112 protein-coding genes are annotated in these 112,829 nt (G+C 38.0%); 109 read left to right on the plus strand and 3 right to left on the minus strand.

Features of this window, described 5'->3' with window-relative positions; genetic code table 11:
* Positions 1-663 precede the first annotated feature (663 nt).
* The 16 genes from N782_RS03490 to spoVM all read left to right on the plus strand — a co-directional run bounded on the left by N782_RS03490 (position 664) and on the right by spoVM (position 16,517).
* Positions 664-1,953, plus strand: coding sequence for an NCS2 family permease (locus N782_RS03490; protein WP_036816470.1), 1,290 nt, complete (start codon positions 664-666; stop codon positions 1,951-1,953).
* A 186-nt stretch (positions 1,954-2,139) separates the two neighbouring features.
* The gene (locus N782_RS03495; protein WP_052111156.1) at positions 2,140-3,027 is read left to right on the plus strand and encodes a YicC/YloC family endoribonuclease; all 888 of its coding nucleotides are present in this window, start codon (positions 2,140-2,142) and stop codon (positions 3,025-3,027) included.
* An 87-nt stretch (positions 3,028-3,114) separates the two neighbouring features.
* Positions 3,115-3,378 carry an extracellular matrix/biofilm regulator RemA gene (gene remA / locus N782_RS03500; RefSeq protein WP_036816221.1) on the plus strand — a complete coding sequence of 88 codons (264 nt, stop codon included), beginning with the start codon at positions 3,115-3,117 and terminating at the stop codon, positions 3,376-3,378.
* A 10-nt stretch (positions 3,379-3,388) separates the two neighbouring features.
* A complete protein-coding gene (gene gmk, locus N782_RS03505; protein WP_036816224.1) occupies positions 3,389-4,009 on the plus strand; it encodes a guanylate kinase in 621 nt (206 codons plus the stop codon).
* Complete coding sequence (gene rpoZ / locus N782_RS03510) at positions 4,006-4,209, plus strand: DNA-directed RNA polymerase subunit omega (RefSeq protein ID WP_036816227.1); 204 nt, start codon at positions 4,006-4,008, stop codon at positions 4,207-4,209. Before gmk ends, rpoZ begins: the two co-directional genes overlap by 4 nt.
* A gap of 147 nt (positions 4,210-4,356) precedes the next feature.
* Positions 4,357-5,556, plus strand: coding sequence for a bifunctional phosphopantothenoylcysteine decarboxylase/phosphopantothenate--cysteine ligase CoaBC (gene coaBC, locus N782_RS03515; RefSeq protein WP_036816230.1), 1,200 nt, complete (start codon positions 4,357-4,359; stop codon positions 5,554-5,556).
* 2 nt (positions 5,557-5,558) lie between these two features.
* Positions 5,559-7,973, plus strand: coding sequence for a primosomal protein N' (gene priA / locus N782_RS03520; RefSeq protein ID WP_036816232.1), 2,415 nt, complete (start codon positions 5,559-5,561; stop codon positions 7,971-7,973).
* A 15-nt stretch (positions 7,974-7,988) separates the two neighbouring features.
* On the plus strand, positions 7,989-8,936 hold the full coding sequence (gene fmt / locus N782_RS03525; protein ID WP_036816234.1) for a methionyl-tRNA formyltransferase: 948 nt from the start codon (positions 7,989-7,991) through the stop codon (positions 8,934-8,936).
* Positions 8,929-10,281 (plus strand): 16S rRNA (cytosine(967)-C(5))-methyltransferase RsmB, encoded by a 1,353-nt coding sequence (rsmB, locus tag N782_RS03530; protein WP_036816236.1) that lies wholly within the window; start codon positions 8,929-8,931, stop codon positions 10,279-10,281. Before fmt ends, rsmB begins: the two co-directional genes overlap by 8 nt.
* A 13-nt stretch (positions 10,282-10,294) precedes the next feature.
* Positions 10,295-11,386 (plus strand): dual-specificity RNA methyltransferase RlmN, encoded by a 1,092-nt coding sequence (gene rlmN, locus N782_RS03535; protein ID WP_237582539.1) that lies wholly within the window; start codon positions 10,295-10,297, stop codon positions 11,384-11,386.
* 5 nt (positions 11,387-11,391) lie between these two features.
* Positions 11,392-12,147: a Stp1/IreP family PP2C-type Ser/Thr phosphatase gene (locus N782_RS03540; protein WP_036816239.1), complete on the plus strand. Its 756-nt coding sequence runs from the start codon at positions 11,392-11,394 to the stop codon at positions 12,145-12,147.
* Complete coding sequence (pknB, locus tag N782_RS03545) at positions 12,147-14,105, plus strand: Stk1 family PASTA domain-containing Ser/Thr kinase (RefSeq protein ID WP_036816241.1); 1,959 nt, start codon at positions 12,147-12,149, stop codon at positions 14,103-14,105. Before N782_RS03540 ends, pknB begins: the two co-directional genes overlap by 1 nt.
* Positions 14,106-14,987: a ribosome small subunit-dependent GTPase A gene (gene rsgA, locus N782_RS03550; RefSeq protein ID WP_036816243.1), complete on the plus strand. Its 882-nt coding sequence runs from the start codon at positions 14,106-14,108 to the stop codon at positions 14,985-14,987. It abuts the gene before it with no gap.
* A gap of 4 nt (positions 14,988-14,991) precedes the next feature.
* Entirely contained in the window at positions 14,992-15,642 is a 651-nt protein-coding gene (rpe, locus tag N782_RS03555) for a ribulose-phosphate 3-epimerase (RefSeq protein WP_036816245.1), read from the plus strand.
* An 82-nt stretch (positions 15,643-15,724) separates the two neighbouring features.
* The gene (locus N782_RS03560) at positions 15,725-16,381 is read left to right on the plus strand and encodes a thiamine diphosphokinase (RefSeq protein WP_036816247.1); all 657 of its coding nucleotides are present in this window, start codon (positions 15,725-15,727) and stop codon (positions 16,379-16,381) included.
* Between the two features lie 52 nt (positions 16,382-16,433).
* Entirely contained in the window at positions 16,434-16,517 is an 84-nt protein-coding gene (gene spoVM / locus N782_RS03565) for a stage V sporulation protein SpoVM (protein WP_036816250.1), read from the plus strand.
* 206 nt (positions 16,518-16,723) lie between these two features.
* Here spoVM and rpmB read toward each other — a convergent pair whose 3' ends face one another.
* Positions 16,724-16,912 (minus strand): 50S ribosomal protein L28, encoded by a 189-nt coding sequence (rpmB, locus tag N782_RS03570; RefSeq protein ID WP_036816254.1) that lies wholly within the window; start codon positions 16,910-16,912, stop codon positions 16,724-16,726.
* A gap of 267 nt (positions 16,913-17,179) precedes the next feature.
* Between rpmB and N782_RS03575 the strand changes: the two genes are divergently transcribed.
* Positions 17,180-17,542: an Asp23/Gls24 family envelope stress response protein gene (locus N782_RS03575; protein ID WP_036816256.1), complete on the plus strand. Its 363-nt coding sequence runs from the start codon at positions 17,180-17,182 to the stop codon at positions 17,540-17,542.
* Between the two features lie 36 nt (positions 17,543-17,578).
* Positions 17,579-19,249, plus strand: a complete 1,671-nt coding sequence (locus N782_RS03580) for a DAK2 domain-containing protein (protein ID WP_036816257.1) — start codon at positions 17,579-17,581, stop codon at positions 19,247-19,249.
* 926 nt (positions 19,250-20,175) lie between these two features.
* Here N782_RS03580 and N782_RS03585 read toward each other — a convergent pair.
* The gene (locus N782_RS03585) at positions 20,176-21,450 is read right to left on the minus strand and encodes an NCS2 family permease (protein WP_202595663.1); all 1,275 of its coding nucleotides are present in this window, start codon (positions 21,448-21,450) and stop codon (positions 20,176-20,178) included.
* A gap of 264 nt (positions 21,451-21,714) precedes the next feature.
* Here N782_RS03585 and sdaAB point away from each other — a divergent pair, with 264 nt between their 5' ends.
* The 9 genes from sdaAB (at position 21,715) to rnc (ending at position 29,811) form a co-directional block, all read left to right on the plus strand.
* The gene (gene sdaAB / locus N782_RS03590) at positions 21,715-22,377 is read left to right on the plus strand and encodes an L-serine ammonia-lyase, iron-sulfur-dependent subunit beta (RefSeq protein WP_036816261.1); all 663 of its coding nucleotides are present in this window, start codon (positions 21,715-21,717) and stop codon (positions 22,375-22,377) included.
* Between the two features lie 41 nt (positions 22,378-22,418).
* Positions 22,419-23,312 carry an L-serine ammonia-lyase, iron-sulfur-dependent, subunit alpha gene (sdaAA, locus tag N782_RS03595; RefSeq protein WP_036816263.1) on the plus strand — a complete coding sequence of 298 codons (894 nt, stop codon included), beginning with the start codon at positions 22,419-22,421 and terminating at the stop codon, positions 23,310-23,312.
* A gap of 5 nt (positions 23,313-23,317) precedes the next feature.
* On the plus strand, positions 23,318-25,354 hold the full coding sequence (gene recG, locus N782_RS03600; RefSeq protein WP_036816265.1) for an ATP-dependent DNA helicase RecG: 2,037 nt from the start codon (positions 23,318-23,320) through the stop codon (positions 25,352-25,354).
* An 81-nt stretch (positions 25,355-25,435) separates the two neighbouring features.
* On the plus strand, positions 25,436-26,011 hold the full coding sequence (gene fapR, locus N782_RS03605) for a transcription factor FapR (protein WP_036816267.1): 576 nt from the start codon (positions 25,436-25,438) through the stop codon (positions 26,009-26,011).
* A gap of 2 nt (positions 26,012-26,013) precedes the next feature.
* Entirely contained in the window at positions 26,014-27,024 is a 1,011-nt protein-coding gene (plsX, locus tag N782_RS03610) for a phosphate acyltransferase PlsX (RefSeq protein WP_036816269.1), read from the plus strand.
* Positions 27,021-27,962: an ACP S-malonyltransferase gene (gene fabD / locus N782_RS03615; RefSeq protein ID WP_036816271.1), complete on the plus strand. Its 942-nt coding sequence runs from the start codon at positions 27,021-27,023 to the stop codon at positions 27,960-27,962. Before plsX ends, fabD begins: the two co-directional genes overlap by 4 nt.
* 3 nt (positions 27,963-27,965) lie before the next feature.
* The gene (gene fabG / locus N782_RS03620) at positions 27,966-28,706 is read left to right on the plus strand and encodes a 3-oxoacyl-[acyl-carrier-protein] reductase (protein WP_036816274.1); all 741 of its coding nucleotides are present in this window, start codon (positions 27,966-27,968) and stop codon (positions 28,704-28,706) included.
* Between the two features lie 90 nt (positions 28,707-28,796).
* Complete coding sequence (gene acpP, locus N782_RS03625; RefSeq protein WP_036816276.1) at positions 28,797-29,030, plus strand: acyl carrier protein; 234 nt, start codon at positions 28,797-28,799, stop codon at positions 29,028-29,030.
* An 82-nt stretch (positions 29,031-29,112) separates the two neighbouring features.
* Complete coding sequence (gene rnc, locus N782_RS03630; RefSeq protein WP_052111157.1) at positions 29,113-29,811, plus strand: ribonuclease III; 699 nt, start codon at positions 29,113-29,115, stop codon at positions 29,809-29,811.
* A gap of 977 nt (positions 29,812-30,788) precedes the next feature.
* Here the strand turns inward: rnc and N782_RS03635 are convergent.
* Positions 30,789-31,019 (minus strand): DUF1128 domain-containing protein, encoded by a 231-nt coding sequence (locus tag N782_RS03635; RefSeq protein ID WP_036816293.1) that lies wholly within the window; start codon positions 31,017-31,019, stop codon positions 30,789-30,791.
* 134 nt (positions 31,020-31,153) lie between these two features.
* On the opposite strand from N782_RS03635, the gene smc reads away from it, so the two are divergent.
* From smc to N782_RS04045, 82 genes are all read left to right on the plus strand, one after another.
* On the plus strand, positions 31,154-34,729 hold the full coding sequence (gene smc / locus N782_RS03640; RefSeq protein WP_036816300.1) for a chromosome segregation protein SMC: 3,576 nt from the start codon (positions 31,154-31,156) through the stop codon (positions 34,727-34,729).
* A gap of 17 nt (positions 34,730-34,746) precedes the next feature.
* A complete protein-coding gene (gene ftsY, locus N782_RS03645) occupies positions 34,747-35,829 on the plus strand; it encodes a signal recognition particle-docking protein FtsY (RefSeq protein ID WP_202595664.1) in 1,083 nt (360 codons plus the stop codon).
* Between the two features lie 88 nt (positions 35,830-35,917).
* Positions 35,918-36,241: a putative DNA-binding protein gene (locus tag N782_RS03650; protein ID WP_036816302.1), complete on the plus strand. Its 324-nt coding sequence runs from the start codon at positions 35,918-35,920 to the stop codon at positions 36,239-36,241.
* A 13-nt stretch (positions 36,242-36,254) separates the two neighbouring features.
* Positions 36,255-37,607, plus strand: coding sequence for a signal recognition particle protein (ffh, locus tag N782_RS03655; RefSeq protein ID WP_036816304.1), 1,353 nt, complete (start codon positions 36,255-36,257; stop codon positions 37,605-37,607).
* Between the two features lie 136 nt (positions 37,608-37,743).
* Positions 37,744-38,016: a 30S ribosomal protein S16 gene (gene rpsP, locus N782_RS03660; protein ID WP_036816307.1), complete on the plus strand. Its 273-nt coding sequence runs from the start codon at positions 37,744-37,746 to the stop codon at positions 38,014-38,016.
* A gap of 14 nt (positions 38,017-38,030) precedes the next feature.
* Positions 38,031-38,258 carry a KH domain-containing protein gene (locus tag N782_RS03665; RefSeq protein WP_036816310.1) on the plus strand — a complete coding sequence of 76 codons (228 nt, stop codon included), beginning with the start codon at positions 38,031-38,033 and terminating at the stop codon, positions 38,256-38,258.
* 225 nt (positions 38,259-38,483) lie between these two features.
* Positions 38,484-38,873 carry a YlqD family protein gene (locus tag N782_RS03670; RefSeq protein ID WP_036816312.1) on the plus strand — a complete coding sequence of 130 codons (390 nt, stop codon included), beginning with the start codon at positions 38,484-38,486 and terminating at the stop codon, positions 38,871-38,873.
* 9 nt (positions 38,874-38,882) lie between these two features.
* Complete coding sequence (gene rimM / locus N782_RS03675) at positions 38,883-39,401, plus strand: ribosome maturation factor RimM (protein WP_036816314.1); 519 nt, start codon at positions 38,883-38,885, stop codon at positions 39,399-39,401.
* Positions 39,401-40,138, plus strand: a complete 738-nt coding sequence (trmD, locus tag N782_RS03680; protein WP_036816316.1) for a tRNA (guanosine(37)-N1)-methyltransferase TrmD — start codon at positions 39,401-39,403, stop codon at positions 40,136-40,138. Before rimM ends, trmD begins: the two co-directional genes overlap by 1 nt.
* 132 nt (positions 40,139-40,270) lie before the next feature.
* Entirely contained in the window at positions 40,271-40,615 is a 345-nt protein-coding gene (rplS, locus tag N782_RS03685; RefSeq protein ID WP_036816318.1) for a 50S ribosomal protein L19, read from the plus strand.
* Positions 40,616-40,710: 95 nt separating this feature from the next.
* The gene (gene lepB, locus N782_RS03690; RefSeq protein WP_036816324.1) at positions 40,711-41,268 is read left to right on the plus strand and encodes a signal peptidase I; all 558 of its coding nucleotides are present in this window, start codon (positions 40,711-40,713) and stop codon (positions 41,266-41,268) included.
* A 15-nt stretch (positions 41,269-41,283) separates the two neighbouring features.
* Complete coding sequence (ylqF, locus tag N782_RS03695; protein ID WP_036816326.1) at positions 41,284-42,153, plus strand: ribosome biogenesis GTPase YlqF; 870 nt, start codon at positions 41,284-41,286, stop codon at positions 42,151-42,153.
* 280 nt (positions 42,154-42,433) lie between these two features.
* Positions 42,434-43,216, plus strand: coding sequence for a ribonuclease HII (locus N782_RS03700; RefSeq protein WP_036816327.1), 783 nt, complete (start codon positions 42,434-42,436; stop codon positions 43,214-43,216).
* Between the two features lie 2 nt (positions 43,217-43,218).
* Complete coding sequence (locus N782_RS03705) at positions 43,219-45,132, plus strand: hypothetical protein (RefSeq protein ID WP_036816329.1); 1,914 nt, start codon at positions 43,219-43,221, stop codon at positions 45,130-45,132.
* Positions 45,129-45,401: an EscU/YscU/HrcU family type III secretion system export apparatus switch protein gene (locus N782_RS03710; RefSeq protein ID WP_036816331.1), complete on the plus strand. Its 273-nt coding sequence runs from the start codon at positions 45,129-45,131 to the stop codon at positions 45,399-45,401. Before N782_RS03705 ends, N782_RS03710 begins: the two co-directional genes overlap by 4 nt.
* Before the next feature lie 217 nt (positions 45,402-45,618).
* The gene (gene sucC, locus N782_RS03715; RefSeq protein ID WP_036816334.1) at positions 45,619-46,779 is read left to right on the plus strand and encodes an ADP-forming succinate--CoA ligase subunit beta; all 1,161 of its coding nucleotides are present in this window, start codon (positions 45,619-45,621) and stop codon (positions 46,777-46,779) included.
* A gap of 16 nt (positions 46,780-46,795) precedes the next feature.
* The gene (sucD, locus tag N782_RS03720) at positions 46,796-47,698 is read left to right on the plus strand and encodes a succinate--CoA ligase subunit alpha (protein WP_036816336.1); all 903 of its coding nucleotides are present in this window, start codon (positions 46,796-46,798) and stop codon (positions 47,696-47,698) included.
* A gap of 110 nt (positions 47,699-47,808) precedes the next feature.
* Complete coding sequence (dprA, locus tag N782_RS03725; protein WP_036816339.1) at positions 47,809-48,678, plus strand: DNA-processing protein DprA; 870 nt, start codon at positions 47,809-47,811, stop codon at positions 48,676-48,678.
* A 195-nt stretch (positions 48,679-48,873) separates the two neighbouring features.
* Positions 48,874-50,952 carry a type I DNA topoisomerase gene (topA, locus tag N782_RS03730; RefSeq protein WP_036816340.1) on the plus strand — a complete coding sequence of 693 codons (2,079 nt, stop codon included), beginning with the start codon at positions 48,874-48,876 and terminating at the stop codon, positions 50,950-50,952.
* Between the two features lie 1,284 nt (positions 50,953-52,236).
* Positions 52,237-53,136: a tyrosine recombinase XerC gene (gene xerC / locus N782_RS03735; protein WP_036816342.1), complete on the plus strand. Its 900-nt coding sequence runs from the start codon at positions 52,237-52,239 to the stop codon at positions 53,134-53,136.
* A 31-nt stretch (positions 53,137-53,167) separates the two neighbouring features.
* Positions 53,168-53,716, plus strand: a complete 549-nt coding sequence (hslV, locus tag N782_RS03740) for an ATP-dependent protease subunit HslV (protein WP_036816345.1) — start codon at positions 53,168-53,170, stop codon at positions 53,714-53,716.
* 14 nt (positions 53,717-53,730) lie between these two features.
* Positions 53,731-55,122: an HslU--HslV peptidase ATPase subunit gene (hslU, locus tag N782_RS03745; protein ID WP_036816347.1), complete on the plus strand. Its 1,392-nt coding sequence runs from the start codon at positions 53,731-53,733 to the stop codon at positions 55,120-55,122.
* Between the two features lie 24 nt (positions 55,123-55,146).
* Positions 55,147-55,926 carry a GTP-sensing pleiotropic transcriptional regulator CodY gene (gene codY / locus N782_RS03750; protein WP_036816349.1) on the plus strand — a complete coding sequence of 260 codons (780 nt, stop codon included), beginning with the start codon at positions 55,147-55,149 and terminating at the stop codon, positions 55,924-55,926.
* A 334-nt stretch (positions 55,927-56,260) separates the two neighbouring features.
* Positions 56,261-56,656: a flagellar basal body rod protein FlgB gene (gene flgB, locus N782_RS03755; RefSeq protein WP_036816352.1), complete on the plus strand. Its 396-nt coding sequence runs from the start codon at positions 56,261-56,263 to the stop codon at positions 56,654-56,656.
* 2 nt (positions 56,657-56,658) lie between these two features.
* Positions 56,659-57,114, plus strand: coding sequence for a flagellar basal body rod protein FlgC (gene flgC / locus N782_RS03760; protein WP_036816355.1), 456 nt, complete (start codon positions 56,659-56,661; stop codon positions 57,112-57,114).
* Positions 57,115-57,140: 26 nt separating this feature from the next.
* Positions 57,141-57,443: a flagellar hook-basal body complex protein FliE gene (gene fliE / locus N782_RS03765; RefSeq protein WP_036816473.1), complete on the plus strand. Its 303-nt coding sequence runs from the start codon at positions 57,141-57,143 to the stop codon at positions 57,441-57,443.
* Positions 57,444-57,492: 49 nt separating this feature from the next.
* Positions 57,493-59,085: a flagellar basal-body MS-ring/collar protein FliF gene (gene fliF / locus N782_RS03770; protein ID WP_036816362.1), complete on the plus strand. Its 1,593-nt coding sequence runs from the start codon at positions 57,493-57,495 to the stop codon at positions 59,083-59,085.
* Positions 59,086-59,097: 12 nt separating this feature from the next.
* Entirely contained in the window at positions 59,098-60,111 is a 1,014-nt protein-coding gene (gene fliG, locus N782_RS03775; RefSeq protein WP_036816365.1) for a flagellar motor switch protein FliG, read from the plus strand.
* Complete coding sequence (gene fliH, locus N782_RS03780; RefSeq protein WP_036816367.1) at positions 60,104-60,886, plus strand: flagellar assembly protein FliH; 783 nt, start codon at positions 60,104-60,106, stop codon at positions 60,884-60,886. The genes fliG and fliH overlap by 8 nt, the downstream gene beginning before the upstream one ends.
* Positions 60,870-62,183 carry a flagellar protein export ATPase FliI gene (gene fliI / locus N782_RS03785; protein WP_036816475.1) on the plus strand — a complete coding sequence of 438 codons (1,314 nt, stop codon included), beginning with the start codon at positions 60,870-60,872 and terminating at the stop codon, positions 62,181-62,183. The genes fliH and fliI overlap by 17 nt, the downstream gene beginning before the upstream one ends.
* 6 nt (positions 62,184-62,189) lie before the next feature.
* Positions 62,190-62,636: a flagellar export protein FliJ gene (gene fliJ, locus N782_RS03790; RefSeq protein ID WP_036816370.1), complete on the plus strand. Its 447-nt coding sequence runs from the start codon at positions 62,190-62,192 to the stop codon at positions 62,634-62,636.
* Between the two features lie 5 nt (positions 62,637-62,641).
* Positions 62,642-63,235 (plus strand): MotE family protein, encoded by a 594-nt coding sequence (locus N782_RS03795; protein WP_036816373.1) that lies wholly within the window; start codon positions 62,642-62,644, stop codon positions 63,233-63,235.
* Positions 63,236-63,274: 39 nt separating this feature from the next.
* A complete protein-coding gene (locus tag N782_RS03800; RefSeq protein WP_036816375.1) occupies positions 63,275-64,810 on the plus strand; it encodes a flagellar hook-length control protein FliK in 1,536 nt (511 codons plus the stop codon).
* Positions 64,811-64,819: 9 nt separating this feature from the next.
* A complete protein-coding gene (gene flgD / locus N782_RS03805) occupies positions 64,820-65,272 on the plus strand; it encodes a flagellar hook assembly protein FlgD (RefSeq protein WP_036816378.1) in 453 nt (150 codons plus the stop codon).
* Between the two features lie 15 nt (positions 65,273-65,287).
* Positions 65,288-65,701, plus strand: a complete 414-nt coding sequence (locus tag N782_RS03810) for a TIGR02530 family flagellar biosynthesis protein (RefSeq protein WP_052111159.1) — start codon at positions 65,288-65,290, stop codon at positions 65,699-65,701.
* Between the two features lie 45 nt (positions 65,702-65,746).
* Positions 65,747-66,544 carry a flagellar basal body rod protein FlgG gene (gene flgG, locus N782_RS03815; protein ID WP_036816478.1) on the plus strand — a complete coding sequence of 266 codons (798 nt, stop codon included), beginning with the start codon at positions 65,747-65,749 and terminating at the stop codon, positions 66,542-66,544.
* Positions 66,545-66,607: 63 nt separating this feature from the next.
* Entirely contained in the window at positions 66,608-66,826 is a 219-nt protein-coding gene (locus tag N782_RS03820; protein WP_036816380.1) for a flagellar FlbD family protein, read from the plus strand.
* Positions 66,823-67,245 (plus strand): flagellar basal body-associated protein FliL, encoded by a 423-nt coding sequence (gene fliL, locus N782_RS03825; protein WP_237582526.1) that lies wholly within the window; start codon positions 66,823-66,825, stop codon positions 67,243-67,245. Before N782_RS03820 ends, fliL begins: the two co-directional genes overlap by 4 nt.
* Before the next feature lie 36 nt (positions 67,246-67,281).
* Positions 67,282-68,280 (plus strand): flagellar motor switch protein FliM, encoded by a 999-nt coding sequence (fliM, locus tag N782_RS03830; RefSeq protein ID WP_036816382.1) that lies wholly within the window; start codon positions 67,282-67,284, stop codon positions 68,278-68,280.
* Positions 68,270-69,502 carry a flagellar motor switch phosphatase FliY gene (gene fliY / locus N782_RS03835; RefSeq protein ID WP_036816384.1) on the plus strand — a complete coding sequence of 411 codons (1,233 nt, stop codon included), beginning with the start codon at positions 68,270-68,272 and terminating at the stop codon, positions 69,500-69,502. Before fliM ends, fliY begins: the two co-directional genes overlap by 11 nt.
* Positions 69,503-69,529: 27 nt before the next feature.
* Complete coding sequence (locus N782_RS03840; RefSeq protein ID WP_036816387.1) at positions 69,530-69,892, plus strand: response regulator; 363 nt, start codon at positions 69,530-69,532, stop codon at positions 69,890-69,892.
* 13 nt (positions 69,893-69,905) lie between these two features.
* On the plus strand, positions 69,906-70,583 hold the full coding sequence (locus N782_RS03845; RefSeq protein WP_052111160.1) for a flagellar biosynthetic protein FliO: 678 nt from the start codon (positions 69,906-69,908) through the stop codon (positions 70,581-70,583).
* Positions 70,576-71,241 (plus strand): flagellar type III secretion system pore protein FliP, encoded by a 666-nt coding sequence (fliP, locus tag N782_RS03850; protein ID WP_036816390.1) that lies wholly within the window; start codon positions 70,576-70,578, stop codon positions 71,239-71,241. The genes N782_RS03845 and fliP overlap by 8 nt, the downstream gene beginning before the upstream one ends.
* A gap of 24 nt (positions 71,242-71,265) precedes the next feature.
* Positions 71,266-71,535: a flagellar biosynthesis protein FliQ gene (gene fliQ / locus N782_RS03855; RefSeq protein WP_036816391.1), complete on the plus strand. Its 270-nt coding sequence runs from the start codon at positions 71,266-71,268 to the stop codon at positions 71,533-71,535.
* Positions 71,536-71,538: 3 nt separating this feature from the next.
* The gene (gene fliR, locus N782_RS03860) at positions 71,539-72,321 is read left to right on the plus strand and encodes a flagellar biosynthetic protein FliR (protein WP_036816393.1); all 783 of its coding nucleotides are present in this window, start codon (positions 71,539-71,541) and stop codon (positions 72,319-72,321) included.
* Positions 72,321-73,403 (plus strand): flagellar biosynthesis protein FlhB, encoded by a 1,083-nt coding sequence (gene flhB / locus N782_RS03865; protein WP_036816395.1) that lies wholly within the window; start codon positions 72,321-72,323, stop codon positions 73,401-73,403. The genes fliR and flhB overlap by 1 nt, the downstream gene beginning before the upstream one ends.
* 20 nt (positions 73,404-73,423) lie before the next feature.
* A complete protein-coding gene (gene flhA / locus N782_RS03870) occupies positions 73,424-75,457 on the plus strand; it encodes a flagellar biosynthesis protein FlhA (RefSeq protein WP_036816397.1) in 2,034 nt (677 codons plus the stop codon).
* A complete protein-coding gene (flhF, locus tag N782_RS03875) occupies positions 75,454-76,596 on the plus strand; it encodes a flagellar biosynthesis GTPase FlhF (protein WP_036816398.1) in 1,143 nt (380 codons plus the stop codon). The genes flhA and flhF overlap by 4 nt, the downstream gene beginning before the upstream one ends.
* A complete protein-coding gene (locus tag N782_RS03880; RefSeq protein ID WP_036816401.1) occupies positions 76,589-77,452 on the plus strand; it encodes a MinD/ParA family protein in 864 nt (287 codons plus the stop codon). Before flhF ends, N782_RS03880 begins: the two co-directional genes overlap by 8 nt.
* 6 nt (positions 77,453-77,458) lie before the next feature.
* On the plus strand, positions 77,459-78,538 hold the full coding sequence (locus tag N782_RS03885) for a protein-glutamate methylesterase/protein-glutamine glutaminase (RefSeq protein WP_036816404.1): 1,080 nt from the start codon (positions 77,459-77,461) through the stop codon (positions 78,536-78,538).
* A gap of 5 nt (positions 78,539-78,543) precedes the next feature.
* Complete coding sequence (locus N782_RS03890) at positions 78,544-80,649, plus strand: chemotaxis protein CheA (RefSeq protein ID WP_036816406.1); 2,106 nt, start codon at positions 78,544-78,546, stop codon at positions 80,647-80,649.
* A 17-nt stretch (positions 80,650-80,666) separates the two neighbouring features.
* Entirely contained in the window at positions 80,667-81,137 is a 471-nt protein-coding gene (locus N782_RS03895) for a chemotaxis protein CheW (protein WP_036816408.1), read from the plus strand.
* Positions 81,138-81,143: 6 nt separating this feature from the next.
* Positions 81,144-81,782, plus strand: a complete 639-nt coding sequence (locus tag N782_RS03900; RefSeq protein WP_036816410.1) for a chemotaxis protein CheC — start codon at positions 81,144-81,146, stop codon at positions 81,780-81,782.
* On the plus strand, positions 81,775-82,272 hold the full coding sequence (locus tag N782_RS03905; RefSeq protein WP_036816412.1) for a chemotaxis protein CheD: 498 nt from the start codon (positions 81,775-81,777) through the stop codon (positions 82,270-82,272). Before N782_RS03900 ends, N782_RS03905 begins: the two co-directional genes overlap by 8 nt.
* Positions 82,272-82,643, plus strand: coding sequence for a hypothetical protein (locus N782_RS03910; RefSeq protein WP_036816414.1), 372 nt, complete (start codon positions 82,272-82,274; stop codon positions 82,641-82,643). Before N782_RS03905 ends, N782_RS03910 begins: the two co-directional genes overlap by 1 nt.
* Before the next feature lie 33 nt (positions 82,644-82,676).
* Positions 82,677-83,456, plus strand: coding sequence for a FliA/WhiG family RNA polymerase sigma factor (locus N782_RS03915; RefSeq protein WP_036816415.1), 780 nt, complete (start codon positions 82,677-82,679; stop codon positions 83,454-83,456).
* A gap of 21 nt (positions 83,457-83,477) precedes the next feature.
* A complete protein-coding gene (locus tag N782_RS03920; RefSeq protein ID WP_052111161.1) occupies positions 83,478-84,863 on the plus strand; it encodes a DUF342 domain-containing protein in 1,386 nt (461 codons plus the stop codon).
* A 209-nt stretch (positions 84,864-85,072) separates the two neighbouring features.
* Positions 85,073-85,606 (plus strand): DUF6115 domain-containing protein, encoded by a 534-nt coding sequence (locus N782_RS03925; RefSeq protein ID WP_036816416.1) that lies wholly within the window; start codon positions 85,073-85,075, stop codon positions 85,604-85,606.
* Between the two features lie 165 nt (positions 85,607-85,771).
* The gene (gene rpsB, locus N782_RS03930; protein WP_036816419.1) at positions 85,772-86,509 is read left to right on the plus strand and encodes a 30S ribosomal protein S2; all 738 of its coding nucleotides are present in this window, start codon (positions 85,772-85,774) and stop codon (positions 86,507-86,509) included.
* An 86-nt stretch (positions 86,510-86,595) separates the two neighbouring features.
* Positions 86,596-87,480, plus strand: coding sequence for a translation elongation factor Ts (gene tsf, locus N782_RS03935; RefSeq protein WP_036816422.1), 885 nt, complete (start codon positions 86,596-86,598; stop codon positions 87,478-87,480).
* A gap of 84 nt (positions 87,481-87,564) precedes the next feature.
* Positions 87,565-88,287 (plus strand): UMP kinase, encoded by a 723-nt coding sequence (pyrH, locus tag N782_RS03940; protein WP_036816425.1) that lies wholly within the window; start codon positions 87,565-87,567, stop codon positions 88,285-88,287.
* Between the two features lie 2 nt (positions 88,288-88,289).
* Positions 88,290-88,847 carry a ribosome recycling factor gene (gene frr / locus N782_RS03945; RefSeq protein ID WP_036816427.1) on the plus strand — a complete coding sequence of 186 codons (558 nt, stop codon included), beginning with the start codon at positions 88,290-88,292 and terminating at the stop codon, positions 88,845-88,847.
* Between the two features lie 158 nt (positions 88,848-89,005).
* Positions 89,006-89,770 carry an isoprenyl transferase gene (locus tag N782_RS03950; protein ID WP_036816429.1) on the plus strand — a complete coding sequence of 255 codons (765 nt, stop codon included), beginning with the start codon at positions 89,006-89,008 and terminating at the stop codon, positions 89,768-89,770.
* Between the two features lie 13 nt (positions 89,771-89,783).
* Positions 89,784-90,575 carry a phosphatidate cytidylyltransferase gene (locus N782_RS03955; RefSeq protein ID WP_036816432.1) on the plus strand — a complete coding sequence of 264 codons (792 nt, stop codon included), beginning with the start codon at positions 89,784-89,786 and terminating at the stop codon, positions 90,573-90,575.
* 27 nt (positions 90,576-90,602) lie between these two features.
* Positions 90,603-91,748 (plus strand): 1-deoxy-D-xylulose-5-phosphate reductoisomerase, encoded by a 1,146-nt coding sequence (gene dxr, locus N782_RS03960; protein ID WP_036816435.1) that lies wholly within the window; start codon positions 90,603-90,605, stop codon positions 91,746-91,748.
* 25 nt (positions 91,749-91,773) lie between these two features.
* Positions 91,774-93,030 (plus strand): RIP metalloprotease RseP, encoded by a 1,257-nt coding sequence (gene rseP, locus N782_RS03965; RefSeq protein ID WP_036816487.1) that lies wholly within the window; start codon positions 91,774-91,776, stop codon positions 93,028-93,030.
* A gap of 35 nt (positions 93,031-93,065) precedes the next feature.
* Positions 93,066-94,769, plus strand: a complete 1,704-nt coding sequence (locus N782_RS03970) for a proline--tRNA ligase (RefSeq protein ID WP_036816437.1) — start codon at positions 93,066-93,068, stop codon at positions 94,767-94,769.
* Between the two features lie 134 nt (positions 94,770-94,903).
* Positions 94,904-99,196, plus strand: a complete 4,293-nt coding sequence (locus N782_RS03975; RefSeq protein WP_036816438.1) for a PolC-type DNA polymerase III — start codon at positions 94,904-94,906, stop codon at positions 99,194-99,196.
* 212 nt (positions 99,197-99,408) lie between these two features.
* Positions 99,409-99,885 carry a ribosome maturation factor RimP gene (rimP, locus tag N782_RS03980; protein WP_036816440.1) on the plus strand — a complete coding sequence of 159 codons (477 nt, stop codon included), beginning with the start codon at positions 99,409-99,411 and terminating at the stop codon, positions 99,883-99,885.
* 15 nt (positions 99,886-99,900) lie between these two features.
* On the plus strand, positions 99,901-101,016 hold the full coding sequence (nusA, locus tag N782_RS03985) for a transcription termination factor NusA (protein WP_036816442.1): 1,116 nt from the start codon (positions 99,901-99,903) through the stop codon (positions 101,014-101,016).
* 12 nt (positions 101,017-101,028) lie between these two features.
* Positions 101,029-101,307 (plus strand): RNase P modulator RnpM, encoded by a 279-nt coding sequence (rnpM, locus tag N782_RS03990; protein WP_036816444.1) that lies wholly within the window; start codon positions 101,029-101,031, stop codon positions 101,305-101,307.
* Positions 101,300-101,611 (plus strand): L7Ae/L30e/S12e/Gadd45 family ribosomal protein, encoded by a 312-nt coding sequence (locus N782_RS03995; RefSeq protein WP_036816446.1) that lies wholly within the window; start codon positions 101,300-101,302, stop codon positions 101,609-101,611. The genes rnpM and N782_RS03995 overlap by 8 nt, the downstream gene beginning before the upstream one ends.
* Before the next feature lie 4 nt (positions 101,612-101,615).
* Entirely contained in the window at positions 101,616-103,808 is a 2,193-nt protein-coding gene (infB, locus tag N782_RS04000; RefSeq protein ID WP_036816449.1) for a translation initiation factor IF-2, read from the plus strand.
* Positions 103,805-104,083 carry a DUF503 domain-containing protein gene (locus tag N782_RS04005; RefSeq protein ID WP_036816452.1) on the plus strand — a complete coding sequence of 93 codons (279 nt, stop codon included), beginning with the start codon at positions 103,805-103,807 and terminating at the stop codon, positions 104,081-104,083. The genes infB and N782_RS04005 overlap by 4 nt, the downstream gene beginning before the upstream one ends.
* A 33-nt stretch (positions 104,084-104,116) precedes the next feature.
* Positions 104,117-104,473 carry a 30S ribosome-binding factor RbfA gene (gene rbfA, locus N782_RS04010; protein WP_036816454.1) on the plus strand — a complete coding sequence of 119 codons (357 nt, stop codon included), beginning with the start codon at positions 104,117-104,119 and terminating at the stop codon, positions 104,471-104,473.
* Positions 104,474-104,623: 150 nt separating this feature from the next.
* Positions 104,624-105,535, plus strand: a complete 912-nt coding sequence (gene truB / locus N782_RS04015) for a tRNA pseudouridine(55) synthase TruB (protein WP_036816455.1) — start codon at positions 104,624-104,626, stop codon at positions 105,533-105,535.
* Positions 105,536-105,561: 26 nt separating this feature from the next.
* The gene (gene ribF / locus N782_RS04020) at positions 105,562-106,503 is read left to right on the plus strand and encodes a bifunctional riboflavin kinase/FAD synthetase (protein WP_036816457.1); all 942 of its coding nucleotides are present in this window, start codon (positions 105,562-105,564) and stop codon (positions 106,501-106,503) included.
* Between the two features lie 131 nt (positions 106,504-106,634).
* Positions 106,635-106,904, plus strand: coding sequence for a 30S ribosomal protein S15 (gene rpsO, locus N782_RS04025; RefSeq protein WP_036816460.1), 270 nt, complete (start codon positions 106,635-106,637; stop codon positions 106,902-106,904).
* A gap of 135 nt (positions 106,905-107,039) precedes the next feature.
* Complete coding sequence (gene pnp / locus N782_RS04030) at positions 107,040-109,160, plus strand: polyribonucleotide nucleotidyltransferase (RefSeq protein WP_036816462.1); 2,121 nt, start codon at positions 107,040-107,042, stop codon at positions 109,158-109,160.
* A gap of 992 nt (positions 109,161-110,152) precedes the next feature.
* A complete protein-coding gene (locus tag N782_RS04035) occupies positions 110,153-111,118 on the plus strand; it encodes a polysaccharide deacetylase family protein (protein WP_036816464.1) in 966 nt (321 codons plus the stop codon).
* A 32-nt stretch (positions 111,119-111,150) separates the two neighbouring features.
* Positions 111,151-112,368 (plus strand): M16 family metallopeptidase, encoded by a 1,218-nt coding sequence (locus N782_RS04040; protein WP_036816467.1) that lies wholly within the window; start codon positions 111,151-111,153, stop codon positions 112,366-112,368.
* 76 nt (positions 112,369-112,444) lie between these two features.
* Positions 112,445-112,681, plus strand: coding sequence for a YlmC/YmxH family sporulation protein (locus N782_RS04045; protein WP_036816469.1), 237 nt, complete (start codon positions 112,445-112,447; stop codon positions 112,679-112,681).
* Positions 112,682-112,829 lie beyond the last annotated feature (148 nt).

A 112,829-nucleotide genomic window follows, 5' to 3' on the forward strand; every position in this document is an offset into this window, starting at 1 on the left:
TAACGGACATATGATACCTTATTTGTGAAAAAACACACTATATTAAGGTTATTTTGGCTTAATAGCGTACTGTATGTCCGTTACGAATACAAAATAGCCTTTAAATCGAAGAATAAGAGACTATATGTCCGCATAGCATCATCTTGTTGCAATAATTCATTCCTCGCTTCGTGAATACCATGATTACGAAACAGTCCCACTCTAATCGGGGCCATGTTTCCGTTCATCCCAACAACAGTAAAGGTGGCCGTGGAACGACGAGACTCCCGCCGGAGAAAGAGGTAGGCAAGACCCCGCAAAGCCCCGCTTTTGGGCTTGAGGAGGCTTGGAAGGGGAGGTTCGACTAAAGTCGTCACATCGTGTGACAACGTCGAACGCCCCTACGTCGTGTAGGGCCGCCGGCAGGACGCGAGTTGTTCCACGGCCACCTTCATTCTCACAAAAAGCAACGGAAGCATCTTCCTTCCCCAGAATATCTCAATCCCAAGTCTTCAAGATAACGGGGCTTATAAGGAAAAGGCTAATTAGCTTCATAGACGCTGATTAAAGAATAATTCTAAATGAATTTGGTTCAAACCATTGAAAACATACTAAAAAACGAATATTATGTACATTGGTTGAAATAATTATTCGTGAAAAAGTGGTGTTTAGATGGAACAACTTATGAAACAGTTTAATTTAGCAGGAAACAATACGACGATACGCACAGAATTGATTGCAGGCTTCACTACATTTTTATCTATGGTCTATATCGTGTTTGTAAATCCGACTATTCTACAAAGTGCAGGGATTCCGTTTGACCAAGTGTTCATGGCTACTATCATTGCAGCAGTTGTGGGGACGTTTATTATGGCACTTGCTGCTAATTATCCTATAGCTATTGCACCTGGTATGGGGTTGAACGCATATTTTGCTTCTGTAGTTGGTAGTCAAGGGTTGTCATATCAAATTGTTTTAGGGACTGTGTTTATCGCAGGTTTATTATTTATGTTGTTAAGCCTAACTAATTTTCGAGAGAAGTTAATTGAAGCTATTCCAAATTCATTAAAATATGGTATTACATCAGGTATTGGTTTATTTATTGCATTTATAGGACTTGAAATGGCAGGTATATTAGACAAAACAGCTGAAGAAGGTTTAATTGGGGATTTATCATCACCAACAGCGTTGTTATCCATAGCAGGGCTTACAATTACTTTGATTTTATTAGCTCGTAACGTCAAAGGTGCTTTATTTATTGGGATGATTATTACAGCAATAATCGCTTATTTTACAGGGCAAATGCCATTTGAAGGTGGCCTGCCAGTTGGCTTACCTCCAGTACCGGTGTTTATGGATATGAATATTTTAGGTGTATTCTCCAATAGTCTTTATATTGTTATTTTTGCATTCTTACTTGTCACAATCTTTGACACTACAGGTACTCTTGTAGGTGTTGCGGAACAGGGAGGCTTTATGAAAAATGGGTCTCTACCAAACGCGAAATCAGCTCTAATGGCGGATGCCGTGGCAACTACTACTGGTTCATTATTTGGAACAAGTCCTTCTACAGCTTATATTGAATCCACAACAGGTGTTGCTGCAGGAGGAAGAACAGGGCTTACATCGGTTGTAGTAGGTATATTGTTTATTGTGTCTATGTTCTTTTCACCAATTGTAAAAGCAATTGCTACAACACCTGCTATTACGGCACCAGTATTAATCATTGTAGGATGTTTTATGATTGAAGGTTTATCGCGTGTGGATTGGAAGACTTTCGATGAATCTTTTCCTGCCTATGCTACGTTGCTAGCGATGCCTTTAACATCAAGTATAGCAACTGGGATCGCAGTTGGATTTATATCTTATCCTTTATTGAAACTTGTGAGTGGTAAAGGAAAGCAAGTACATTGGTTGTTATACATCTTTGCAATTATCTTTGTTTTCTATTTATTGTTCACACCAATGGCTTAATTAGATAAGGTACTAATCATCATAAGAGCTTGGCTAATCCAAGCTCTTATTTACTTTTCTCGTCTTTTTCATTAGTGAACTCGTTAAATTTAAGCATTATAGCTAAAATAATGGTATTATTACTCATAGAGTATGAATGTAATATGGTAATTGTGGAAAAACAGTTAAAGAATGGGTGTGATCTTCGTGGTAAAGAGTATGACAGGCTATGGAAGTAGTGTGAACGTGTCTGAAGAGCAGGAAACGGAAATTACAGTCGAAATTCGCACAGTAAATCACCGCTTTCTTGATTTTTCTACTAAGATGCCTCGGTCACTCATGTATTTAGAAGATAGAATGAAGAAAGAAATTCAACAATCATTCCATCGCGGAAGAGTGGATGTTTATGTTACGATTGAAGGCAATGGTTTCACAAAACGTAATTTACAAATGGATTATGAATTAATGGATCAATTTATTCATGAAATGAAGCTTGCCAAATCACGTTACCAATTAGCTGGGGACATTGATGTAAATACGTTAATTACCTTTCAAGAGTTGTTTTCGGTACAAGAGAAAGATGAAGGTTATGACAAAATAGAACATGAAATCATGTCAGCTTTACAAGAAGCTAAAACAAAGGTATTAGATATGCGTGTTCAAGAAGGCATTGCTTTACAAGAAGATATGAAAACAAGGCTGGATCAGATACGTATTATTATATCTGAGTTAGAAGCTCGAAGACATATTGTAATTGATTCCTCGCGAGACCGAATAAAACAACGTATGACAGAGTACATCAATGAAGAGTTAAAAGAAGATGGCTCTCGAATTCTTCAAGAGGTGGCTTTACTAGCAGAAAAAGGGGATATTACAGAAGAGGTTACACGTTTAGGTAGCCATCTGGATCAATTTTTTGATAAGCTGACTAGTAATGAAGCAATAGGAAGACAATTGGACTTCATTGTTCAAGAAATGCATCGTGAAGTGAATACAATTGGATCTAAGTCAAATGATACACAGATAAGTGAATGGGTTGTACAATTAAAAAGTGAAATAGAAAAAATTAAAGAACAAGTGCAAAATGTTGAATAAGCATTGAGTTTTGCTTATAGTTTTTCATATAATTATAGTATTGAATGTATAAACATGTTTGTTTGCAATGAAGAAGGAGGAGCCACAGTGAGCTTACGACTAATCAACATTGGATTTGGAAATGTTGTATCCGCAAACCGAATTATTTCTATTGTTTCACCTGAATCAGCACCAGTGAAGAGAATTATCACAGTTGCTAGAGACAATAATAAACTAGTAGATGCTACATATGGCCGACGTACTAGAGCGGTCATTATTACAGATAGTGACCATGTCGTTTTATCAGCTGTTCAACCGGAAACCGTTGGTGGCCGTGTAATCAGTAACGAAGACATGTCAGATGAAGGGTAGGAGCTTGACCGTGATTGAAGAAAAAGGTATTCTATTTATTCTATCTGGACCCTCAGGTGTTGGGAAAGGTACAGTGAGAAAGTCTCTTTTCGATAAAGATACTGACTTAAAGTATTCCATTTCGATGACTACACGCCCACCGCGTGAAGGAGAGGTAGATGGAGTGGATTATTTCTTCAAAACGAAAGAAGAATTTGAAGATATGATCGAAAATAATAAAATGATTGAATACGCTCATTATGTGGGAAATTATTATGGTACCCCTAAAGATTATGTGCAGAAGCAACTAGATAATGGCAATGATGTATTTCTAGAAATTGAAGTTCAAGGGGCATTACAGGTTAAAGAAAATTTTCCTGAAGGTGTATTCGTATTCCTAATTCCACCAAGTTTAGAGGAATTGAAAGACCGTATCATTAGTCGTGGTACAGAAACAGAAGAAAAGGTAAGAAATCGTTTAGCAGCAGCTAAAGAAGAAATTGAAATGATGGACTATTATGACTATGTCGTAGTAAATGATCAAATTGACACAGCAGTCCAAACGGTACAATCGATTGTTCGCAGTGAACACTGCAAACGAGAACGTGTCGCAATACAATACAAAAAAGCACTGGAGCGTGATGAATCATGATGTTAGAGCCGTCCATTGATAAACTGTTGAACAACATTAATTCTAAGTACACACTTGTTACTCTATCAGCACGTCGTGCGCGTCAAATGCAAGATACTAAAAAGTATTTAATTGATGACTACGAGTCAGAAAAATATGTAGGTATTGCTTTAGAGGAAATAAATGAAGGAAAGCTTTATTACTCTAATGACAGTTACTAAGAGAAGAAATAACAACCTTGATTAGGTTGTTATTTTTATTTCTTACATAAATTTGATCTCTCTTTTAGTTTATATAGAAGCAATTAGAATGAACACACAGTTCTTAAGTAGTAAAATAGTGGTACATTAGATTCGGAGGGAAAAGCTGTGTTACAAGACAAAAAAGTTGTATTGGGTGTATCAGGTGGCATTGCTGCTTACAAAGCATGTGCTCTAACGAGTAAATTAGTCCAAGCTGGTGCGGATGTGACAGTTATCATGACAGAAAGTGCGCAACAATTTGTAACTCCACTTACTTTTCAGGCTCTTTCGAGGAATCCAGTTTATACAGATACATTTGATGAAAAGATCCCTGAGCAAATTGCACATATAGATGTAGCTGATTGGGCTGATTTAATTGTTCTGGCACCTGCCACAGCTAATTTGCTTGGCAAAATAGCTAATGGCATCGCTGATGATATGCTTACAACTACCTTGCTAGCTAGTGAAGCACCTGTTTATGTTGCTCCAGCTATGAATGTTCATATGTATGCGCACCCTGCAGTTCAAATGAATCTTAAACAACTAGACCAATATGGATACCGTTTCATTGAACCCGGTGAAGGATACCTTGCCTGTGGGTACGTTGGAAAGGGACGTTTAGAAGAACCTGAAACAATCGTTGGTGTACTTGAGGAACAAGAGAATCTTGAACAATCTCTGGCGGGCAAGCGAGTTCTTATTACAGCAGGTCCTACGAAGGAGAAGATTGATCCTGTTCGTTTTTTCACCAATCATTCGACTGGAAAAATGGGCTATGCTCTTGCTAAACAAGCCGTCTCACTTGGGGCATATGTTACTCTCATTTCAGGCCCTGTAAACTTAGATACCCCCAAGGGAGTGCAGCGAATTAATGTTGAATCAGCAGATGAAATGTATCACCAAGTGCTAGAACATTACGTGAATCAGGATATAGTAATAAAGACAGCAGCTGTTGCAGATTACCGCCCTAAAACAAGTTATAGTACTAAAATGAAAAAAGAACCCGGTGATTTAAAGATAGAGATGGAGAGAACGAAAGATATTTTACAAGCACTTGGTGAGAGAAAGACTTCTCAATTTCTGGTTGGTTTTGCAGCAGAAACGACGAACCCCCTCGAATATGCAAAAGATAAACTTGAAAAAAAGAACTTAGATGCCATTGTAGTAAATAATATTTCCGAAGAAGGTGCTGGATTCGGCGGAGATACTAATATTGTTACTTACATGAATGGTAAGGGAGATCAAATTAATTATCCCCTCCAATCGAAAGAAGAGGTAGCGAAGCACATCTTACAGCATGTAGCTAATGAGTTGAAGGATGAGTAAATGTGAAAATTGCCCGCGTAATTGTAGATGTACCATCAAGTCAAACCAATCGTCTTTTCGATTATAAGATTCCTGAACACTTAGAAGACGTAGTACAAATGGGAATGAGGGTTATCGTACCATTTGGACCACGTAAAATAATGGGGTTTGTTTTAGACATTACCTCTGAAACTAATGTAGACAAGTTGAAAAACATTCAAGATGTAATGGATTTGACACCTGTTTTAACACCTGAGCTAGTAGAGGTTGGTAAGTGGATAGCTGAAACTACCTTGTGCTTTTATGTATCTGCTTTTCAGGCCATGCTGCCTCAAGTGTTAAAAGCAAAATATGATAAAGAATTATGGCTCTTAGCTGAACCAGAAGAGCTAACCCCGACACTGGATCAATTGTTTGCAGGTCGCGGTGTGATACCATATGAAGAATTGAAGGAACATAATCTATCTTATTCTGCAATACAAAAAGCCATTCAAGAAGGATTGCTTGAAGTACACTATAACGTAAATAGTAAAGAAACCAAGAAAAAAGAAACGTTCATAACTCCTGGCGCTACAATGGAACAATTGGAAGAGATGTATGTAGATATTCCAAGTCAAGCCAAGAAACAAAAAGGGATCATAGCTTATTTTCTAGAGGAAGAGCTAGAAGAAGTGAGGCAGAAAGAGTTGTTAGAAACATTAGGGACCACTAGAGCGTCATTGAAACCCCTTCTTGATAAAGGGTTACTACAGGAAGTTCATAAAGAAGTGTATAGGGACCCTTATCAAGACCGGGAATATGAAGCAACCACACCTTTTGAATTGACTGAGGAACAATCTACTGCTATTAAACCTATTCACCATTCCATTTCGACAAAGCAGCATGAATCATTTTTATTACATGGTGTGACGGGTAGTGGCAAGACGGAAGTTTACCTTCAATCGATTCAACATGTATTGGATAATGGGAGAGAAGCTATTGTCTTAGTACCTGAAATCGCATTGACACCGCAAATGGTCGAGCGGTTTAAAGGAAGATTTGGTTCAAGAGTGGCTGTTCTGCATAGTGCCTTATCAGCTGGTGAGAAATATGATGAATGGCGAAAAGTACAACGAAAAGAAGTCCAAGTAGTGGTAGGGGCTAGATCTGCGATTTTCGCACCATTTGAAAATATAGGCATCATTATTATTGACGAAGAACACGAATCAAGCTATAAACAAGAAGATTATCCACGCTATCACGCAAGAGATGTTGCAATAAAAAGAGGGGAATATCATCAGTGTCCAATCGTACTTGGAAGTGCAACACCGACACTTGAATCCTTTGCGAGGGCTAAAAAACAGGTTTATACTCTATTATCGCTTCATAAGCGGATGAATGAAGCAACTATGCCAGAGGTAGAACGTGTCGATATGAGGGAAGAGCTTCATGCAGGGAACCGTTCGATGTTCTCACGTAGCTTGCATGACAAAATGCAAGAAAGGCTGCAAAGAGGGGAACAAACTGTTTTGTTTTTGAATAGGCGTGGTTATTCTACCTTCGTTATGTGCAGGGATTGTGGTCATGTAATGGAATGTCCTCACTGTGATATAGCACTTACTTATCACAGAAAAAATGAGCGTTTAAAGTGTCACTACTGCTCGTATGAGGAAGGAATGCCAGACAAGTGTCCTTCATGTGAAAGTGAATCAATTCGTTTTTTTGGAACTGGTACACAAAAAGTAGAAGAATCACTCCAGCAGATGCTACCTGAGGCTAGAATCATACGAATGGATGTTGATACGACCAGAAGAAAAGGAGCTCATGAAAGGCTGTTAACAAAATTCGGAAATAAAGAGGCTGATATTCTCCTTGGGACGCAAATGATAGCGAAAGGACTAGATTTTCCTAATGTCACGCTTGTCGGTGTGTTAGCAGCAGATTCCTTACTACATCTTCCAGACTTCCGATCCTCAGAAAAAACATTTCAGCTTCTAACGCAGGTGAGTGGTCGAGCGGGACGTCACAAGCTACCAGGGGAGGTTGTTGTTCAAAGCTATACTCCTGAACATTATAGTATTGATTTAGCAAGTCAATATGATTATGAATCTTTTTTTCAGAAGGAAATGAAGATGAGGAAGATGTTCCAGTATCCACCTTACTATTTTTTAACACTACTTACTGTATCGCATCCTAATCATTTGTACACAATGGATGTAACACAAAAGATGTCTCAGTTCTTACGAGAACAGTTATCTGAACGGTCAGTTATTCTTGGACCGACACCCTCTCCTTTAACTAGGATAAAAGATAGATATCGCTATCAAGTCATGATAAAATACAGAAATGAACCAACGCTAATTAAAGTCATGAATCGACTTTTTCAATTATATGAAGATGATGTACAGAATAAAGACTTACAAGTAACTATCGACTTTCAACCGTACCAAATGATGTGAAGAGGTGTTTTTTACATGGAACGTATCGTATTCATGGGTACCCCGGATTTCGCGGTACCCGTCTTACAACAATTGTTATCAGATCAATATAACGTAGTAGCAGTGGTTACTCAACCAGATCGTCCAAAAGGGCGTAAACGAACGCTTACACCACCACCTGTGAAAGTAGAAGCTGAAAAGCATAATATACCAGTTTTACAGCCAGAGAAAATTAGAAAAGAATATCAAGATGTACTTGCCTATGAACCTGACTTGATTGTTACTGCTGCATTTGGTCAGATACTACCTAAGGAACTATTAGAAGGACCTCAGTACGGTTGTATTAATGTACATGCTTCTCTCCTTCCGGAATTACGTGGTGGAGCCCCAATTCATTATGCAATCTTACAAGGTAAGAAAGAAACGGGTATATCTATTATGTATATGGTGGAAGCTTTAGATGCTGGAGACGTATTATCTCAGAGTCGTGTGAAAATTGAGGAAACAGATCATGTAGGTACACTTCATGATAAGCTTGCCAAATCTGGATCCCAACTTTTGAGTGAAACACTACCAAAATTATTCAATCATGAATTAACAGCGACCAAGCAAGACGAAAGCCAAGTAACCTTTGCATCTAATATTAAGCGTGAACAAGAGCGAATAGACTGGAACCAAGATGCTGAGACGATTTATAATCATATTAGAGGACTACATCCATGGCCTGTTGCATTTACAACGTATCAGAATAAGGTCATGAAAATATGGTGGGGAGAAAAAGTTAATAAGAGCTTTTCAGGGAAACCTGGAGAAATCATTCAACTAGAAGATGATGGTTTTGTTGTAGTCAGTGGCGACAACAAAGGAGTTAAGTTAACAGATATTCAACCTTCAGGAAAAAAACGGATGGCTGCCGGTGATTACCTGCGTGGGGCTGGTCAATCTCTACGAGTAGGCGAAATGGTAGGGGAAACAGATGAGTAATATTAATGTACGAGAAGCTGCACTGGATATAGTCACAAGAGTTGGTCAACAGGGCGGATATAGTAACCTGTTAATCAACCAGACAATTCATCAAAAAGGGTTAAGCCAGCGAGACACGTCACTATTGACAGAAATCGTGTATGGTACAATACAACGTAGAGACACTTTGGATTATTATATAAGTCCGTACCTTCGCAATAAAAAAAAGCTAAAGCCATGGGTGCTTTGGCTTCTTTATATGTCTTGCTATCAACTGTTGTATTTGGAGCGGGTTCCTGATCATGCTGTTCTTAATGAAGCAGTAGAAATTGCCAAGAAAAGAGGGCATAAAGGGATTGTATCTATGGTTAATGGGGTATTACGTAACCTACAACGAAATGGCCCTGCCTCTCTAGATAGTATCGAAGATTCCATCAAACGTCTTGCTATTGAAACGAGTCATCCAGAGTGGTTGGTTCAGAGATGGGTAGACATGTATGGATTGACGGTAACCACAAATATGTGCCATAAGAATCTGGAGCGTTCTACGATGACAGTTCGAGTCAATACGACGAAATATTCCAGAGAAGAAATTATTATCCAACTAGAAAAGGAAGATTTTGAAGTGAAACCCACTTCCCTATCACCGCAAGGGATTGAGATTCAGTCAGGGAATATCATCCAACATCCACTATTTCAAGAGGGTGGCTTGACGATTCAAGATGAAAGCTCCATGCTAGTTGGAGAAATGATAGATGTAGAAAAAGGGATGAAGGTCTTAGATGCATGTAGTGCTCCAGGTGGCAAGGCGACGCATATAGCTGAAAAGATGGACGATGCTGGTAGTGTATATGCTTATGATTTGCATCGTAAAAAGGTGCAGCTCGTTGATCAAAAAGCTGAACAATTAGGGCTTACCTGTATTCAGACAGGCCAATATGATGGAAGAAATTTATCTGACATCCATGAGGAAAGTACGTTTGATCGAATACTATTGGACGCTCCGTGCTCAGGACTTGGCGTTGTAAGAGGTAAGCCAGATATTAAGTATGCAAAAACAGAAGATGACATCAATACCCTTTCCAAAATACAACGAGAATTGTTAGAATCGGTTAGTCGTTTGTTAAACTTACATGGTAAGCTAGTATACAGCACTTGTACGGTGGATCGTAAAGAAAATGAAGAGATGATTGAGTCGTTTTTAGCAGATCATCCTGATTTTGAAGTCGATCCAGCTTTTTTTGACGAGTTACCTTATGAAACAAAACAATTGGTAGGACGGACGAAATGGGGGCTTCAATTGTTTCCCCAAGATTTTGATACAGATGGATTTTTTCTAACAAGATTACAAAAGAGGAGTGACTAACATGGCTGAAGTAATGAAGAAAAAGCGAAACAAAGAAACTAGGCCAAATTTAGGAAACTCGATTTATTCTCTAACCCACGAAGAATTACAAACTTGGTTAGAGAATCATGGTGAGCCAAAATTTCGTGCAACGCAAATATTTGAATGGTTATATCAAAAACGAGTTGAATATTTTGAAGAAATGACAAACCTATCCAAAGGACTTCGTGACAAGTTAAATGAATCCTTTACGATTACTACCCTTGAAACTGTAGTACAGCAAAAGTCTCAAGATGGGCGGACGATGAAGTTTCTATTTGAAATGAATGATGGGTACACAATTGAAACAGTACTAATGAAACATGATTATGGCTATTCTGTATGTGTAACAAGCCAGGTAGGATGTAGAATTGGCTGTACATTCTGTGCCTCATCCATTGGAGGTTTAAAGCGCCAACTAGAATCTGGTGAAATAGTGAGCCAGGTAATCAAAGTTCAAAAAGCACTAGATGAACAAGGTGAACGTGTTTCTTCTATTGTATTAATGGGTATTGGTGAACCATTTGATAACTATGATGAAATCATTGCTTTCCTAAGAACCATCAACCATAATAAAGGAATAAATATTGGTGCACGTCATATTACACTATCAACAAGTGGTATCGTACCTCGTATTTATGATTTTGCGGATGAAAAGACACAAGTTAATTTCGCTGTCTCACTTCACGCGGTTACGAATGAACGCCGATCTAAGCTTATGCCAATTAACAAGGCATACCCATTGGAAAAATTACTTCCTTCCGTAAAATATTATAATGAAACGACTGGCAGACGTGTTACGTTTGAATACGGCTTGCTAGGTGGTGAGAACGATTCGCCTGATGAAGCAAGAGCGCTAGCGAAGGTGATTCGTGATTATAATTTAAACATCCACGTTAATCTAATCCCAGTAAACTTTGTACCAGAACGAGATTACGTGAGAACGCCAAGAAGTCAGATTTTTGAGTTTGAACGTACGTTAAAAGAAGAGGGAATTAACGTTACTATTCGTCGTGAACAAGGGCATGATATTGATGCAGCTTGTGGTCAATTACGTGCGAAGGAGCGTAAAAAAGAGACGAGGTGAAACCCATGAATGGTTATTTTCTAACAGATAAGGGCCAAGTGAGAAGTCATAATGAGGATGCTGGTGGGCTTTATTTCAACAAAAATCATCAGATATTGGCTGTAGTAGCAGATGGAATGGGTGGTCATCGAGCTGGAGATGTAGCAAGTAACATTGCTACATCCTCTTTACATAATAAATGGTTAGACACGGATAAGATCACTAGTCCTGAAATGGCAGAACAATGGTTAGATGAACAAATTAGGTCTATTAACGAAGAGATTTACCAGCATGCAGTCCATAATGAAGAGTGTCATGGTATGGGGACAACGGTTGTTGCGGTTATATGTACAGAGGAATTTGCTACAGTCGCACATATAGGTGATAGTCGTTGTTATTTGGCAAATGAATTTGGCTTTAAGCAAGTAACAGAAGATCATTCACTAGTAAATGAGCTAGTACGAACAGGCCAAATTACTGAAGAAGATGCAGAACACCATCCAAGGAAAAACGTTTTATTGAAAGCGCTTGGTACAGAACCAAATACAGCTATGGATATTCATACTATTACATGGGAAGAAGATGACAAGTTACTTCTTTGTTCTGATGGCTTATCGAATAAAATGTCAGATGAGGAGTTATATGAATTTGTGAAAGAGCCAATGCCTTTAGAAGAAGCAGCGGCACGTTTAGTTGAGATCGCCAATGAGAGAGGTGGAGAAGATAACATCTCCTTGGTGATCGTTCACCATGATGAATCTACGAAAGAGGGTGCATCCTAATGCTTAAGGGACACCTTCTTAATGAACGCTATGAAATTCAAGATATGATTGGCGGCGGAGGAATGGCCAATGTTTATTTAGGTAAAGATACCATTCTAAATCGAAATGTTGCCATTAAAGTATTACGTCTAGAGTATGCTAACGATGAAGAGTTTATAGCTAGGTTTCGAAGAGAAGCACATTCTGCCACAAGTCTTTCCCATCCAAACATCGTAAACATCTATGATGTAGGGGAAGAAGAACATATCTATTATATGGTCATGGAATATGTTGATGGTATGACGCTAAAGCAATATATTCAAACATACGGACCTGCCGAGGTAGAAGAGGCAATTGAAATCACCAAACAAATTACAGCGGCTATGTCTCATGCCCATGAAAATGATATCGTTCATAGAGATATAAAACCTCAAAACATTTTAATTGATGAACATAAACATGTGAAAGTAACTGACTTTGGAATAGCGATAGCCTTAAGTGCTACTTCCCTTACCCAAACAAACTCAGTTCTAGGTTCTGTACACTATTTATCACCTGAACAAGCCCGTGGAGGGATGGCGACTAAGAAGTCAGATATATACTCCATAGGGATTGTTTTATTTGAGTTACTTACAGGCAGGTTGCCATTTTCCGGTCAATCAGCAGTTTCCATTGCACTCAAGCACTTGCAAAGTGAAACCCCTTCTTTAATGAGATGGAACCCATCCGTTCCACAAAGTGTTGAAAACATTGTTTTGAAAGCTACAGCTAAGGATCCCTTCCACAGGTATGACGATATTTATGATATGGTGGATGATTTAGAAACAGCACTTCACCCTGATCGTCAGAACGAAGAAAAATTTGAAACACCAATCGAAGATGATGAAGAAGTAACAAAAGCTATTCCCATTATTACTAACGACATGTATAAGAATGATGAACCTGTAGAAGATACAATCGTCCACGACACCGATCATACTTCGACCATTACGACCCCTCCTAAGAAAAAAGGAAAATGGAAGGGATGGGTATTTGGCCTGCTAATTTTAATTATTGGGGTTGGAAGCTTAGCTGTATTCTTGCTACCAAAACTTCTAATACCAAATGATGTTGAAGTAGTTGATGTTAAAGGGATGAAGTACGAAGAAGCCTACAGTACTCTAAGTGAACTGAATTTAGATGTTTCTCAAGAAACGATGTATTCAGAAGATGTTCCAGAAGGAAATGTCGTTCGCTCAGAGCCAAATGCAGGTAGTACCATAAAAGAAGGGTCACAAGTTAAGATTTATACTAGCTTAGGAAAAGAGCGAGTATCTTTTGAAGACTACCTTGGTCAAAACTTTTCTCAAGTGGAAAAAATGCTAAAAGAAAAAGGATATAAAATAATTGCCTATAAACAGCACTCTGAGAAATCAGAGGGTGAAATTATAGGTCAAGTTCAGCCAAATCCAGGTGATAAAGTTATTCCAGAAGAAACAAGTGTTATTTTTGAAGTAAGCGATGGGCCAGAACAAGTCCAAGTTAGTAAACTTGTAGGTGATTATCTTCAAGAAGTGTACGATTATATTGACCAGGATAAGAGGATATCTCTCAAAGAACCTCAGTATGAATACTCTGATTCTGTTCCTGAAGGAGTTGTAATTCGACAAAAGCCAGAGGCTTATGCGAGAGTTACTCCTGGTACTGAAGTAACTGTGTGGGTCTCAAGAGGTAAAAAAGAACAAGCACCAGTAAATAAAGATGTATCGTTTGCTGTTGAGCTTGATGAGGAACAGACAGGTCAAGAACATGAAGTGAAAATCTATGTTGATGATGTTAATCGAAATGGTTCAGAAGTTTATGAAAAATATACCATTACCGAAACAGCTCAGTATGAACTAACATTGACTATCGCAGAAGGACAAGAAGCAACTTATCGGGTTATGCTAGATGACGAGGTCTATTTGGAAGAAAGCGTACCATACGAAGAGGGTGAATAAATGCCTACAGGTAAAATTGTAAAATCATTAAGAGAATTATATTATGTCCAATCTGGAGGTAGTGTGTTTCCCTGTAAAGGTCGAGGAAATTTTCGCAAAAAGAAAATAACCCCTTTGGTTGGAGATGATGTAGAATTTAACATAGATGAAAATGAGGAAGGGTACATTTTAGAGATTCATAAACGTAAGAATGAATTTGTACGCCCTCCGATTGCAAATATTGATCAGGCAATCATAGTTGCTTCCGTAGTGGAACCTGACTTCAAGCCGCTATTACTGGATCGATTTCTTGTATTGATTGAATCGAAGTCATTACAACCTGTTATCGTTTTCACAAAAACTGATTTATTAGACGATGATAAGAAACAAGAAATAGAAAAGTATAAGCAGGCTTATGAGGAATTGGGATATCAAGTGGTTATGGGTTCTTCAAAAATCGACCATAGTTTAGAGGAAGTCTCAACCTTTTTAGAGGGCAAAACTTCTGTAATTGCAGGACAGTCAGGCGTCGGGAAATCTTCAATGTTAAATGCATTAGAGCCTAACTTGCAGCTTGAAACCAATCAAATCTCTAAAAGCCTAGGTAGAGGAAAGCATACAACACGGCATGTCGAGTTAATTGAAATGTATGGGGGATTAGTAGCTGATACACCAGGGTTTAGTGCGTTAGAATTCCAAGGCCTAGAACTCGATGAACTACCTGATTGTTTTCCTGAGATGCGAGAATTTGGTGAAGAATGTAAATTTAGAGGTTGTTTGCATAATAAAGAACCAAAATGTGCCGTGAAACAAGCTGTAGAAGATGGAGATATACCTCGATTCAGATATGAGGATTATTTGCATTTTTTACATGAAATTCAGAATAGAAAGCCGAGGTATTAAGGTTATGACAAAAATTGCTCCTTCCATATTATCTGCTGATTTTTCTAAGTTAGGGGAAGAGATTGAAGATGTCGAACAAGGTGGGGCCGATTATATTCATGTTGATGTCATGGACGGTCATTTTGTTCCAAACATCACTATTGGTCCGTTAATTGTTGATGCTATTCGCCCTAAGACACAATTGCCGTTAGACGTTCATTTAATGATTGAGAATCCTGACCACTATATCAATCAATTTGCTAGTGCAGGAGCAGATATCATTACTGTTCATCAGGAAGCATGTACTCATCTTCATCGCACTATCCAACTGATTAAAAGTGAAGGGTGTAAGGCTGGTGTAGTAATCAATCCAGCTACACCTGCTGAAATGATAAAGCCAATTCTGAAAGATGTGGATTTAGTATTGCTGATGACGGTTAATCCGGGTTTTGGTGGACAATCCTTTATTGAAGAAGTTGTGCCTAAAATTGAGCAAATTGCCAACTGGCGAAATGATTTAGGTCTTTCATTCGAAATTGAAGTTGATGGTGGTGTCAAACATGGTACAGCAAAAACGTGCATTCAAGCTGGTGCCGACGTATTAGTGGCTGGAAGTGCTGTATTTAAAAAAGATGATCGCGCAAAAGCAATACAAGAAATCCGTCAAGACGCTTAAATCATCTGTGAAGTTAAACTGCCTCCGTGAAGGCAGTTTTTTCTATATTGCGAAATTCCTAATAAGAAAGCTGGTGAAGAGAATGACAAAGATAGCCATTGTTGGAGGAGGGCCAGAAGAGCATATTCCTTCTTTACATGAATATAATGAAGATGAAGTGATTTGGATAGGTGCAGACCACGGCGCTATTTCCCTTATTCGTCAAGGTATTCGTCCAACCTTTGCTGTTGGTGATTTCGATTCAATCACTGACGACGAGATGGACCAAATTGTTAATCAATCCGAAAAAGTGGAAGAGCATCCAGTGGAAAAAGATGAAACAGACTTGGAAATTGCACTAAAAAAAGCCCTTCATTATGAACCACAAGAACTATATTTATTTGGTGTAACCGGCGGTCGCTTAGATCATGAACTAAGTAATCTTCAGCTACTATATCCATTAGATGAGCAACAAATTCGAGGAATTATCATTGATAAGAGTAACTGGGTTGAATTAAAGAGACCAGGAACCTATGAGGTTCTGCACAATCAAAAATATCCATATTTATCATTTATTCCATTTACTCCTGTCATTAAGGGTCTTACATTATCATCTTTTTACTATCCTTTAGAGGATGCGACAGTCAAGTGGGGATCGACTTTATGCATATCGAATAAGCTTATTTCAGAAAAAGGTACTTTTTCATTTCATGAAGGCATATTATTACTTGTAAAGAGCCGAGATGTAAAAGGGGAATAAATCCAGGCTTTAAATAGCCAATTATGGATCTATGTTAGAGGAGGGGGAACATATGAAGTTTTATACCATTAAACTCCCACGATTTATTGGTGGTTTTGTTCGAGTCATTATCGGAACATTTAAAAAAGATTCCTAGTGAAAGAACTCTGTGCTCTTTATGACTAATAAGGTTGCTGTCCTCTTCGTATTTATTTACTTCTACCTATACAAAAAAAGCACCCTGAATGGGTGCTTTTTTTGTCCTTAACAAAGGAATGTTATTAAGGAGATTGATCAGAGAAAAAAGCTCCTATCTTATCCTTTAAAGGAAAGAGTGGATTTTCCACTATTCAATCGTATGCGTTACACGCGTTTAAGTTTACCTGACTTAAGTTCACGAGCAGATACGTTTACTTTTTGAGGTTTTCCATCAATCATAACGCGGACTTTTTGTACGTTAGATTTGAATTGACGCTTAGTAGCGTTCATCGCGTGTGAACGATTATTACCAGTTCTAGTTCTACGGCCTGATACGGCACATTTACGGCTCATTATTTTCCCTCCTACTTGCAATGAAGCTATAAAAAGCTTCATGTATATGTTCAAATACTTATATAATTTATCATACGCAGAATTGTTTTTCAACAGATACTCATAAATATATCAAGAAAACTAACTTGACAGATAATCAGATTTCGTCCATTGTAATAAGAGGATTTTGCACCATTTACCATGTCCAGTTATTGGATAACTTTTAAATTTGATCTGGTTATAGTAAAATGACCTTAAGTTTAAGAGTAACGAAGGAGGATATATGATATGTCCATCGATTTAAACACTAACTATGGTCATGTGACGATTACTAATGATGTTATTGCAACGGTTGCTGGAGGAGCAGCTGTGGAATGCTATGGTATTGTAGGTATGGCTTCAAAAAATCAATTAAAAGACGGTATTGCAGAAATACTACGTAAGGAAAATTTCTCAAGAGGTGTTATTGTACGCCAAGAGGAAGAACAAGTACATATTGATATGTACATCATTGTTAGTTATGGAACAAAAATTTCTGAGGTTGCTCACAACGTCCAATCTCAAGTGAAATATACACTAAACAAGACGGTTGGATTATCAGTAGACTCTGTGAATATTTATATTCAGGGTGTGCGTGTAGCAAACGAATAAGTAGACGATCTATTGGAGACGAAGGAGGAAGTTGGAGTGACGACACGAACGTTAGATGGAGCAACTTTCGCAAAAATGGTACTCTCAGGAGCTCACCATTTAACGAATAATGCAAAAATGATCGACGCTCTTAATGTATTCCCAGTACCAGATGGAGACACGGGAACAAATATGAATTTATCTATGACCTCAGGTGCCGACGAGGTACGCAATGTACAAGATGATCACGCTGGTGTCGTAGCAAAAAGCCTTGCAAAAGGATTATTAATGGGAGCGAGAGGGAACTCCGGAGTGATTCTCTCTCAGCTTTTTCGAGGATTTTCTAAAGCAATTGAGGACAAATCAACCATTACGACTAAAGATTTTGCAGATGCAATGAATTCAGGTGTTAAGACAGCCTATAAAGCAGTTATGAAACCAGTAGAGGGAACTATATTGACAGTAGCTAAAGATTCAGCAGAAGCTGCTCAGAAGGCTGCAGAACAACATGAAGATATGATTGATTTCATGGAAGAGGTTATTACGGAGGCAAAAGCCTCCTTAAAGCGAACTCCAGAACTACTGCCTGTACTCAAGGAAGTCGGGGTTGTTGATAGTGGTGGACAAGGTTTAGTAACGATTTATGAAGGATTCTTAGCTAATTTAAAGGGAGAAAAATTACCGGAATTAGGCGAGTCTGCTTCACGAATGGAAGAGATGGTAAACGCAGAACACCATAAACTTGCTCAAGATTTCATGAATACGGAAGATATCGAATTTGGATATTGTACAGAGTTCATGGTTCGTTTTGAAGATGAGAAGCTTAAAGATAACCCTTTTGATGAAGATACCTTTCGAAATGAGTTAGGTGAGATGGGGGATTCCTTACTTGTTGTTTCTGATGAGGATCTTGTAAAAGTTCACGTTCACGTAGAGCATCCTGGGGAAGCGCTTACGCTTGGTCAACGCTTCGGTAGTCTGATTAATATGAAGATAGAAAATATGCGTGAACAACACACCTCTATTGTAGGAGAAAAACAACAGTCCAAAGAAATGAATCAAGAAAAAGCTGAGTTCGGAATTGTAACTGTTGCAATGGGCTCAGGAATAAAAGAGATGTTTGAAAGTCTCGGTGCAACCGTAGTCATCGAAGGTGGACAAACCATGAATCCTAGTACACAGGACTTAACAGAGGCCATCAAAGCAGCGCATGCCAAGAAAGTTATTATCTTGCCTAATAACAAAAATATATTGATGGCTGCGGATCAAGCAGCAGACTTAGCAAATGATGAAGTTGTGGTCGTACCTACTAAGACCGTACCACAAGGGATGAGTGCTCTGTTAGCATTTAACCCTGAGGCAGAATTAAGTCACAATCAGTCCAGCATGAAAGACGCAGCGAAAGCTGTGAAAACAGGTCAACTCACATATGCTGTTCGAGACACACAAATTGACGGCATGACAATTGAGGAAGGTAACTTTATGGGAATCCTTGAAGGGAAAATATCCTCAACCCATGCTGATAAATTAGAATGCGCACAGCAACTTCTAAAAGATATGATTAATGAAGAAGAAGATGAAATTCTAACTATTCTTCAGGGAGAAGATGCTACTCAAGAAGAAGTAGAAGCATTGGAAACTTTCTTAGAAGAAACTTTTGAGGATTTAGAGGTAGAGATTCATTACGGTAATCAACCAATCTACTCCTTCATTTTTTCAGTTGAATAATCGAACCATCAACAGACTTTCTTTTTGATAGGAGGTCTGTTTTTATTTTGTTTGATTATTGATTATAAGAGGCTTAATGTTGAAGACTTGAATTGGAGATAATTGAAGTGCTCCGATGTGTTAGAAGAATGGGGTTGGGTAGGAAACAACTCGATTTCCCACTGCCCTACACGACGTAGGGAAGTTCAACGTTGTCACAGGATGTGACGGTCTTAGTTGAACTTCTCCTTCTCTTTCTCCCGCGGAAGTCTCGCTGTTTTCCACCCAACCCTGCCGATATGTTGTTATCGTAATCGGGAATTGTAGTACTGCTTTTTTGACGGACATATAATCTCTTATTTACTGTAAAAACCCTCTTTAGGAGAGGATAACGGACATACAGTTCCTTATTTGGGGAAAAACGTACTACATTAAGGTGATTTAGGCTAAATAGCGTACTGTATGTCCGTTGTGAATGCAAAATAGCCTTCAAATCGAAGAATAAGATACTATATGTCCGTGAGCATCGCATCATTCTGTGTCCTAAAACATCCCTCGATTCGTGGATACCCTCAATCAGATCCCATTCTAACCTGGCCGTGTTTCCGTTCCTCCCAACATCACGGGATGTAGCCGTGGAACAAGGAGACTGCTACCGGAGAAAGAGGTAGGCAAGATCCCGGAATGATAAAAGGAGGTTCGACTAAAACCGTCATATCGTGTGACAACGTCGAATGACTGGGGGCCGCCGGCAGGCCGTGAGTTATTCCACGGCCACCTTTATGCCATTTAAAGCAACGAAAACATCTCTAATCCCATAATATTTCGAACCCAAGTCTTCAAGATATTGGGGCTTATGTGGAATAAATAAAAAAGCTTGGATTTTAAATCCAAGCTTTTTCAGTAATTTAAATGATAGCTATCAATCTGTTTTGCATCTTGTATATTTAATGTCCAATTGCTTTAAACACAAACTCCGCTAAAAATAGACATGCTATAATTACAATCGGAATAGAAACTTCATTCCGTTTACCAATAGCGAATTTGACAATTGGGTACGCAATAAAGCCAAATGCCATACCGTCGGCAATGCTGTACGTGAAAGGAATCATTGCCATGATAAAAAAGGCTGGGATAGCTTCTGATATATCATCTAGTGAAATGTGTCGGATGTTTTGAACCATAAGCGCACCGACTATTATCAAGATTGGACTTACAGCCACTGATGGTATCCAAGAAATTAATGGGATAAAACCAATGGTTAGTAGAAATAACAAACCAGTTGTAATAGAAGCTTTACCAGTCTTCCCATCGGAAGCAATAACCGCAGCACTCTCGGCTGAAGAAACGGTTGGTGATGTTCCGAAGAAAGCGCATGTTAATGCTGAGAATGATGTCGTTTGGAATGAGCGTTTGAATTTTTCAGGTTGTTTTAACATGGACAGTTGACCATTTAATAATCCCATATTTTCAAATACAAGAACAATCGTTAACGGAAACACGCTCATCCAAAATGCGATCTCATCTATGGCAGATAAGGAAGGTGTAAAGACCCACTGAATATCAGAGGTTATTAGTCCAGTTGATTTTCCTTCTAATATGCCAAAGAAATAAGCTAAAGCTGTTCCGCTGATCATGGTGAATAGAAAGTGCCCTGGGACATTCTTAACAAAAAGAAATACTCCGATTGCAAGAGTCAATAGACTTACAAGCACAGTTGGGGACGTAAAACTACCAAGCTCAACAAGAGCGTGCTCACCTCGGACAACAATTCCGCCTTTTTCAAGTCCAATTAAAGTTAAGAAAAAACCTAATCCTACAGTGATAGCGTGTTTCAGAGCATCAGGGATAGCTTTTTGCAGCCAAGTAGCCATTCTAGTATTTGCAACCACAATGAAAAGCAGAGAAGATACTAGTACCACTCCAAGGCCTTCTTGAAAGGATAAACCTGATCCCTGGACAATAGAATACGCAAATAGTGCATTTACTCCCATACCAGGGATTAAAATCATAGGTGCATTTGCCCAAAAACCTAGAAGTAAACAACCTATAACACTGGCAAGGATTGTCGCAATCATACCATTTTGAACTGATATGCCAGCATCGCTTAGAATGGAACTATTTACTGCAACTATATACACTGTTGTTAGATAGCCTACAATACCAGCTGTAATATCTTTGCGAACTGGAGAATCAGGCTTCTTATTATGCTGTTGTGACATGTGCATTCCTCAAAAAAATATAGCCCTCTCCCACCCGATTATGTCGTTCATAATCCACAAATTCTAATTATAGAGACTTTAAACCTTTTTGGCAATAATAATAAGGATACTATCCCAGTTTGTTTTTTGTTATAATAAATACGCAAGATTTAGCCTTCTTTGAATGCGTTTCCAAAAATGCAATATTGCATTAGTATCCTTTGAAAATAAGGAAACAAGACTTAACTTTTTATAGACAATACATATACATTGGATGGTGGGAGAATGAAATATAAATCCGTTTTCGATATTATTGGACCTATTATGATTGGTCCATCTAGTTCTCATACAGCTGGAGCAGCTCGTATTGGGAGGGTAGCTAGAGATTTGTTTGGGCGTGAACCGAAATGGGTCAAAATCCATTTGTATGGTTCCTTTGCTAAAACATATAAGGGACATGGTACTGATGTGGCAATCGTTGGGGGTATATTAGATTTCGAGACTTATGATCAGCGGATTAGTCAGTCATTAACTATCGCAAAGGAAAAAGGTATTAAAGTGCAATTCTATGAAGAAGATGCTCATACTGATCACCCTAATACTGCAAGAATTCGTATAGGAGATGATGATGGGGATCTTGAACTCGTAGGTATTTCTATCGGTGGGGGTAAGGCTGAGATAATTGAGATGAACGGATTTGAACTTCGTTTATCAGGAAATAATCCGGCAATCTTAGTTATGCATAACGACCGATTTGGGGCTATTGCATCTGTTACACAGCTTCTTGCAAAGCATGAAATCAACATAGGACATATGGAAGTCTCCCGAAAAGAAGTGGGGAAAGAGGCATTGATGGTTATTGAAGTAGATCAAACCATATCAGAAGCACAATTAAAAGAATTAGAGCAATTTGAACATATTCTCCAAGTTGCAAGAGTGGTTGAATAAACAAGTTATTATTTGAGATAACATTCCAAGGGGGAGAAGGCATGAAAATATTATTTAGAAATGTTGCTGAATTAGTCGAGCTTTGTGAAAGTGAAAATATATCCATCTCAGAAGTAATGATTCGTCAAGAGATGCAAGTAAGAGATAAATCTAGAGAAGACGTCTATGGCCAGATGGAAGCGAATTTAGATGTTATGGAAAAAGCTGTTGATGATGGGCTGAAAGGAGTTAAGTCTGTTTCAGGCTTAACTGGGGGAGATGCTGTACTTATTCAAGAGTATATGAAAACTCACACGCCTTTATCCGGGAATATTGTCATGGATGCTGTAAGTAAGGCTGTGGCCACAAATGAGGTGAATGCAGCAATGGGGACAATTTGTGCTACGCCTACGGCGGGTAGCGCAGGCTGTGTGCCTGGTACACTCTTTTCAGTAAAAAACCAATTAAACCCTTCGAGAGAGCAAATGGTACGCTACTTATTTACATCAGGAGCATTTGGCTTTGTTGTTGCAAATAATGCATCAATTTCGGGAGCCGCAGGAGGCTGTCAAGCTGAAGTTGGCTCTGCTGCAGGTATGGCAGCAGCTGCAATTGTTGAAATGGCAGGTGGTACCCCAGCCCAATCAGCCGAAGCAATGGCAATTACATTGAAAAACATGTTAGGGTTAGTATGTGACCCTGTTGCAGGACTTGTAGAAGTTCCTTGTGTGAAGAGAAATGCAATGGGTGCATCCAATGCTGTGGTGGCAGCTGATATGGCATTAGCAGGAGTTACAAGTAGAATCCCTTGTGATGAAGTCATTGATGCGATGTATAGAATCGGACAAACCATGCCGGTTGCCCTTAAAGAAACAGCTCAGGGAGGTTTAGCTGCTACGCCAACAGGTCGTGAGCTAGAAGCAAAAGTGTATGGAATTAATTTAAAGAAAGAGTGAGATACGTGCTAGATCAATCGGTTTTACAGTTGTCCGGTGTGGGGGAAAGAATGAGAGAAACACTGGAAGAGATGGGGATTTATACAATTGAGGATTTCTTATTTTATTTCCCGTTTCGATATGATTATCATGAGGTGAAACCGCTAACAGAGCTTGTTCATAATGAGAAAGCAACGATTGAAGGGGAGGTTATTGGTGAACCTTCCCTAACCTTTTATGGGAAGAAAAAATCACGCTTAATGCTGAACTTACAAGTTGAACATTTTGCAGTAAAGGCTGTTATGTTTAACAGGGCTTTTGCAAAAAAACAATTACAGGCTGGAGATACTGTAACGGTTACCGGAAAATGGGATCAGCATCGACTGCAAATTACAGTAAGTCAATTTAAGAAAGGTAAAGCGAAAAATCAAACTCCTATTCAGCCTGTCTATTCTTTAAAAGGGAACTTAAAACTTCCGACTTTACGTAAATGGATGGGAAAGGCTATTGATGAATATGGTTCTTATTTACCCGAAATCTTACCATCTTCTTATTTAGATACATATAAACTTCCTCATCGAGTAGAAGCTCTTTACGCAATGCATTTTCCGGAGAGCAGAACTCGCTTGAAACATGCGAAGAGGCGATTTGTGTATGAAGAGTTTTTATTATTTCAATTAAAGATGCAAATACTTCGTAAGATGAAGCGTGAAGCAACAACAGGGAATAGTCAAAACTATGATGAAGAAGCTGTTAATCATTTCACAGATCAACTTCCTTTTGAATTAACAAGCGCTCAGTCAAAGGCATTACAAGAAATCTTAAAAGATATGCAATCTCATTATCGTATGAATCGATTGTTACAGGGAGATGTAGGCTCTGGTAAAACAGCTGTTGCAGCCATAGCTCTATACGCTACGATTACGTCAGGGAAGCAAGGGTCTCTGATGGTGCCAACAGAAATATTAGCAGAGCAGCATCATCAATCTCTTTCGGAGTTATTTGAAGGTAAAGCTAATGTAGTATTGCTAACAGGATCTGTGAAAGGAAAAAAACGAAAAGAAATCTTGACTCAAATAGAAGAAAATGAAGCTGATATTATTATAGGTACGCACGCGTTGATCCAAGATGAAGTGAGATTTCATGATTTAGCTCTTTCTATTATAGATGAGCAACATCGTTTTGGTGTGAATCAACGTCGAGCTTTGCGGGACAAAGGGTTAAATCCAGATGTCTTATTTATGACAGCTACACCAATACCTAGAACATTAGCGATTACAGCCTTTGGCGATATGGATGTATCCATAATTGACCAAATGCCTGCTGGTCGAAAAGAGGTTGAAACGTATTGGATTAAAGAACAAATGCTAGATCGAGTGCTTACCTTCATAAAAAAAGAAGTAGATAATGGACACCAGGCATATGTTATTAGTCCATTAATAGAAGAGTCAGATACACTGGATATTCAAAATGCAGTTGATATTTATAATCAACTTACTCAGTATTATGATGGGGATTTGAAAGTAGGTTTAATGCACGGGAGATTATCAGCTGAAGAGAAGGAAGAAATCATGAAACAATTTGCTGATAATGAAGTGCAAGTCTTGGTGTCTACTACTGTTGTTGAAGTAGGGGTGAACGTTCCAAACGCAACAGTTATGTTGATCTATGATGCAGAACGCTTTGGATTGTCACAGCTTCATCAGCTAAGAGGCCGAGTTGGTAGAGGTTCAGAACAAAGTTATTGCATTTTACTAGCAGATCCTAAGGGAGATGTAGGAAAAGAAAGAATGCGAATCATGTCAGAGACCTCTAACGGGTTTGAATTATCAGAACAGGATTTACAACTTCGTGGACCAGGTGACTTTTTTGGTCGAAAACAAAGTGGAGTACCAGAGTTCAAGGTTGCTGATATGGTTCATGATTATCGTGCACTTGAAACAGCTAGGCAGGATGCCAAGGAGATTATTGATCATAATCTATTATCGACGAATGAGGAGTACAATGAACTTCTAAAACGTTTAGAAAAAGACCCGATTCTACAGGGACAAATCCTTGATTAGTCAAGAATCCTTCCTTGCATAACAGTCCCAGGTATTATATATTACTATTAGTACCTAGTCATAAATGGACGGTGTAGATAGATGAAGCGAAATAAAAAAGAGCGTCAACAACGCTTACAAGAAACAATAGAAGAAACGCCATTTATCACCGATGAACAACTAGCTGAAAAGTTTGGCGTTAGTATTCAAACAATTCGTCTAGATCGCATGGAACTCTCCATACCTGAGTTACGAGAAAGAATTAAATCTGTAGCTACGCACCAATGGAATGAAACCGTTCGAGCGTTGCCCATTGAAGAGGTAATTGGAGAAGTGGTCGATTTAGAGTTAGATACAAAAGCCATATCCATCTTAGATATAAAAGACGAGCATGTTTTTTCCAGAACACGTATCGCACGGGGGCATCATCTTTTTGCTCAAGCTAATTCGTTAGCTGTAGCTGTAATTAATGATGAATTAGCTTTAACGGCCAAATCTGAAATTCGCTTTAAACGTCAAGTAAGAGAAGGTGAACGAGTTGTAGCTAAAGCGAATGTAAAGGGAAATGATGATAAAGGAAGAACCATTGTAGAAGTACAAAGTTCAGTGGAAAACGAACCTGTTTTTTCTGGAGTCTTTGTCATGTTTCGTTCAAATGATGATAAAGGAGAGGCATAATCGTGAGAATAGCAATTGATGCCATGGGAGGCGATCATGCACCTAATGAGATTGTACTTGGTGCTGTAGAAGCGGTAAAGCATATCTCCAATTTAGAAGTAACCTTGATTGGAGACCAAGAACAAATATCTCCTCTACTTTCTGATGATCAAAAAAACATCGAAATCATACATACTACGGAAGTAATTTCAAGTGAGGATGAACCGGTTAGAGCTGTTAGACGTAAGAAAAATGCTTCTATGGTTTTAATGGCTCAAGAGGTAAAAGAGGGACGTGCTGATGCTTGCATATCTGCAGGAAATACAGGTGCATTAATGAGTGCTGGTTTATTTATTGTTGGTCGCATTGAAGGTATTGAACGTCCGGCATTAAGTCCAACTCTACCTACTGTAGATGGGCAGGGATTTTTGCTTTTAGATGTAGGTGCAAATGTGGATGCAAAACCGCACCATTTAGCGCAATATGCTCTAATGGGCTCTATTTATACAGAGCACGTTAGAGGAGTTAAAAAACCTCGAGTAGGGTTGCTGAATGTTGGGACCGAAGAAGGTAAAGGAAATGAGTTGACGAAGAAAGCTTATACAGAAATGCAAGAGTTACCGATTCATTTTGTTGGAAATGTAGAATCTAGAGACCTGCTTAATGGGGTAGCTGATGTGGTTGTGGCTGATGGTTTTACTGGAAACATTGCATTAAAGACCATTGAAGGTACCGCTATGTCGATGTTCTCCATGATAAAAGAAACATTGTCTTCAAGCTGGAAAAGTAAATTGGCAGCAGGTATGGTGAAAAATGAATTAAGAGGGCTAAAAGATCAGCTCGATTATTCCGAATATGGAGGTGCAGCGTTATTTGGCCTAGCTTCACCTGTCATTAAGGCTCATGGCTCATCTAATCGTAGAGCAATCTATAACGCCATCAACCAAACCTGTTATATGATTAACCACAATGTGAATTTTACAATTGAAGAAACGATACAAGGTATGAAACATACTCAGGAGGGTGAAGAATGAAAAAAGTAGCTTTTATATTTCCCGGACAAGGTTCTCAGGAAATAGGAATGGGAAAAGCTTTTTTTGATCAATCAAAAGATGTTCAATCTCAATTTCAAAAAGCGGATGAGTTACTAGGAGTTCCTCTGACTGAATACATGTTTGAAGGACCTGCTGATACGTTAACCAAGACAGAGAATGCTCAGCCAGCATTGCTGTTAACAAGTACAACGATTGCTGGAATTCTAAAAGAAAACGGCGTTCAGCCAAATATGGTTGCAGGACATAGTTTAGGGGAGTACAGTGCTCTTGTAGCTGCCAATGCTATCTCCATGGAAGAAGCACTTCAACTTGTTCAAACTAGGGGCCGGTTAATGGAAGAGGCTGTTCCAACTGGTCAAGGGTCTATGGCTGCTGTATTGGGCTTAGACGCAGAAACAATTGAAGAAGTCACAACAGAAATTCGTGACCAAGGCGATGTAGTGGAAGTTGCTAACTATAACTGTCCAGGACAAATTGTGATTTCTGGTACTAAAGCTGGGGTAGAGAAAGCTTGTGAACAGTTAAAGGAAAAAGGAGCAAAGCGGGCATTACCATTGAACGTAAGTGGTCCTTTTCATTCACGGTTGATGAAACCAGCAAGCGAACAGTTTCAACAAACTTTAGAGCAAACTGACATTCATAATGCAGATGTACCTGTATATGCAAATGTAACGGCACAGCCGGTTAAAGAAGAAAAGAAGATATATGACTTACTAATTGAACAATTATATTCTCCTGTGCGCTTTGAGGAAACATTACGAAATATGATGGAAGAGGACCTTGATGCCATTGTAGAAGTAGGAAATGGTAAAGTTCTTAGCGGTCTTGTTCGTAAAGTTAATAGACGTATGAAAACATTTGCGATTCAAGATCCAGAAAGTTTACAATCATTTATCGAATGGTATAAGGAGGACTAAACAATGTTAGATGGAAAAGTAGCGCTAGTAACTGGAGCATCACGTGGAATTGGTCGTGCTATAGCACTAGAACTTGCTAGGCAAGGGGCCAAGGTTGCAGTTAATTATGCAGGAAGCGAACAAAAGGCTCAAGATGTAGTGGATGAGATTCAACAAGCAGGATCAGAAGCCATTAAAATTCAAGCTAACGTTTCTTCAGAGGAAGAAGTTAAGTCTATGATCAAGCAAGTAGTAGAACAGTTTGGAAGCATTGATATTCTAGTGAATAACGCTGGTATTACAAGAGATAATCTTCTGATGCGCATGAAGGAAGAAGAATTCGATCAAGTAATTGATACAAATCTTAAAGGTGTATTCCTTACTACGAAAGCAGCAGCTCGTCCGATGATGAAGCAAAAAGGTGGTAAGATTGTAAATATTGCCTCTGTAGTTGGTGTGAGTGGAAATGCAGGTCAAGCAAACTATGTCGCTGCAAAATCAGGGGTTATTGGATTAACCAAAACCTCAGCGAAAGAATTTGCGTCGAGAAACATTATAGTAAATGCAGTGGCACCTGGCTTTATTGAAACAGATATGACAGATGAATTAAGAGATGATCAGCGTGAATCTATGCAAAATATGATTCCTCTAGCCCGTTTAGGAACTGGAGAAGATATTGCTAAAGTTGTTCGCTTCTTAGCGTCGGATGATGCGAATTACATTACAGGACAAACTATCCACGTTGATGGTGGTATGGTTATGTAAACAGAGGATTTTTTTAAAGGAAAAAATCCAATCACCATCTAGTTTTTTTAACCTGAATCTTCTATAATTACTGAAGGGAGGTGAACAAGTATGGCAGACGTATTAGAACGTGTGAAAGGCATCGTTAAAGAACGCCTAGACGTTGACGAATCTAAGATTACCATGGAAGCTTCCTTTAAGGATGATCTAGAAGCTGATTCTCTAGATGTTGTTGAGCTTGTTATGGAACTTGAAGATGAGTTCGACATGGAAATCTCTGATGAAGATGCTGAAAAAATCGAGACAGTAGGAGATGCTGTTAACTACATAAACAGCAATCAATAACTATAGAGTTTGAAAGTCTCGCCCTTTTGCGAGGCTTTCTCTGTATTCTATCGTTTTCCATGAAATATAGAGAATAGGTGGCATGAAAACAGTGGATTTTCAAAACTTTCAAAAAAAGATAGGGATTACATTTCATAATCGATCTTTATTAGAACAAGCTTTCACCCATTCATCTTATGTGAATGAGCATCGCACCAAAGAATACGACGATAACGAGAGACTAGAATTTTTAGGTGACGCTGTTTTAGAATTGGCTATTTCTCAATACCTATTTCGAAAGTATCCAGAAATGGCAGAAGGAGAATTGACGAAGTTCCGCGCTTCAATCGTTTGTGAAGCCTCGCTTGTTCGTTTCGCAAATGATCTTCATTTTAGTGAGTTAATTTTCTTAGGTAAAGGGGAAGAAATGACAGGCGGTAGAGCGCGTCCAGCATTATTAGCTGATGTGTTTGAAGCTTTCATAGGAGCACTTTACCTTGACCAAGACTTCAATACAGTTATATCCTTTCTAGAACAATTCGTATATCCAAAAATTAAAAAAGGTGCTTTTTCGCATGCGATGGATTACAAGAGTCAGTTACAAGAAGTAGTCCAGCGAGAGCGTAACGGAAATATTGAATATGAAATTGTAGAAGAAAAAGGCCCAGCCCACAACCGCGAGTTTGTTGCACATGTGTTTATACAAGGTGATCGTACAGGGATAGGTCTTGGGCGCACTAAGAAAGAAGCAGAACAAAATGCAGCTAAAGAGGCATTACAAGCATTTGATGTTGAAGTTTAAGGGAAACCGTTATTGGTCTAAATAGGCTGATAACGGCTTTTTTGTGTTCGGTTATTGCTCCATTATGTTGAAGACTTGAAGTTGAGATAATTTGGGGATGATAAATGTTTCCGTTGCTTTAAATGGAATAAAGGTGGCCGTGGAACAACTCGCGTCCTGCCGGCGAGCTGGCAAGCCTCCTCAAGCCCAAAAGCGGGGCTTTGCGGGGTCTTGCCTACCTCTTTCTCCGGCGGGAGTCTCGTCGTTCCACGGCCACCTTTACTATTGTTGGGATGAACGGAAACATGGCCCGATTAGAGTGGGACTGTTTCGGAATTATGGTATTCACTAAGCGAGGAATGAATTATGACACAAGGTGATGCTATGCGGACATATAGTCTCTTATTCTTCGATTTAAAGGCTATTTTGCATTCGTAACGGACATACAGTAAGCTATTAAGCCAAAATCACCTTAATATAGTGTGTTTTTTCACAGATAAGGTATCATATGTCCGTTAGCCTCTCCAAAATAGGGTTTTACAGTAAATAAGAGCATATATGTCCGTAAGAAGATGTCCAACGCATTTTCGAGAGCCCGATCGTAATATTTCAGCAGGGATGGGTGGGAAACGGGGAGACTCCCGCGGGAGAAAGAGGTCGGCGAGATCCCCTGAGGGTGCATTTCCCCGAAGGTAGCTTGAGAAGGGGAGGTTCGACTAAAACCGTCACATCGTTTGACAACGTCGAACGACCCTACGTCATGTAGGGCCGCCCGCAGGACGCGAGCCGTTTCCCACCTATCCCTAACCCTTTTTATGTATCGGACCCACTCCCTCCCCAATAATATCTCGAATCCAAGTCTTCAAGATTATGCCTCAAATGTTGAACAACATCATTAGGGTTAAAAAAGAGCTACCTTAGTGTTAAAGGTAGCTCTTATCTGTTGTTGATCAGTTAATTTTTTAAGTTGCTTGTCTGTATTTTTTATAGGCAATTCACTATTCAACTGGTTTACGGAATTTACCTAGCTCGCTAACAACAGCTTGTATTTCGGAAACACTTAGTTGACCTTTCATTTGAACCATATCATACATCTCTTTAATCTGATCATAATATTGAAGATCATAATCTTCAGGTGCCATTAACCCTCTGTTTACTACTTGTAGGTTATCGGCTAAATAATTAATCATGTATTCAAGGTTTTCGCGGTTTGGTGTTGATAAGTCCATTTTTTCAGCTCCTCATTTACACTTTTCGAATGGTTTCTTCTAAGACCTCAATGTTTATGATAAAATAAATAAGTTGAAATTGAAAATACCATCTTAGAAAAATCAAAAAAGTAGAGTACATAGGAGGAAATAACATGTTCCTCAAACGTTTAGATACAGTAGGATTTAAATCGTTTGCAGATAGAGTCACAGTTGATTTTGTACCAGGAGTAACGGCAGTTGTTGGTCCCAATGGGAGCGGCAAAAGTAATATAACAGATGCTGTACGTTGGGTATTAGGAGAACAATCTGCAAAATCCCTAAGAGGAGCAAAGATGGAAGATATCATTTTTGCGGGAAGTGATACTCGAAATGGATTAAATTTCGCAGAGGTTACCCTAACATTAGATAATGAAGATCACGCATTACCAATAGATTATCAAGAAGTATCCGTAACCAGGCGAGTTTATCGTTCTGGGGAAAGTGAATTTTTCATTAATAAACAAACTTGTCGATTGAAAGATATTGTTGAGTTATTTATGGATTCAGGCCTTGGAAGAGAAGCCTTTTCTATTATTTCACAAGGTAAAGTAGAAGAAATTTTGAGCTCCAAAGCTGAAGAAAGAAGATCTATTTTCGAAGAAGCTGCTGGGGTTTTAAAATATAAACAACGCAAACAAAAAGCTGAATATAAATTAGCAGAAACACAAGAAAACCTAAATCGTGTGGAAGATATCATTTATGAAATTGATAACCAGCTAGAACCATTAAAAGAACAAGCTGCTATTGCTAAAGACTATCTTGAAAAAAAAGAAGAGTTAGAGCAACATGAGGTATCATTACTTGTAGCAGAAATAGAATCGTTACATGAACAATGGGAAACGATGCTTCAGGATATCGAGAACCAAAAAGAGCAAGAAGGCAAGGTTAGTACAACTATTCAAAATGAAGAAGCCAAGATTGAGGAAGAAAGAGGTCACATCCAAGCACTGGATGAATCTATTGAAGAGCTTCAAGAATCATTACTAATTCTAACTCAAGAATTAGAGAACCTAGAAGGGAAAAAAGAACTCTTATCTGAACGGCATAAGCACTATAGGGAAAACAAAACCAAGATGGAAGAAGACTTGGCCTCATTGAGACAGCAACAGCAACAAGAAGAGACAACTTATCAAGAGGAACAATCTAAACTAAAAGACTACCAAGAACAGCGCGATCAAACAAAAAAACAACTTGATGAAGTAAAAGAGAAACTAGTTAGTGTGAGTGAGAATCATGAAGAACTAATTGAAGAACTGAAAAGTGATTACATTGAATATTTGAATCAACAGGCTGCCAAGCGCAACGAGCAACAGTCTATTCAACAACAACTACAACAAACGGATGTGAAAAATACTCGTTTGGAGGATAAGTTTAAGGGGCTTTTAGAAGAGCGTACCCAGATACAAAACCAAAAGGAATCTGCTCAGGCAAGTCTTGATGAGAGTGCCGCTCAACGAAAACAAGCTGAGCAAGAACTCTCTACATTACAAGAACAATTAGATAAATCTAATGAGGATTATCAAGAGCAGCAATCTAAGCTTTATAAGGGATATCAACATATCGAAAAGCTACGTTCCAAAAAAGAAATGTTAGAGGAAATGAAGGAAGACTATGCAGGATTCTTTCAAGGTGTTAAAGAAGTGTTAAAAGCTCGTCAAAATAATGAATTGGAAGGTATTGAAGGAGCTGTGGCGGAATTAATTGATATTCCGGATGATTACCTAACTGCTATTGAAACAACGTTAGGTGCCCAAGCTCAACATGTGGTAGTAGATAATGAACAAAACGCAAGACAGTCGATTAATTGGCTTAAAAAGCACAATAAAGGGCGAGCAACATTTTTACCATTGCCTACAATACAATCGAAATTTATACCTGGCGAACGATTAACCGCAATTAAACAACACGAAGGTTTTATTGGAATAGCCTCCGAATTAATTCGATATGACAGGAAATATGAAACGGTCATTAAGCATCTCATGGGTCACGTAATCATTGCGAAGACACTAAAAGATGCTAATGAAATTGCGAGTGCAACTGGTAGGAAGTTTCGTATCGTGACGCTCGAAGGTGATGTTGTAAATCCTGGCGGTTCTATGACAGGTGGGGCTCAAAAGAAGAGTAATCAATCGCTTTTCACGAGAGAAAAGGAACTTGAAGAAATAAAGGATAGGCTTTCTCATTATGAGCAGAGAGCTCGTCAATTTGAACAAGAAGTTCAGAATTTGAAAGATAATATTACGAAAAAACAACAAGAGGTACGAACCCTTCAGGAGAAGCTAGATTCATATCGTACGGAAGAGCAGCAAATAAAATCTAATGTAAGAGAGCTAGAGCTCAAAGAACAAAATTTAAATGATCATCTCAAACTATACGATCAAGACAAAGCTCAATTTGAAACAGATTATAACCAGCTTCATGCCCGTAATGAAGAGTTATATAGTGAGCTAGAAGAAATAGATCAACAGTTGCAAAATGTTCAGAAACGAATAGATGAATTAACAGATCAACAAAGTTCTCAAAAAGCTAATGAAGAACAATTACAACAGCAATTAAATCAGTTGAATGTGCAATTTGCTGAGCAACAAACAAAGGTACAAAATCAACATGAAAAAACAACCACCTTACAAAATCAATTATCTGAGCGAAATGAAACAATACAAAAGCAACAAAAACATCTCGATGATTTACAACAATTAACTGATAATGGAGAAACCCAAGAAGACTTAGAAGAAAAAATTCAAGAAAAACGCAGCTATAAAGAGTCAAATTCTGAATTGATACAGAGTCGGCGTGAAGATCGAAATAAACGTTCACAGGCCATCGAAGATATGGAACATGAATTAAAAGAAATGAGACGGAATCATCAATCACTCGTTAACGACATTCAAGATAAGGAAGTTAAGTCAAACCGTTTAGATGTAGAGCTTGAAAATCGCCTAGAGCGCCTTAGTAATGAATACATGTTAACCTTTGAGAAGGCAAAAGCAACTTACCCTAAAACAGAGAACATGGAAGAAACACAGACGAAGGTAAAGCTGATTAAGCGCGGTATCGAAGAACTGGGTACTGTTAATCTAGGAGCGATTGAGGAATATGATCGTATTCAAGAACGTCATACTTTCTTAACAGACCAGCAAAACGATTTACTTGAGGCTAAATCAACGCTTTATAATGTTATTGCTGAAATGGATGAAGAAATGGAGCGACGTTTTGAGGAGACCTTCTCCCAAATCAAAGAACAATTCACTGTCGTCTTTAAGGAACTATTTGGCGGTGGACGAGCTGATTTACGCATGACTGACCCAGAAAATATACTTGAAACAGGAATTGAAATTGTTGCCCAACCCCCAGGTAAGAAACTTCAGCATTTAGGATTGTTATCGGGAGGTGAACGAGCTCTTACGGCAATAGCGTTATTATTTGCGATTCTTAAGGTACGTCCTGTTCCTTTCTGTGTTCTAGATGAAGTGGAAGCGGCATTAGATGAAGCAAATGTGAATCGATTTGCAAGATATCTAAAAGCATTTAGTGAAAAAACGCAATTCATTGTCATCACCCACCGTAAGGGAACGATGGAAGAAGCAGATGTGTTATATGGTGTCACAATGCCAGAGTCCGGTGTATCTAAGCTTGTGTCTGTGCGATTAGAGGAGACAAAAGAATTAGTTGAAGGTACAACAACATAATGAAAGGATGAGTGAAGATGAGTTTCTTTAAAAAGTTGAAAGAAAAGATTACAAAAAAAGAGGAAGAAGAACAAGATAATCTAGCTTCACCAGAAACTCAAGATGAAGGAGAAGCTGGAGAAGAAGTTGAAGCAGAAGAAAAGGAGAGCATCTCTGAAAAGTTCAAAGAAGGGCTTTCCAAAACTAGAAACTCTTTTGCGAGCAAGGTGAACGATCTAGTAGCTAAGTATCGTACAGTGGATGAGGAATTCTTTGAAGAATTAGAAGAGATTCTTATATCTGCTGACGTAGGTGTTAATACTGTGATGGACTTGATAGACGAACTGAAAATGGAAGTGAAACGTCAAAATATTAAAGATAGTTCCAAAATGAAAGAAGTCATTTCCCAAAAACTCGTAGAGATTTATTATGGTGATGATGATGAGGAGATTGAGGAGCTGCAATTAAATGAAGATGGGCTATCTGTTATTTTGTTTGTGGGTGTAAATGGTGTAGGAAAAACAACCACAATTGGTAAGATGGCACAACGATTGAAAGACCAAGGAAAAAATGTTGTTCTTGCTGCTGGAGATACATTTCGTGCTGGAGCAATTGAACAATTAGAAATCTGGGGTCAGCGTGTAAATGTTCCAGTTATAAAACACAGTGAGGGTAGTGACCCTGCTGCAGTAATCTATGATGGAATTCAATCAGCTAAATCAAAAGGTGCTGACGTACTTTTATGTGACACAGCTGGTCGTCTTCAGAACAAAGTGAATCTGATGAATGAGCTCTCTAAGGTGAAACGAGTTATTGAACGTGAGATTCCAGGAGCGCCTCATGAGTCGTTACTCGTGCTAGATGCTACAACAGGTCAGAATGCATTAAGTCAAGCTAAAACTTTCTCTGAGAGTACAAACGTTTCAGGAATCGTACTGACAAAACTTGATGGTACAGCTAAAGGTGGTATTGTCATGGCGATTCGAAATGAATTAGATATTCCTGTAAAATACGTAGGACTAGGGGAAAAAGTTACCGACCTACAGGCCTTTGACGCTCATGCCTTTGTGTACGGGCTATTTGCAGATATGCTTGAAGAACAGGAAGATCAATCCACATAATATTCAAGGTCTAGCCTTGACAGACCCCTATAAGATTTTGTACTATTTGTATATGTAAAGGCTTTTCACTTAACAAGGAGTGCTTGCTTTGCTTGAAAAAACAACACGCATGAACTATTTATTTGATTTTTATCAAGAATTGCTTACCGATAAACAGCGTAGTTACATGGAGTATTATTACCTTGAAGATTATTCTTTAGGGGAGATTTCAGACACATTCGATGTGAGTCGTCAAGCCGTTTATGATAATATAAGACGTACAGAAACCATGCTAGAAGAATATGAAACAAAGTTGCACTTGTATGAACGATTTCAAAAGCGGCAACAGTTACTCGATCAATTGAAAGATTCCATTCAACAAGGTAATGATGATGCATTAGACATCATTCATACACTTGAGAATTTAGATTAGGAGGACGGCTTATATGGCATTTGAAGGGTTAGCCGACCGACTGCAAAATACGTTTCAAAAGATAAAAGGCAAAGGTAAGGTTACCGAAGCTGATGTGAAAGAAATGACCCGTGAAGTACGTCTAGCATTACTAGAGGCAGACGTAAACTTTAAGGTTGTTAAAGACTTTATCAAGCGCATTAAAGAGCGTGCAGTAGGTCAAGAGGTCATGCAAAGTCTTACCCCTGGTCAGCAAGTAATCAAAGTGGTTAAGGAAGAGTTGACGGACCTAATGGGTGGGGAGCAAAGCAAGATTGCTGTTGCGAACCGACCACCAACGGTTATTATGATGGTTGGTTTACAAGGTGCCGGAAAAACGACTACTACAGGGAAGTTAGCAAACCATCTTCGCAAGCAGCATAATCGTAATCCTTTACTTGTGGCAGCGGACGTTTATCGTCCTGCAGCTATTAATCAGTTAGAAACATTGGGTAATCAGCTTGATATGCCTGTGTTTTCAAAAGGTACAGAAGCAAACCCTGTGGATATTGCAAATGAGGCTATTCAGCAAGCAAAAGACAACCACAATGATTATGTTATCATTGACACTGCTGGTCGTTTACACGTGGATGAGCATTTAATGGATGAACTACAGCAAATCCGTCAAAATGTTCAACCAAATGAAACATTCCTAGTAGTTGACGCAATGACAGGTCAAGATGCTGTTAATGTTGCTGAAACATTTAATGAACAATTAGATGTCACGGGCGTTGTACTAACCAAGCTGGATGGTGACACACGTGGTGGTGCAGCATTATCCATTAAGGCTGTAACGGATAAACCGATTAAATTTGCAGGTATGGGTGAAAAGCTTGATCAATTGGAGCCTTTCTATCCAGACCGTATGGCTCAACGTATTTTAGGTATGGGAGATATGCTCAGCCTAATTGAAAAGGCTCAAAATGAAGTAGATGAAGATCAAGCTAAACAGCTTGAACAAAAAATGAAGGACGCGTCCTTTACATTGGATGACTTCCTAGAACAGATGGGACAAGTCCGGAATATGGGACCTCTTGATGAACTCATAGGTATGATTCCTGGAGCCGATAAAATGAAAGGGCTCAAAAATGCACAGGTTGATGAAAAGCAACTCAACCATATTGAGGCCATTATTCAGTCGATGACCAAGAAAGAGCGAGAAGATCCAAGTATCATGAACGCAAGCCGAAAAAAACGTATTGCCAAAGGTTCGGGGCGCACAGTTGCTGAAGTGAATAGACTTCTTAAGCAATTTAGTGATATGAAGAAAATGATGAAACAAATGACCAACCAAAAAGGCAAAAAAGGCAAAGGTGGCGGAGGATTTAAGCTACCGTTCATGCAATAGCAAAAGTAGGCACCTAAGTCTTACACATTTTTTATAATGTAATGTAAAAACACTTTACACACTTTTGATTGTCTGCTACAATCTTTACTTGTGTAATGATATTATTTATGAATCAAAAATATGGAGGTTTTATAATATGGCAACAAAAATTCGTCTAAAGCGCATGGGTTCAAAGCGTAACCCTTATTATCGTCTAGTCGTAGCAGATTCCCGTTCACCACGTGATGGTCGTTTCATCGAAGAGATTGGAACGTACAACCCAACAGCTACTCCTTCAGAAGTAACTGTAAATGAAGAAAAAGCACTTGACTGGATGACAAAAGGTGCTAAGCCATCTGATACAGTACGCAACTTATTCTCAAAACAAGGCATCATGGAGAAATTTCACGCACAAAAAACTCAAAAGTAAAGTAGTGTGATATCATGAAAGCCCTAATTGAAACGATGGTTCGACCTCTAGTCGATTACCCTGATGAAGTTACTGTTCATGAGCAAGAAGAAGAGAATAAAATCACCTATCATCTATCTGTGCACAAAGAAGATGTAGGAAAAGTGATCGGCAGACATGGTCGTATAGCAAAGGCAATTCGAACTGTTGTCTATGCTGCGGCATCAAATTCAACGAAAAGAGTTTACTTGGATATCATGTAAAAAGGGGAGGGGAGACCTTTCCCTTTTTTTATAAGTAAAGAATAAATTGGTATTCTTTCTTTAATGGCTTACTTAAGTTCCTCTACATTGAGTTCTTAAGTATATATTCATTTACTGCTGTTAGGCTATCTAGAAGTAAGAAGAGGGATAATATAATACCTTGATTTCTTGCTACTTGTAATGGGTGTGAAAATCTAGTTCAAGAGGGATACGGAGGACAGAATCATGAGAATAATGAAAAAGGTTCCCGTTAAGCAAATACTTACTGAAAAGAGTAAACAAAAATTAGCCCATGATTTCGAGAAACAGAAGAACCAATTAGATCAAGAATGCCAGCAATTGTCTTTTGAAAAAAGAAAAATAGAAATGAAACAAAACGTATCTCGTGAAGAAGTGTCGAAGCGATTCCAACGTGAGATTGACCGTCGCAGAGAAAGAATACGTTGGGTTGAGTATAAGTTAGAACAGTTACAGGTGCTGCCTCTTGGTAGTGAAATAACAGAAGATGAAGTGGAGACACTTGTTGAAGTTAACGTAGGTGATGATTGGGAGATACTTATGAACGAAGGCGCCATCATAGTGGAAGATGGCAAAGTGATCAGAATTGATGAATAGGTGATGAGAATGGAAGAACAATTATTTACAGTAGGAAAAGTTGTAAACACACATGGAGTACGAGGAGAAGTTCGCGTCATCAAAATAACAGATTTCGAAGATCGATTTCAGCCAGGTAAAATTGTGTATTGGAAAGACGAAAATGATCAAAACATTACTAAATTAACAATTGATGGGCACCGAATGCATAAGAACTTTCACCTTCTTCATTTTCAGGGGTATGATGGACTAAACGACGTTGAACCGTTTAAAGGTGGCTCTCTGTCCATTACTCAAGAGCAGCAAACCCCTTTGGATGAAGGAGAATTCTATTACCATGAAATTATTGGTTGTCATGTCGTTACAACAGATGGTGAAGAAGTAGGAACCGTGAAGGAAATTTTATCTCCAGGCGCAAATGATGTATGGGTTGTTAAACGGAAACAACAAAAGGATGCAATGATTCCTTATATTGAACAAATTGTTCAAGAAGTGGACATGGAACGACAGCAGATTATCATTAATCCTATGGAAGGGCTGCTAGACTGATGCATATCGATATTCTTACACTATTCCCCGAAATGTTTGAAGGAGTATTAAATTCTTCGATTATGAAGCGGGCACAGGATATGAATGCCTTCTCCTATAACACTGTGAATTTTAGAGACTACACTGAAAGCAAACACAATAAAGTGGATGATACTCCTTATGGTGGAGGGGCAGGTATGGTACTGTCACCTCAACCTATATTTGATGCAGTAGATGCAGTAAAAGAGAAGTCTTCTCAAACTAAACCTCCTAGGGTGATTTTGTTATGTCCTCAAGGAGAGCCTCATTCACAACAAAAAGCTGAGGAATTGGCGCAAGAGGAACATCTCATCTTTTTATGTGGTCATTACGAAGGTTATGATGAACGTATTCGTACTCATCTTGTAACAGATGAAATTTCCATTGGTGACTATGTGTTAACAGGCGGAGAACTTGGAGCTATGGTCGTCATGGATAGTGTTGTAAGATTGTTGCCTAGTGTTCTTGGTAATGAATCATCAGCACCAGAAGATTCGTTTTCTAATGGTTTGTTGGAGCACCCTCATTATACTCGTCCTAGAGATTTCCGTGGGATGCATGTCCCAGAGGTATTGTTCTCTGGAAATCATGCTAAAATTGACGAATGGCGTCACCAACAATCACTTAAAAGGACTTATGAGCGGCGGAAAGATTTATTACAAGACTATTCATTGAGTAAAAAGGAAAAAGAATGGATAGAATCATGGAAAAATGAATGATCAAATATTGCAGTCAAAGTTTAATTATGGTATATTAAACCTTGTGCTTAAGTGATTGTACTTAAGAATAAAACGATGTTCCGCTGCTAGGTTATCCAGGCATGAGCATTAGTGAAGAGGAGTGAAAAAAGGATGCAAAACTTAATCCAAGAAGTAACACAAGACCAACTACGTACAGACCTTCCTAAATTCAAAGCAGGTGACACTGTAAAAGTTCACGTTAAAGTTGTTGAAGGCAATCGTGAACGTATCCAGGTTTTCGAAGGTGTTGTAATCAAACGTCGTGGCGGAGGAATCTCCGAAACATTTACAGTACGTAAGATTTCTTACGGTGTAGGCATTGAGCGTACATTCCCTGTACATTCTCCACGCGTTGATAAAATCGAAGTAAGTCGTCGTGGTAAAGTACGTCGTGCTAAACTTTACTATCTACGTAACCTACGTGGTAAAGCAGCACGTATCAAAGAACTTCGCTAAGATGACACCGAAAAAGGAGCTTGCATTGACAGGCTCCTTTTTGTTATCAATAGAACGAAAAAAATTCATTAAGAGTTTCTGTGGAGGGGTGAAGGGTGACTGGAAAACGAAGTGAATGGTTTGACTGGGTGAAAGCTCTAGGTATTGCCGCCGCAATTGCTATTATTATACGTGTGTTTTTGTTTTCTCCAGTTATCGTAGATGGGCCCTCTATGTTACCAACATTACATGATGGGGATTACTTAATAGTTAATAAAATAAGTTATACGATAGGAGATCCAGAGCGTTTTGACGTTGTTGTATTTCATGCAACAGAAACCCGAAATTATATCAAACGAGTAATTGGTTTGCCAGGTGAACATATTGAATACAAAAACGAAACGTTATTGGTAAATGGGAAACCTGTGAGCGAACCATTTATAAAAAATAGACTTCAACAGCTTAATGATAATCAAACATATACCTTCAATTTTTCACTTGAGGATTTACCAGGTGGATATCAAAAAATTCCTGAAGGGTATGTATTGGTATTAGGAGATAATCGAAATAACTCCACAGATAGTAGAAGATTAGGACTCATCCCAATAGAGCGGATTGTAGGGGAGGCTCAATTTAAAATTTGGCCACCGAGTCGGATTGGAACTGTGAACTGAAAAGGGTGATTGATTATGACTATTCAATGGTTTCCAGGCCATATGGCCAAAGCTAAAAGGGAAGTAGAAGAGAAGTTAAAGCTAGTAGACTTTATTATTGAATTAGTAGACGCTAGAGCTCCTTATTCATCTCAAAATCCAATGCTTCATCAAGTGTTAAATCAAAAAACGAAAATGGTCTTATTAATGAAGAAAGACCTAGCTGATGCACAAGTAACAGAACAATGGGTGGAATGGTATAAAGAGCAAGGAATCATTGCTCTACCTGTAGATGTTCAACAGCAAAAGGATATCCAAACAGTTGTGCAACAGGCAAAAGAACTTGGAAATGAAAAATTAGAAAAGCTCCGAAAAAAAGGAGTTCGCCCACGTCCAGCTCGTGCAATGATTATAGGTATTCCGAATGTAGGGAAATCTACATTGATTAATAGACTTGCAAAGAAAAAGATTGCAAAAATCGGGGACAAGCCAGGCGTTACACAAGCACAGCAATGGATAAAGGTGAAAAAAGACTTTGAGTTATTAGATACACCTGGGATATTGTGGCCTAAATTTGAAGATGAAATTGTCGGTTATCGTTTAGCGTCTATTGGAACAATTAAAGATAATATTTTACCTATTCCAGATGTAGCGGCATTTATAATTCGATTTCTACAAACGCATTATCCTTCTCTATTATTAGAGCGCTATGATCTCCCTCCTTCTATTGAAGAAATGGGGGAAGTGTTCGAGCACATTGGTGAGAAGCGTGGTTGTTTAGAAAGCGGTGGTAAGGTTAATTTTGATAAAGTAGCTGACGTTATCATCCGTGATTTACGATCTAACAAATTAGGTGCAATTACGCTCGAGACGCCTGCAGTAGTTGAACAAGAAGAAACAGAGTGACACATGGCTGACTCATACTGGGTCAGCCTTTCTTGCATGGATAGATATATAAGGAATGTTTGGTGCTGAGTGTTTGATCCGGTGGTGATTTACTCGCTTCCTGCGGACAATCGGTAAAGCCTCCTCGTTCGGCTTCGTCTCTCTTATGGAAGAACATAAAACTGTTTTAATATTATATCAACAATAAACTTTAATAAAGCGTTATTATTAATAGGCAATCCATTTATTTATACTTTACTATAGATAATAAAATCCGATATAAAGAAAAGTGGAGGATTATATGAAACCTGACTTAACAATCGCCCAGATTAAAGAACTTATCTATAATGGGAAGTTTACAGAAGATCAATACATAGCTTTTAAAAATGATAGCCGTAAAGGTGTTCAAAAATTAGTAGAGCAGTATGAAAAAAAGCAAGAACATAAACTAAAATTACAGCGTCAATATGAGGAAATGCAAGCGTTCGAGAATCACTACCTCCAAGAGGGGAAGCAGTTTATTGCAGGAGTTGATGAAGCAGGTCGTGGTCCTTTAGCTGGACCTGTAGTAGCAGCAGCAGTTATTTTGCCATCAGATTTTTACTTAGAAGGGCTAAACGATTCAAAGCAATTGACTGGAAGTAATAGAGCTCTCTTTTTTGACACGATAAAAAAGGAAGCAATTTCATATGGGATAGGTGTGATTCCCAGTGAAAAAATTGATGAAATAAATATACATGAGGCTACGAAGTTAGCAATGCATAAAGCACTCAACCAATTAGATCCTAATCCTGATCATGTATTGATAGATGCAGTAGAATTACCGGATATCAGGATAAGTTACGATGCATTAATTAAGGGAGATGCACGTAGTATTTCAATTGCAGCAGCAAGTGTGCTAGCTAAGGTAACAAGAGATCGCTATATGGAAACCCTCCATAATGCGTTTCCTGCCTATCAATTTGAAAGTAATATGGGATATGGAACGAAAAAACACATGCAAGCCATTCGAGAGCATGGAATAACTCAGTACCATAGACGTTCATTTTCCCCTGTCCGCAAAGCCATCTATGGAGGTGAATAATATTGTCCTCTACCATTACATCTCAACTGATAGAGACACTGAAATCTTCTAAAACACAGTCTATACAACAATCTCTTAAACCAGGCCAAATGATAACAGGAAAAGTACTAAAGCTTTACCCAAGCCAACGTGCACTCGTTCAGCTTGGTAATCAACAAGTAACTGCTCAGTTAGAAGCCGCCTTGAATCTTAATGGGAGGTATTTATTTCAAGTAAAGTCCAATGACCAGGTGGTCCAGTTACAAGTGATGAATGAAGCAGGGATGCAACACTCCGAAAAGCATACCACCCAGGTATTGCAGCAGTTAGGAATATCTTTTACGAAGAGTCGTGCCAATCTAGTACAGACGTTACTAAACCAAAACATTCCATTACAAAAAGGTGACCTTCTGAAGGCGATGAACTTAATGGAGAAATTCGGTGACCAAAAAGGTTTTAACCAAGTGATGGTAGATATGTTAAAACGAAAAATGCCTATTAAAGCTTCGATTTTTCAAGCATTACAGGCGAGAGTAGAAGGACAACAGTCATTATCTTCAACCCTACATTCTGTTGAAACAGATTTAGAAAACCAACCAACGACAAATCGTCAACAGCAATTATTACAACAAATAAAAACTGCCATGAACCGATCGACAACTAATTTTCCTCAACAGGTGCTTCATACGTTGAATGCTCATATAAACTCAGATCGATCGGAAAGCATACATGTATTACAAAAGGCTGGAATTATGGCGGAAGCTAATTCATTGCAAAATTTGAAGTCCCAAATGAACCATGTCACCCAAAATGCCTCAACAGATAAGGCCATACCGCAGGCATTATTATCCCAGATTACGAACAACAATAACTCATCTAGTGATATGGCAACGAGACTGTTAAATCTATTACAGCAACAGTTACCTCTTCAGGGGGGGAAGCAGCAACAGTTGCAACAATGGATATCAACTTTGACAAACATAGTTAAACCAGAGCAAGCTGGGAACACTCATAATAATATGGACCAAAAACAAGTAAATACGTTGCATCAAAAAGCGCAACAATTATTTTTTTCTAATCAAAATCAGGCTTTAACACAAGCTCTAAAAAATACTTTAAGTAGTGATGCATATAACGTATTGCAAGAATTTGCATCAAGTAAAAATCCAAAACAACTCCTACAACAACAATCAGCTTCTGTTTCAAATATGATGAGTCAATTTCAGCAGATTTCTGGAAAACAGTTAACTCAACAGCAAATGCAAGTATTAGTTGATTGGTTAAATCATGCAAAGCAAGATCAACCTCAACTATTCCAAGGGAGTAAAGAACAGTTTTACGTCCAGTTAAAGTCTTCGTTACAATCGTCAGGGATGAATCTTGAGAGTCAGCTTCTTCATAATCAAGACCATGTTAATCAATCATTAAAATCTACAGTATTACAAGCCATGCAAGATGGATCTAGTTCTCAGTTGACAGAGAAATTACAAACAGTCCTCCACCATCTGAATGGTATGGCATTAAATGTCCAGGAGAATGATCAATTGCTTCAAATGAATCTTCAGCTTCCAGGTGATTGGTTTGGTTTAGAACAAGATCTATTTATGGATATGGAAGGGAAGAAGAATGATAATGATGAGATAGATCCGGATTATTGCCATATACTATTTTATTTAGAATTGGGTTCTTTAAAAGAAACAGTTATTGATATGCGCGTTCAAAAAAGAATCGTTCAGCTTACTATCTTTTCAGATAACGAAAAAGCATCTTCTTTTATTAAACCTTTAAAGCCGTCTTTAGAACATGGTTTGGAACAAGTTGGGTATCAGGTCTCTACAGTCAGACATCGGTCTATCCATGAAAGTCAGCAGGAATCAAAAGTATCTAATTCAACATCTTCAACTTATCCTCAAGGAGGCTTTGATTTAAAAATATGAGTGAACAACAGAAACGAAAAGAAGCAGTTGCCTTAAATTATAATGCTGAAGAACTAGAAGCTCCTAAAGTTGTAGCAAAGGGGAAAGGAGAAATTGCTTCTAGAATCGAAGAAAGTGCTAAAGAACACGAGGTACCTATTCAAGAAGACCCTGCTTTAGTCAATTTGCTTGGAGAGCTAGATATAAATGAAACAATCCCAGAAGACCTTTATCAGGCTGTAGCGGAAGTATTCGCATTTGTATATCAAGTTGATAAACGGTCTGGATAGATTGTTAACTTAGGATTTTTACAAAGAGACCTATTTATTAAGAATTCTATTGATACATTAGTTTACATAATATAATTACAGTCACTTTATCTCGTTTTCTTGTGAGAAGAAAGAGAAAATCGTGAAAGTTTTGCATATTGTAAATGAATTTGTGGACAATTCACACATATTTTTTATACAATGGTCATGCAGTGACAATTTGATGGGAGGATGGAACATGAACATTCACGAGTATCAAGGTAAAGAAATATTGCGTAGTTACGGCGTTGCCGTTCCTAATGGTAAAGTGGCTTATACCGTAGATGAAGCTGTAGATGCTGCTAATGCACTAGGTTCAAATGTATCGGTAGTAAAAGCACAAATCCATGCTGGAGGACGCGGTAATGCTGGTGGCGTAAAAGTAGCAAAAAACCAAGATGAAGTGCGTACATATGCCAATGAAATTCTAGGGAAGCAGCTGGTAACTCATCAGACAGGCCCTGAAGGTAAAGAAGTTAAGCGCTTACTGATTGAAGAAGGCTGTGACATTCAAAAGGAATATTATGTAGGTATTGTACTTGATCGTGCAACCTCTCGCGTAACGATGATGGCTTCTGAAGAAGGCGGTACAGAGATAGAAGAAGTTGCTGCAAATACGCCTGAAAAAATCTTCAAAGAGGTTATTGATCCTGTTGCAGGTTTAATGCCTTATCAAGCACGTCGATTAGCCTTTAATATTAACATCCCTGATGAACTACTAGGTAAAGCAGTTAAGTTCATGATGGGACTCTATCAAGTATTTGTTGAGAAAGATTGCTCCATTGCTGAAATCAACCCACTTGTAACTACAGGTGATGGTGAGGTCCTAGCATTAGATGCAAAGTTAAACTTTGATGATAACGCTTTATTCCGTCAAAAAGATATTTTAGAATATCGTGACTTAGATGAAGAAGATCCAAAAGAAATAGAAGCTTCTAAATATGACTTAAGTTATATTGCTCTAGATGGGAACATCGGTTGTATGGTTAATGGTGCTGGACTTGCTATGGCAACCATGGATACTATTAAGCATTATGGCGGAGAGCCCGCAAACTTCCTTGATGTAGGTGGGGGTGCCACTACAGAAAAGGTTACAGAAGCGTTCAAGATCATTTTGTCCGATTCTAGTGTTAAAGGAATTCTCGTTAATATCTTCGGTGGTATTATGAAATGTGATGTTATTGCTGAAGGTGTTGTAGCAGCTACGAAAGAAGTAGGTTTAGAGATTCCTCTTGTTGTACGCTTAGAAGGTACAAACGTAAAAGAAGGTAAACAAATTCTTAATGAGTCAGAACTAAATATTACAGCCTCTGAATCAATGGCTGAAGCGGCTCAGAAAATTGTTGAACTAGTAAAATAAGAAAGGACGGACAAAAATGAGTGTATATATTAATAAAGATACTAAAGTCATTGTGCAAGGAATCACAGGTTCTACTGCACTTTTCCACACAAAACAAATGCTTGAGTACGGAACTCAAATTGTTGGTGGTGTAACACCAAAAAAGGGTGGCACAGAAGTAGAAGGTGTACCTGTTTTTAATACTGTTGACGAGGCCGTTGAACAAACAGGCGCAACTGCATCTGTTGTATACGTTCCTGCGGCATTCGCTGCTGACGCAATTATGGAAGCTGTAGATGCAGAATTGGATATGGTAATCTGTATTACAGAACATATTCCAGTAATCGACATGGTAAAAGTTAAACGCTATATGGAAGGCAAGAAAACTCGCCTTGTAGGACCAAACTGCCCAGGTGTTATTACGCCAGAAGAATGTAAAATCGGTATTATGCCTGGCTATATTCACAAAAAAGGCCATATTGGTGTGGTATCCCGTAGTGGAACACTAACATATGAAGCAGTACATCAACTTTCTGAAGCTGGTATTGGTCAATCTACTGCTGTAGGTATAGGCGGAGACCCTGTAAATGGTACAGACTTTATCGATGTTTTACAGGCATTCCAAGATGACCCTGATACTTATGGTGTAATTATGATTGGGGAAATTGGTGGTACCGCAGAAGAGGAAGCTGCTCGTTTTGTGAAAGAAAATATGGATAAGCCTGTTGTTGGCTTTATCGGAGGCCGCACAGCACCCCCAGGAAAACGTATGGGACACGCTGGTGCGATTATCTCTGGTGGAAAAGGAACTGCAGAGGAAAAGATTTCTGTAATGAATGAATGTGGTATCGAAGTAGCAGAAACGCCAGCAGTGATGGGTGAAACACTCATCAATGTATTGAAAAATAATGGTATTTACGAAAAGTGTAAAACACATTAACATGATGATAAAAAGCTCCTGGTTACCCCCAGGAGCTTTCTTATGATGCGATTAAGTTTAGTGTGTTAATAATAGTACAAACTTGTTTGTTAGAAGAAAGGATAGATGTGATGAAAAATTATGAATTCCGCTTATGTCATATTCATTTGGCTTTGAATGGTAATCGCCGTTTACTGAGAAGATTTATGAAAGAAGACCCTGATTTAATCCTTCCTTATTCGAAATCTATTGATCAACTCGCCTCCTTTTTACAAATCCCTCTAAAAAAATCTACTCGTGTGTTTCAGTTTATACACTCCAGTAATATGAAAAGTCTTACAACAACCTATTTCCAACAAGGTATTGTGCTAACAAATAACCACCCCATGTTTCCTTCTTACCTTAATCAAATTCCTGATCCGCCAATGGTTTTATTTTTTAATGGTGATTTATCTTTGTTAAGTCAATCTCCTTCTCTCAGTGTAGTAGGAACAAGAACTCCTTCCTCTAAAGCATATCCAAAAATGAAGAGTGTCCTAACACCATTAATAGAGCGGGGGTGCGTAATTGTTAGTGGTATGGCAAGAGGAATTGATACCTTTGCTCATAAATTAACAATCGATTCAGGAGGTCGAACGATCGCTGTGCTTGCATTTGGTTTTAACCATTGCTATCCTTTAGAAAATCAGAGACTTATGGAAGAACTCAGAAGGGATCACCTCCTAGTTAGTGAATATCCTCCTCATATCAAACCTCAAAAATGGCATTTCCCTGAGCGTAACCGCCTTATTAGTGGTTTGAGCAAAGGAACATTAGTGATTGAAGCAAAAGAAAGAAGCGGATCACTTATTACTGTTGATCAAGCTTTGGAACAAGGAAAAGAAGTGTATGCGGTACCAGGGGAAATTACATCACCCATGTCAGTAGGATGTCATCGATTAATCCAACAGGGTGCTAAATTAGTCCAAAGCTCCTACGACATTGAGGAAGATTGGTTGTAATATGGGAGGTACCTTTGTAGAAAAACGTCAAATTCCTGTATAAATCATCCATAAAATGAAAGATTTATCAATTTGTGCGTTTGACAAACTGAGATGAAATATTTAATAATAGGGAAGATTTTAAAATAATAAACGTTTTCAAAATAACAATAGAACTAACAACTGAAAATGAACCCCATTTGGGAGGAAACATATATGGCAGATTATCTGGTTATTGTAGAATCACCAGCAAAAGCAAAAACAATAGAACGTTATTTAGGAAAAAAATATTCCGTAAAAGCATCAATGGGACACGTAATTGATTTACCTAAAAGTCAAATGGGTGTGAACGTGGAAGAAGACTATCAACCTAAGTACATTACAATAAGAGGTAAAGGACCTGTCCTGAAAGAATTGAAAACAGCCGCTAAGAAAGCGAAGAAAGTTTATCTAGCAGCCGACCCTGACAGAGAAGGGGAAGCAATTGCTTGGCATTTGGCACACAGCCTAAATATGGATGAAACATCTCAATGTAGAGTTGTGTTTAACGAAATTACGAAAGATGCTATAAAAGAATCATTTAAGAATCCTCGTACTATCGACATGGATTTAGTAGATGCCCAACAAGCAAGAAGGGTATTAGACAGGTTGGTTGGTTACAATATCAGTCCATTATTATGGAAGAAAGTTAAAAAAGGACTCAGCGCTGGACGAGTACAATCCGTCGCTGTAAAGCTTATCATTGATCGTGAGAATGAAATAAACGAATTTAAACCAGAAGAGTATTGGACAATAGAAGGTAACTTCCAAAAAGACAAAGAATCATTTGACGGTTCATTTTATGGTTTAAACGGCAAAAAAGAAAAACTATCATCAAAAGAGGACGTTGATAGTGTTCTTGCAAAAATGCAAGGTAAAGACTTTACCGTTGATAAAATTAATAAAAGGGAAAGAAGAAGAAATCCGGCCGCCCCTTTTACAACTTCCTCCTTGCAACAGGAAGCAGCACGTAAGTTAAATTTCAAAGCAAAGAAAACGATGATGCTTGCTCAACAACTCTATGAAGGTATAGAGTTAGGAAAAAAAGAAGGTACGGTTGGTCTGATAACCTATATGCGTACTGATTCTACAAGGATATCTCAAAGCGCTCAGAAAGAGTCTGCGGGTTATATAGAAGAGAAGTATGGCAAAACATATCTAGGGCAAGGAAGCCAAAAAACAAAGAATGCACAAAATGCACAAGATGCTCACGAAGCAATAAGGCCAACATCAACAATACGTGATCCAAGAACAATAAAAGAATTCTTATCAAGAGATCAATTTCGTTTATATAAGTTAATTTGGGAGCGTTTTGTTGCAAGTCAAATGGCACCTGCCGTGATGGACACAATAACTGCTCATTTATTAAATGAAGATGTTGAATTTAGAGCTACTGGATCTAAAGTGAAATTCAAAGGTTTTATGAAGGTCTACGTTGAAGGAAGCGATGATAATAAAAAGGAAGAAGATAAGTACTTACCTGAGCTAGAAGAGGGTATGACTGTTAAGGCTTCCAAAATCGAACCAAACCAACACTTCACTCAGCCACCACCAAGATATACAGAAGCTCGTCTAGTTAGAACGTTGGAGGAAATGGGCATCGGACGTCCATCTACTTATGCTCCCACATTAGATACTATTCAAAGACGTGGATATGTAAGCTTGGATAATAAACGATTTGTACCAACTGAGTTAGGTGAAATCGTAGTTGAATTATTAAGAGAGTATTTTCCTGAAATTATTAATGTGGACTTCACAGTTGAGATGGAAGGAAACTTGGACGCAGTTGAAGAAGGGAAAAAACAGTGGATACAAGTTATCGATGATTTTTATCAAGACTTCGAAAAGCGACTAGAAAAGGCTGAAAAAGAAATGGAAGAAGTCGAGATTAAAGATGAACCCGCTGGTGTCACATGCGAAGAGTGCGGACATGAAATGGTGTACAAAATGGGACGTTACGGAAAATTCTTGGCATGCTCAAACTTCCCTGACTGTCGAAACACCAAGCCTATTCTAAAAGAGATTGGTGTAAAATGCCCTAAATGTAAAGAAGGTAACGTAGTTGAACGAAAAAGTAAAAAACGTCGTACCTTTTACGGATGTGATCGTTTTCCGGAGTGTGACTTTATTTCTTGGGATAAACCTATTAGTCGCCCTTGTCCTAAATGTGAATCCTTATTGGTGGAGAAGAAAGCTAAAAAAGGTACACAAGTCCAATGTACATCTTGTAACTACAAGGAAGAAACACAACAATAAAAAAGAACCAACCTGGCTTCCCTTACCATTGGAAGCCAGGTTTTTTATTTTGGACTTAGTATAATTTGTACGTATTTTTGTTAATTAGTAAATAAAAAGTAACTGTTATTCATGATAAGAGGGCATAATATGGAAGACATAGTTTTCGAGATGCTTATTGGGAAGGAGTAAGTCCGATACATAAAAAGGGTTAGGGATGGGTGGGAAACGGCTCGCGTCCTGCGGGGGGCCCTACACGACGTAGGGTCGTTCGACGTTGTCACACGATGTGACGGTTTTAGTCGAACCTCCCCTTCTCAAGCTACCTTCGGGGAAATGCACCCTCAGGGGATATCGCCGACCTCTTTCTCCCGAGTCTCCCCGTTTCCCACCCATCCCTGCTGAAATGTTACGATAGGACTCTCGGAAATACGTTGGACATCTTCTAACGGACATATATGCTCTTATTTACTGTAAAAAACTTATTTTGGAGAGGCTAACGGACATATGATACCTTATTTGTGAAAAAACACACTATATTAAGGTGATTTTGGCTTAATAGCGTACTGTATGTCCGTTACGAATGCAAAATAGCCTTTAAATCGAAGGATAAGAGACTATATGTCCGCATAGCATCACCTTGTGTCATAATTCATTCCTCGCTTCGTGAATACCATGATTCCGAAGCAGTCCCACTCTAATCTGGCCATGTTTCCGTTCATCCCAACAACAGTAAAGGTGGCCGTGGAACGACGAGACTCCCGCCGGAGAAAGATGTAGGCAAGACCCCGCAAAGCCCCGCTTTTGGGCTTGAGGAGGCTTGGCAGCTCGCCGGCAGGACGCGAGTTGTTCCACGGCCACCTTTATTCCATTTAAAGCAACGGAAACATCTATCATCCCCAAATTATCTCAACTTCAAGTCTTCAACATAATGGGGCTATTCTGGAATATGGAAGAAGCTATTTCAAACGTCTAAATTGTAATAAAGTAACTATTAATACATGATAAATTCCAAGGTATTAAAGTATATATATTTTTATAATTCTAATAAGTTTTTGTAAAGATTACGAATGAATATAAAACTTTATTTGACACCTATTTCTCACTAAAGCTATAATCTACGAGTGGTAAGGAAAAGTGCTTGACAGAAATTTGAATAATATCCATTCAATGGTCTAGACTGATAAAAGTTAGTAAATTGAATTAAATTGATAACAATTCAGAATTTTGTTACAATTTAGTAAAGTTTATTGCATAAGGTATAGAACTGTGTTACTATTTAAACGCCTTATGTGGGGTGATGGAATGGAAATTCAAGAGGAAAGAAAGGCATTCATTGAATACTTACAAATTGAAAAAAATGCTTCCGCTAATACCATTCAATTTTACGAATACGATTTGGATTCATTTCTGCAATTTCTAAATAAAGAGGCTATCACTTCTTTATTAGATGTGGATTATGCTGTGATTCGTATTTTTTTAACTGATTTATACGATAAACAAATGTCTAGAAGATCAGTGTCACGGAAGCTATCGAGTTTACGAATGTTTTATCGATTTCTAGAAAGAGAAGGTAAAATAGAGTTTAACCCCTTTTTAAATATTTCCTTACCGAAAATGAACAAACCAATTCCTGAGTTTTTATATGAAGAAGAACTGGAAAAGCTTTTTCACGTAAGTGATTTAAAAACTCCTCTCGGGAAACGGAACCAAGCGATATTAGAATTACTATATGCAACTGGCATGCGTGTGAGTGAATGTGTAAAACTGAGCATAGAAGACATTGACTTTTCTTTAGGTACACTTCTAGTAAAAGGGAAGGGTAGAAAAGAGCGGTACGTACCATTTGGTAGCTTTGCTCAGAGCGCATTATCAGATTATATTTCTAATGGTAGGAGCCAACTATTAACAAAATCAAATCAAACTACCCAATACGTTTTTTTAAATGCAAAAGGCACTCCTCTTACGGATAGAGGGTTGAGGAAAGTTTTGGATCAAATGGTTCAAAAAGCAGCTTTAACTATTCATGTACATCCTCATAAGTTGAGGCATACCTTTGCAACTCACATGTTAAATGAAGGGGCAGATTTACGGTCTGTACAAGAATTATTAGGTCATGAACATTTGTCCTCTACACAAATTTACACTCATGTAACAAAAGACCATTTGCGTAAAATATATAATAATAGTCATCCAAGAGCTTAAGGTGATAAACGAATGGGAAGAGGTGGATAGGTTGGAACAACAATTTCATGCTACAACTATTTTTGCCGTCAGACATAATGGCCAAAGTGCTATGAGTGGTGATGGTCAAGTTACATTTGGTAATGCGGTGGTAATGAAACATAAAGCAAAAAAAGTTCGTACATTATACAAAGGGCAAGTTTTGGCTGGTTTTGCTGGTTCTGTTGCAGATGCCTTTACACTATTTGAAAAATTTGAAGCAAAGCTAGAAGCATTTGATGGCAATTTGCAAAGAGCTGCAGTGGAACTGGCTAAAGAGTGGCGAAGTGATAAAGTGCTTCGAAAATTAGAGGCTATGCTTATTGTGATGAATAAAGATACGATGCTGTTAGTTTCTGGAACTGGTGAAGTTATTGAGCCGGATGACGATATACTGGCAATAGGTTCTGGTGGGCATTACGCTTTAAGTGCTGGAAGAGCATTGAAGAGATATGCTGATCACAAAACAGCAGGTGAAATTGCACAGGCAGCATTAGAAGTTGCAGGTGAGATTTGTGTTTATACAAACAATGAGATTGTATTAGAAGTGTTAGGTGAGTAAAGGAGGACGTAAATATGTCTGATAATCTTACTCCACGTCAAATCGTGGAAAAACTTGATCAATATATAATTGGCCAAAATAATGCCAAGAAATCAGTATCGATTGCTTTACGTAACCGTTATCGACGTATGCAACTTGATGATAAACTTAAGGAAGAAATTGTCCCTAAAAACATATTAATGATTGGCCCTACAGGAGTAGGGAAAACAGAAATTGCTCGCCGTTTAGCTAAGCTAGTAGGAGCACCTTTTATAAAAGTAGAAGCAACAAAGTTTACGGAAGTAGGCTATGTTGGCCGAGATGTAGAATCAATGATTCGTGATTTAATGGAAACTTCAGTACGAATGGTGAAAGAAGAGAAAATGGAAGGTGTGAAAGATCGTGCTGAAGAGATGGCTAACCAACGAATAGTAGAGTTATTGGTTCCGGAAAAGAAAAAACAAAACAATTTTAAAAACCCATTAGAAATGTTCTTCAATCAGCAACAAGATCAAAATCAACAAGAAACAACCCAAGAAGAGCAAGATATTGAGCAAAAACGAAAACGTAGAGCACAGCAACTTGCTATGGGGGAACTTGAGGATCATATGGTTACAGTTGAACTAGATGAACAACAACCTTCTATGTTTGATATGTTACAAGGCTCGGGTATGGAACAGATGGGGATGAACATGCAAGATGCATTTAGTCAATTCATGCCCAAGAAGACAAAGAAGCGTCGTTTGACTGTTGCTGAAGCTCGTAAAGTACTTACTCAATCCGAGGCACAAAAACTGATTGATATGGATGAGGTTTCTCAAGAAGCTGTGACGAAAGTAGAGCAATCTGGCATGATTTTCATTGATGAGATTGATAAGGTAGCTGGTCAAAGTGAACAATCGGCTAATGTATCTCGTGAAGGGGTTCAACGTGATATACTTCCGATTGTAGAAGGTTCTACAGTCACAACTAAGTATGGACCAGTAAAAACAGACCATATTCTCTTCTTTGCTGCTGGGGCATTTCATATGTCAAAGCCATCAGACCTTATACCTGAGCTTCAGGGTCGTTTTCCTATTCGCGTAGAATTAGAGAAACTAACGGTACAAGACTTTGTCAATATCTTAACGGAACCTTCTAATGCTTTGTTAAAGCAATATAAAGCACTTCTAGAAACTGAAGGTATAAATGTTGAATTTTCTGACGAAGCTGTAACTAGACTTGCAGAAGTAGCGTTTGAAGTAAATCAGGATACAGATAACATAGGAGCTCGTCGTTTACACACCATTTTAGAAAAGCTATTAGAAGACTTATCTTTTGAAGCACCTGATGTCAATATGGAAACAATTGAAATCACTAAAACCTATGTAGACGACAAATTAGCTTCGATTGCGAAAAATAAAGATTTAAGTCAATTTATTCTATAGCTAAGTCAGAACAGGAGGATCACTATGAAATTATTAGAGCGAGCACGTAATATTAATGCGATGCTACAAACAACAACAGGCAAATCAGTGAATTTTAATGATATGTCAGAAACACTAAGGGATACGATTGGTGCAAATACATTTATCTTAAGTCGTAGAGGTAAGTTATTAGGTTTTGCAATTAAGCAGGAAATTGAAAATGAACGTATGAAGAATATGCTAGAGCAACGCCAATTCCCTGAAGAATACACTCAAAATTTATTTAACATTAAAGAAACAACGTCCAATATTGATATTAATAGCGAATTCACTGCGTTTCCAGTGGAGAACCGTGATTTGTTTAAGAACGGATTAACCACGATTGTCCCTATAATCGGTGGTGGAGAACGTTTAGGAACGTTAATCTTAAGTCGTATAACAGAAAGCTTTAACGAGGATGACTTATTACTTGCAGAATACGGAGCCACAGTGGTGGGTATGGAAATTCTTCATGAAAAAGCAGAAGAAATCGAGTTAGAGGCACGTAGTAAAGCTGTAGTACAAATGGCTATTAGTTCCTTATCTTATAGTGAATTAGAAGCAATTGAGCATATTTTTGAAGAACTTGAAGGCAATGAAGGTTTGCTAGTTGCAAGTAAGATAGCGGACCGTGTAGGTATTACACGTTCAGTAATTGTGAATGCATTGCGTAAATTAGAAAGTGCTGGTGTTATCGAATCACGTTCTCTTGGAATGAAAGGAACGTATATTAAGGTATTAAACGACAAATTTCTACACGAATTACAAAACATGCGTTTGAACTAGATATGAGGAAAAATATCCCTTCTCCATTCGAGAAGGGATATTTTTTTTGGGGGTCTTAAAAAAATCTTTACACATAGTACATTTCTTTTAGATGCCATATGTGTCATAATAATACCTAGTTGGAAAAATGTAACCGGAATGCGAAAATTGTCGTAAAATCTCACTTGACGTCAAGGTTTGTATGTAGGTAAATAGTCTAGTATTTACAAGAAATTTGTAGAAATATAGGTTAAATAGGGAATTAATCTCATAGACATTCAGTCTTGTATTTCTTACAATTACCGTAGAAACTAGGTCTCACTACTTAATAATTTGGTTAAAAAGGAGGGGGAAAATGAAACTCTTTGGGAGCACATTTCAAGCGTTAGAAAACTCCATGAACTACGCATCAAAAAAGAATCAAACAATTACCAATAACATAGCAAATGTCGATACCCCTAATTTTAAGTCAAAAAATGTGGTTTTTAAGGATGTTTTAGCAAGTGAAGTAAACAGCTCCATACAAACGAAACGCACCAATGAAAAACACATACCTTTTAGCAGCTCTGAGGGTAAATCCTATAAAGTAGTAACAAATTCAAATACGTCTTATAACCACAATGGTAATAACGTTGATATGGATAAAGAAATGTCAGACTTAGCGAAAAATCAAATCTATTATCAAGCTTTAGTAGATCGGCTGAATGGTAAGTTCAGAAGCCTTCAAAGCGTTCTGAAAGGTGGTCAATAATAATGGGGATATTTAATGGACTAAATGCAAGTGCCAGTGCACTTACAGCGCAACGCTTAAGAATGGATGTTGTATCTTCCAATCTGGCAAATGCCGAAACAACTAGAGCCTCCCAGACCGAGGATGGTCAATGGCAACCTTATCGAAGAAAGACAGTAACATTCCAACCGAATGGTCAATCATTTCAGTCTCATTTACAAAGTGCGATGGGTTCCTCATCTAATACAGCACAGGGTGTTGAAGTTACTGATATTAAAGAAGACCCAGAACCTTTCAAGATGATGTACAATCCTAATCATCCAGATGCAAATGACGAGGGATATGTAGCTATGCCAAATGTTGATCCACTAAAAGAAATGGTTGATCTAATGAGTGCTACTCGATCATATGAAGCAAATGTAACGGCAATGAATGCTAATAAAAGCATGCTTATGAAAGCATTGGAAATTGGTAGATAATAAGAGGGGGATTAGACATGAACAATATGGGAGCCTCGATTTCTTCCCTACAACAACTACAACCACAAACAGAAGCAACCAAAACAAAAGCATCTCCAGCTGAAGTGCAATCAGCATTTGCTGATAGCCTGAAAAATGCAATCAACAATGTTAATAAAGCATCAGTAACATCGAACCAAATGACAGAAAAACTCGCAAAAGGTGACGTTGATAACCTCCATGAAGTAATGGTTACAGCTCAGAAATCTAGTGTAACTTTACAAACAGCTGTTCAGGTACAGGGGAAGGTCATCGATGCATATAAAGAAATATCAAGAATGCAAGTATGATCATGTCTTAAAGGCATGATTAAGAACGTTTTTGACGACGGGGGCTATTATGAGAGAAAAGCTACAACTTTATAGAGAAAAGGTAACTACATTTTGGCAAAGCCGTACTCTCGCTCAAAAAAGTGTCATGATTGGTGCAATTATTGGTTTGTTTGTTTTAATAATTGGAGTGAGTGCGTTTGCTTCCAATACCAAAATGGTACCTCTATATAGTAATCTATCACTGCAAGAGGTAGGTCAAATTAAAGAAGAACTCGACACGAGGAACATTAAGTATGAAATATCTAGTGGAGGACAAAGTGTACTAGTTCCACAAGAACAAGTGGATTCTTTATTAGTTGATTTAGCAGCACAAGGACTACCAAATAGCGGAAACATTGACTACTCCTTTTTTAGTGCTAATACATCGTGGGGAATGACAGACAATGAATTTGATGTCATTAAATTAGATGCGATGCAAACAGAATTATCAACGTTAATTTCAAGTATTGATGGTATCCGAGATGCAAAAGTAATGATTAATAAACCTAAAGAATCTGTTTTTGTAGGAGAACAGCAGCAACAAGCCTCTGCATCAGTAGTTATCCAAAGAGAAGGTGGCTACCAAATAGATCAGAGTAAAGTTAAATCCTTATATAACTTAGTTTCAAAATCAGTGCCGAACCTTTCTACAGATAATATCGTCATTACAGATCAATCCTTTACATATTACGACTTAGAAAATGAAGGAAATATGGCATCAGGTAATACGTACGAATATCAACAAGGGATAAAGAAAGATATAGAACGAGATATTCAACAACGTGTACAAAAAATGCTAGGGATGATGATAGGTAGAGATAAAGTCGTGGTATCTGTAACTGCCGATGTAGATTTTACAAAAGAAAACCGCACCGAAAACCTCGTACAGCCAAGCTCAGCTGACGGTGAAGAAGGATTACCAGTCAGTGTTGAGAGAATCACAGAAACCTATACAGGAAATCCACCAGTAGGGGGTACACCTGGAACAGGGGAAGAAGATGTACCGAACTATGATACAGCTGACGGTGAAGGTGACGGCGATTATGAAATGATGAAAGAAACGATTAACAATGAATATAACCGTATTCAACGTAATATTGTGGAAAGTCCTTACAAGCTTCGAGATTTAGGCATTCAAGTAGCCGTTGATAATAGTAAAGCACAAACGGAAAACGCAGAAACTGCAGAAACATTGAGTACACAAGAACAAAATACTGTAACTGAGAGTGTTACGTCTATCTTGAGTTCTATAGTGCAAACATCTGTTTCTGAAGAATATGGAGAGATAGAACCATCTAACAAGATTTCTGTTGTCTTTGAAGAATTTAATGGACAACCTCAATTTGAAGGTCCATCTACACCAGTTATTCCTACATGGCTATATGCTGTTGGGGGAGTTCTCCTAGTTATCATTGCTACGTTAATTTGGATGTTAGTGAAGGGGAACAAGAAGAAAGCTGTGAAGGAAGAATATGTGGAAGAAACACCAGTATCAATACCTGATATTGAGGAGGAACAAGAAACCGAAGCATCTTTACGTCGAAAGCAACTAGAACGTATGGCTAAGGATAAACCGGAAGATTTTGCAAAACTTCTTAGATCGTGGATTGCAGAAGACTAGGAGGAAGCGTTTATGGCGAAGCAGAAGAATGAGATTACAGGCAAGCAGAAGGCTGCTGTGTTACTCATATCTCTTGGGCCTGATGTATCAGCACAAGTATACAAACACCTAACAGAAGAAGAAATAGAAAAACTTACTTTAGAAATATCATCCGTTAAAAAAGTAGAACCAGAACAAAAAGAGCAAATTTTAGATCAATTTCATCAGATAGCATTAGCGCAAGATTACATTTCACAAGGTGGAATTGGCTATGCGAAAACAGTGCTTGAAAAAGCTTTAGGAGAATCTGAGGCTTCCAATCTAATCAATAGACTGACGTCCTCGTTACAAGTAAGACCATTTGATTTTGCTCGAAAAGCTGATCCAGCACAAATCCTAAACTTTATTCAAAATGAACATCCACAGACTATTGCATTAGTCCTTTCTTATTTAGACTCTGAGCAATCAGCTCAAATTCTATCAGAGCTACCACAAGAAATGCAGGCTGACATTGCGAAAAGAATTGCTATTATGGATTCCACATCGCCAGAAGTCATTAGTGAAGTTGAACAAATTTTGGAACGAAAACTATCTACAACAGTCACTCAAGACTACACACAAACTGGTGGTATTGAAGCGGTTGTGGAGGTACTGAATGGAGTAGACCGAAGCACTGAAAGAACAATATTAGATTCTTTAGAAATCCAAGACCCAGAACTGGCAGAAGAAATTAAAAAGCGCATGTTTGTATTTGAAGATATTGTTACTTTAGATAATCGCGCAATTCAGCGTGTTATCAGAGAAGTTGAAAATGAAGATCTTATGTTATCCCTAAAAGTAGCTAGTGAAGAAGTCAAAGAAGTAGTATTCAATAATATGTCTAATCGAATGGCGGAAACATTTAAAGAAGAGATGGAGTATATGGGTCCTGTGAGACTCAAAGATGTGGAAGAAAGCCAGTCTAGGATAGTTGCTGTCATACGAAGATTAGAAGATGTTGGTGAAATTGTAATTGCTCGAGGCGGGGGTGACGATATTATTGTCTAACTCGAAAAAGGTAATTGGATTAAAGCCAATCAACACTCAACCTCCAAGCCAAACTATTACAACTAATGATGAGGTTGAAGTAACACAAGAACATGCTGATCAGGTTAAGCAACAAGCAGAAGAAACATTTCTTCAAGCAGAAGAAACGTTAAAACAAGCTGAAGAGAGAGCACAACAACTGATTGCAGAAGCGCAGACGGATATCGAGCAACAAAAAAGTAACTGGGAACAAGAAAAGCAAGAGTTGATTAAGCAAGTAAAAGAAGATGCTTATAAAGATGGATTTGCAGAAGGTAAAGTGGAAGCAGAATCGGAATATGAATCTCTTATTCAACATGCGCAGTCTATAACAGCTCGTGCAGAGCAAGATTATAAGCATCGAGTGGAAGAAAGTGAAGAAACAATACTTCAATTAGGAATTGCTTCTGCCTCTAAGATTTTAAACAAGAAATTACATGAGGAACCTTATCAATTTGTAGAAATTGTACGTTCTCTTATAGAAGAAGTGAAAGAACAAGGCCAATTATCCATTTATGTACATCCTGATCAATATGAACAAGTCCTGTCACAAAAAACAGAATTACAAATGGTTGTAGACAATCAGGCGGACTTGTCTATTTATCCGAAGCATAATTTAACTTCTTATCAATGCTATGCTGAATCACCATTTGGCAGAGTAGATGCTAGTATCGACAGTCAATTACAAGAACTGCGGACGAAATTGCTTGAATTATTAGAGGAGGCCAAAGCCAGTGAGAATGAATCAACTTACTGAAGAAATTCCTCATCTTGATACCTTTAAAAGGTACGGGAAAATTCATAGAGTTGTAGGGCTTATGATTGAATCCAAAGGTCCAGAAGCAAGTGTTGGAGAAGTATGTATTATTCATTCTAGTCCCAAAAAAGGGCAACAAATTTTAGCTGAAGTCGTTGGGTTTCACAACGAGAATGTTCTCCTTATGCCGTATTCCGAAATAACAGACATAGCTCCTGGATGTCTAGTCGAATCTACTGGTGACCCATTACAAATCAAAATAGGAAGAGGGATAATTGGACAAGTAATTGATTCATTAGGACGTCCTTTGTATGAAGACATGCAATTACCGAAAGGACTTGAAATGTATCCTACTGATCAATCGCCCCCTAACCCATTGTCTAGACCTAGGATTCATGAGCCAATTCAAGTAGGTGTACGATTAATTGATACTCTTTTAACTGTTGGGAAAGGTCAACGAATAGGTATTTTTGCTGGTAGTGGTGTTGGGAAGAGTACGTTAATGGGGATGATTGCACGTAACAGTGGTGCAGATATTAATGTGATTGCGTTAATTGGTGAACGTGGTCGAGAAGTAAAGGAATTTATCGAGAAAGACTTAGGTCCTGAGGGGTTAAAGAAATCGATTGTGGTAGTTGCTACTTCAGACCAACCTGCTCTAATGCGCATAAAGGGAGCCTATACTGCCACGGCGATTAGTGAATACTTTCGAGATCTTGGCTTTAATGTAAATTTAATGATGGATTCTGTTACAAGGGTAGCCATGGCACAAAGAGAAGTGGGACTGGCTACTGGTGAGCCACCAACAACCAAAGGGTACACGCCAAGTGTATTTGCAATTTTACCTAAGTTATTAGAACGTACAGGCACTAATCATTTAGGAACTATTACAGCATTTTATACAGTTCTTGTGGATGGTGACGATTTGAATGAACCAATATCAGATACAGTTAGAGGGATATTAGATGGACATTTTGTTTTAGATCGAAAACTTGCAGAGCAAGGGCAGTTTCCAGCAGTAAATATTCTGAAATCAATCAGTCGTGTTATGAAGCAAATTACATCCACACAACATCAAGAAGCAGCAAATGAACTAAGGTCTATGCTAGCGACTTATGAGGAAAATCAGGAGCTCATTCAAATTGGTGCATACAAGAAAGGCACATCCAGAGATGTAGACCAAGCAATACAGTATCACCCAAGTATTATTTCATTCTTGAAACAGGGAACAGAGGAAGAAGTTAAACATGACGAGGCAGTAAGTCAATTACTGAAGCTAGTAGGTCGAGGGGAGTGATGAATAGTGGCGGACATTGCAACGTTTCATAAGTTACTCCAAATTAAAGAAACAGATAAAAACGTAGCTCACAAAGTGTACCAGGAATCAGTAGAAGAGTTTGAACAAGTTGCAACCAAAATGTATGAGCTTTTAAAGAAGAAGGAACAAGCTGAGGAATATTACCATCATCAATTACAGCATAATACTCAAGTTACTGATCTACATATGACGTTTAATTATATAGAACAACTAGATAAACAGATTTCTCAAATGCAGTCTTCCGTTCAAAAAGCTCGAAATCAAATGGAGACCAAACAAGAAGAATTAACGAGTGCTCATGTAGAAATGAAGAAATATGAAAAAATCATTGATAGAAAAGAGCATAATCTTCATTCTTTACTAATGGAAAATGAAAAGAAACACATGGATGAGTTATCTATGCAACAGTTTATAAGTCAAGGGAATAGGTGAGTTTAATGGCACAACAGGAATACAACCAAGTAGAAACAAAAAAAACAAATAAATTCCAGTGGTTCGTGTTCGTTATCCTTATTCCATTATTGTTTGCGATTACCTTCGCTTTGATAGTTATGACTATAGGTGGTGTGAATGTGTTTCAAAAGGTTCAAGAGTATGGTGGAAAGATTCCAGTAATCTCATCGATGGTGTCTTCTGAACAAACTCAAGAAAAGCAAGAACCACAATCTGCTGAGCTGCAAGCAACTGTTCAAGATCAAAAAGCCCAAATTCAACAGTTACAAGGGACTATTACACAGAAAGACCAAACTATTGAAGAGCTTAACCAACAAATTGAAGAGCTAACGAACCAATTAAATGAAAAATCAAAGTCAGATAAACAACGAGCCGAAATAATGAAAAATATGTCCTCTTCATTTAAAGAGATGGATGCCGAAAAAGCAGCCCCAATTATTGCACAACTAGATCAGTCCACTGCTGTTTCTATACTACAGGAAATACCAGATGAAGAGCGGGGAAACATTTTCGCTAACATGAGCCCTGAACAGGCTGCTTCATTCACAAATGCATTAGTTAATAGTGGTGCACCTTAATCAGAGTATTCCATTATCCTTTGAAAGGGGGTGAAAAATATGAGTAATAACGTAATGATGTTGTCTCAAGTAATCAGTCAATCAAAAAGCCCGCTAAAACAAGTTATTAATCAATCCGTCAAGAGTGATTCTAGTAAGAGTTTTAGCACGGCAATTCAAGCAGTATTGAAGAATAGTGATTCAAAGTCAGAATTACAAAAGGGGCTTTCAGAGCTAGTTTCATCTACTCCATTTTCAGAAAAGGTAAAGTCGTTATTAAATAATGTAAAACAATTCTTATCTACCATACCCAAAGAAGATCAAATGTTAAACGTAAGTATGCTTTCAAATTTAAAAAATAGTGAAATATGGTCAACACTTTCTAACCAACAACAAGAAGAAATTGTGGGTATGTTTGAAAATAACCAATCTATTCTTTCTATCATTAATGCAATGGACTCGAGTGAATCTAGCAATGCTACTATCCAATTGATAACAGTTCAATCCTGGTTCCAAGCTAATCCTACTTATGGGGAAACGCAAAAAGGTTCTGTTATTGAAGCTCAAATTAACCAAATACAACAACAATCAATGAAGGGTAATACCCAGATTGCAAATAGTTTACTAAATCATTTAGATACGCTGCAATCTAATGTTACGTCTCCTATTAAATCGGGATCGAACAAAGCTATGGACAAACTAGTTCAGGAATTAACCACAACCCTTCAAAAGCTTGATCAGGAAGCGCAACTAACTAAAAGTCAAATGACTACACTAGAGAAGAAACTCTTTGAAATAGCAAAACAATGGATACAATTAGACAAATCTCAAACACAAGCTTCCAATCTAATGGTGCAGCAACTAAAGCAAGAAGGTGTTTCAAGTAAGGCACTGGAGTCATGGCAGCAAGCATTATCTAATCTTAGGAAACGTAGTTCCTTAGCAAATCAGAATCAATATGGTCAAAACGCTACGGTAACACGAAACGAGTTTGCAAATTGGATTAGAAGCGCATGGCAACGAATGAATACAGAAGGCTCAAAAGTAACACAACAAGAACAACAAAATGTAAAAGCATCTCCACCACAATTTAGCTCTTCTGATATGGTTCCAATGTCTAAACAAGAACAAATGGTTATTAAGTTAAATGGATCTCAGTCTAATGAGAATATGCAGAAACAACTAGTAGAAGAGTTTCAAAAGGTCATGAATCGCAGTAAGTTTTCCATTCATAAAGGGAGTTCTCAACTATCTATTAAGTTAAATCCATCTCAATTGGGAGATATGATGGTGAAGATGACTCAACAAAATGGCGAGATGATGGTGAAAATTATGGTGACTTCACAGGCAGCAAAAGAAATGCTAGAAGGAAATCTTCAACAGCTTCGTCACATGTTCTCACCTAGCCAAGTACAAATTGAGAAGCATGACCAATTAACTTCTACCCAAGAAAGCCATTTACTAGATAAGGAACAAGCTGATAAAGAAGAGGAACAATCTGAAAACTTCCAGTCTGCTTTTGAGACTGAGGAGGAGCATGAAGAAGACTCAGAGAATATGAGTTTCCATGACTTATTAATGAATGAGAAAGTGTAGGTGAATGCAATGCCTAGTATTGATCCCTCATTATATTTACAAACACAAACCCAAAACCAAACCAAGTCCCAAGAATCGAAGAGTGCTACACTTGGAAAAGATGATTTTCTTAAGATTTTGATGACTCAGCTTCAAAACCAAGATCCTACTAGTCCAATGAAAGATAAAGAGTTTATTTCTCAAATGACAAGCTTTTCAACATTAGAACAAATGACGAACATGTCTGATGCTATTCAAAAACTTACAGAAGCTCAATCCGAAGCACCTGTTGTTAAGTATAGCAATATGATAGGCAAACAAGTTTCCTATGAATTCTCAAATGAAAATGGGACAACAGGAAGTGAAACCAGTGAGGTAGCAGCCGTCTCTAAAAAAGGAGAGAAGATTGAGCTTGAATTAGCGAATGGTGATCGAATTAGTACGAATGCTATCACTAGAGTTAGCCTTGAGGCGAGTGAATAAGAAAGAAGGGGTATCATGGATCCAAGAATCCATCAGTTACAGCACCAACCCTTACAGCTTCCAAAAACAAAGAATACGAATGTTTCCTCAAGTAATTCTGCGTCTTTTCAACAAGTTCTTCAAAAAGAAGTTGAAAGTTTAACAATTAGCAAGCATGCGCGGACAAGGTTACAAGAACGAAACATTCACATACAAGATCATGTATGGGAAACAATTTCATCAAAAGTAAAGGAAGCGAAAGCAAAAGGAGTAACAGAGTCATTAGTAGTAACTAAAGATGCAGCATTAGTAGTGAGCGCCAAAAATGATACTGTCATTACAGCAATGGATCGCAATGAAGCCGCATCGCAAATATTTACGAATATAAATGGAACAATTTTAATGGAAGATCAGGCTGGACCTACGGGAGGCCTACAAGCTGCGGACTGATTGAAGCAGCTCTATTATTACAATTTGAAAGGATTGAATAACCTTATGTTACGTTCAATGTATGCAGGTATTTCCGGAATGAAGGGTATGCAACAAAAATTAGATGTGATTGGTAACAACATTGCCAATGTGAATACATCTGGCTATAAAAAAGGACGAGTAACGTTTCAAGATATGATGAGTCAAACCGTAAGTGCTGCTCAGGAGCCAGCTGGAAACTTAGGGGGTAAAAACCCTTCACAAGTAGGGCTTGGTTCTCAGCTAGGTTCGATTGACAATATCCACACTCAAGGTAATCGTCAAACCACCAATCGTCCTTTAGACCTTGCAATAGAAGGTGATGGTATGTTCGCTGTTACAGAAGGAACAGAAACATTTTACACAAGGTCAGGTAATTTTTATTTAGATCAATCAGGAGCTATAGTAAATAATAATGGTCAATATTTAGCTGACACCGATGGAAATAATATTACGATTCCATCAGATGCTAAAAGTTTTAGTGTCCAATCAAATGGTACGGTCTCTTATATAAATGATGCAGGTAACCCAGATGAAGCTGGAACAGTAGGACTTGCTCAATTTGCAAACCCAGCCGGTTTAGAAAAAGTAGGCTCTAATATGTTCAGGATGACAAATAACGCCAATAACGGCGCGCCTGATCTTGAAGCTCCAGGTACTGGCGGTAGAGGTACAATGGTCTCTGGCGCACTCGAAATGTCTAACGTTGACCTAGGTGGAGAGTTCACGGAAATGATTACAGCTCAACGTGGTTTCCAAGCTAACACTCGTATTATTACGACTTCTGACGAAATCCTCCAAGAGCTCGTCAATCTAAAACGTTAATATAGAGGAGGGTGTGGGGATGGAGAACATCACTTTTATGTTGTTCTCTTTCTCCTTTTACATATGATTGCATTAACCAAGTTAAACGGTGACCGGTTTACATTGAATGCTATATACATAGAGCAAGTTCAACGTTTGCCTGCTACCACAATTACATTAAATAACGGGAAGAAAGTTATTGTAAAAGAAACAGATGCAGAAGTCATTTCGCAAGTGAAACAATTTTATCGACAAATTGGATTAGTAGGGGTTCAAAATGATAATGAGGAGGGATCCTCTTGAGTTCAAGGTTATTTAAGTCTATGGTCACTGTCTTGGTCGTGATAACGATAGTTGGTATTGTAGCTCTTATATTGGTTTTAAATACTTCGGGTAAAGAAGATGCGAATGCAAATCCTACAATCGATCAAATCGTTGAGAATTCCTTTGAGACAGAAGAGCTAACGACTGATTTGAAAAATGACCGTTTTGTTCGAATACAATTTCGAATTGTAACTACTGGCAAGGATGCCAAAGAGGAATTACAGAAACGTGATTTCCAATTAAAAAATATTTTAATTAAAGAACTTTCTAAGATGGAAGAGAATGAATTCAAATCAGGAGTGGCTAACCTGGAAAGCATGCTGAAGTTACGTTTGAACGAATTATTAGCAGAAGGAAAAGTTACGGACGTCTACACAATCAAGAAAGTATTGCAGTAATGAATATATGATACGCCTGAATGGAGGTGACGTTTTTTGGCTGAAGAGGTTCTTTCCCAGAATGAAATCGATGCTTTACTATCTGCTTTATCTACTGGGGAAATGGACGCAGATGATTTAAAAAAAGAAGAAAAAGAGCAAAAAGTGAAGGTGTACGATTTTAAGCGTGCCCTCCGCTTTTCAAAAGACCAAATTAGAAGTCTATCGCGGATACATGAAAACTTTGCTAGATTGTTAACAACGTTTTTTTCTGCACAGCTTCGAACATATGTACAAATTTCGGTAGCCTCTGTGGATCAAATTCCATATGAAGAATTTATTCGATCGATACCTAAGATGACTATCCTAAACATTTTTTCTGTAGCACCTTTAGATGGTCGAATCCTCTTAGAAGCAAATCCAAATATTGCATATGCAATGCTTGATCGTGTCCTAGGAGGAAGAGGAGTTAGTGTTAATAAAGTTGAGAACTTAACAGAGATTGAAACAAAAATCATGTCACAATTATTTGAAAAGACGATTGATAACTTACAAGAAGCCTGGAGTTCCGTAGTAGATATTGACCCTGAGCTTGATGAGTTTGAGGTAAACCCTCAATTTTTACAAATGGTTTCTCCGAATGAAACGGTAGTTGTCATTTCATTAAACACGGAGATAGGAGATTCTAGCGGTATGATTAATATATGTATACCTCATGTTGTATTAGAGCCTATTATTCCAAAACTATCCGTTCATTATTGGATGCAAACAGAAACGAAAGAACGTGAGCCAGGTGAGTATGAAGCATTAACGAAGAATATTCAAAAAGCTGAAGTTGAGATGAAGACTATTCTTGGTGAATCCTCGATGACCATAGAACAATTCTTACAACTAGCTCCAGATGATGTCATCCAGTTAAACCAAAACATAGATGACCCATTATCATTAAAAGTAGATAATGAAACGAAATTCCTTGTGCAGCCTGGAGAATCGAAGAAGAAAGTGGCTGTCCAAGTTCTAGAAGAATACAAAGGGGGGGACGATGATGATGAGTGATGATATGCTTTCTCAGGATGAAATCGATGCGTTGTTGAAAGGTACAGCAGATGAAGATACAAGTGAACAGAATCAAGCAGGCCAGCAACCCCCTGTGGAAGATTACTTGTCAACATTAGAGCAAGATGCATTAGGTGAAATTGGGAATATCTCGTTTGGTAGTTCTGCAACAGCTTTATCAAGTTTGTTAAATCATAAAGTGGATATAACTACCCCAACCATTTCAATGGTTGAACAAGATAAGTTATCAGATGAGTTTCCACAACCGAATGTAGCAATTCAAGTTACATATACAGAAGGCTTCTCTGGTATGAATTTATTGGTTATTAAGCAAACAGATGCAGCAATTATCGCTGATTTAATGTTAGGTGGAGATGGCACAGCTCCATCTGAAGAAATGAACGATATTCACTTAAGTGCAGTACAAGAAGCTATGAATCAAATGATGGGTTCTGCGGCAACTAGTATGTCGACAGTGTTTAATAAACGAGTAGATATCTCGCCACCAACCATTGATTTATTAGATGTGCAACAGGGTGAAGGTACAGAAACAATTCCTGAAAAGGATGTACTCGTAAAGGTTTCCTTCCAGCTTAAAGTTGGAAACTTAATCGATTCAAACATTATGCAACTTTTACCTGTTGAATTTGCAAAACAACTCGTTGATCAATTACTTAACCCACCAGAAGAGCAGGGTGGAAACCAACTAGATCAACCAGAAATGGCAAAAGAATCTGAATCGCAAATTTCCCAAACGTCCAGTAATCCAAATCCAGTGCAAAATAATGCAGGGAATCAATCTCAAACCGATTCGACATACCAATCTTCACCACAAGGGCAATCAGCTCCACAATCTACACAAGGACCGCAATACTTGGGTGGTATGCAAGGTGGTGCGGAGTCAACCATACAATCAGCCGCTTTTAGTAGCTTTGATCAAGTAGATTTACCACAGAATGAACAACGCAATTTAGATATGCTATTGGATATTCCGTTACGAGTTACCGTTGAGCTGGGACGAACCAAACGAACGATTAAAGAAATTTTAGAGCTTTCCTCAGGTTCAGTCGTAGAGCTTGACAAATTAGCTGGAGAACCAGTTGATATTCTAGTAAACGATAAACCAATTGCTAAAGGTGAAGTTGTAGTTATTGATGAAAACTTCGGTGTACGAGTAACAGACATATTAAGTCAAAAAGATCGCTTAAAGCGAATCCAATAAATCAATACCAATATAGGGGGAATTATCATGGCAAGTAAAATTCTAATAGTAGATGATGCAGCATTCATGCGTATGATGATCAAAGACATTCTAACGAAAAATGGATTTGAAGTTGTAGGAGAAGCTCAAGATGGAAATCAAGCAATTGAGAAGTATAAAGAACTAAATCCTGACTTGATCACGATGGATATCACAATGCCAGAAATGGATGGGATCACAGCGTTAAAAGAAATTAAAGGCATGGATCCTAATGTAAAAATTATTATGTGTTCAGCAATGGGGCAACAAGCAATGGTTATTGATGCTATCCAAGCTGGAGCTAAGGACTTTATAGTTAAGCCATTCCAGGCCGATCGTGTATTAGAAGCAATCAAAAAAGCATTAGGATAAGAGTAGGGGAATTATGAAGCTTCAAACAATCCTCAGGGTTTTAATAGTTTGTATCACACTAACAATAGTTCCTTTAGAACACATACATGCAGGTTCTAAAAGTGTTGATTGCGCCTATAACCCTGAAAAATGTCAAGACAACAATAACCCAAACGAACAAGGGGAAGAGGAACCATCAACTCCTTCCCCTGAGCAGAGTTCTAGTGACAGTCCATCTTTAGGTTGGCAAATCGTTAAGCTTGTATTTGCTGTTTTATTTATTGTAGCGCTTATCTATGGGTTGTTGAAATTTGTAAATAAACGAAACAAAATATTTCAAAATGTCAAAACGCTTGAGAATATTGGTGGCGTTTCTTTAGGTCAAAATAAATCGCTTCAAGTGGTGCGCATCGGAGAGCAATATTACGCAGTTGGAGTAGGAGATAATGTGGAACTCTTAACAGAAATCACCGATGAAAAAACGATTCAAGCTTTCCATCAACAGAATGATCAAGTGAGTTATTCACCAAGTTCCATACTTGCTAATGTTATTCCGAAAACGAAACAACAGTCAGAAAAAGAGGGTAAACAGTCCTCTAGTTCATCTGTACAATTTCAACAGTTATTCCAATCTGAGCTGAATTCGTTAAAGCAAAAAAGGAAGAAAGTGATGGATCAGCACCAAAAGCAGAAAGAGGATTCAGATGAATGAATTTATAGATGTATTCTCCAACTCAGATCCGACCAATGTTGCTACATCTGTTAAACTTCTACTTCTGTTAACGATACTGTCTCTAGCACCTAGTATATTAATCTTGATGACATCTTTTACTAGAATTCTAATTGTATTATCTTTTGTAAGAACGTCACTTGCTACACAACAAATGCCCCCTAATCAAGTATTAATAGGTTTAGCGTTGTTTCTTACGTTCTTTATCATGGGGCCTATATTTCAGGAAGTTAACGAAGAGGCTCTAACACCTCTTTTTAATGAAGAAATTACATTGGATGAGGCATACGAACGTGCAAGTGAACCTATGAAAGAATTCATGGCCACTCATACTAGGGAAAAGGATTTGGCTCTCTTTATGAATTATACAGAGATGGAGAGACCTGATACGATCCAAGAGATTCCCATTACAACATTGGTTCCAGCTTTTGCTATAAGTGAATTGAAAACAGCATTTCAAATGGGTTTTATGATATTTATACCATTTCTGGTGATTGATATGGCAGTGGCAAGTGTCCTCATGTCAATGGGTATGATGATGTTACCACCGGTCATGATTTCCTTACCTTTTAAAATTTTGCTTTTCGTTTTAGTAGATGGTTGGTACCTCATTTCTCATTCATTGCTTGAAGGATTTTAGAATTCTAGGAAGGAGGCCCCTTATATGAATAGTCAGTTTGTAATTGCATTAGCAGAGCGAGGAATTTATACAGTGCTTATTGTAACAGGTCCATTACTAATTTTAGCTTTGTCTGTTGGGCTACTTGTATCCATCTTCCAGGCAACGACACAAATACAAGAACAGACGCTTGCCTTTATCCCTAAAATTGTAGCTGTTATGGGCGGCTTAGTATTCTTTGGGCCGTGGATGTTATCGAAAATGGTAGAGTTTGCTGCAGGTATCTTTAATAATCTGAATCAATTTGTAGGGTAAGAGATGCTAGAGTTTATCGACATAAATAAATTACCAGCTTTTCTATTAATCTTTGTTAGAGTTACTGCTTTTTTTGTAACCATACCCATTTTTTCTTATAAAAATGTCCCAACACAGCATAAAGTAGGATTCAGCTTCTTCTTGGCATGGATTATGTATTACACAATTGATATACCAGAAATAACAATTGATGGGACCTTTTACATCTTATTGCTTAAAGAGACACTGGTTGGATTAGCAATTGGTTTTATTGCATATCTCGTATTAGCAGCCATCCAAATTGCCGGAGGTTTTATTGACTTTCAAATGGGTTTTGCAATTGCAAACGTAATTGACCCTAGAACAGGAGTTCAAAGCCCACTAATTGGCCAATATCTTTATACAGTAACATTACTATTTTTGTTGGCAGTTAATGCACATCACATGTTAATTGATGGAGTCTTCTACAGCTACGAACTTATACCTATAGAAAGTCTAGATGTAGGCTTTTCAAATCAATCTATGGCTTCTTTTGTAATTGATACATTTAATCAGATGTTCGTCATAGCTTTTCAAATGGCAATTCCTATAGTAGGTTGTTTATTTCTAGTTGACGTCGCATTAGGAATAGTGGCAAGGACGGTACCACAATTAAACGTGTTTGTAGTTGGTCTTCCACTAAAGATCTTTGTAAGTTTTGTTGTTATTTTAATTTCATTTGGGATGTTTACGATTTTGGTAAGAGACATATTTGAAATGATGCTTATGTCAATGAGAGGACTAATGAGGATAATGGGAGGTGCCTGATGAATCATCTTCGTTTAGATTTACAATTCTTTTCACAAGAAAAAACAGAAGAAGCTACTCCTAAGAAGCGGGAAGACAGCAGAAAAAAAGGTCAAGTAGCTAAGAGTCAAGATGTGAATACAGCACTTCTATTATTTGCAGTTTTTTTAATCCTTTTTGTAATTGGTAGCTTCTTAAGAGCTCGTTTTACTACTTTGTTTGAACAAAGCTTCAGTGAGTATATTACCTGGGAGGTAACACAAAACACTGTTCATGAAATTATGTTTGAATCAACTATGGAAATGGCAACCACCTTAGCACCTATTATGGGCATAGCGATTTTAGCTGGAGTTGCTTCAAACTTTTTGCAAATTGGAGTGTTGTTTACTGGTGAGCCTTTAAAAATTGATTTGAAGAAATTAAACCCCATACAGGGTGCAAAGAAAATATTCGCTGCTCGAGCATTAGTTGAATTGGTGAAGTCGTTGTTGAAAATTGGCTTTGTGGGCTCAGTGACCTTTTCAATTCTATGGTTTCGTCGGGAAGATATGATGGAGATGTCTCAAAAAGGGTTAGAAGCTGCAGTAGCATTTTTTGGACAAACAACTATCATAATGGGACTGGCAGCTTCGTTATTATTGCTCGTACTTTCTGTTATAGACTATACATATCAACGCTATGATCATGAAAAAAACATTCGAATGTCAAAACAGGATGTAAAGGATGAGCATAAGAACATAGAAGGGGATCCACAGATTAAATCTAAAATCAAAGAACGTCAACGACAAATGTCCCAGCAACGCATGATGAGTGAAGTGCCCGAGGCTGATGTAGTTATTACAAATCCTACACACTATGCAATTGCTATTAAGTATGATGAATCAAAAGCACAGGCACCGTACGTTGTTGCTAAAGGAGTCGATTATGTAGCCTTGAAAATTCGGGAGATTGCTAAGCAACATGATGTCGTAACTGTCGAAAATCGACCTTTAGCAAGAGCCATGTACGACACTGCAGAAATTGATGAAGCCATTGGAGAAGAGTTCTATCAAGCGGTAGCAGAAATATTAGCTTACGTCTACCGAATCCAAAAAAAAGCTTAAGGTAATAGGGAGAGAATTCTATGTCAGCAAGAGATTTATCGGTACTAGTGGGAGTTATTTTAATTATCGTCATGCTAGTTATTCCCCTGCCACCTGTACTATTAAGTGTCTTTATACTCATAAATATATCACTCGCACTAATGGTGATATTAGTGGCCATGAATACAACAGAAGCATTAGAGTTTTCCATTTTTCCTTCCTTATTGTTACTTCTAACTTTATTTAGGTTAGGGTTAAATGTCTCTACTACTCGATCTATTCTCGCAAATGCAGAAGCGGGTGGGGTAGTATCTACATTCGGAACATTTGTTACAGGAAATAGTGCATTGGTTGGGTTTGTAATCTTCTCCATCTTGGTCATTATACAATTCTTGGTTATCACAAAGGGTGCTGAACGTGTATCTGAAGTAGCGGCGCGTTTTACATTAGATGCCATGCCAGGAAAGCAAATGAGTATTGATGCAGATTTAAATGCTGGATTAATCTCTGAACAACAAGCAAAACAACGAAGAGAAAAAATTGAAAATGAAGCAGATTTCTATGGGGCTATGGACGGTGCCAGTAAATTCGTTAAAGGTGACGCCATTGCAGGTATCATTATTGTACTTATTAATATATTATTTGGACTCATTATTGGGATGACTCAAAAAGGAATGGGCTTTAGTGAAGCAATTGATACATACATGCGGTTAACCGTCGGGGATGGGCTAGTCAGTCAAATACCAGCCCTTCTTATTTCTACGGCTACTGGTATTACTGTGACTCGTGTAGCTTCAGAAGGCAATCTTGGGACAGACGTAACAGGCCAGATGTTACGGTATCCTAAACTTCTTTATATAGCAGGAGCAACTATCTTTATGCTAGGTTTAACTCCTGTTCCAATACTTATTACTACCGTTATAGCTGGGATTATGTTGTTTGGAGGCTGGTATCTCTCAAGGACTGCTGAACAACAAGAAGTACCTCACGAAGATGAGGGAGAGGAACAGGAAAGTTCAGAAATGCAATCTCCAGAAAATGTCGTGAATTTAATTAGTACAGATCCGATAGAATTTGAATTTGGCTATGCTCTCATTCCGATTGCTGATGCAAGTCAGGGAGGAGATTTACTTGATCGAATCGTCATGATAAGGAGACAATTAGCAATTGAATTGGGGCTGGTTATTCCCACAGTACGAATTCGAGATAATATACAACTCAATCCCAATGAATACCGATTAAAAGTAAAAGGGAATGAGGTCGCAAAAGGTGAATTACTTTTGGATCATTACTTAGCAATGAGTCCAGGTGTTGAAGATGATGCAGTAGAAGGGATAGACACACAGGAACCTGCATTTGGTCTACCAGCAAAATGGATTACAGAAGAGACGAAAGAAGATGCCGAAATGTTTGGATATACCGTGGTAGATCCTCCATCTGTTGTCTCTACACATATAACAGAAGTAATTAAACAACATGCACATATGTTATTAGGGAGACAAGAAACGAAGCAACTAATAGATCATTTGAAAGAATCTTATCCAATTTTAGTAGAAGAAGTCACACCAGAGCCTTTATCTGTTGGAGAAATCCAAAAAGTACTATCCAAACTTTTGAGAGAGAATATATCAATCAAGAATCTACCCATTATATTTGAAACGCTAGCTGACTTTGGGAAGATGACTAATGATACTGAATTACTTGCTGAATATGCGCGCCAGTCTTTATCCACACAAATCACTTATCAGTTTTTACAGGAAAACGATTCTATTAAAGTAATTACCGTGTCAGGAAAGGTTGAAAAGACTATCGCTGAACATGTTCAACAAACTGAACATGGTAGTTATTTAGCATTAGATCCAGAGTCTCAGCAGTCTATTGTACAATCTGTTGCACAGCAAGTTGAACAGCTCTCCTTACAAGAGGAGACCCCGATCGTTTTATGTTCCCCCGCTGTTAGGATGTACCTAAAACAATTGCTTGATCGTTTCTTACCTCAAGTTGTTGTCTTATCTTACAATGAGTTAGAGCCAACAGTTGAAGTCCAAAGTGTAGGGGTGGTGAATGTAGCATGAAGGTGAAAAAATTCGAAGCACCAACAATGCCCGAAGCCATGAGTCAAGTTCGAAAGGAATTAGGGAAGGATGCAGTCATCTTAAATTCCAAGGAAGTTCAAAAAGGAGGCTTTCTAGGTTTATTTCGAAAAACAAATATTCAAGTGATTGCAGCCCTTGACCCTCAACCCAAAGTAGAACAAAGTAATGAATCAAACCAGGTACAAGGCAACATACCGTATAAGGATCAAGTGTCAGATATAAATAAACAGCACTTTGATGAAAAAGAAAACCATGATATCAAAAGAGAGATTCAAGAACTCAGAACTTTGTTGGAGAATCAGTCAACGAAGAGTACAATTTACCCTGCTCCATTGCAGAAACTTTATGATACACTGTTAAACCAAGAATTATCAGAACGAACCTCTAAAGAGCTCATTGACCCATTGGTAGAAAAATATTATTTGTCTCAGAAAGAGATGACTGATCAGAGAGCAGTTGAATGGCTTCGTGAAGAATTGCATTATCATCTTCAATCCATTCCACTTGGAGGGATTGATTTTTCAAAGCAATTTGTTCATATTGTTGGTCCTACTGGTGTAGGTAAAACGACAACTATAGCTAAAATTGCAGCGGAAGCTGTTCTCAAACATAATAAGAAAGTAGCTTTTATAACAACAGACACTTTCCGGATTGCGGCCATAGATCAACTGAAAACATATGCCAAAATTTTGGATGTCCCTATTGAAGTAGCTTATAACTTAGATGATTATAAAAAAGCCAGGGAAACTTTCCAATCTTATGATCTCGTTTTAGTAGATACAGCAGGTCGTAACTTTAGAGACCCAAAATATGTGAGGGAACTGCAGAAGGTAGTAGATTTTACGGAGGATTTAGAAACCTATCTTGTATTATCAATAACTTCTAAGGTTCAGGATCTAGAAGAAATTTATTCACAGTTTTCAACTGTACCATTAAAAAAAATAATTTTCACTAAAGTGGATGAAACAGCTCAATTTGGAGGGATATTGGAACTTGTGCTTAAGCATAAAGTAGGTGTGGCGTACTTGACGAATGGGCAAAACGTACCAGATGATATAAAAGAAGCATCAATTGATCAGATCTTAAACAGGATAGTTGGTGAGCCCTCATATGAATGATCAAGCATATAATTTAAGGCAGAAGTTGAATAGTATAAAAAATCATTCAGAAGCTAAAACGATTGCTATTGCTAGTGGCAAAGGTGGGGTGGGGAAATCAAATTTCGCTTTAAATTTTGCTTTGTCGCTTACAAAACAAAATAAGAAAGTGTTGATATTTGACTTGGATATCGGTATGGGAAACATTGATATATTGTTAGGCTTATCTCCGCAGTATTCGATTGTAGATATGTTTGAGGAACACTTATCAATTTACGATGTAATTGAAACTGGTCCAAATTCCTTATCATACATTGCGGCAGGGTCAGGTCTTTCGAAACTATTTCATTTGAATGAATCGAAATCAGAATACTTTTTTAGTCAACTTCAAGAAATCATTGAGTGGTATGATTACATTTTCTTTGATATGGGCGCTGGTGTGACCGATGAAAGTTTAAATTTTATATTAGCAGCAAACGAATGTATTGTAGTAACTACTCCTGAGCCAACCTCCCTAACCGATGCATATGCGATGATAAAACATATTAGTAATAAGCAAACAACTTTGCCTATTTATCTATTAGTGAATCGAGCTCATTCACAAAAAGCAGGAGAACAAACGATGGAAAGACTACAAGATGTGGTGAAACAATTTTTGAATAAGTCGATACAACCATTAGGTATTCTTCCTGATGATAGGACTGTAACCAAGGCTGTGTCGAGACAAATTCCATTTGTTACATATGATGAACATTCTAAAGTAAGCCGTATGATTCATAATATAGTTGATCAGTACGTTCAAAATACTATTTCCATAGAGAAACAAACTAAGTTCCCGTTTGTATCTAAATTAAAACGCTTCATGCTAGAAAGGTAGATAGCCATGATCAATATCCGAGTATTAGTCATAGATGATTCGGCATTTATGAGAAAGATGATAAAAGACATACTTGAGCATGATACACGTTTTACGGTTCTTGGAACGGCAAGAAATGGAGAAGACGGCTTACAAAAAATCAAACAATTACAACCAGATGTAGTTACATTAGATATTGAAATGCCTAAGATGGACGGCTTAACATGCCTTCAACATATAATGAAAGAGCACCCATTGCCCGTTGTTATGCTTTCAAGTCTTACTCATGACGGTGCTGAGAGTACAATAAAAGCAATGGAATATGGGGCAGTGGACTTTATAGAGAAGCCTTCAGGGTCGATATCATTAGATATTAATATTAAGCAGGAAGAAATTATACAGAAAGTTTATGAATCATTTAAAGCGAATTTAAAAGAGGTTCAAACAGATAATTTAGAATATGAAGATATCCCTACAATTCCATACGAGCCACCATCAAGATTATTAACAGAGAAAAACTTAAAGAAAATTGTTGCCATTGGTACATCTACTGGAGGTCCCAGAGCTTTACAACAAGTTATTACAAAACTCCCAGTAGATATTCCCGCTCCAATTCTCATCGTTCAACATATGCCAGCAGGCTTCACTAAATCTTTAGCTAAAAGATTAAATGTGCTATCAGATATTGAAGTTAAAGAAGCAGAGAATGGTGAGATTATTCGAAAAGGGGTCGCTTATATTGCACCAGGTAATTACCATTTAAAAGTTCAAAAAGTAGGTTTATCTCTAGCGATTAAATTAGACCAAAGTGATACTAGAAATGGACATAGGCCCTCTGTCGACATAATGTTAGAGTCTCTGGCCAACTTAACCAACTACCAAGCCTACACTATTATAATGACAGGGATGGGTTCTGATGGTGCACTAGGATTACATTATTTAAAGTCAAGAGCACAACAAACTATTGCTATCACAGAATCTAGTGACTCAGCTATTGTTTACGGCATGCCAAAAGCTGCCGTACTAACTAATAAAGTAGAACATACAGTCCATGTAAAGGATATAAGCTATACCCTCGTTAATGTAATGGGGAATAATAAGGGGTGAAGAATATGGAAATGAGCCAGTACTTAGAAGTATTTATTGAAGAAAGTAAAGAACATCTACAAACCGTTAATGACTCTCTTTTATCTTTAGAAAAGAATCCTGAAGATTTAACCATCGTTAGTGAAATATTCAGAGCTGCCCATACCCTTAAAGGCATGTCAGCTACAATGGGGTATCAAGATTTAGCAAATTTAACTCATAAAATGGAGAATGTATTAGATGCTGTTCGTAATCAACAAATAGAGGTTGATTCAAACATACTGGATATTGTATTTGATGCAGTCGATGACTTAGAAGCAATGGTTACGGATATATCAGCAGGTGGCAGTGGTGAGCGTAACGTAGAAGTTGTTGTTGGAAAGCTGAAACGTATTGAACAAGGCGAGAAGCCTGCTGATGTTCAACAATCAAATGATGATAGCCTAAATCAAGATCGAATGATGGAAACAGAAACAGAATCATCTCAATCTGAAACTATTACTGATTTAGATGAATTTGAGTTAACTGTATTACAAGAATCTGATGAGCGTGGATTTACGAATTATCAGATTGTTGTAGAACTAAGAGAAGATTGTCTATTAAAAGCTGCTCGAGTATATATGGTATTTGAAGTATTAGAGCAAATCGGTGAGGTTATCAAGTCAAAACCTTCCGTTGACCAACTTGAAGAAGAAAACTTTGAGAATACATTTTCTATTTTAATTGTTTCACAAGAATCCAGTGAAGAGATACAAAGTAGAGTAGAGAAAGTATCAGAGATTAATAAAGTTGATGTAACGGAGTTCTCTGTTAATCAATTTAAAGAACAGTCACAATATAATGAACAAACCTCTAGTCCTGATTCTGAAGTTAATCAAACTGATTCAGAAAATGAGACCGAAGCAACAACCTCTTCTGTAGCTACAATGACACCACCTCAAGAAAAAGCAGAAGAACCTTCAAAAACAAAGCAACAACCTTCTCAAAACAAAACAATAAGAGTAAACATCGAGCGATTAGATGTGTTAATGAATTTATTTGAAGAGTTAGTCATTGACCGTGGGCGCTTAGAGCAAATTTCCAATGATTTAAATCATACAGAGCTTCAGGAAACTGTCGAACGAATGTCTCGGATTTCGGGAGACTTACAAAACATCATTTTGAACATGAGAATGGTCCCTGTAGAGCAAGTATTCAACCGCTTTCCAAGAATGGTAAGACAATTAGCTCGTGATCTTAACAAGAAAGTGAATCTTGATATTTCAGGAGCAGAAACAGAATTAGATCGTACAGTAATCGATGAAATTGGAGATCCCCTTGTTCATTTAATTCGTAATTCCCTTGACCATGGTATTGAGAGTCCAGATAAGCGAGTTCAACATGGTAAGCCAGAGGAAGGGACCCTTTCCCTTGAAGCTTATCATAGCGGAAATCATGTATTTATAGAAGTTTCTGATGATGGCGGTGGGATTAACCGTGATAAGGTACTAGAAAAAGCCATTTCTAATGGTGTTATTACGCAAGAACAAGCTAAGGGTCTTTCAAATCAGCAGGTTTTCGATTTGATTATGGAAAGTGGGTTCTCTACAGCGGATAAAGTTTCAGATGTTTCAGGTCGTGGCGTAGGTTTAGATGTAGTTAAGAATACAATCGAATCTTTAGGTGGAACCATCACTATTGATTCAAAGTTAGGGGAAGGTTCTGTATTTTCCATCCAGCTACCGCTAACATTATCTATAATTTCAGTTATGCTTGTAGAAGTTCAACATGAGAAGTTTGCTATTCCACTTTCATCTATTATAGAAACGGCAATAGTTAAAAAAGATGACATCATGCATGCTCATAACAAAAAAGTGATTGATTTTAGAGGTAGAGTTGTTCCTTTAGTTTTCCTAAAAGATGTCCTAGATGTTCCAGTTGAATTAGAACAAGGCGATTATTATTCCATTGTACTAGTAAGAAAAGGAGATAAAATGGCAGGACTAGTAGTCGATTCGTTTATTGGACAACAAGAAGTTGTATTGAAATCATTAGGTAATTACCTAACAAACGTGTTTGCAATTTCTGGAGCTACTATCCTTGGTGATGGCCAAGTAGCGTTGATTTTGGATAGCAATGCATTAATTAAATAAAAAATGGAGGAGATTCCATGTCTGAAAATAGTTTGCAAGATGAAAAAGTAATTGTGTTTCAGCTAAATGAAGAAGAATATGGGGTGCCTGTCCAGCAAGTTGGCTCTATTGAGAGAATGCAGCATATTACTAGAGTTCCTCAAACATCCGAGTTTGTAAAGGGAGTTATTAATCTAAGAGGAGTTGTAACTCCTATTATTGACCTTAGAACTCGCTTTAATTTAGAAGAAGTAAACTATAACGAAAGCACTCGTATTATTATTGTCTATATTGAAGACATGGAAGTAGGATTGATTGTGGATGAAGCAAACGATGTAATCGATATCCCTTCAGAAGCAATAGAGCCTGCTCCAGAAGTGGTAGGTACGATAGAGGTAGAATACATTAGGGGTGTAGCCAAGTTAGAAAAACGGTTACTTATTTTGTTAGACTTACCGAAAATCTTATCCTTTGAAGAATATAAAGAATTAAAGACTGTGGAAGGGTAACTGGTTATGACGTTTATTGACAGATTTTCTACCTATCACCTAGACATTTTACGTGAAATAGGAAATATAGGTGCAGGACATGCAGCAACTTCTTTATCAAAATTATTAAACCAAAAGATTGATATGACTGTTCCTGCAGTGCGTTTGGTTTCTTTTGATGAAATGATGGACATTGCAGGAGGACCTGATCGTGTTATTGTTTCTGTATTCTTAAGAATTGAAGGAGATGCACCTGGGAGTATGTTCTTTATTGTCCCTCCAGAACAAGCGGACCGTTTAGTAAGGCAGCTTACAGGAGATACGTCATTCACATTTGAATATTCATCTGAGAATGACATGGCATTTTCTGCAATTCTTGAATTAGGGAATATTTTATCTGGTTCCTATTTGAGTTCATTATCTGATTTTACTCAGTTATCCATCTTACCATCTGTTCCCTCTGTCTCTGTTGATATGGTGGGAGCTGTTCTGAGCTACGGATTATTAGAGCTCTCTCAACAGAGTGATCATGCCATAGTAGTAGATACATCCTTAAATGAAGGGGAAGCATCTGGACAAGAAGTAAACGGACATTTCTTTCTTTTACCTGACCCCGACTCTTTTGAAACGATTTTTAACGCGTTGGGAGTTACAGAGCATGAATAAAACTATGTCCGTTATAAAGGTCGGTATAGCTGACTTAAACATTGTTCAAGCTCCCAACACCATTCGCACTTCTGGTCTAGGCTCTTGTGTAGGTATTGTTCTTTTTGATTCTACCACTAAATTAGCAGGTATGGCCCATATTATGCTACCTACGTCTACTATGGCGAAAGAAACAAAAACAAATACAGCAAAATATGCTGATACAGCAATCCCAGCTCTTATACAAAAACTTTTGGATAAAGGTGTTAAGAAGTATGCAATGAAAGCTAAAATTGCTGGAGGAGCTCAAATGTTCCAGTTTTCTTCTTCTTCTGACATGATGAGAATTGGTCCTCGTAATGTAGAAGCAGTAAAAGAACAATTGGAACATGTTCGTGTACCTCTTGTAAGTGAAGATTGTGGAGGGAATAGTGGACGAACAATTGAGTTTGACCCTGAAACAGGGTATTTAGAAATTCGAACAGTCAATAAAGGTGTGTCACAGATATAATGGTAGGAACAGCTTTATGGAATTTAATTTTTGCATGTTTTGGTGGACTACTAACATTTTTTCTATCTCAATCAACTAATACAATATCCACTACAATGATACGTAGCACTCTTGTATTCGTATTGTTCTTTCTTGTTATGTTTGTCTTGCGATGGATTCTACAGTTCATTAATAAAGCACACAATGTCGAGGAAGATTCCTTAGTACCAAAAAATGAAAAAGGAAATGCGAACCAAAAGAACCAAAATGTAGAAGAGGAGTTATCGCATCCTCAAGATGGGGAAGAAAACAAAAGAGAAGACTTTTCAGATGACGAAGCAAAACAAACATCTGAAATGATACGCGAGCTTTTGAAAAATGATGACAGGTAGTTTTGAAATCTAACATCGTCGAGGAGGGTCATTATGACAAACCATTCAGCTCCTCAGGAACAACAGCTATGGGAAAAGTGGGAGAAGGAAAGGGATATGGATGCAGCAAATGATCTAGTTCAAGCTTATATGCACCTTGTTCATTATCATGTACATCGGATAGGTGCTCATCTCCCGCAAAATGTAAATAAAGAAGATATTAAAAGCTTAGGTTTAATGGGGCTTTATGATGCTATTGAAAAATTTGACTTAACACGAGATTTGAAGTTTGATACCTATGCATCTTTTCGCATACGAGGGGCTATTATTGATGGATTGCGTAAAGAGGATTGGTTGCCACGTTCTGTTAGAGACAAGTCAAAAAAGATAGAGAACGCCTCAGAAAAACTAGAGCAAACACTGCAAAGACCACCTTCTGCTCAGGAAATCGCAGAAAAGCTAGGTCTTCCAGTAGAGGAAGTGGAAGAAGTCGTTAAAGATACGTTATTTGCTAACGTCTTATCTATGGAAGAAAAGCCAAAGGATTCCAATAGTGATCATAAAGAAGGTATTGGTTACTCGATACCAGATCCAAGTACAAGCCCCCCTGAAACAAATCTCGTAAAAGAAGAAAATTATGATGAACTAGCAGAAGGAATCAAGCATTTAAACGAAAAAGAGCAACTGGTTATAAGTTTATTTTATAATGAAGAATTAACATTAACAGAAATCGGAAATGTATTAGATTTAACTACATCACGAATATCTCAAATCCATGCTAGAGCCTTATTTAAACTTCGTAAAATTTTAACTCAAATTGAATTAGTCAATTAGATGGAGGCAGGGGGAGTTTCTTTGGGGATAGAACAATTTGAAGAATTCTTTACATTGAAAATCAGCTCAGATAAGATGACAGCCTTACTACACTTGAATAAAGAATACCATTTGGATATTTCCTTTACTGAAGAGGAATTAATAGAAGAATTGGAACAGCGTTCTGTTACATATGGTTTTCAACATGATATGGTGAAGTTGGTTTCTAAAGGGTTGAAGACTGATGGATTCCCAGTCGTGATTGCTGAAGGAACATCTCCTCAACATGGGCAGGATGGAAGTGTGAAATATGAAACAACCCTTCATTCTCAAAAACACGTCCAATCTAATGGACCTATAAATTTTAGAGAAGTAATGAATATCCCGTCAGTACATGAAGGAGAAAAATTGTTAACTATTGTTAATCCTACTAAAGGAAAATCAGGGAAAAATGTTCTGGATGAGTCTGTCCAACCTAAACAAGGTAAACCGGTTAATATAAAAGCTGGTAAAAATGTAGAATGGAATCAAGCTAAACAAGCAATGTATTCTACTCAGGATGGTCAGGTAAGTATTGGTGAAAAAGTCATTCATGTTTATCCTTATTATGAGGTATCCGGTGATATCGATATGAGGACAGGGAATCTTGAATTTATAGGAACTATAGTCATTAGAGGAAATGTACCCAATGGTTACACCATCAAAGCGGATGGGGATATTAAAGTATATGGGTTAGTAGAAGGTGCAGCACTACTAGCTGGTGGATCCATCTATATCTCGGAAGGAATTGCAGCTTCTTCTAAAGGAGAAGTTAAGGCAGGTCTTGATGTACAAGTAGGTTATGTGAACCAAGGTAATATTGAGGCAGGAAGAGATATCAAGGTTGAAAATTCAATCCTTCACAGTCACTGTGTTGCCAGAGAACATATTTATTGTGAAAAAGGTAGTATCATAGGCGGTGCCTTATCTGCTGGTACACTTATTCAAGGTAAAGACATCGGCAATAGAATGAGTACGACTACCGAACTTTTCTTTGGAGTGAATAAGAAAACAATAGAGAAGGAGCAAACACTTCAAATAAAGCAAGCGGAACTTAAAGATTCGATTAAGAAGTTAACACTAATAGGTGAAAAATTGAATAAAAAGAAAGAAATAACGGGGTTAACTTCTAAAGAAAGGATTACTCTTTTAAGACAACGTAATTCAATAGAGGTTACAGAACAACAGTTAAACGATGTAGAAGAACAACTGGACGCCCTTGGTATAAATAATGATGACAATCCTAAAGCGCAATTAAAGGTCGATGGAACCCTGCATTCAAATACATATCTTTCTTTTGGTAAATATAAACGCCACATTTTACACGCTAATAAACGAGTGAAAGTAGAATTGGTAGATGGGGAGATTTCCATTCTATCAAGAGATTAAGCTATCGTTTGTCTAGAGGATGGAATAGATATGAGTTGAAAGGGTGTAGAGCTACAAGTCAAACTCCTGTGAATCCAGAATGCCATTTAGATTTATGGAAGTGATGTACACTCAGATATTAACGAATCGGAAGAGGCAGCAACCCTAGTAAACACAAATCACCCTTATCTTAGACTAGGAAAAGATTTTAAAGGGTAAGAGGGGACGATATGATACTATTTTTATTAGTTATTAGCTTTCTGCTTCATGGGGTAACTATATTTATGTTGATTACCTTATCGTTACGTGTAAGTAAAGCTAAGGAATTGGAGATGAAGCAAGAAAAGGTTGCAAAAGAAATAGAAGAAAGTTTTACAGCCTATCTAATTGAAATTAAGGAAGAAAATCAACGCCTGATGAATATGTTGGACAAAAGTGGCCAGACTGTTGATACGAATTCCCTTTCCGAAGAAAGCAGAAGTGATAAAGCTAGCACTAATCAAGAACATGAAGCGGGTAAAGAAGAAGATTATGGACGTGATCTCTCGTCACAATCCCCTGGTCCTTTCGTGCAGGGGAGGGAACAAAAGAATGATCAAAGTACTTTTACCCCTATAATGCCAGAGGATCAAGCTGATACATATGAACCAAGCCTGCAATCAACGATTTATCAACTCTATGATCAAGGGTATTCAAAAGAAGAGATTGCAAAGAAATTAAATTGTGGAAAAACAGAAGTCGAATTAATGTTAAAATTTCATTAATAAATATAGAAAATACGCTTGAATGGTGAAGGGTCATATGGTATAGTTACTTTTGGTGTTAATACACACGTTTGTCGATTTACACGGGTGGTGCTCTAATAAGAGTCCTTGTGTAAAGATGAGACAAGCGGAGGAGAAATAAAAACCATTAGGAGGAAACACATCATGTCTGTAATTTCAATGAAACAGCTTTTAGAAGCAGGTGTTCATTTTGGACACCAAACTCGTCGTTGGAATCCGAAAATGAAGAAATATATCTTCACGGAGCGTAACGGCATTTACATCATCGACCTTCAGAAAACTGTTAAGAAGGTAGATGAAGCGTTTAATTACGTTAAGGAAGTAGCTGAAAATGGCGGTAACATCCTTTTCGTTGGAACTAAAAAACAAGCTCAAGAATCCGTTAAGGAAGAAGCAACTCGTGCAGGTATGTACTACATTAACCAACGTTGGTTAGGTGGAACTCTAACGAACTTCCAAACTATTCGTAAGCGTATTAATCGTCTAAAAGACATTGAACGCATGGAAGAAGACGGTACTTTCGAAGTACTACCTAAGAAAGAAACTGTAGATCTACTAAAAGAAAAAGATCGTCTTGTTAAATTCCTAGGCGGAATCAAGAATATGGAAAGTCTTCCAGATGCAATGTTTATCATTGACCCACGTAAAGAGCGCATCGCTGTAGCGGAAGCGCACAAATTAAACATTCCTATCGTCGGAATCGTAGACACAAACTGTGATCCAGATGAGATCGATTATGTGATTCCTGCGAACGATGATGCTATCCGCGCTGTGAAACTTCTAACTGCTAAAATGGCAGACGCTGTGCTTGAAGCAAAGCAAGGCGAAGAAGTTGAAGAAGCAGAAGTAGAAGCTGAACAAGCAGAAGCGGCACAAGAGTAAGGAAGGTTTGAAAGGTGATAAGAGGGAAGAACCTTTTATCACCTTTTTTTCAGAAAAAAACCGAATTATTTAAAGGAGGATTTACCATGGCAGTAACAGCTAAAATGGTTAAAGAACTGCGTGAAAAAACAGGCGCAGGAATGATGGATTGTAAAAAAGCCCTATCTGAAGTTGAAGGTGACATGGAAAAAGCAGTAGCATACCTTCGTGAAAAAGGTATCTCTAAGGCTCAAAAGAAACAAGACCGTATCGCTGCAGAAGGCTCAACACATATTGAGGTAGACGGTAATACTGCCGTTATCTTTGAAGTTAATGCTGAGACAGACTTTGTTGCAAAGAATGAACAGTTCAAGCACTTACTTAACGAACTAGGTACTCACCTTGTTAAACAACAACCTGCAAATGTAGAAGAAGCTCTTGAGCAGAAACTACATGGTGAAGGTGATACTCTTAACGATTATATTACAGAAACGATTGCTAAAATTGGCGAGAAAATCTCTCTTCGACGTTTTGAAATCGTAGAAAAAACAGATAACGATGCATTCGGGGCTTATCTTCACATGGGTGGTCGTATTGGCGTTCTATCTCTTCTTGAGGGTACGACTGAAGAATCTGTAGCCAAAGACGTTTCTATGCACGTTGCTGCAGTTAGTCCTCGTTATATTAATCGCGAAGAAGTTCCAGAAGAAGAAGTGAACGCAGAGCGTGAAGCTCTTAAGAAAGAAGCTCTTAACGAAGGCAAGCCGGAGCACATTGTAGAAAAAATGGTAGAAGGCCGTCTTGGCAAGTTCTATGAAAGTGTTGTTCTTACTGAGCAAGCATTCGTAAAAGACCCAGACAAAAAGGTTAAAGAATATGTTCAAGAACAAGGTGCTACTATCAAAGGCTTCGTACGTTACGAAGTTGGCGAAGGAATGGAAAAGCGTGAAGATAACTTCGCTGAAGAAGTTATGAACCAAGTTAACAAGTAAAACAAGATAGCTTGGAGAGGGATAGGGGACACGGTGTGTTCCCTATTTTTCAAAAGCTTACATAAACGAGTGATGGAGGTAATTATGACAACAGCTCATTACCGTCGTGTGGTATTGAAATTAAGTGGTGAAGCCTTAAGTGGTCCAGAGGGATACGGGTTAGATCCAGAGATTATACAATCGGTAGCTCGACAAGTTAAAGAAATATCTGAGCTAGGTGTGGAAGTCGCTGTTGTAGTAGGCGGTGGAAACATTTGGAGAGGCAAAGTAGGAAGCGAAGTAGGCATGGATCGTGCGACAGCTGATTACATGGGTATGCTTGCTACAGTCATGAACTCATTAGCACTTCAGGATAGTTTGGAGAACATTGGAATCCCAACTCGTGTTCAAACTTCTATCGAGATGCGCCAAGTGGCTGAACCTTATATTCGCCGAAAAGCTATTCGTCATTTGGAGAAAAAACGTGTTGTGATTTTCGCAGCAGGTACAGGTAACCCGTATTTCTCAACAGACACAACAGCAGCACTTCGAGCAGCAGAAATTGAGGCTGACGTAATCCTAATGGCAAAAAATAATGTTGATGGTGTGTACAACGCGGACCCTAAACAAGATGAAAACGCCAAAAAATATGAAGAACTATCCTATTTAGATGTCTTGAACGAGGGGTTAGGAGTAATGGATTCAACTGCTTCCTCTTTATGTATGGACAATGACATTCCACTTTTAGTATTCTCTATTATGGAAGATGGCAATATAAAACGCGCTGTTTTAGGCGAAAGTATTGGTACAATAGTAAGGGGGAAATAATAATGCCAGAATCACTTATGAAAGAAACTCGTGAACAAATGGATGAAGCGGTAAGTGCATTTACGCGTCAACTAGCTACAGTTAGAGCCGGTCGTGCAAATCCAGCCATTTTAGATGGTGTGAAAGTAGACTATTATGGTGCAGTAGTTCCTTTGAATCAACTTGCAACAATTTCAGCTCCAGAAGCTCGTATGCTTGTTATTACACCATTTGATAAATCCTCAATTAGTGATATTGAGAAAGCTATTCAAAAGGCAGACCTTGGTCTTTCTCCATCTAGTGACGGAAACATTATTCGTATTAATATTCCTGCACTAAATGAGCAACGTCGTAAAGATTTATCAAAGATTGTAAAAAAGTACACGGAAGAAGCGAAAGTGCAAGTTCGTAACATTAGACGTGAAACGAACGATCAACTTAAAAAGCTTGAGAAAAGTGGAGACCTTACTGAAGACGATCTTCGTGACTACCAAGATCAAGTTCAAAAGGAAACAGACAAACGCATTGCTGAAATGGATAAAATCGCAAAGAACAAAGAAGAAGAAATCATGGAAGTTTAATGGATTTCCTAGTACAATGAATGTGAAGCCCTCTTGAAAAAAAGGGGGTTTTTCACTTTCAGCTAATCAACAGATTGTAACAGATTGGCTTTCGCTTTTAAGGCGAAAGCCACATTTTTCTATAATCATACTATTTAGCCCCTTATGGAGGATCTTGTATGTTTTTAAAACTTCCTTTTAAGAAACAAAAAACTACAAATACTGAAGAAATACAGCTCGATCATAGCAATTTACCAAAACATATTGCGATTATTATGGATGGCAATGGGAGATGGGCGAAAAAACGCGGACTCCCTCGTATTGCTGGCCATAAAGAAGGTATGGATGTAGTAAAGAAAATCGTTCGTAAATCTTCTGATCTTGGCTTAGATGTTCTTACGCTTTATGCGTTTTCTACTGAAAATTGGAAACGTCCAAAAACGGAAGTCGAGTTTTTGATGAGGCTTCCTGACGAATTTTTAAATACATATTTACCTGAGCTAATTGAAAATAATGTACGAGTTGAAACGATAGGAGCATTTGATCAACTCCCAAAACATACGAAGCAAGCGGTTGAGAATGCTAAGGAACAAACAAAAGACAACACAGGTTTGATCTTAAACTTTGCTCTTAACTATGGTAGTAGGGGAGAATTAATAAGTGCTGTAAAATCAATAGTACAAGATGTGCAAGATGGTGAAAGAACACTAGAAGATATAAATGAATCTACTTTCGAATCGTATTTATATACTCATAAATTACCAGATCCAGATTTGCTCATTCGCACAAGCGGTGAGATTAGACTAAGTAACTATTTATTATGGCAATTAGCTTATTCAGAATTTTGGTTTACCGAAATATTATGGCCAGATTTTGATGAGGACCTTTTCGAAAAAGCAATCCATGACTACCAAAAACGTAAACGTAGGTATGGAGGAGTATAGGGTGGAATAAGTGATGAAACAGAGAGTCGTAACAGCGATTTTGTTTGGTCTTTTCTTTATCCCCATTACTTTTTTTGGAGGACTTCCATTTAAAGTGCTTATCTATGTATTTGCGACAATAGGGCTTGTAGAGTTATTAAGAATGAGGAAAATATCACCAACGTCTTTTCCTGGATTGACTACCTTAATCTTGCTTTGGATTTTACTTGTCCCTATACCGTCTCTTATCTTTTTTGACTATATGGATATGACCAAGTCAGAGGCGACTCTTTTAGCAGTACTTATTTTACTAGCATATACAGTGTTGGTTAAGAACAAATTCACCTTTGATGACGCTGGATTTTTATTATTATCAGCAATTTATGTTGGAATGGGTTTTTACTACTTAATTCTTACGAGAGAAGCAGGCGTCCATTATGTCTTTTTTGCTTTATTTTTAATTTGGGCTACAGATACAGGAGCATTTTTCTTCGGAAAAGCATACGGCAAACGAAAGCTTTGGCCTAAAATTAGTCCGAATAAGACGGTGGAAGGTGCTGTTGGTGGTATCTTACTAGCGTGTCTGGTAGCCGCAATTTTTCAATTAATCGTTTCGGTTCATGCTACTTTTTTTGTTGTGATAGCAGTAGCCATTTTAGTCTCTATTTTTGGACAAATCGGTGATTTAGTTGAATCAGCATATAAACGACATTATTCCGTTAAAGATTCAGGCAAACTACTTCCAGGCCATGGTGGTGTGTTAGATCGATTTGATAGTTTGATTTTTGTCTTACCAATTCTGCATTTTATTCATTTTATTTCATAGGATTTATAAAGCATAGGAGCGTGCAATATGAAACGTATAGGCTTACTAGGTGCTACTGGTTCAATTGGAGTACAAACAACAGATATAATCCGTAAACATCCTGAGCAATTTGCCCTTTTTGCAATGGCTTTTGGTCGAAATGTTGAAAAGGCATTACCGTTAATAAATGAATTTAACCCTGAGATTGTAGTGGTTCAAGATCCAGATGTGAAAGAAACACTAAAACGTCAAGGGTATCAGGGACTGATTTATGTAGGTACAGAAGGGATGTATGAGGTCGCTACTCATCCTGAGGTGGATGTGGTAGTGAACGCAGTAATGGGGAGTGTAGGGTTATCTTCTACCCTTGGAGCTATTGAAGCGAACAAGCAGGTTGCTTTGGCGAACAAGGAAACACTTGTTACTGCAGGACACTTAGTTATGGATGCTGCTAAACGCAATAATGTTTCTATATTACCAATTGATAGTGAGCACTCGGCTATTCATCAGTGCTTGAATGGAGAATCTAAAAAAGATGCTAACAAAATTATACTTACCGCATCTGGTGGAAGCTTTCGGGATAAAAAACGAGAGGAACTAGAAAATGTGACAGTAGAGGATGCTTTAAATCATCCAAACTGGAGTATGGGTGCCAAAATCACAGTAGATTCTGCTACAATGATGAATAAAGGGTTAGAAGTTATTGAGGCACATTGGCTATTTGACATGCCATATGATCAAATTGAAGTAATACAACATCGAGAAAGCGTCATCCATTCAATGGTTGAATATGTAGATAAAAATGTTATTGCTCAATTAGGTACACCAGATATGAGAGTTCCAATTCAATATGCTCTAACCTATCCTAATCGACTTGAACTAAACCAAACGAAAACGTTAAACTTAGTTGATATAGGAACTCTTCATTTTGAGGAAATGGATTTTGCGCGATTCCCTTGTTTAAGATTGGCATATGAAGCTGGTCGTGTTGGTGGTACAATGACGACAGTTCTAAACGCTGCAAATGAACAAGCTGTAGCATTATTTTTAAATGGTGAGATTTCCTTCCTTACAATTGAGACCTTAATAGAACGCGCTTTAGAGGCGCATGACGCAATTGAACATCCTAACTTAGAAACAATTCAGCGAGTGGATGAGGAAACACGAGAGTTAGTTAAGTCGTACGTAAAATAAAAGGTAGGTGCTATCTTTGACATCAATGACAACAATTATAGCGTTTATATTTATGTTTGGCCTATTAGTATTTGTTCACGAATTAGGTCACTTAATTTTCGCTAAGCGCGCAGGAATGTTAGCGCGGGAATTTGCAATTGGGATGGGACCCAAAATCTTTTCATTCGAGAAAAATGAAACGCTCTATACAATTCGTTTACTCCCAATTGGAGGATATGTTCGTGTAGCAGGCGATGACCCTGAAATTATTGAAATTAAACCCGGTCACCATGTTGGTCTTGAATTTAATCAAGATGGAAGAGTATCTCACATTATAGTGAACAATAAATCAAAGCACCCCAATGCACGTGTGGTTGAGGTGGAGCACGCAGACCTTGAACATCAGCTGAAAATAGAAGGTTATGAATTAGATGAAGATGAAAAGCTCATTTTCGACGTCGATCCGAAAGCAAAATTTGTAATGGATGGCAAAGAGGCTCAAATTGCACCTTATGATCGTCAATTTGGATCTAAGACTCTCCCTCAACGAGCGATGCAGTTGTTCGCAGGTCCTATGATGAATTTTGTCTTAGCGCTTGTTATCTTTCTTCTTCTTGGTTTCGTACAAGGAGTGCCTATTGAGAAGGCTCAATTAGGTGAACTAGAACAGAACGGCCCTGCTGACCAGGCTGGATTGCAACAAGGTGATAAAATCGTAAGTGTAGATGATCAATCAGTTAGTACGTGGTCTGAGTTTGTATCCATTATTCAAAAACGACCAAACGAATCGTTAGATTTGACATTTACAAGAGATACTGGAACATCCACTGTAACTGTCAACACTAGAGAAGTTGAACGTAATGGGGAAACGATTGGGCAAATAGGAGTGTTTCGACCCACAGAAAAATCATTCTTAGGAGCTTTTTCATATAGTGTCGGGCAAACATATGAATTCACAAAATTGATTTTAGTAACTCTTGGCAAAATGGTAACCGGACAATTCTCAATTGATCAGTTATCAGGCCCAGTAGGTATTTATAATGCTACCAGCACAGTGGTACAAACCAGCTGGCAGAGCTATGTACCTTGGATTGCTTTATTGAGTATTAACTTAGGTATTTTAAACTTGTTACCAGTTCCTGCTCTTGATGGTGGGCGATTGGTGTTTATTGGAATAGAAGCAGTGCGGGGTAAACCAATGGATCCTCAGAAAGAAGGAATTGTACACTTTATTGGTTTTGCATTGCTGATGCTACTAATGATTGTGGTAACATGGAATGACATTCAACGATTATTTTTATGATTTAGCTTAAATGAATAGAGACGAGGTGCGTATGGATGAAACAGAGTGAAATGCTGTTACCTACATTAAAAGAAAACCCTGCGGATGCAGAAATTAAAAGCCATCAACTACTAGTCCGTGCCGGTTTCATCCGTAAAGTTGCTTCAGGAATATATTCTTTTTTACCTATTGGAAATCGAGTATTAAAGAAGGTTGAAGCAATCGTTAGGGAAGAAATGGAAAATGCCGGTGCTCACGAAATGAATATGACCGCTTTACAACCTTCCGAGTTTTGGAAGGAAACAGGTCGTTGGAACACATTTGGTCCAGAATTAATGAGAATTCATGATCGCCATCATAGGGAGTTTGCTCTTGGTGCTACTCATGAAGAAGAGGTTACAGCGCTTATTCGAGATGAAGTGAAAAGTTATAAACAACTTCCATTAAGTCTATACCAAATTCAGACTAAATTTAGAGATGAACAACGTCCGCGCTTTGGTCTGTTACGTGGACGAGAATTCTTAATGAAGGATGCTTATACATTCCACCAATCTTATGAAAGCTTAGATACTTCCTATGAAAAGATGTTTAACGCATATTCAAACATCTTTTCCAGGTTAGGTCTTAATTTCCGTGCTGTTATTGCAGATTCAGGTGCTATGGGTGGTAAAGATACACATGAATTCATGGTTCTTTCAGAAGTAGGAGAAGACACGATTGCGTATTCAGATTCATCACAATATGCAGCAAATATTGAGATGGCCCCAGTTGTTACTCAATATGAAAAGTCAATGGAAGAACCAAAAGAAAAGGAAAAAGTAGCTACACCTGACTGTAAGACAATGGCTGATGCAGCAAATTATCTTGGACACTCATTGGCAGCAGGTTTGAAATCCATTATGTTTAAAGTAGATGAAAAACTAGTAATGGTTATTACTCGAGGTGATCATGAAGTAAATGATGTGAAATTGAAAAATCTTTACGATGCCTCTTTCATAGATTTAGCTACTGAAGAGGAAACTAGAACAGCTATGGGAGCCGGTTTTGGTTCACTTGGACCTATAAGTACACCAGATCATATTGAAATAGTTGCAGATTATGCTGTTGAAGCATTGGTTAATGCTTCATGTGGGGCAAATGAAGATGGATTCCATTATAAAAATGTTACACCTGGGAAGGATTTTGAGGTAACACAATACGCAGACCTGCGTTTTATTGAAGAGGGAGACCCTTCACCTGATGGACAAGGCACCATTCAATTTGCAAAGGGAATTGAAGTTGGACATGTCTTTAAACTTGGTAAATTTTATGCAGAAAAAATGAATGCAACGTTCCTTGATGAAAATGGAAAAGCCAATACATTAATCATGGGTTGTTATGGGGTTGGTATTTCTAGAACAATGGCTTCCATTGTTGAACAATATCATGATGATAATGGTATTACTTGGCCTAAACAAGTAGCCCCTTATCAGGTCCATTTACTTGCTTTAAATATTAAGAAAGAAGAACAAAAGGAGCTTGCTGATCGAATCTACGCTACGTTAAAACAAGCAGGGATTGAAGTTTTATACGATGACCGTAAAGAACGTGCTGGTGTGAAATTCGCAGACAGTGACTTAATAGGTATCCCTCTACGTGTTACGGTAGGTAAGCAAGCTGGAGATGGTTACGTAGAATGTAAAGAGAGAGTTTCAGGAGAACAAAGCGATGTACATGAAGGCAATTTATTAGATCAAATTACATCGTTCATTAATCAATAAACACTGAAAAGATTTTTGTCCCACTAGGGTATAAGCTAGCTCATATAGTATTTCCTATGGCAGGAAAATGGAGGGTACCTTCTTTTGAGGGTACCTCTTTGCTTGCACGTTCTTGATAACAGGGGAGGATATGTATGCAAGACATGTCACAGTATGAAAAAATGCAGTTGCTTCTGAAGCAAATTGAAATGCCTGAGGATCTTGTGGAAACTCATTTTAAAGATAGCAAGCTTACAAAGCTAGCTGTCCATAAACAAGCAAAAGAATGGCATTTCTACTTCTATATCCCAACTGTATTACCACCAAATGTATATGGAGTTTTCACTTCCAAATTGCATGAAGCATTTCATCATATTGCAACTATAAATTGGACAATTGAAACAGATCATAAGGCTTTAGATAAGGAGAGCGTTTGTGATTATTGGCTTCAATTTATAAAGTCTATTCCAGATTTATCACCAGCTTATAAAGACTTATTACATGAACAACGACCTGAAGTTGATGGAAATAAGCTAATTTTACATGCAAGAAATGATGCAGAAGCTCATGCACTAAAGAGAAGGCTACAAGAACCTTTTCAATCCTATTGCCAACGAATAGGTGCCTCTATATTTATGCTTACAGTTGAAGTGAGAGAAAATGTTGAGGATATGGAAAGATTCAAAGAACAAAAGGCTAAAGAAGATCAAACACTAGTACAAAAGGCTGTAATTGATCGTGAGAAATCGAAAGACGATGATGAAGTTCTCCATGAAGGACCACTTTTAATTGGATATAATGTAAAAGATGACGCAGAGCCAATTGAAAATATTCAAGAAGAAGAAGGTAGAATGGTCATTCAAGGAAATGTTTTTGAGGTGGAATTAAAAGAATTACGGTCCGGTCGTCACTTGTTAATGGTGAAAATTACAGATTATACGGATTCTATTCAAGTGAAGATGTTTTCCCGTGGAGATGAAGATGTGGAAAAATATCAACGACTTAAAGAAGGCATGTGGGTAAAAGCCCGAGGTCGAATCCAGACCGATAATTATACAAACGAGCTAACAATGATGGCAAATGATATTAATGAAATGAAGCCAGTCGTTCGTAAAGATGCCGCTGCAGAAGACGAAAAACGTGTCGAGCTTCACGCGCACACAACTATGAGTCAAATGGATGCAACGGTATCACCTCAACGGTTAATTAGCCAAGCTGCAAAATGGGGACATAAAGCGGTGGCTATTACCGACCATGCTGTTGTACAAGCTTATCCAGAAGCTTATAGTGCTGGACAGAAAAATGGAATTAAGGTCTTGTATGGTGTCGAAGCTAATATTGTAGATGATGGTGTTCCAATCGCCTACAATGAGCAGGATCGGGACCTTGCTACAGATGAATTTATTGTATTTGACGTGGAAACAACTGGTCTTTCTGCTGTGTATGACACAATCATAGAGTTAGCAGCTGTTAAGATTAAAGATGGGGATATTGTTGATCGGTTTGAATCCTTCGCTAATCCACATCAGCCTTTATCCCAAACGACTACAGATTTAACAGGTATTACAGATGATATGGTTAAGGACGCTCCTGATCCGGAGAAAGTCGTTAATGATTTTCGAGATTGGATGGCTGACGGGATTCTAGTAGCTCATAATGCAAGCTTTGACATGGGCTTTTTGAATGCTGGATTTAAGCAAATTGGATATGAAAAATGTACGAACCCAGTTATAGACACATTAGAGCTTGCACGTCTATTGGTTCCTCAATTAAAGAACCACCGTTTAAATACTTTGTGTAAGCACTTTGATATTGAATTAACTCAACACCACCGTGCAATCTATGACGCAGAGGCAACAGGTTACTTGTTATGGAAACTAGTGAAGGAAGCACGGAATAAGGATATTTATAACCATTTAGATTTAAATAAATTTATGGGAGAGGGAAACGCTTATCAACGTTCACGACCTTTTCATGCTACGCTTTTAGCTCAAACAGACGAAGGACTTAAAAATATTTATAAGCTAGTGTCCATGTCTCATGTAGATTACTTTTATCGTGTTCCGCGTATTCCGCGCTCTGTACTTAAGAAGTATCGAGAGGGAATCCTGATTGGCTCTGGATGTGATAAGGGTGAAGTATTCGAGACCATGATGCAAAAATCTCAAGATGAAGCTGAGTCAATAGCGGAATTTTATGATTATATTGAAATTCAACCTCCGTCCAATTATAACCATTTAATTGAAAAAGACCTAGTACACAATGAAGCTCATCTATTTGATATTTTGAAAAACCTGGTTAACATGGCAGACCGAATTGGAAAGCCAGCTGTCGCTACAGGTAACACCCATTATATCGATGAACACGAAAAGCTTTATCGTAGTATTCTAATTGCTTCTCAAAGTGGTAATCCGCTCAATCGTCAAACACAACCAGATGTTCATTTTAAAACAACTGCTGAAATGATTGATGCCTTTTCTTTCCTAGGGGCTGATAAGGCAAAGGAAGTAGTTGTAACAAATTCCCAACAAATCGCTGACAGCATTGATGATGTAAAACCGGTCAAAGATGATCTATATACTCCAAACATCGACGGGGCAAATGAAGAGATGAAAAATATGACCTATAATAAGGCAAAGAGTATTTATGGTGAACCACTACCAAAGCTAGTTGAGGAACGTATTGAAAGTGAATTAGAGAGTATTATTGGAAATGGTTTTGCTGTAATTTATCTAATATCTCAAAAACTTGTAACCAAGTCATTAAATGACGGTTATCTGGTTGGCTCACGTGGTTCAGTTGGATCCTCCTTCGTAGCTACGATGACAGATATAACCGAAGTGAATCCACTTCCTCCTCACTATGTATGCCCAGAATGTAAGAAATCAGAGTTCTTTACGGATGGGTCAGTAGGATCTGGCTTCGATTTATCTGAAAAAGATTGCCCGGATTGTGGTGTGCCATATGTTAAAGATGGACAAGATATTCCGTTCGCAACGTTCTTAGGTTTTAAAGGTGATAAAGTACCAGATATTGATCTGAACTTCTCAGGGGAATACCAACCTCAGGCTCACAACTACACCAAAGTATTATTTGGTGAAGATAAGGTTTATCGTGCAGGAACAATCGGTACGGTTGCTGAAAAGACAGCTTATGGTTTCGTTAAAGGATATGCGAGCGATCATGAAATACAATATAAAAATGCTGAAGTTGACCGCCTTGTACAAGGATGCACAGGGGTGAAGCGTACCACGGGACAGCACCCTGGTGGTATTATTGTAGTTCCGGATGATAAGGAGATTTATGATTTCACACCTATACAATTTCCTGCAGATGACAAGACTTCTGAATGGAAAACAACGCATTTCGATTTCCATTCCATTCATGACAACTTGTTGAAATTAGATATTCTAGGTCATGATGACCCGACTGTCATTCGTATGCTCCAAGACCTTAGTGGGATAGATCCTAAAACTATTCCTACTGATGATGAGGAAGTAATGAAAATCTTCAGTGGTCCTGATGTACTTGGAGTTACAGAAGAACAAATTATGTGTAAAACAGGAACTTTAGGTGTTCCGGAATTTGGTACTCGTTTCGTTAGGCAGATGCTAGAGGACACAAAACCTGCCACATTTGCAGAACTAGTCATTATCTCTGGATTATCACACGGTACTGACGTTTGGCTAAACAACGCAGACCAACTGATTAATGATGGTATATGTACACTTCCTGAGGTTATCGGTTGTCGTGATGATATTATGGTTTATTTGATGCATCAAGGACTTGAGCCATCCATGGCCTTTACCATTATGGAATATGTTCGTAAAGGTCGTGGCTTAAAGGATGAGTGGATTGACGCCATGAAGAAAAATGGTGTACCTGATTGGTATATTGAATCCTGTAAGAAAATAAAATACATGTTCCCGAAAGCTCACGCTGCAGCATATGTTCTTATGGCGGTTCGTATTGCGTATTTTAAAGTTCATTATCCTATTTATTTCTATGCTGCCTATAACACGGTGCGAGCTAGTGATTTTGATATCGATACAATGGTGAAAGGCTCTGAAGCAATACGTAAGCGTATTGAAGAAATTACGCAAAAGGGATTAGATGCTACACCTAAAGAAAAAAGTTTGTTAACTGTTTTAGAATTATCATTGGAAATGACAATGAGAGGGTATTCCTTCCAGCATGTTGATTTGTACCGTTCAGCTGCTAGTGAATTCCTTGTAGAGGGGAATACGTTAATCCCTCCTTTCAATTCTATTGATGGACTCGGAACAAATGCTGCCTTAAATATTGTGAAAGCAAGGGAAGACGGGGAATTCTTATCTAAGGAAGACTTACGTGAACGAAGTCGTATTTCGAAGACAGTTCTCGAATATCTTGATCAGCATGGCTGTCTACAAGGATTGCCTGATAAGAACCAGCTATCTCTTTTTTAAGCTGATATCCTGTGATTACTTGCTAAAATCAGCATTCTATGGTATATTTTTGTTGGTATTACAAAAGATATGTACTAGTATAAAGAGTGGGGCAACCCACTCTTTCGTATTACTATCAAATGTTTCTGCCGACGAATTTCCCTGCTGCTTACAGCAGGGAATTTTACGTCAGGCTTAACTATCGTTATGATTCGTAAAGGAGGGAACTTATAATGGGTAACAACGATATAAAGAAAACGACAGAAACTCTTGTACAGCCTATCTTAGAAGACATGAATCTTGAGCTGGTAGATATCGAATTTCAGAATGAAGGGAAAAATTGGTATTTACGAGTTTATGTTGATAAAGATGGTGGCGTGGAAATCGAAGAATGCGGCCAGGTTAGTGAAAAACTAAGCGAGAAATTAGATGAAGAAGACCCTATTACCTTCCCTTACTTTTTAGAAGTGTCTTCACCTGGCGCAGAACGTCCATTAAATTCAAAGAAAGATATGGAGAAACATGTTGGTCATCATGTTCACTTGAAATTATATGAACACATTGATGGAGAAAAAGAACTTGAAGGCAAGCTTATCTCATTTGAGAATGAGTTAGCTACCATAGAAGTAAAAGTAAAAGCAAAAACGAAGAAAGTTGAAGTACCTTACGAAAAAATCGCCAAAGCTCGTTTGGCAGTAAGCTTCAATTAAAAGGGGGATTAAACGTTGAGTAGTGAGCTTTTTGATGCCATTGATTACTTAGAGAAAGAAAAAGGGATTGATAAAGATCTTTTAATGGAAGCATTAGAAGCAGCCTTGATTTCCGCTTATAAAAAGAATTTTAAATCTGCAACCAATGTCCGAGTTGATATAGATGAAACTACTGGAGGCATGCACGTATATGCTAGAAAAACAGTAGTAGAAGAATCCATGGATCCGAATCAAGAAATTTCATTAGAGGATGCCAAAGAGGTTGATCCGAACTATGAAATAGATGATGTGCTTGAAGTTGAAGTAACTCCAAAGGACTTTGGACGCATTGCAGCCCAAGCAGCTAAACAAGTTGTCACACAAAGGGTTCGTGAAGCAGAACGAGGCGTTATATTCAGTGAGTATGTAGATCGTGAAGAAGACGTTATGACAGGTATTATACAGCGTAAAGATAATCGATTTACGTATGTGAACCTAGGCAAAGTGGAAGCTCGTCTACCAGTAGGGGAGCAAATGCCTACAGAAGAGTACCATGTGCATGACCGTCTTAAAGTATTCGTAACGAAGGTTGAAAATACTAACAAAGGTCCTCATATTTATGTTTCTCGTACACATCCAGGTTTATTAAAGCGTCTATTTGAAATGGAAGTCCCTGAAATTTATGATGGAATTGTAGAGATAAATTCAGTAGCACGAGAAGCAGGCGATCGTTCTAAAATTTCTGTATATGCACCAGATCCAGAAATTGATCCAGTAGGTTCATGTGTTGGTCAACGAGGGCAACGAGTGCAAGCTATCGTAAATGAGTTAAAAGGGGAAAAAATTGATATTGTTCAATGGTCAGAAGACCCTGTTGTATATGTTTCAAATGCACTTAGTCCTGCTAAAGTAGTAGAAGTACAAGTTGATGAAGAAGAAAAAGCAACCACGGTAATAGTACCAGATCACCAGTTGTCATTAGCTATAGGTAAGCGTGGTCAAAATGCACGTCTAGCTGCAAAACTAACTGGCTGGAAAATTGATATAAAAAGCGAATCTGAAGCCATTGAAGATGGCACGCTTGACCCAAACAAAACGAAAGAAGAATCAGAAGAAACTTATTCTGAGGTCGATGAAGATCCGTTTGAATAAGGAGGTCTCCCGATGGCACGTAACAAAAAAACGCCTTTAAGAAAATGTATTGTTACTAAAGAGATGATGCCTAAACAACAGTTAATACGCGTCGTCCGAAATAAAGAAGGAGACGTCTTTATTGACGAAACGGGAAAGCAGAATGGACGCGGAGCTTATTTAACTAAGGATGCTTCCGTTATCGAAACAGCCCGCCAAAAGAATATCCTAACACATCATTTAAAAGCAAAAGTAGACGAGGATATTTATAACCAGTTACTAAATGTTGTAGAGGAACAACCACATGAGTAGCTATCTCAACATGGTAGGCTTAGCTTTTCGGGCGGGTAAGTGTACTTTAGGAGAAGAAGCCATCGTTCGAGACATTCAAGCAAAACGAGCATATCTAGTTTTAATTGCACAAGATATTGGAGCGAGTACGAGGAAAAAGCTAACTGATAAGTGTCGCTCATATGAGGTGACCTTTCGAGAAGTAGATGATCGAGATACCCTCTCTAGTGCAATTGGAAAAACGGGTAGAGTAGCGATAGCTATAACTGATCGTGGTTTTGCAACAAAAATCACATCGATGCTCGACGAATCTATTCGGGGGTGAACGTATGAGTAAAATGCGTGTATATGAATATGCAAAAGAAAAGAATGTTCAAAGTAAAGATGTTATAAATAAGCTTCAAAGCATGAATGTAGAAGTTACCAATCATATGTCAACGATTACAGATGATACGAAGACAAAGTTAGACCAAATGTACAATGGTAGCTCAAACAAACAATCTACTGAAAACAAGAATGCTAATCAACAGAAAAACAACCAAAATCAAAGTCAACAAAATAATCGAAGCAACAACCAAAGCAGTCAAAACAATCAAAATCAAAGTAATGACAAATCAAGAAATAACAACAATAAACCCAATAATCAGAGTCAAAATCGTAACCAGAATAAAAATAAGAACCAAAACAAAAATCAAAACAATAATCGCAATAAAAATAAAGGAAACCAAAAGTCAAATAATAGACGACCTGCAAAAACGCAGACACACACTCCAGATAAAATCACCTATGCAGGTAGCTTAGCTGTTTCTGAATTAGCTTCAAAGCTTCATAAAGATTCTTCTGAGATTATTAAGAAGCTTATGTTCATGGGTGTAATGGCTACGAAGAACCAAGACTTAGACCCGGAAACAATTGAGTTAATTTGTGATGAATTCGGAGTAGAAGTGGAAGAAGAAATCATCGTGGATGAAACGGATTTCGAAAACTATATTACTGATGACAATCCAGAAGATTTAGTTGAACGTCCTTCGGTGGTTACCATTATGGGTCACGTTGACCACGGTAAAACAACTTTACTTGACTCCATACGTAAAACGAAGGTAACAGCTGGTGAAGCTGGTGGAATTACTCAGCATATAGGTGCCTATCAAGTAGAAGAAAATGGTAAAAAAATCACCTTCCTTGATACTCCAGGACACGCAGCATTTACAAGCATGCGTTCACGTGGTGCTCAGGTAACTGATATTGCAATCTTAGTTGTTGCTGCTGATGATGGCGTAATGCCTCAAACCATTGAAGCTATTAATCATGCTAAAGCTGCTGAAGTACCAATTATTGTTGCCGTAAACAAAATGGATAAAGAAGGCGCAAATCCAGACCGCGTAAAACAGGAATTAATGGAGTACAACCTAGTTCCTGAAGAGTTTGGTGGAGAGACCATCTTTGTTCACCTATCAGCTGTTAAAGGTGAAGGTCTTGATGACTTGCTTGAAATGATTGTGCTAGTATCCGAAGTAGAAGAATTAAAAGCAAATCCAGACCGCTTAGCAATGGGTACTGTTATTGAAGCTGAATTGGATAAAGGTCGAGGATCTGTAGCTACCTTACTTGTTCAAAATGGTACCTTGAATGTAGGAGATGCCATTGTGGTGGGTAATACATTCGGTCGAATTCGTGCTATGGTAAACGATATCGGTAAACGTGTAAAAACAGCACCACCTTCAACTCCAGTAGAAATTACCGGACTTAATGGTGTTCCTAATGCTGGTGACCGCTTCGTTGTTTTCCAGGATGAGAAAAAAGCTCGTCAAGTTGGAGAACTACGTCAACAACGCCAAATTGAAGAAAACCGCGGTGAAAAATCGAAAGTTAATTTAGACGATTTATTTGAGCATATCAAACAAGGTGAGATGAAAGATCTCAATATCATTATTAAAGCAGACGTACAAGGTTCAGCAGAAGCACTAGCTTCTTCTCTACAACAAATTAATGTTGAAGGCGTAAATGTGAAAATTATTCACACTGGTGTTGGAGCGATAACAGAATCTGATATTATCCTTGCATCAGCTTCTAATGCAATTGTAATTGGATTTAATGTTCGTCCAGATGCTAATGCGAAGAAAACAGCAGAGACCGAAGATGTGGATGTGCGTCCACACCGTATTATTTACAAAGTAATTGAAGAAATTGAATATGCAATGAAGGGTCTATTGGATCCTGAATACCAGGAAAAGATTATCGGTCAAGCAGAAGTTCGCGAAATCTTTAAGGTATCTAAAATTGGTACCATCGCAGGAAGCTATGTAACAGACGGGAAATTATCTCGGAATGCAGGTATTCGTGTAATTCGTGATGGTATCGTACAATTCGAGGGAGAAGTCGATACACTAAAACGTTTCAAAGATGACGCAAAAGAAGTGGACAAAGGATATGAATGTGGTGTTACGATTAAGAACTTTAATGATCTTAAAGAAGGTGACACATTAGAGGCATTCATCATGGAGGAAATCACACCACAATGATAGCTTCTTTAGAAGTTGAATGTTTAATCTATGATGCACACTCTTTGAAAGATAAGAGGTCTGTAATCAAACGGATTTTAACAAGGTCACACAACGAGTACAATGTTGCTGTTAGTGAGTTGGATTATCAAAATCTCTGGCAGCGAACATTGCTCGGTTTTGTGACAATTTCAAGTGATAAAGTTCAAGCAGAAAAAGAAGTCAATAGAGTTCTTGCTTTAATTGACTCTTTTCCTGAAATTGAGCGGACAACTACAAACGTGGAATGGCTATAATAGTGCTCCCTCCATCTAAAGAGGTGAATGAATATGAGCGATTTAAGAGCGAATCGAGTCGGAGAGCAAATGAAGAAAGAACTAGGGGACATCATCGGTAGAAAAATGAAGGATCCCCGAATTGGATTTGTTACCGTTACGGACGTAAAAGTAACAGGAGACTTACAACAAGCAAAAGTGTATATTTCTGTATTAGGTGATGAAAAGCAAAAGCATGATTCCCTTGTGGGATTAGCAAAGGCGAAAGGGTTCATCCGATCTGAAATTGGCAAACGAATTCGTCTCCGTAAAACTCCAGAAATTATGTTTGAATTTGATGAAGCCATTGAACATGGAAATCGAATTGAAGCAATTATTCAAGATTTAAATGATACGTCAGATGACGAATAATTGGTAGAAAGGATAGACGTACAAGGTCTATCCTTTTTATACATTATAGACAGACAGATATTATAAGTACTCTAGTATTTATTATCTTTACATCAAAAGTACATAAGTTTTTACATACAACCACTAAGTAGATAGAATGGAGGAGTGGGAATGGATGGTATCCTCCCATTATGGAAGCCAACAGGCATGACCTCACATGATTGTGTGATGAAAATAAGAAAACTATTACATACAAAAAAGGTTGGACACACTGGTACACTCGATCCTGATGTAGAAGGCGTTTTACCAATTTGTTTAGGGATGGCGACTAAAATCTCTTCTTATGTTACCGAATCTGAAAAAGTCTATGAAGCCACTGTGAAATTAGGTTATTCCACTGAAACAGAAGACAATGAAGGAGAGGTAGTGGAGAGAAAAGAAGTACATGATTCTCTTTCAGCCCAAAATATACAAAAAGTTCTTCAGAAGTTTGAAGGAACTATTACGCAAATACCACCCTTATATTCAGCAGTAAGAGTTCAAGGTAAAAGATTATATGAGTATGCAAGAGAAGGAATACCTGTAGAGAGACCTTCTAGAACAGTGACAATATACAATATTGAAATGATTTCAGATTATATTGAAAAAGAAGATGCAACTGCCTCTTTCCGCATCAGAATCACTTGTTCAAAAGGAACCTATATTCGTACTCTTTGTGTTGATATTGGAAAAGCACTCGGCTATCCCGCGCATATGTCTCATCTCGTTCGTACTGCTTCTGGATCTTTTGAGAAAGAGGAAGCAATCACGTTTGAAGACTTAGAAAAAGGGATTGATGAGAACAACTTAGATGCATATCTTAAACCGATGGAACGGGGGGTTAGACACCTTAGTCATTTGTTTATCCCACCTGAGGATGAAAAGAAGGTGTATCATGGTACTGTATTTCAAAAGCCTGATCCATTACCAGAAACGAATCCTTTTTGTATGATGAATGAGAAAGATCAAGTGCTGGCCATCTATCAAATTCACCCAGAAAAGCCACACTTAATTAAACCTGTACGTGTATTCCAATACGAATAGTCTTAGCATAAAGAAGGTGAATAAAAGTGGATATCAAAGAGTTGCAATATCCCCATACTCATTCTAAAAATGATTTTCCTGAATCTGTCGTTGCAATTGGCTATTTTGATGGTGTGCATAAAGGTCATCAAAAAGTGATTCAAACTGCAATCGACTTGGCAAACGAACAAGGAAGAGAAAGTGCTGTTATGACCTTTCATCCACATCCTTCCGTTGTTTTAAAAAAGACAAAGCAACAAATTGATTTGATCACCCCTCTAGAAGATAAGTTGAAATTATTAGAAGAAATGGGGATTGATCGAGTTTTTCTTGTTACATTTGATGAAGACTTAGCAGGCCTGTTACCACAAGAATTTGTAGATCATTTCTTTATTGGCCTAAATGTTCAACATGTTGTTGCTGGATTTGATTTTTCCTATGGAAAGATGGGTAAAGGTTCAATGGAGACGTTACCATTTCACTCACGAGGAGCGTTCAGTCAAACAGTTGTACAAAAAGTAGAAACAGATGAGGAAAAAGTAAGTTCATCATATATTCGTGAACAGCTACATCAAGGGGATGTCGGTTATATATATCATTTATTAGGGCGCTACTATACGATTAAAGGTACTGTCGTGAAAGGAGAACAACGAGGTCGTACGATTGGTTTTCCTACGGCCAATATTGAATTGAAAGATGCATATATTCTACCTAAAGTTGGTGTCTATGCTGTAAAGGTTCAAATTGGGGATAAGGTTCTGAACGGAATGGCTAACATTGGCTATAAGCCGACCTTTTCCGATTCTACAGAAAAGGCTACTGTTGAAGTTTATGTATTCGATTATGAAGGTGACCTTTATGGACAAGATTTGGTTGTAGAATGGAGAAAGTTCATTCGAAATGAAACAAAATTTGATGGAGTAAACGCCTTAATTAATCAATTGAAGCAAGATGAGCAAGAAATCAGAGCTTTTTTTAATGATTATTAACTTATCCCCTTGCATTTTGTCCATAAAAGATGTACCCTAGTAAACGTATGACATTAACCTTCGCTTGGCAAGTCGACATCACCGGCGCTTGCTAGGGGATAGGGGATGTACTTTATAGGAGGTGAACAAGGATGGCAATCACACAAGAACGTAAGAATGAGATTATCAATCAGTTCAAGACACATGCAAACGATACTGGATCTACAGAGGTTCAAATCGCTGTCCTAACTGAAAAAATTACGAAACTAAACGAGCATTTACGTATGCACAAGCAAGATCACCACTCTCGTCGTGGTCTTCTTAAAATGGTAGGTAAACGCCGTAACCTTTTAACTTATCTTCGTAATAAAGACGTAACTCGCTATCGTGAACTAATCAAACAGCTTGGCCTACGTCGTTAATTTAGAACAAAGCGGGAGTATTTCCCGCTTTTTCTATACCAAATTATTGATTTTCTACATAAGACATCTCTTATGACAGAACATATATCTTAATTACAAATTTGTAGATTTATCTTGAGAGGAGTACAAGTACAAATGGCTGAAGAAAAACAAAGTTTCTCCATAGATATTGCTGGCCGTCAGCTAAATATCGAAGTTGGCGAACTCGCTAAGCAAGCAAATGGTGCTTGCATGGTTCAATATGGTGACACGTCCGTTTTATCTACTGCAACAGGTTCAAGTGAGCCAAAGGACTTACCATTTTTCCCACTAACAGTGAACTATGAAGAACGTCTATATGCAGTTGGTAAAATCCCTGGCGGCTTTATTAAACGTGAGGGTCGCCCGAGCGAAAAGGCTACATTAGCTTCTCGCCTAATTGACCGTCCAATTCGTCCATTGTTCCCTGAGGGTTACCGTAATGATGTACAAGTTGTTAGTACAGTAATGAGTGTGGATCAGGATAATTCTTCTGAAATGGCTGCTATGCTAGGATCCTCCCTTTCTTTATGTATTTCAGACATACCATTTGGTGGACCAATTGCTGGTGTGGTTGTAGGACGTATTGATGGAGAATTTATTATTAACCCAACAGTTGAACAACAAGAGCAAAGTGATATTGAGCTAACAGTTGCTGGTACCAAGGATGCTGTAAACATGGTTGAAGCAGGAGCTGAAGAAGTTCCAGAAGACATTATGTTGGAAGCGATTATGTTTGGGCATGAGGAAATTAAACGACTTGTTGTTTGGCAAGAAGAGATTGTTGCTCAAATCGGTAAGGAAAAGATGGAAGTTCAATTATTTGAACCAGAGTCAGATCTTGTTGCTGAAGTTGAAGGCAAAGCGAAGGATGCACTTGTAAAAGCAATCCAAACAGAAGAAAAGCATGCTCGTGATGAGGCGATTTCAGAAGTGAAGAAAGATATTGTCGCTCAATACGAAGCTGACGAAGCAGAATCGGAAACGATTAAGAAAGTGGAAGCTGTTTTAGATGGCATTGTTAAGGGAGAAGTAAGACGCCTTATCACCAAAGAAAAAGTACGTCCAGATGGGCGTCAGCCAGATAAAATTCGACCTCTTTCTTCTCGAGTTGGAGTACTACCACGAACTCATGGTTCTGGGTTGTTCACTCGCGGACAAACGCAAGCATTAAGCATATGTACACTTGGTGCACTTGGTGATGTCCAAATTTTAGATGGACTAGACTTAGAAGAATCTAAACGATTTATGCACCATTATAACTTCCCTCCATTCAGTGTGGGTGAAACAGGACCTATGCGTGCACCAGGTCGTCGTGAGATTGGTCACGGAGCATTGGGAGAACGCGCTCTTGAGCAAGTTGTTCCTTCTGAAAAAGACTTTCCTTATACAATTCGCCTTGTATCTGAAGTTCTTGAGTCCAACGGTTCTACTTCTCAAGCAAGCATTTGTGCTAGTACATTGGCTATGATGGATGCAGGTGTTCCGTTGAAATCTCCAGTTGCTGGTATTGCAATGGGCCTTGTTAAATCAGGTGAGGATTACACAGTGTTAAGCGATATCCAAGGTATGGAAGATGCTTTAGGGGATATGGACTTTAAAGTGGCAGGTACTGCTCAAGGTGTAACAGCACTTCAAATGGATATTAAAATTGAAGGTCTTTCTCGTGAAATTTTAGAGAATGCTTTAAGCCAGGCGAAAAAAGGTCGTATGGAAATCCTAAATCATATGCTAGAAACAATTGGTGAGCCTCGTACTGAACTATCTCAATACGCACCTAAAATTATGACAATGGCTATTAAGCCAGATAAAATTCGCGATGTTATTGGGCCTAGTGGTAAGCAAATCAATAAAATCATTGAAGATACTGGAGTTAAAATTGATATCGAACAAGACGGTACTATTTTCATATCTTCAACCGATGCCGCCAGTAACGAATATGCTAAGAAAATCATCGAAGATCTTGTGCGTGAAGTCGAGGTAGGTCAGATGTATCTCGGTACAGTTAAACGTATTGAGAAATTCGGTGCATTTGTAGAAATCTTCAAAGGAAAAGAAGGCCTTGTTCATATTTCCCAAATCGCAGAGGAACGCATTGGCAAAGTAGAAGATGTACTTGCCATTGGAGACGAAATCCTTGTTAAAGTTAAGGAAATTGATAATCAAGGAAGAGTTAACCTTTCTAGAAAAGAAGCACTACAAGAGCAAAAGAAAAATGAAGAAGGTAAAGAAGAGTAGTCAAAAAAGAAGCTGGATATCCAGTTTCTTTTTTTTTTTGGTTTTATACTAGGTGAAATGATTTTGTGTTGAATTAGGATATATACTTAATGTATATATAATGCTATAAGTTATTCAGCTATCGAGGCATAATGTGAAAGACTTGGATTCGAGATATTTGGAGTGGTCGATACCTAAGAAGAATAGGGTTGGATAGGAAACAACTCCCTTTCCTACGGCTGTGCTGTTAATCCTCCTAAGGCAAAACCCATGCCATCCTGGTTCTTATCAACCTCTTTCTCCCGCGGCAGTCTCGCAGTTCCCTACCCAACCCTGCCGATATGTTGTTATCGGAATCAGCAATACGTAGGACACCTTTTTTGACGGACATATAATCTCATATTTTCTGTGAAAAATCTCTTTTGGAGAGGCTAACGGACATTTAGTATCTTATTTGCGAAAAAACACACTTCATTAAGATGATTTAGGTTAAATAGCGTACTGAATGTCCGTTACAAACGGAAAACACCCTTGAAATCGAAGAATAAGAGACTGTATGTCCGTTTACATAGCATCAACTTGTGTACTAAACCATACCTCGCTTCTTGGATACCATCATTCAGAAAACGTCCCAATCTAACCTGACCATGCTTCCGTTCTTCCTAATATCGCGGGAGGTGGTCGAGGAACAAGGAGACTCCCGCCGGAAATAGATGTAGGTGAGACCCCGGAAAGCCCCGACTTTGGGCTTGAGAAGGGGAGGTTCGACTAAAACCTTCCATTATCTTGAAGACTTGGAATCGATATAAATCTGGCAACCAGTTGAAAAGAGGGATGTTTCCGTTGCTTTAAATGGAATAAAGATGGTCGTGGAACAACTCGCCTCCTGCCGGCAGCCCTACACGATGTAGGGTCTTTAGACCTTGTCACACGATGTGATGCTTTGAATTTGTTTATAACCCAGTCATACCTTGTCCCTGATAGACATACGATTTTTATAAGGGGGGAGTAAGATGAGACGTAGGTGGGCTTCATTACTCGTTTTTACTTTAATGGTTGTGATTTCTTATGGAACATTTCAAAATCCATTTTCACAGGATTTTTTTTCGACAATTAAGGAAACCAGTGTACCAGTTGCTAAACCTTCAGAAGATGAATTATGGAAAGAAATCGAAGAGAAAGCTAAGAATTATGAAGAGGCAGCGCAAAATGCTACAATTGATAAAGTATGGAAGAAGATGCCCGGTCTTAACGGTGTGAAAGTAGATGTTGAGAAGTCATATGAAAATATGAAGGAAAAGGGTAGTTTCAATCCTTCCTTACTCTCGTTGAAACAAACAGAACCAGAAGTTAGTATAGCAGACTTGCCAGCTGCACCAATCTACAGAGGGCATCCAGATAAAGCAATGGTGGCGTTAAACATAAATGTATCTTGGGGGGAAGAATACATACCTAAGATGTTGAATATCTTGAAAGATCAAGATGTGAAAGCTACGTTTTTTATAGAAGGAAAATGGGCTAACATGCACTCTGATTTGGTGAAAATGATTCAAGAGCAGGGGCATGCTATCGGAAACCACGCTTATAATCATCCTGATATGAGTCGGTTGACAGCAGATGAAATTCAAAAGCAACTTGTAAAAACAAATGACATATTAAAAGCCATTACTGGAGAGAAGCCAACACTCTTTGCTCCTCCAAGTGGCAGTTTTTCTAATGAAGTAGTAAAAATTGCTGATGAACAGAACATGGAGACAATACTCTGGTCTGTAGATACAATTGACTGGAAAAAACCCTCGAAGGATGTGTTATTACAGCGAGTTGTTCCTAAATTACACAACGGGGCTTTCATTCTGATGCATCCAACTCAGTCTTCCAACTCTGCTTTGAACGATTTAATTTTGAAAATAAAAGAAAAAAAATATAAAATTGGTACAGTGAACAATGTATTAAATGAAAAACGGTTACTTACGAAATAGTAGTAAGGCTAGCATAGACTAGGGGGATAATGGTGATTAAAAAATATACATGTTCTAATGGATTACGGATGGTACTGGAAGAGATTCCGAATGTTCGGTCTGTGACCATTGGTGTGTGGGTATTGTCGGGTTCTCGCAATGAGAACGAACAAAATAATGGCATTTCACACTTCATAGAACACATGTTTTTCAAAGGAACTAAAACACGTTCAGCACGTGATATAGCGGAGAGCTTTGACTCTATTGGTGGTCAAGTTAACGCATTTACTTCAAAAGAATATACATGCTATTACGCTAAAGTGCTTGATACACATGCAAATACAGCGCTAAATATATTAGCCGATATGTTCTTCAATTCAACTTTTGATGAAGAAGAAATGGATCGAGAAAAAAAGGTAGTTTTAGAGGAAATCAATATGTATGAAGATACACCTGATGATATTGTTCATGATGTATTGTCTAAAGCCACCTATGGAAGTCATCCACTCGGATATCCAATACTAGGCACTGCAGAAACCTTAAAATCCTTTACTCCGAAAGATTTAAGAGATTACATGGACAAACAATATAAGCCTGAGAACGTGGTTATATCTATTGCGGGTAATGTTGATGAATCTTTCTTTAAGGATGTAGAAACTTATTTTGGGTCTTACACCAGTAGCGAAGAAGAAAATACGTATGTAACACCTATTTTTCTTCCTGAGCACATTCACCGTTATAAAGATACAGAACAAGCTCACTTATGTCTAGGATATGATGGTCTTGCTGTTGATAATGAAGCGGTTTATAGCCTTATTGTATTCAATAATGTATTAGGTGGAAGCATGAGTTCTAGGCTTTTCCAAGAAGTAAGGGAACAAAGAGGATTAGCTTACTCCGTATTCTCCTTTCATAGCTCACACTTGGATAATGGTCTGTTGACTATATATGGAGGGACAGGTAAAGATCAGCTTCCTGTTCTGCAGGAAACAATCGAACGTACAATCCAAGATTTCACTAATAGTGGATTAACAGAAAAAGAACTAGTGAATAGTAAAGAACAGTTAAAAGGAAACATTATGCTAAGTTTAGAAAGCACGAATAGTCGTATGAGTCGTAATGGAAAAAATGAATTGCTTTTAAAACGACATCGCTCTTTAGATGAAATGGTTACTCAAATTGATGCAGTAACACATGAATCAGTAAACAGTGTTATGGAAAATATATTTAAAAATGGACAATCATCTGCAATTATTTCTCCAGAATCATAGGTATCCATTCTTTAAACTGTGATACTCATACAACCTGTTACCTTTTCATATAGTAGAAAAAAGGGGGCGGAGCTTAATGAGATATCGAGCATTGAGTGGCAAAGAAATAGTAGATGTGAAACATGGAGCAAGATTAGGGGTGCTAGGTCAAACTGATCTTGAGATCGATAAGGATACAGGGCATATCCAATCCTTTCTTATACCAAGTTACAAATGGTTTGGTATGAAGAAAGAGGGAGATGAAATACGGATTCGGTGGTCAGATATAAAAAAAATCGGAGAAGATATGATTATTATTGATCCGAAAGAATAGATGTTGACTTAGGAATGAAGTGGTTGGCCTGAACTAAAGCTATAGTGTTATTAATAGAAAGAGAGCTTGGAACAAATCCAAGCTCTCTTTCTTTTTTTTAAGGCTATGTTAAAGTTTGGTGTTGATTTTGGAATCAACTAATCTAAAT

Source organism: Pontibacillus yanchengensis Y32 (genome assembly GCF_000770635.1).
Taxonomy (GTDB): domain Bacteria; phylum Bacillota; class Bacilli; order Bacillales; family BH030062; genus Pontibacillus; species Pontibacillus yanchengensis.

What these genes read in the sequence shown, in the direction of transcription:
- N782_RS03490 (WP_036816470.1), top strand. Translation starts at nt 664, where the DNA reads ATGAAACAGTTTAATTTAGCAGGAAACAATACGACGATACGCACAGAA.
- rpoZ (WP_036816227.1), top strand. Translation starts at nt 4,006, where the DNA reads ATGATGTTAGAGCCGTCCATTGATAAACTGTTGAACAACATTAATTCT.
- fmt (WP_036816234.1), top strand. Translation starts at nt 7,989, where the DNA reads ATGGAACGTATCGTATTCATGGGTACCCCGGATTTCGCGGTACCCGTC.
- rsmB (WP_036816236.1), top strand. Translation starts at nt 8,929, where the DNA reads ATGAGTAATATTAATGTACGAGAAGCTGCACTGGATATAGTCACAAGA.
- rlmN (WP_237582539.1), top strand. Translation starts at nt 10,295, where the DNA reads ATGAAGAAAAAGCGAAACAAAGAAACTAGGCCAAATTTAGGAAACTCG.
- N782_RS03540 (WP_036816239.1), top strand. Translation starts at nt 11,392, where the DNA reads ATGAATGGTTATTTTCTAACAGATAAGGGCCAAGTGAGAAGTCATAAT.
- pknB (WP_036816241.1), top strand. Translation starts at nt 12,147, where the DNA reads ATGCTTAAGGGACACCTTCTTAATGAACGCTATGAAATTCAAGATATG.
- rsgA (WP_036816243.1), top strand. Translation starts at nt 14,106, where the DNA reads ATGCCTACAGGTAAAATTGTAAAATCATTAAGAGAATTATATTATGTC.
- rpe (WP_036816245.1), top strand. Translation starts at nt 14,992, where the DNA reads ATGACAAAAATTGCTCCTTCCATATTATCTGCTGATTTTTCTAAGTTA.
- N782_RS03560 (WP_036816247.1), top strand. Translation starts at nt 15,725, where the DNA reads ATGACAAAGATAGCCATTGTTGGAGGAGGGCCAGAAGAGCATATTCCT.
- spoVM (WP_036816250.1), top strand. Translation starts at nt 16,434, where the DNA reads ATGAAGTTTTATACCATTAAACTCCCACGATTTATTGGTGGTTTTGTT.
- rpmB (WP_036816254.1), bottom strand. Translation starts at nt 16,912, where the DNA reads ATGAGCCGTAAATGTGCCGTATCAGGCCGTAGAACTAGAACTGGTAAT.
- N782_RS03575 (WP_036816256.1), top strand. Translation starts at nt 17,180, where the DNA reads ATGTCCATCGATTTAAACACTAACTATGGTCATGTGACGATTACTAAT.
- N782_RS03585 (WP_202595663.1), bottom strand. Translation starts at nt 21,450, where the DNA reads ATGTCACAACAGCATAATAAGAAGCCTGATTCTCCAGTTCGCAAAGAT.
- sdaAB (WP_036816261.1), top strand. Translation starts at nt 21,715, where the DNA reads ATGAAATATAAATCCGTTTTCGATATTATTGGACCTATTATGATTGGT.
- sdaAA (WP_036816263.1), top strand. Translation starts at nt 22,419, where the DNA reads ATGAAAATATTATTTAGAAATGTTGCTGAATTAGTCGAGCTTTGTGAA.
- fapR (WP_036816267.1), top strand. Translation starts at nt 25,436, where the DNA reads ATGAAGCGAAATAAAAAAGAGCGTCAACAACGCTTACAAGAAACAATA.
- fabD (WP_036816271.1), top strand. Translation starts at nt 27,021, where the DNA reads ATGAAAAAAGTAGCTTTTATATTTCCCGGACAAGGTTCTCAGGAAATA.
- fabG (WP_036816274.1), top strand. Translation starts at nt 27,966, where the DNA reads ATGTTAGATGGAAAAGTAGCGCTAGTAACTGGAGCATCACGTGGAATT.
- acpP (WP_036816276.1), top strand. Translation starts at nt 28,797, where the DNA reads ATGGCAGACGTATTAGAACGTGTGAAAGGCATCGTTAAAGAACGCCTA.
- rnc (WP_052111157.1), top strand. Translation starts at nt 29,113, where the DNA reads ATGAAAACAGTGGATTTTCAAAACTTTCAAAAAAAGATAGGGATTACA.
- N782_RS03635 (WP_036816293.1), bottom strand. Translation starts at nt 31,019, where the DNA reads ATGGACTTATCAACACCAAACCGCGAAAACCTTGAATACATGATTAAT.
- smc (WP_036816300.1), top strand. Translation starts at nt 31,154, where the DNA reads ATGTTCCTCAAACGTTTAGATACAGTAGGATTTAAATCGTTTGCAGAT.
- ftsY (WP_202595664.1), top strand. Translation starts at nt 34,747, where the DNA reads ATGAGTTTCTTTAAAAAGTTGAAAGAAAAGATTACAAAAAAAGAGGAA.
- ffh (WP_036816304.1), top strand. Translation starts at nt 36,255, where the DNA reads ATGGCATTTGAAGGGTTAGCCGACCGACTGCAAAATACGTTTCAAAAG.
- rpsP (WP_036816307.1), top strand. Translation starts at nt 37,744, where the DNA reads ATGGCAACAAAAATTCGTCTAAAGCGCATGGGTTCAAAGCGTAACCCT.
- N782_RS03665 (WP_036816310.1), top strand. Translation starts at nt 38,031, where the DNA reads ATGAAAGCCCTAATTGAAACGATGGTTCGACCTCTAGTCGATTACCCT.
- N782_RS03670 (WP_036816312.1), top strand. Translation starts at nt 38,484, where the DNA reads ATGAGAATAATGAAAAAGGTTCCCGTTAAGCAAATACTTACTGAAAAG.
- rimM (WP_036816314.1), top strand. Translation starts at nt 38,883, where the DNA reads ATGGAAGAACAATTATTTACAGTAGGAAAAGTTGTAAACACACATGGA.
- trmD (WP_036816316.1), top strand. Translation starts at nt 39,401, where the DNA reads ATGCATATCGATATTCTTACACTATTCCCCGAAATGTTTGAAGGAGTA.
- rplS (WP_036816318.1), top strand. Translation starts at nt 40,271, where the DNA reads ATGCAAAACTTAATCCAAGAAGTAACACAAGACCAACTACGTACAGAC.
- ylqF (WP_036816326.1), top strand. Translation starts at nt 41,284, where the DNA reads ATGACTATTCAATGGTTTCCAGGCCATATGGCCAAAGCTAAAAGGGAA.
- N782_RS03700 (WP_036816327.1), top strand. Translation starts at nt 42,434, where the DNA reads ATGAAACCTGACTTAACAATCGCCCAGATTAAAGAACTTATCTATAAT.
- N782_RS03710 (WP_036816331.1), top strand. Translation starts at nt 45,129, where the DNA reads ATGAGTGAACAACAGAAACGAAAAGAAGCAGTTGCCTTAAATTATAAT.
- sucC (WP_036816334.1), top strand. Translation starts at nt 45,619, where the DNA reads ATGAACATTCACGAGTATCAAGGTAAAGAAATATTGCGTAGTTACGGC.
- sucD (WP_036816336.1), top strand. Translation starts at nt 46,796, where the DNA reads ATGAGTGTATATATTAATAAAGATACTAAAGTCATTGTGCAAGGAATC.
- dprA (WP_036816339.1), top strand. Translation starts at nt 47,809, where the DNA reads ATGAAAAATTATGAATTCCGCTTATGTCATATTCATTTGGCTTTGAAT.
- topA (WP_036816340.1), top strand. Translation starts at nt 48,874, where the DNA reads ATGGCAGATTATCTGGTTATTGTAGAATCACCAGCAAAAGCAAAAACA.
- xerC (WP_036816342.1), top strand. Translation starts at nt 52,237, where the DNA reads ATGGAAATTCAAGAGGAAAGAAAGGCATTCATTGAATACTTACAAATT.
- hslU (WP_036816347.1), top strand. Translation starts at nt 53,731, where the DNA reads ATGTCTGATAATCTTACTCCACGTCAAATCGTGGAAAAACTTGATCAA.
- codY (WP_036816349.1), top strand. Translation starts at nt 55,147, where the DNA reads ATGAAATTATTAGAGCGAGCACGTAATATTAATGCGATGCTACAAACA.
- flgB (WP_036816352.1), top strand. Translation starts at nt 56,261, where the DNA reads ATGAAACTCTTTGGGAGCACATTTCAAGCGTTAGAAAACTCCATGAAC.
- flgC (WP_036816355.1), top strand. Translation starts at nt 56,659, where the DNA reads ATGGGGATATTTAATGGACTAAATGCAAGTGCCAGTGCACTTACAGCG.
- fliE (WP_036816473.1), top strand. Translation starts at nt 57,141, where the DNA reads ATGGGAGCCTCGATTTCTTCCCTACAACAACTACAACCACAAACAGAA.
- fliF (WP_036816362.1), top strand. Translation starts at nt 57,493, where the DNA reads ATGAGAGAAAAGCTACAACTTTATAGAGAAAAGGTAACTACATTTTGG.
- fliG (WP_036816365.1), top strand. Translation starts at nt 59,098, where the DNA reads ATGGCGAAGCAGAAGAATGAGATTACAGGCAAGCAGAAGGCTGCTGTG.
- fliI (WP_036816475.1), top strand. Translation starts at nt 60,870, where the DNA reads ATGAATCAACTTACTGAAGAAATTCCTCATCTTGATACCTTTAAAAGG.
- N782_RS03795 (WP_036816373.1), top strand. Translation starts at nt 62,642, where the DNA reads ATGGCACAACAGGAATACAACCAAGTAGAAACAAAAAAAACAAATAAA.
- N782_RS03800 (WP_036816375.1), top strand. Translation starts at nt 63,275, where the DNA reads ATGAGTAATAACGTAATGATGTTGTCTCAAGTAATCAGTCAATCAAAA.
- flgD (WP_036816378.1), top strand. Translation starts at nt 64,820, where the DNA reads ATGCCTAGTATTGATCCCTCATTATATTTACAAACACAAACCCAAAAC.
- N782_RS03810 (WP_052111159.1), top strand. Translation starts at nt 65,288, where the DNA reads ATGGATCCAAGAATCCATCAGTTACAGCACCAACCCTTACAGCTTCCA.
- flgG (WP_036816478.1), top strand. Translation starts at nt 65,747, where the DNA reads ATGTTACGTTCAATGTATGCAGGTATTTCCGGAATGAAGGGTATGCAA.
- N782_RS03820 (WP_036816380.1), top strand. Translation starts at nt 66,608, where the DNA reads ATGATTGCATTAACCAAGTTAAACGGTGACCGGTTTACATTGAATGCT.
- fliY (WP_036816384.1), top strand. Translation starts at nt 68,270, where the DNA reads ATGATGAGTGATGATATGCTTTCTCAGGATGAAATCGATGCGTTGTTG.
- N782_RS03840 (WP_036816387.1), top strand. Translation starts at nt 69,530, where the DNA reads ATGGCAAGTAAAATTCTAATAGTAGATGATGCAGCATTCATGCGTATG.
- N782_RS03845 (WP_052111160.1), top strand. Translation starts at nt 69,906, where the DNA reads ATGAAGCTTCAAACAATCCTCAGGGTTTTAATAGTTTGTATCACACTA.
- fliP (WP_036816390.1), top strand. Translation starts at nt 70,576, where the DNA reads ATGAATGAATTTATAGATGTATTCTCCAACTCAGATCCGACCAATGTT.
- fliQ (WP_036816391.1), top strand. Translation starts at nt 71,266, where the DNA reads ATGAATAGTCAGTTTGTAATTGCATTAGCAGAGCGAGGAATTTATACA.
- fliR (WP_036816393.1), top strand. Translation starts at nt 71,539, where the DNA reads ATGCTAGAGTTTATCGACATAAATAAATTACCAGCTTTTCTATTAATC.
- flhB (WP_036816395.1), top strand. Translation starts at nt 72,321, where the DNA reads ATGAATCATCTTCGTTTAGATTTACAATTCTTTTCACAAGAAAAAACA.
- flhA (WP_036816397.1), top strand. Translation starts at nt 73,424, where the DNA reads ATGTCAGCAAGAGATTTATCGGTACTAGTGGGAGTTATTTTAATTATC.
- flhF (WP_036816398.1), top strand. Translation starts at nt 75,454, where the DNA reads ATGAAGGTGAAAAAATTCGAAGCACCAACAATGCCCGAAGCCATGAGT.
- N782_RS03880 (WP_036816401.1), top strand. Translation starts at nt 76,589, where the DNA reads ATGAATGATCAAGCATATAATTTAAGGCAGAAGTTGAATAGTATAAAA.
- N782_RS03885 (WP_036816404.1), top strand. Translation starts at nt 77,459, where the DNA reads ATGATCAATATCCGAGTATTAGTCATAGATGATTCGGCATTTATGAGA.
- N782_RS03890 (WP_036816406.1), top strand. Translation starts at nt 78,544, where the DNA reads ATGGAAATGAGCCAGTACTTAGAAGTATTTATTGAAGAAAGTAAAGAA.
- N782_RS03895 (WP_036816408.1), top strand. Translation starts at nt 80,667, where the DNA reads ATGTCTGAAAATAGTTTGCAAGATGAAAAAGTAATTGTGTTTCAGCTA.
- N782_RS03900 (WP_036816410.1), top strand. Translation starts at nt 81,144, where the DNA reads ATGACGTTTATTGACAGATTTTCTACCTATCACCTAGACATTTTACGT.
- N782_RS03905 (WP_036816412.1), top strand. Translation starts at nt 81,775, where the DNA reads ATGAATAAAACTATGTCCGTTATAAAGGTCGGTATAGCTGACTTAAAC.
- N782_RS03910 (WP_036816414.1), top strand. Translation starts at nt 82,272, where the DNA reads ATGGTAGGAACAGCTTTATGGAATTTAATTTTTGCATGTTTTGGTGGA.
- N782_RS03915 (WP_036816415.1), top strand. Translation starts at nt 82,677, where the DNA reads ATGACAAACCATTCAGCTCCTCAGGAACAACAGCTATGGGAAAAGTGG.
- N782_RS03925 (WP_036816416.1), top strand. Translation starts at nt 85,073, where the DNA reads ATGATACTATTTTTATTAGTTATTAGCTTTCTGCTTCATGGGGTAACT.
- rpsB (WP_036816419.1), top strand. Translation starts at nt 85,772, where the DNA reads ATGTCTGTAATTTCAATGAAACAGCTTTTAGAAGCAGGTGTTCATTTT.
- tsf (WP_036816422.1), top strand. Translation starts at nt 86,596, where the DNA reads ATGGCAGTAACAGCTAAAATGGTTAAAGAACTGCGTGAAAAAACAGGC.
- pyrH (WP_036816425.1), top strand. Translation starts at nt 87,565, where the DNA reads ATGACAACAGCTCATTACCGTCGTGTGGTATTGAAATTAAGTGGTGAA.
- frr (WP_036816427.1), top strand. Translation starts at nt 88,290, where the DNA reads ATGCCAGAATCACTTATGAAAGAAACTCGTGAACAAATGGATGAAGCG.
- N782_RS03950 (WP_036816429.1), top strand. Translation starts at nt 89,006, where the DNA reads ATGTTTTTAAAACTTCCTTTTAAGAAACAAAAAACTACAAATACTGAA.
- N782_RS03955 (WP_036816432.1), top strand. Translation starts at nt 89,784, where the DNA reads ATGAAACAGAGAGTCGTAACAGCGATTTTGTTTGGTCTTTTCTTTATC.
- dxr (WP_036816435.1), top strand. Translation starts at nt 90,603, where the DNA reads ATGAAACGTATAGGCTTACTAGGTGCTACTGGTTCAATTGGAGTACAA.
- rseP (WP_036816487.1), top strand. Translation starts at nt 91,774, where the DNA reads ATGACAACAATTATAGCGTTTATATTTATGTTTGGCCTATTAGTATTT.
- N782_RS03970 (WP_036816437.1), top strand. Translation starts at nt 93,066, where the DNA reads ATGAAACAGAGTGAAATGCTGTTACCTACATTAAAAGAAAACCCTGCG.
- N782_RS03975 (WP_036816438.1), top strand. Translation starts at nt 94,904, where the DNA reads ATGCAAGACATGTCACAGTATGAAAAAATGCAGTTGCTTCTGAAGCAA.
- rimP (WP_036816440.1), top strand. Translation starts at nt 99,409, where the DNA reads ATGGGTAACAACGATATAAAGAAAACGACAGAAACTCTTGTACAGCCT.
- rnpM (WP_036816444.1), top strand. Translation starts at nt 101,029, where the DNA reads ATGGCACGTAACAAAAAAACGCCTTTAAGAAAATGTATTGTTACTAAA.
- N782_RS03995 (WP_036816446.1), top strand. Translation starts at nt 101,300, where the DNA reads ATGAGTAGCTATCTCAACATGGTAGGCTTAGCTTTTCGGGCGGGTAAG.
- infB (WP_036816449.1), top strand. Translation starts at nt 101,616, where the DNA reads ATGAGTAAAATGCGTGTATATGAATATGCAAAAGAAAAGAATGTTCAA.
- N782_RS04005 (WP_036816452.1), top strand. Translation starts at nt 103,805, where the DNA reads ATGATAGCTTCTTTAGAAGTTGAATGTTTAATCTATGATGCACACTCT.
- rbfA (WP_036816454.1), top strand. Translation starts at nt 104,117, where the DNA reads ATGAGCGATTTAAGAGCGAATCGAGTCGGAGAGCAAATGAAGAAAGAA.
- truB (WP_036816455.1), top strand. Translation starts at nt 104,624, where the DNA reads ATGGATGGTATCCTCCCATTATGGAAGCCAACAGGCATGACCTCACAT.
- rpsO (WP_036816460.1), top strand. Translation starts at nt 106,635, where the DNA reads ATGGCAATCACACAAGAACGTAAGAATGAGATTATCAATCAGTTCAAG.
- pnp (WP_036816462.1), top strand. Translation starts at nt 107,040, where the DNA reads ATGGCTGAAGAAAAACAAAGTTTCTCCATAGATATTGCTGGCCGTCAG.
- N782_RS04035 (WP_036816464.1), top strand. Translation starts at nt 110,153, where the DNA reads ATGAGACGTAGGTGGGCTTCATTACTCGTTTTTACTTTAATGGTTGTG.
- N782_RS04045 (WP_036816469.1), top strand. Translation starts at nt 112,445, where the DNA reads ATGAGATATCGAGCATTGAGTGGCAAAGAAATAGTAGATGTGAAACAT.